This window comes from Janthinobacterium sp. UMAB-56 (assembly GCF_900095265.1).
In the GTDB taxonomy this organism is placed as follows: domain Bacteria; phylum Pseudomonadota; class Gammaproteobacteria; order Burkholderiales; family Burkholderiaceae_D; genus Janthinobacterium.
In genome coordinates this window covers 1-83,030 of sequence record NZ_LT607671.1, presented here as the reverse complement: position 1 = coordinate 83,030, position 83,030 = coordinate 1, and the positions used below count along the sequence as shown (strand labels likewise).

Below are 83,030 nucleotides of genomic sequence, written 5' to 3'. Positions count from 1 at the left end.
CGCTATCGACAAAGCGTTGTGTTTGTCAGCTGCGAAGAAGGAAGAGTATGAAGCGTTTGCAGAATTTCGTCAACCTTCTTTTTCACCCTGCTTTACTCGGCATTTGCATGCGTCGTTCAGCGAGGGGGCGAATTATAGCCAAGCAACAGCGTGTCCGCAAGTGCCATTTATGGCAAGACGAATGATTTCACCAGGGTCAGTTCGCCAGCGGCCCGCATCGGCACCTGGAAGCTCTGCAGCTTTTCGCGCGGCGTGCCTTCGTTGGTGATGATCGACAGGCGGGCGACGGTCAGCATGGCGCTGTTCTCGCCACTGCCGTAGTAATTCACATAGGCGTGATAATTGCCCTTCAGGGGCGCCGCGCTGGAAAAGATTTCCGGGCCATAGCCGGTGGTCACGTCCACATCCAGCGCGCCACCATCTTTCAATACGCGATTGCCGTACCAGGCGTGGCCACCGTCCGGCGTGACCACATGCAGATCGAGGTCGGTGCCTGCACTGTCCCAGGACAGCACGATACGCAAGCGCGCCTGGGTCTTGCCCTGGTAGCTGTCGACAAACTGGGTGCGCGCGCGGCTCCGGCCATCCGGCGAGCGCACTTCCACGCTGTTCGAGCCGCTGCCAAAGCCATAGGGGCGGCCATAGCTGCCGTCCTCGCCCACTTCCATCGGCATTGCCACCCCGTTGACCACAAGGGTGGCGGGTTTGCCCTTGAGGGCGCCCGCGATGCGTCCCCGTATCTGCGCCGTCTCGGCCTGGCCCGGCTGCAGGTTAACCGACGCGGCGGGATAATTGACTGCTTGCGTGTAGCCCTCGCGCACGCCGGCCGAATTGCGCCAGCCGGCTTTTGGCGCATCGATGGTGACCTGGGCCTGCGCCCAGAGGGGCAATAGCATTAGCGGAATAGCGCAACGGATAAAAAAACTCACAGGGCCTCCAGATTAAGGTCGACGAGCCGACGGGCCAGCCGCTCGACATATTCTTCGTCCTGGCCGCGCGGATGGCGGCGCAGGCCTAGGTGTAAATATTCATGGGCCAAGGTGATGCGGTCTTCGCGCGTGGCCAGCGGGCGCATGAAGATGCGGTTGCGCGACTGTTCCGAATACGGCGCGCCACTGGACAGGGCACAGACCAGCGGCGCCTGCAGCGGCGCCTCGTAACCGGCCTCGCGCAGCAGCACGCGCTGCCAGCGCGGTACGGACCGCGCCAGCCAATCCTCGTTCTGCGCCAGGCGACGGCAACGCGCACCGGCGTTGCCAAAGGTGCTCAGCGCCCCGCCGGGATAGGCCGCCGCCAGCAATTCATCATAGTGCTTGCCCTGTTTGGCCTGGCGCACCGCCTCGCTCCACGCCATGGTCCCCTCGGCCGCCTGATTGCCGTGATAGCGCACAGTGACGCCATCGACGATCAACTGGTCGGTCCAGCGCGCAATCGCCAGCGCCGCCGGCGTGGCGGGGCTGGGGCTGACGCGCTGGGTCGCGCTGCTGTCGGCGATCTGCTGGCAGCCCGCCACGGTCACCGCGTTCTGCTGCAGATACGTGCGCGCGGCAATCGCCAGCGCCTTGGCCGCTTCCGGCTCGCCAGCATTCGCTTCGCGGTCGAGCACCCGCGCCACATATTCATTGACGCCGAAGCGGCCACGCAATTGCGGACGGCCGCCCTTCTCTTGCAGCAGCATCAACTCGCCGGTGCTTCGCAAGGCGAGGTTCTGGCCATTCTCGAATTGCACATGGTAGCGGCCATTCAGCGGCCCGGGTACGGCCACGCCACGTTCGCCGCGCACGGCGCGAATCGGATAGCGCTTGAAGTAATCGACCACCACGCAGCCGCCATCATCGGCCGCACCGACTTTCGGCAAGCTGGCGGCCAGCCTGGGGGCCCACTGTTCAAAGACATTGCTGCTGCCACCCGCGCCGCCAAACCAGATCGGCGTGCCATCGGCCAGCCAGCCGGCCGCGCCACCTATCCGTCCGCCCGCCTGGTGCCACGAATACGTTTTCACGCGCAACTGACTACCGAACCAGCGCGCCGTACCAGCGCCACGCCCACCACGCCCATCCAGCACCACGCGCAGCAGCGCCGCTTCGGCGTCCTGGCGGCTGGCGGCCGGGATGCTGTCCAGCGCACGCAGCAGGCTGTCCAGGCGCACCATGCGCGCCGGCGCCAGTTGTGCGGGATCCGCCAGCCAGGCAAAGTCCCCTGCGGGCGCCGCGCCCAGGCGGTCGGTCCAGTACTGGCGCCATGAAGCGGGCGCGATCATCAAACGCCTGGGCGAAAAAAATGGGCCGCAGGACTGTGCCAGCGCCGCGTCGTGGCCGATGCTCTGGCCCGCATCGCAGCAATACACTTCTTCCGGATCGCGGCCGCCGCAGCGGTAGTCCGGCATCGCCACCTTGTTATCCGTCGCATAGACATACACGAACAGCTTCCACAGGCTGGCCAGCGGCACCTGCCGCGTGCCGTCAAACGGGGGCGGTGGCGCGCCACCCTGGCGCAACTGCCGCACCTCCGTCTTGCCATCGCGCCACCAGGCCACATCCAGCGATGCAGACCAGGCGGGCACTGCCCACAACAGGGTCACCATCAATGCAGGACGTATCACGCGCATCACTCGACCTTCAGCGCGCGCGTACTCTTGCCGCCGCCCTCGAAGGCTTTCTGCTCCGGCTGGTACATGCGGTAAAAGCGCGCCGGCGGCAACACATAACTCCCCTTCTGCGCAAAGCGAATCAAATGACGCACCGTCACCTCGCCGGCCAAAGGCTCGATCGGCACGGCATAGCCATCGCGGCGCTCCGTGTGGCGAGCGCGCTCCAGCGCGGCAGGCTTGTCGCCCGCCATGACCATGCCCCAGGTGGTCGAGTCGACCATGGCACCTGGCGGCAGCGCCACTTCCAGCAAGCCAAAGCGGTGTTTCGCGCCCGGCGCCGCTTGCAAGGTGATTTCATCGAGGTATAGCGCGTCCGTGTTGAGCGCTTCCCCTGGCTTGACCAGCTCCGTCGTGTAGCCCCCCTTGCCCGCCTTCATGCGCAGGATGCGACGTTCGACGGTGACCGGCAGGGTCTGCGTTTCGACGGCATGGCTCTCGTACTGCACCACGGCCAACGTGCCGGCCGGTGCCGGAGTCGATGCGGCGAGACGCAATTTATCGGGACTACTCCTGGTGTCCGTCCAGCGCCAGAGCGGCTGGCCGCTGCGGCTGTCGCGTCTTTGCCATGCACCGTCCAGCGCCACGGCGGGTCCCTTGCCGAACGATGCGCCGCCCAGCTTCTTTTGCACCCACAGCAAGGTCATCGCGCGGTCCAGGGTCGGCATCTCGGCGCGCACGCCGGCCAGCACCGCGTCGGCCTGCGATGGCGGCACTTCGCCGGCCAGCATCAGCAGGGCCTGTGCCACCGGGGCTTTCGACGCGCGCAGTACCTGCCAGGAATCGGCGACCTGCTGCTGCAACGCCGAAGGCAGGCCGATGCCATTCTGGCTGCCGACCAGCGCCACCAGGCCAAGGCTCATCGCTTGCGCTTCGCGATCAGGGGCTGCGCCCAGCAGAAGGCTGCCGCTGTCGCCCGCCAGGCGCGGCTTGCCGCCCAGGACGGCGAGCGCGCTATCATCCACCAGGCCAGCTGCCAGTGTCTGCGTGGGCAGGCCCATCTCGCGCGCCATCCACAACACCAGCGCGCGGTCGCCCATCGCGTCCTTCAAACCATGTTCGCTGTAGACGGCCAGCAGCTTGTTCCAGTGCTCGGGCGGCAGCTCGATGCGCAGCGCGCGCGCCGCGTACCAGTCGGCGTAATAGGCGTAGGCCGTCATCAAGGCATTACCGGCCGTGGCATTGCCCCACCAGCCGAAGACGGCATTCGGGCCGGCCATGGAAACCAACCGCAGGCGCTGCGCCGTGAGCAGCGTTTGCAGGCGTTCGCTTGCCGCGCCGGCGTCCGGCCCCAGGCTTTGCGTGGCCAGCGCCAGCGGAATCAAGCGGCTGGCCGTCTGCTCCACGCAGCCATACGGATAGTCGATCAGGTCATCGGCGATGCGCGCGAACTGGCTGGCTGCGCCTTGCGCGAACGAGACGCGGATATTGCGCGCGTCCGCCGGCAGCTTGAGCGCGAGTTCACTAGTGGCAGCATCGAGCGGCAGCACCAGCGTACGCGGGCTGCTCCAGGCAGCGGGCAAGGTTTGCAGGGCCGTGTCGAGCGAGTCGACCAGTTTTCCGTTCTGTTTTACTTCCAGGCGCAGAGGCCCTGCCCCTGGAGCGAGCGGGAATTCGACATAGTTCACGCCCGGCTTGGCGGACAGTTTTTCCGTCTTCGGCTGCGCGCCGCCTGAGAGAACGACGTCGAGCGCCTGCTCCTTGCCAGTCTGGTTGAACACGGCCACCGAGGCGCGTGGCGCATCGCCGGCGCGCATCCAGTCCGGCGCGGTCCACTTGGCGTAGAAGTTTTTGTCCGAGCGCAGATAGGCGGTACGCTGGCCCACGCGCCCCTGCGCATCCATCGCGCGGCCCGTGATGCGCCAGCGGGTCAGCGCGTCGGGCATGGTGAAACTCACGCGCGCGTTGCCATTCGCGTCGGTCTTCAGCGATGGCCCCCAATAAGCGGTGTCGATATTGTCGCGGCGCGGACGCTCCAGCACCTTGACGCCACGCTCGTTGTAGTTGTGGCGCGCGGGCGCACCGGCAGTGCGCCCCTGCGCCATGTCGTAACTGATGAAAGACAGGCTGGCAGTGGTGCGCACGTTGTTGCGGCGCGGGTGGTAGAAAAAGTCGCCGATGTCCGGCGCGATTTCCGGCTGCAGCACATAAATCATTTCATCGACCACGCCCAGCGCCACCAGGGTGCTTAGGGGCTTGCCGTCCAGGCTCGCCCTGACGTCCAGGGTTACTTTCTCGCCCGGCTGGTAGACCTCCTTGTCGCTCTTGAACTGCAGTGCGATGCGCGGCTCGATCACTTGCAGGCCGGCGTTCTCGAACACGAAGTCGCCATTGCGTGTGTACGCCACCGAGAAGGTCATGTTCGGGCCGTGCTCCTCCCTGACGGGAATGCGTACGCGCCACTGCCGCGGCGCCACGCGCTTCGCCTGATACCAATCAGCAGCGCCGGCCATCAAGCCATGATGTTCCACCTTGTCGCGTTCGAGCGTCAACAGCGCCTGGTCGACCTTGTCCGAGAAAGTGATCAAGGCCTCGGCGGTGTCACCCGGACGATAGCGGGCGCGGTCCAGCACGATCTCGATGCTGCCCGGCGTGGTCTGCACGCCATCGCCGGCGACCCAGTGGCTGGCTGCTGCCAGCAGGTTGCCGCGTTCATCGCGCAGCGCCAGCTGATACGAGCCCGATGCCGGGAATGTCACATCCCATCCCTTGGCAGCCGGATCGAACGCACCTTCGGTCTTGCTCTGTTTTTCCAGCTGCACCATCTGCCAGCGCACGGGCTTCGCCGCGCCCTGGCCATTGGCCACCAGGTCGAAATGCACGGCCTGGCCAGGATCGGAAAACTGGCGCGTGGCCTTCAACTGGTAGCTGCTGCTCGAGCGTTCTATCATCAGCTCGCGCGTCGCCTTGACGCGGTAAGCCGCGCCATCGGTCGCCAGCACGGTCAATATGTAGCGCGACGGATCGGCGGCGGGCGGCAAGGTGAAGTCCACATTGCCACTGCCATCGCTCGTCACTTCCTCAGTCTTCAAGGCCACCGGGAACAGGCCGCTGTAACGCAGCTCCCCCTCGACCATGGTGTTTTGCTGGCTGCGCAGCGACAGGGTCATCTTCGCGTTTTTCACCGGCTTGCCATCCGGGTAGCGCAGCGCGATGCTGCCCTTGACTGCTTCGCCCGTCTTGAATTCCGGTGTCGATGGCTGGACGTTGATTTCAAAGTGCGGCTTGATGTATTCGGCCACGCGGAAGGCCGCGCCATACACGCCATCCTTGTAGTTGAAGCGCAGTTCATAGCCACCGGCGGTGGCTTCCGTGGGCAGGCGGAAGCGCGTGTCTGCGCCCGTCTCGCCGGACAGCTGCAGCGTTTGCGTCAGTAGTGGCGTGCCGTTCGGATTGAGCACGGTGAGGCTGAGCGGTGCGCTGGTCGCCGCCTGCGATGCGCGCGCCGAAGTAAATTCGCGCCCCAAAAACTTGACGTTGACTTCGTCGCCGGGCCGGTACAGTGGCCGATCGGTCAGCGCATAAATCTTGGTGTTATAGATCTCGCTGTCATAGTAAAAATTCTCGGACACGAACACACCCCCGGCGCGATCCTGGCCCAGCACATAGGTGTGTTCCGGGCTGCCGCGTTCGAGCGAGGCGACGCCGTCGGCACCCGTGATGGCCGACTGCAGCACGCCGGTGCCGTCGGTCCACGCCACGCTGGCACCGGCAACGGCAGCGCTGGTATCGCGCCGCGCCGTCCACACCAGCATCTGGCCGGACGATACCTTGGTGACGGCCACCGTGTCCGACACGAACACCAGGGTGGTGGCGCGGTGCTCGCCGATGATGGCCTCGATCAGGTACAGGCCTGGCTTGCGCTTGCCCAGAGGGATCATCACGTTACCGGCGCCGGCGACGATGAAATCGCTGCTCGACCCATCGAGCTTGACGCCTTTCGGCGGTGTGATGGCCTTGGCCTGCCAGATCGGATAGCGAAAGCTGTCAACCAGCTCCATGCCCTTGATCGGCTTGTACTGCGGATGGTTGGCGAACACGGTCGGCCGGCGGATCGCGTCATTCGTCGCCAGCTGCGGCTGTTCCTTGGTGACCGCGCGGCGCGCCTCGCCGGAGAACAGCTTGCGCCAGGCCAGGCGCGACTGCTTCCACCAGCTATCCCACAGAAAGCTCAAGGTGTTGGCCAGGCCCTCGCCCTGGTAATTACCTTCGACCTGGATGCGGTGCAGATTGCGCTGCTTTTTCAGGAACTCCATCGGTTCTGGCACGCGGTAGACGACGATGTCGGCGCCGGAATACGCTTCCAGGTTCATGCGCCCCATATCGCGGCCGGGTACTTCGAGCCGCACGCGCGACTCGTCGCTGCTGCCGTAGCTGGCGTCCGACAGCAGAAAAAAGGGTTCGCCCTTGAAGGTGGCGTAGTTGCTGGACTCGTTGCTGGACTCGCGCTGCTGCGCGGCGGCACTGCCCAGCATGAACAGCGCCAGCAGGCTGGCAAATAGCAGCTTCATGACAAGAACGCCAGCCGGAACACACCGGCGAAATTCGGATTGTTGACCAAAGGTTGCCACCGCGTGTCCTTCCAGCTCGTAAGTTCTTTGATATCGACGGTCCGCAGACCATTGTCGTCAGGTGTGACGGTGCCGGTGTGGTAGGCGATGCGCGCCCCCATCCAGACCATCAGGTGCTGTTCATCGCCCTGGTCGAAAAACAGCAGATCGCCGGGCAGCGCCTGGCTGACTTCGCGGGCGATGAACCGGCTGTTGTGCTGCACCAGCGCCAGCGCCGTGACGAAGTGGCCGACCTTGCCGCCCGTTTGCACCCAGCGGTTGCGCAAGGCCGCCTGGCGCGCATCGAGCTCGAGTTCGGGCGGCAGGCGCCGGTCGCTGGCAATACCATTCGCATGCAGCCACTTCGCGTCATGCACGGTCAATGCCTCGTTGACGGCAAAGCGCACCAGGCCGGCGCAATCGCGGTGCGTCCAGCGCGGCGACGGCCCACGTTCGACCTGCGCATTGACGATGCGCAGCATCCAGGCCTGGAAGGCGCGGCTCTGGGCTTGCGACAGCCGCACTTGCGTTTCGGCGGCCGCGCGCAAGGCCCATGCCGGGGGCACAAGCGCGGTGGCGGCGCAGGCGCCCAGCCAGCGCAAGGCGGCACGGCGCGCATGCAGCACCGTCATCGTGCAGTCTCCTGCCATTCCAGCGTTTCCCATGCGGTGCCGCTGGCTGGCTGCCGCTTGAGCACCATGCGCAGCGGCGGATATTTTTTCAAGGCATTCAGGCGCGGCACCAGGTGTTCATTGGCAGCTGCGCGCAGTACCGGTTCATTATTCGCCGGCAAGGTATCGAAGGCTTCCAGCTGGATCAGCCGGGCCAGCGACGCCGGCGCGATCAGGCCGATGGTATGCGCAGCATCGGGCAGCAGGTCGCTGGCGGCCGGCGCCTGCTTGCGGCGCACGGCCAGCACCTGGTCCACCAGCTTGCCGTCGGCGGAAAAGACGACGGTATTGCCAGCCACGGCCAGCGCCGGCGTGGACTGGCCCAGTGCCGTGGCGACGCTGCGCTCCCAGCGCACGAACTCACCTTGACTATCCTTGCCGGTAGTCTTGCGCACGGGGTCCTGGCCGCCGATGGCCGCCTCGAACAGGCTTGCATACAAAGCCTCATCGCCAGCATCAGAATGGCGGGTGGCGACAAATACAGGCGTATGCAGCCGTGATGTGCCATACCAGCAGGCGGCAGCCGGCCCTTGCAAGTGCCCGGCCAGCGGCAACACCGGCTCGGAGGTCTTGCTTCCCATACGCTTGAGCACGGGCTGCAGCGCGGCCCAGTCCACCGGCACGCTGAAGCAGGCGCTGGGACTGTGCGGCAGCAGCGGCCACAGAGCGCTGCTGTCATACCCACCGTTTTTCAGTTTATCGGCATTGAGCAGCACCTTGGACTGCCAGGCGCCCTTTTGAAAATCGAAACGCAGCGCTTCGAGCGCGCCAAAGAAAGGCTGGTAGCCGAACGACAGGAAGTCCGCCTTGACGGCGATGCTGTGCCCCTCGGGCGCGGCGCTGTCGAGATGGAACTGCGCATGAAAGACGTTCTGTTTGGCCGGCTCCGGCGCCAGCAGGCTGGCCACGGTTTTCTCGGCCGTGCCATCGCCATCCTTGCCCTCGCTGCCGCCATACAGCATGCCGGGATGCGACAGGATGACCAGGCGCTGGCCGTGCGCGGCAAACAGCAAGGTGCGCTGGTAGGCGTAATTGAGCGCATACACGGGCACCTGGCCGCCATCGACGCGCAAACTGCCGGCCACGCGCATTTGCGTATCCTTCAAGGCGATCTTGCCCGCTTCCTCGAGCAGGCGCGTCAACTGGCTGCGCGACACGGCGATGGCGAAATGCTTGAGCGAGCCATCGGCGTCGCGCCACAGGGCCACTTCCGCCGGCTGGTCCAGCACCATGCGCAGCAACTGGTCGCCCCATCCCAGCGCATGTTCATAGGCGATGCGACGCAAGCTGCCCTTGAGCCCCAGCCGGTCTTCGCTTTGCTCGTAATAGAACAGGAAATCCTCGCGCAGCACATCGCGCGCCAGCGGCACCGTCAGCAGGTCGCGCGGCAAGGTTGACAGGCTTTTCGTCCGCACCAACGCGTCGGGGCGCGACAAATCGAGTTTCAGACTGTTGACCGGCCCCAGCATGCCCCAGCCGAAGAGCCGGTAGCCGACCAGCGCAGCCGCCACCAGCGCCACCCCGGCAAGTGAGCCGAGCAGGACCTTGTTATTGAGTACTTTCTTCACCAGCACCGTGTATCCCCTTGTTGCCCTGCCGCAGCATTGCCAAGTTAGTAATTATTGACAAATGGTAACATGGCATTTGCGGCCGCAGCGCACCAATGTCACGACAGCGTAAAATAGCGCTTTAGCCGTTTCAATCGCCTCTCATGACCATCCTGCTCTCCACCCTGAATGCCCGCTACACCCACGCTTCGCTGGGATTGCGCTATTTGCTGGCCAATATGGGGCCGTTGCAAGCGCAGACGCGGCTGCAGGAATTCGTCATCGGCACGAAAACCACGGAACTGGTCGAGCGCATCCTCGTCAACAAACCGCGCATCATCGGTTTTGGCGTCTATATATGGAACGTCGAAGAAACCACGAAACTGGTGGCCATGCTCAAGCGCGTGGCGCCTGAAGTCATCATCGTGCTGGGCGGGCCGGAAGTGTCGCACGAGGCGGGCGAACAAGAAATCGTCAAGCTGGCCGACTACCTGATCACGGGCTGGGGCGACGTCACCTTCCCCAAGCTGTGCGGCGAGATCCTCAACGGACCGAAGCCGCTGATGAAGATCCATGCCGGCGTGCAAGCCCCGCTGGCGGAACTGCAACTGCCTTACTCCTTGTATACAGACGACGATATCCGCCACCGCACGATTTACGTGGAAGCGTCGCGTGGCTGCCCGTTCAAGTGCGAATTCTGCCTGTCGGCGCTGGACAAGACGGCCTGGCCCTTCGCGCTGGACAATTTCCTGGCCGAGATGGAGTCCTTGCATGCACGCGGCGCGCGCCTGTTCAAGTTCGTCGACCGCACCTTCAACCTGAATATCAAGACCAGCTTGAAGATCATGCAGTTCTTTCTGGACAAGATCGCCGCCAATCCGGACGATCCCATCTACGCCCACTTCGAGCTGGTGCCCGACCACTTGCCCGACGCCTTGAAAGAAGGCATCAGCAAATTCCCGCCCGGCGCGCTGCAGTTCGAGATCGGCATCCAGAGTTTCAATCCGGACGTGCAAGCGCTGGTCAGCCGCAAGCAAGACAATCAAAAGGCGGCCGACAACATCCGCTGGCTGTGCGAGGAATCGAACGCCCACCTGCACGTGGACTTGATCGCCGGCTTGCCGGGCGAGGATGAAGCGAGCTTTGCGACCGGTTTCAACAAGCTGGTGGCGTTGAAACCGCATGAAATCCAGTTCGGCATCCTGAAACGCCTGCGCGGCACGCCCATCATCCGCCATACGGAAAACTACGGCATGGTGTTCGACCCGCACCCGCCCTACACCATCCTGGCCAATAAGCAGCTCGATTTCATGAGCATGCAGCGCCTCGTGCGCTTCGCCCGCTACTGGGACCTGGTGGCCAACTCGGGCCGCTTTGCCAATACGGTGCAATGGATGCTGGGCGATGCACCGTTTGAAAACTTCATGGATTTTTCGAACTGGCTGTACGCCCACACGGACGCCACCCACCGCATCGCCATGGAGCGCCTTGCCAAGCTGGTGGCGCAATGGCTGCAGACGCGCGGCATGAGCGCGGCCGAGGCCAATGCCCTGCTGGCCAGCGACTATGCGGGCGGCGCGCAGGCCAACGCACAGACCAAGCCCGGCGAAGTGAGTACTGGCAGCGCCAAGGTGCGACCGGACGTCGCCCTGCCGCAGCGGCAGGCGCGCCACCTGGCGTCCTGACAGGCCGGCGATTGAACAGCGGTGGCGGTCTGCGCCATTCTCCCTTAAACTGGCATGATGCCGACTGTACAATCGCCGAAACTGACCCTCTCCCAGACCAGCTCCCAACAGGGAGCCATCGTCACTGCCAGCGGCGCCTGGCAAGTGCACGCCTTGGCGCATGACAATGCGATCAAGGCCATCGACGCCCAACTCAAGCCCTTGCAGGGCGACACCCAAGTGCAATGGGACCTGTCAGCCATCGGCAGCATGGACCATATCGGCGCCCAGCTGTTCTGGAATGCCTGGGGCAAGCAGCGCCCCGCGCAGCTGACCCTGGCGCCGTCGCAGGAAGAGTTTTTCCGGCGCATCGAAGAAACGGGCCCTTTGACAACCCCGACCTCGCGCGCCAACCGCCTCACGCCCGTGATGAAGCTGGGCATGGCCATGTTGCTGTTTTTCGAACATTTGAAGGGTTTTATTGCCCTGGTGGGCCAGGTGACGCTGGATGTCGGCCGCTTCTTGCGCCACCCGATGCGCGGTCCGTGGCGTGAAATTTCCGCCAATATCTTCCATGCAGGCTTCCAGGCGCTGGGCATCACGGCCCTCGTGGGCTTTTTGATCGGCGTGGTGCTGTCCTACCTGTCGGCGCAGCAATTGCGCGCCTTTGGCGGCGACATTTATCTGGTCAACTTGCTGGGCATGAGCGTCATCCGCGAACTGGGGCCCTTGCTGGCGGCCATCCTCGTGGCCGGCCGCTCGGGCTCGTCGATCACGGCGCAGCTGGGCGTCATGCGCGTCACGGAAGAACTGGACGCCATGCTGGTGATGGGCATTTCGCACGGTTTCCGTCTGATCATGCCGAAAGTGCTGGCCCTGGCCATTTCCATGCCCTTGCTCGTCATCTGGACGGATACGGCTGCGCTGATCGGCGGCATGGTGGCGGCCAAGGTGGAATTGAATCTGTCGGCGCGCTACTTCATCCAGAAGCTGCCGGACGCCGTGCCGCTGGCTAACTATATGATCGGCCTGGGCAAGGGCGTCATCTTCGGCATGCTGATCGCCCTCGTCTCGTGCCACTTCGGCCTGCGCATCAAGGCCAATACGGAAAGCCTGGGGCACGGCACCACCACCGCCGTCGTCACGGCCATTACCGTGGTGATCCTGGCTGACGCCGTGTTTGCCATCGTCTTCAATGGAGTGGGCTTTTGATGGCGGACAACGATAACGCTTGCAAGGCGAGCGAGGGCAACGAGGGCCAGTTCAACCTGCATGGCAGTGCGCCCGTGGTGGAAATCACCAATCTGTGGACCAAGTTCGGCCGCACCGTCGTGCACCAGGACCTGGACCTGGAAATCGAACGGGGCGAAATCCTCTCCATCGTGGGCGGCTCCGGCACGGGCAAGACGGTACTGCTGCGCCAGATGCTGGGTCTGGAACATCCGGCGCGGGGCTGCGTCAAAGTCTTCGGCGAAGATATTAACAAAGCAAGCTCCGACCAGTTGCAGCAGCTGCGCCAACACTGGGGCATGCTGTTCCAGCAAGGCGCCCTGTATTCGGCCCTGACCGTGTTCGACAACGTGGCGCAACCGATGCGCGAATTGCGCGTGCTGCCCGAAGCGCTGGTGCACGACGCGGTATTATTGAAAATGAATATGGTGGGCCTGGGCCCGGAACATGCGCTGAAGATGCCGTCGGACTTGTCGGGCGGCATGATCAAGCGCGTGGCACTGGCGCGCGCCCTGGCGCTGGAGCCGAAACTGCTGTTCCTCGACGAACCCACGGCAGGCCTGGACCCGGACTTGTCGGAAAGTTTTGTCACCCTGATCCAGTCGCTGCACCGCGAACTGGGCTTGACGGTGGTGATGGTCACGCATGACCTCGACACCCTGTTCGCCCTGTCCACGCGCATCGCCGTACTGGCGGAAAAACACGTGATCGCCATCGGCCCCACGCGCGAGGTGATCGAATTCGACCACGCATTCATCAAGCAATTTTTCCTCGGCGACCGCGGCAAGCGCGCGCTGGCAGTCCTCGATGAAAAACAGGCGGCGGCCAAGGCCGCACAGCCAGGCGACGACGCCGGCACAGACAAGAAAGCGGAGAAGTAATGGAAAACAGATCACATGCCCTGATGACGGGATTCTTTACACTCACCCTGCTGGTGGCGGCCATTCTGTTCGGCGTCTGGTTCAACCGCGACCGCGTGGAACGCGTGCCTTACCTGCTGGCCACCACCCTGTCCGTGCCGGGCCTGAACCCGCAAGCCACCGTGCGCTACCGTGGCCTGGAAGTGGGCAAGGTCGACGCCATCGACTTCGACACGCAAAAGGCGGGGCAAATCCTCGTGCACATCAGCGTGGCGCCCGACACCCCCGTCACCAACACCACCTTTGCCACCCTCGGCTACCAGGGTGTGACGGGCATCGCCTACATCCAGCTCGACGATGAACAGGTGGGTTCCAAATTATTGGGAACAAGCAAGGACAAGCCTTCGCTGATTCCCCTGCGCGCCGGCTTGCTCGACCAGCTGGAAAAGCGCGGCAAGCGCATCCTCGACCAGGCCGAGCAGATCACCAACAAGGTCAACAATCTGCTCAGCCCCGACAACCAGGCGGCCATGCTGGGCGCTTTCAATGAAGTGGGCAAGGCAGCCAAGGCCTTTGGTGCCATTCCGCAACAGCTGGAACCGACGCTGACGCAATTGCCGCAACTGACGGAACAGACGCGGCAGACCCTGACGGCCGTCAGCACGGCCAGCAAGAATGTGTCGGACTTGACGGCCACCTGGAAAAAGCTGGGCAACGATATCCAGGCGCCCGGCGGCGTGCTCGACAAGGTCAATGGCACGGTCGACCGGGTCGGCAATTCGGTGGAAACGGTGGCCAATGGCGTGTCGCTGGAAGTGCTGCCACAGGTAATCGAGCTGAGCGGCGAGGCGCGCTCCTCGATGCGCGCCCTGAAAGCCACCATGAGCACGCTCAATGAACAGCCGCAGAGCATCTTGTTCGGCGCCCCAGACATTCCGCCCGGGCCGGGCGAGCCCGGCTTTTCGGCACCGGGAAAATAAGGAGAATACCGCATGCATATCCCACGCAATATCACTGTGCTGGCCCTGGCCGCCGTATTCCTGCTGGGCGGTTGCGCCAGCCGCGGCCCCGTTCCCACTTTTTACGATTTCGGCCCGGCCGCACCGCTGGCGGCCGCGCAGCCGGCGGCGCCAGCCGTGCCCGTGCTGGTGATCGCCGACGCCAACGGCCCCTCCTGGCTGGACAGCCAGCGCATGTATTACCGCTTGCTGTACGCGGATGCACAACAGTCGCGACCGTACGCCTACAACCGCTGGAACACGCCACCGCTGCAACTGCTCAGCCAGCGCCTGAAAACCCGCGTGGCGCAAAGCGGCGTGAAAGTGTTGTCGACCACGGACGCGGCCGCCGGCATGCCATTGCTGCGCATCGACGTCGATGATTTTTCGCAAAACTTCGATACGCAGACGCGCAGCAGCGGCCACGTGTCGCTGCGCGCCTCGGTTTTTAGCGGCCACCGCCTGATCGACCAGAAAACCTTCAGCCGCAGCGCCCCGGCCGGCAGCGCCGACGCGCAAGGCGGCGCGCAGGCTCTGGCGGGGGCATCGGATGCCATCGCCGCCGACCTGCTGGTCTGGCTGGCCACGTTGAACATGCCGAAAGAGTGACCGCAGCACGATGACCGCCCCCGCAGCCCCCGCCAGCCCGCCAACGCCACTGCCGCCCGTACGCTCTTCACCCGTGTCGCGCGCGAGCCTGCTCGCCTACGTCTTCCTGATCGTGTATGCGAGCTGGTTTCCATTCACGGGCTGGCACAGCAATGGCCTGTCGCCGCTCACTTTCCTGGAAAATACGCGCATGCCCCGTTACTGGACGGGCTTTGACGTGGGCATCAACGTCGTCGGCTATATCCCGCTGGGCGCGCTGATCGTGTATTCGCTATTTCCAAGGATCACAGGTTTCCTTGCCGTTATCGTCGCCAGCCTGTGCGGCATGTTCATTTCCGGCAGCATGGAAGCGGTGCAAACCTACCTGCCCAGCCGCGTCTCATCGAATCTGGACTTTTATACGAATACGGCCGGCTGCTTCGTCGGTTCCATCATCGGCGCCCTGACGGCGCGCAAACTGCTCGACCATAGCCATCTGTACCGGCTGCGCCAGCGCTGGTTTGCCCAGCACGCCAGCCAGGGCCTGGTGCTGGTGGCCCTGTGGCCACTGGCGCAGATCTATCCGCAAGGCTATCTGTTCGGCCTGGGCCAGCTGCTGCCCATCCTGTCGGACTGGGCCTCTTCCCTGATGGGCATGGAGATCGACCTGGCCGCCTATCTGCGTCCCGATGTGATATTGACCGTCGAGCAATATTGGCTTTCGGAAACCATCATCACGGCATGCGGCATGACGGGCGCCGTGCTCACCTTGCTGTGCCTGCTACGCCGCGCGGCGCCCCGCGCCATATCGATGCTGACCCTGATCGCCGCCGCACTGATCGTGCGCTCGATGGCCAGCGCGCTGCTGTTTTCACCGCAAAACGCCTTCGTCTGGATCACGCCGGGCGCCCAGGGCGGTTTCTTGATCGGCCTGATCATGCTCGGTGGCCTGGCCTTCGCACCGCACGTGGCGCAACGCCGCATCGCGGCCGCCACCTTGCTGCTGAGCCTGGTGATGGTGAATACGACGCCAATCAACCCGTATTTCATGTCGACCTTGCAAGGCTGGGTACAAGGCAAGTTCCTCAACTTCAATGGCGCGGCACAATTCCTCGCCCTGCTGTGGCCCTTCATGGCCCTGTGGTTCCTGTGCCTGCCCTCGCACCGCCTGAACCGGCAGGATGACGTGCAGCGCCAGCGTCGCGAAGACCACGCATAAGCGTTATCATGGCGCATTGATGAATCAGCAGGAGAATAGTATGAGCGACGCACCGTATTTTGAACGCCACGTTTTTTTCTGCATGAATAAACGTGAAGATGGCCGCAACAGCTGCGGCGACCATGGCGCGGAAGCGGCGCAAAAGCATTGCAAGCGCCGCATCAAGGAGCTCGACATGAATGGCGCGGGCAAGATCCGCATCAACCAGGCCGGCTGCATGGACCGCTGCGAAGAAGGCCCGCTGCTGGTGATCTATCCGGAAGCGACCTGGTATACCTATGTCGACACCAGCGATATCGATGAAATCATCGACACGCACCTGGTGGGCGGCAAGATTGTCGAACGCCTGAAAATCTGAGCCCCATATTTAATCTTAATTTAAGCCTACGCTAACAGTATGAGCATCATGAACAGAAACTCGGAAAAATTTACCCTCGCCGGCCATGCAGGCAGCATGGAAGGCTTGCTCGATTTCCCGGCAGAAACCCCGCGTGGCATCGCCCTCGTTGCCCATCCCCACCCGCTGTACGGCGGCACGATGGATAACAAGGTCACGCAAACCCTGGCGCGCGCCTTTGTCGCCCTCGGTTACGTGGTGGCGCGCATCAACTTCCGCGGCGTCGGTGCTTCGGAAGGCGTGCATGACCATGGCGCGGGCGAAACAGACGACATGCAATTGCTGTATGAACACATGCGCGGCCTGTACCCGGGCTTGCCCGTCGCCTTGTCCGGCTTCTCCTTCGGCACCTACGTGCAATCGAAACTGCAGGAACGCCTGGCCGCCGCCGGCACGCCCGCCGAGCGCCTGGCGCTGATCGGCAGCGCGGCCGGCAAGTGGGCCATGGCCGATATTCCCGCCGACAGCATTTTGATCCACGGCGAACTGGACGATACGATCCCCCTGTCTGCCGTCTTCGACTGGGCCCGTCCACAAGACATTCCCGTGATCGTGATCCCCGGCGCCGACCACTTTTTCCACCGCAAGCTCAATCACATCAAGAACCTCGTGATTGCGCTGTGGCATGGTGACAAACCCGCCATAACAGCAGATGAGCATTGAAGTGTGGGCTTACTAGCGCCTGCACGGCTATAATTGATCCGTTTTTCCCACGCGGCCATGTCAGTAGCAACAACATGGCCCCCAGCCTTCATCTTTTTCGCAGACCAGCCTCCATGAAAAAACTTTTAGCGGCACTGGCCTCCAGTGTATTTTTCTTTTCCGCCGCCTACGCCCAGAGCGTTCCCGCCCCAACCATCGCCGCCAAGTCCTGGCTCTTGCTTGACGCCACCAGTGGCCAGATCATTGCTTCGCAAGATCCGGACGCGCGCATCGAGCCGGCATCGTTGACCAAAATCATGACGGCCTACCTGACGTTTGCCGCCATCCGCGAAAAGAAACTGGCGCTGGACCAAAAAGTGAACGTCTCCGTGCGCGCATGGAAAGTCGATTCGAGCAGCTCGAAGATGTTCATCGACCCGGCGACCCCTGTATCGATCGACGACTTGCTGCATGGCCTGATGATTCAATCGGGTAATGACGCCGCCGTGGCGCTGGCTGAAGCCGTCGCCGGCGATGAAGGTACTTTCGTCGTGCTGATGAACCGCGAAGCGCAACGCATGGGTCTGAAAAACACGCATTTTGCCAACCCGCACGGCTTGCCCAGCCCCGAGAACTATTCCACGGCGCAAGACCTGTCCGTGCTGGCCAAACGCGTGATCGCCGACTACCCGGAATTCTACAAAATCGATTCCATCAAAAGTTTTACGTACAACAAGATCACCCAACCTAACCGCAACCGCCTGCTGTGGCTGGACCCAACCGTCGATGGCATGAAGACGGGCCACACGGAAGCGGCCGGCTATTGCATGATCGCCTCGGCCCGCCGTCCAGGCGGCACCGGCGAGCGCCGTCTGATCTCCGTGGTGCTGGGCACCACGTCGGACCAGGCGCGCACGCAGGAAAGCCAGAAGCTGCTGAACTGGGGCTTCCAGAACTTCGATACGGTCAAGCTGTACTCGAAAGGCCAGGCCGTGGCCACGCCGGAAGTGTGGAAGGGCTCGAAAGGCACCGTGAAAATCGGTTTCGCCCGCGACGTGCTCGTCACCGTACCAAAAGGCACGGCGGCCAAGATGAAACCTGTGCTGGAGCGCAAGGACCCGCTGGTCGCGCCACTGGCTGAAAACGCCCCTGTCGGCAAGCTGAAAATGATGGTTGACGACAAGGTTCTGCTGGAACTGCCGGTCGTGGCACTGGAAACCATCAACCAGGCCACGATCTTCGGCCGCGCCTGGGATTCGATGCGCCTGTGGCTGAAATAAGCAGTTAGCATTCCCACAAAAAATGCCCGCCGATGCTGCGGGCATTTTTTTCGTCCGTGCACGGTACGCGAGGCCCGTCGGCTTCAGGGACAGGCTTGACGCGCTCAAAAAGGAGGCGCTGCCGGCGCTGGTATACCAAAGGCAGCCGGGCCACCAGTTCGACCTTGCCTTGCAGCAGCGTTGCTGCCGCTTTATCCGCAGCATACTCTAGATTAGCTGGCTATAATCGTGGCGAGTCCTTCCACGCCACCACCAGAAAGCCAGCCCATGAGCCATGTAATTCCCGCCAGCCTGCAAGCGCCACGCAGCCGTTTAAGTAGCAACGGCCCCGAACTGTCGCGCATCGTCGCCGGCATGTGGCGCATCGGCGAGTGGAATATGTCGGCGCAGCAGCGCCTGGCCTTCATCGAGCAATGTCTGGCGCTGGGCGTGTCGAGTTTCGACCATGCCGATATCTATGGCGATTACAGCGCAGAAGGCCTGTTCGGCGAAGCGCTGGCCCTGCAGCCGGGCTTGCGCGACAAAATGGAACTGGTCAGCAAATGCGGCATCAAGCTGCTGTCGCCACACCGTCCCGGTCATGCCATTCAGCATTACGACACGAGCGCGGCGCACATCACCAGTTCCGTGGAACATAGCTTGCGCCAGTTGCAGACGGACCGACTGGACTTGCTGCTGATCCACCGTCCCGATCCGCTGATGGATTTCGACGAGATCGCCGGCGCGTTTACCCAGCTACAGCAAGCGGGCAAGGTGCTGCACTTTGGCGTATCCAATTTCAGCCGCCACCAGTTCGAGTGCCTGCACCGGCGCTACCCGCTGGTGACGAACCAGGTGGAATTTTCGCCGCTGCACGTGGCGCCCCTGTTCGACGAAACCTTCGACGGCTTGCAAGACGTGGGGGTGGCGCCGATGATCTGGTCGCCGCTGGCGGGCGGCCGGCTGTTCCAGGGCGGCGATGCGAATGTGGAGAACTTGCGCAACGTCATCAAGCAGATCGCCGATCAACTGCAGCGTCCGTTTGCCAGCGTGGTATTTGCCTGGATCATGCAATTGCCATGCCGTCCCCTACCGCTGACGGGCACGGGCCGCATCGAGGCCGTGGGCGTGGCCGTGGAAGGTACGCAGTTCACGCTCAGCCGCAGCGACTGGTTCGCCATCCTGCGCGCCGCGCGCGGGCACGAGGTCGCTTAAAAGTTAGTCTATCTCGTCGGGATCGTTAAATACCTGAGGTAAAGCGATGCCCCGCCAGCCCAGATACCAGGCCAGGTTCAGGGCCAGGGTGGCGGCGATGTAGACGGCGAAGAACAGTGCGAAGAAGCTGGTCTTCAGCCATACCAGCAGGGCGATGGCCGCGATCAGCACCAGCAGCGCGGCCAGGCTTTTCTTTTGCTTGGAGCTGGGAAAACGCAAGGTCGACACCATCAGGCTGCCCACGCCCACCAGCAGCAGCATCAGCAGATAGCTGTGCAGCATGGAATCGATGGGCGCCGGCCAGGCCACCACCACGGCCGCCACGCAGGCGGCCCCGGCCGTGATTGGCATGCCGACGAAATACAGGGGATCGGTACGCCCCACGTTCACATTGAAGCGCGCCAGGCGCATGGCGCCGCAGGCGACAAAGAAGAAGCTGGCCATGCCGCCAAAACGCAGCAGCAGCGGATCGTGCACGCCCATCTGCACAAAGCCATAGCAGTACAACAGAACGGCCGGCGCGCAGCCGAAATTCATCACGTCGGCGATGGAATCGAGCTGCACACCGAACTGCGAACTGGTCCCCGTCAGCCGGGCGACATAGCCGTCGAGCGCATCAAATACCCCGGCGAGCACCAGCAGCGCCGCTGCCAGGCGATAGGCATCCGCATCGCCGACGGTCGCGTTATCGACGGAAATGACGATGCTGGCAAAACCACAGGCTATCGACAGCAAAGTCACCATGCTGGGCAAGGCATATTTGGCGCGCTGCAGGCGCGACTTGGGCAATGTGTTCAAATTTGTCGGCAATCAAAGTAGCGGGAATCAGGCAAAGCAGCGGCAAACGCTGCACTTTGCTCATTCTACCCTGCGCAGCTGCAGCACCGTCCGCGCACGAGCGCGCGACATATCTTTTCATGGATGCTCTACGGCAGATCAAAATGCCTTAGAATCGTTTCACAGGGCAACACACCGCCCCTCCCCCTGTCTGCCTACCTATACAGGAGTCAACTTGATTGCCTCGTCACTGCGTTGGAAACACTGGATATCCGCCCTGCTGAGCGCAGCCCTGTTGAGCGCCTGTGGCGGCGGCGATAGCGGCGGCAAGTCATCGCTGAGCACCTCGACCCCGGCCGGACAGCTGACACAGGAACCGGGCGCTCCCGTCCTCAGCAACAATATCGCCACCGACGGTTTCAACTGGTTCAACTACCGGCGCAGCCAGATCGGCCTGTCGCCGCTGGTACGCAACGGCCAGATCGACAGCGCGGCCCTGGGCCATTCCAACTATCTGAATCTCAACAATACGGTGGCGCACGAGCAAGTGCAGGGCAAGCCCGGCTTTACGGGCGTCAAACTGGGCGACCGCCTGGCCAAGACCGGCTACGTCGTCACTTCGCTGCAGGGTGAAGTCATCGCCGGCGCGAGCAACACGTCGGGCTTTTACCTGGCCGAAGAGCTGGTCACGGCCATCTATCACCGCTTCGTCATTTTCGAACCGCTATTCAAGGAAGGTGGCGCGGGCGCGGCCGTCAGCGGCGCCGGTTATGCGTATTTCACTACCGACCTGGCCGGCAACCGCAGCTATGGCCCCGGGCTGGCGGCGGGACAGATCGTCACCTACCCTTTTAGCGGGCAGCAGAAAGTGGCCGTCAGTTTCTCCAGCGATAACGAATCGCCCGATCCCGTGCCAAACCAGGACGTGGTCGGCTACCCGATCAGCGTGCACGCCAACTACGGCACGTCCGTCAGCGTGGCGGCGTTCAGCGTGCGCCAGCGCGGTGCCGGCAGCGACCTGGCAGTACGCCTGCTCACCAGCGGCAGCGATGTGCATACGCCGGTCTCGGCCGCATCCATCATTCCACTGGCGCCCTTGAGCCCGAACACCAGCTATGACGTAAGTTTCATCGGCAAAGTCAATGGCGCGGACGTCACGTACAGCTGGTCCTTCAGCACGCGCTAGGGCGACACGCCTTGCCAAGCGGGCGCAGTGTCGAGCACGACTGGATGTAAAATAGCAGTTCCTGCTTTACGGCAATTGACAAGTTTTGGGGCGCCCTGCACACCAGGCATGATGAAACCACACGCCACTTGCGATGATGATGCCGCCGTTGCTGCATCCGACATGGTCCGTATTCTCGATGTCGAGAACGGACTGGACCGCATCATGGGCGACCGCATCCTGTACCTGAAAATCCTGCGCCGCTTCCTGCATGACCACAGCACCACGCCGTGCCAGATCCGCGCCGAATTCGACGCGGGCAACTATGCCTGCGCGCGCCTGAAGGCGCATACCCTGAAAGGAGCCGCCGGCATGATCGGTGCGCGCCACGTGCATGGCCTGTCAGCCACCCTGGAGTCGGCATTGCGCGCGCAGGCGCCCGATCTTGCCCAGCAGATGCTGCAACTGGAACTGGCCCAGGATCAATTGCTCGGAGCGGTCAGCAGCCTGCTGGGCGCGCCGGAAACGGCCCACACGGCGGCGCAGGATGTGGCGCCCGATCCGTCCGCGCCGGCCATCCAGCTGCTGCTGACGCGCCTGGCCAGCCACCTGCGCGAAGGCGACGGCGCGGCCATCGATATCCTGGAAAACTCGGCCAGCCTGCTCGCGGCCAGCCTGGGCGTGCACGTCTACCAGGAAGTAGCGGCAGCTGCGCATGAATTCGACTACGATGGTGCGCTGGCGGCACTGCTGCGGCGCCGCTAGTTGCGACCCTCAACGGTGGTATTGCGCCTCTTCCGCATACGCCACGCAACAACTCTTGCAACAGAAACGGCGCACGGCATCGAGCGGCTTGTCGCAATACCAGCACGCGCCTTTTGCCGGCAAGGTGGCGATCAAGTCCGGCAAGGCAGGCAGAGCCACCACCACCTCTGCTTCGCATTCCACGACATCCGGCTGTTTGCTGTCCATGGCGCTTCCTTTCCTAGCGGCACTTCAAGGCCGCTCAGCAAGATTACGTCAGCGCAATTTGGACTTCATGATAATTCTCAACTGGGCAGATGCTAGCTAGATTTTCGGTAGCTGCGCACCGCGTCATTGGCCTGTTCGTCTATGATTTTCTGCCACTTCGGCTGGCCCGCATACTTGGCGGACAGCCGTTTCCACTGCCGCTGCGCCTGGCCACACGATTGTTCGATGGCTTGCGTAATGTCGCGTTGGCGCGCCTTGTCGTTCTCATCCCACTCGCCGGCAAAGTGCTCGCACATCTGGGCGTTCTCGACAAACCGCGCCACGTCGCGCGGCAGTTTTTCCTGTGCCGTTGCCAGCAGGGGCAAACACCACAGCACACCGGCGATCAGGATTCGCTTCATGGCCGCTCTTACTTGCCGATGCAGAAACGGCTGAAAATCACGCCCAGCAGATCGTCCGGCGAAAACTCGCCCGTGATGCTCGACAGTTGCACCTGCGCCAGGCGCAGCTCTTCGGCGAACAGATCGAGCGACTGATCGTCCTGCGCCGCGTGTTCGGCGGCGATGTCCAGGTGCTTGCCTGCCGATTTCAAGGCGATCAGATGGCGTTCGCGCGCCAGGTACAGCGATTCGCCCGTCTGCTGCCAGCCGGCAATGCGCAAGAGCTCCGCGCGCAACAAATCGATGCCGATGTGCTCGTGCGCCGACAGGTAGACGTGGGTGGCGTCGGGCAGGCTGTCGACGCTGGGTTTGTGGCCCGACAGGTCAATCTTGTTCCACACGCGCACCACGGGCACGCCTTCGGGGAAGGCGGCGACGATGGTTTCGTCGGCCAGGGTGGGGCCATGGTCGGCATCCAGCAGGTGCAAGATCACGTCGGCCTTGCCGATTTCGCCCCAGGTGCGCTCGATACCGATGCGCTCGACGGCGTCGATGGTGTCGCCCGCGCTGCGGATACCGGCCGTGTCGATGATGTTGAGCGGAATGCCTTCGATCTGGATGGTTTCGCTGACTTTGTCGCGCGTGGTGCCGGCGATCGGCGTGACAATCGCCACGTCGGCGCCCGCCAACGCGTTCAGCAACGATGACTTGCCGACATTCGGCTGGCCAGCCAGCACGACATTGAGGCCTTCGCGCAGCAGCGCGCCCTGCGCCGCCTGGGCAAACACTTTATTCAAGGCTTCGATGACGGCTTTCAACTGGCCGCGCGCATTCGATTTCTCCAGGAAATCGATTTCTTCTTCCGGAAAGTCCAGGGTTGCCTCGACCAACATGCGCAGTCCCGTCACCTGCTCTACCAGCGCGTGGATGGTGTTGGAGAACGCGCCCGACAGCGATTGCGAGGCGGACTTGGCCGCCGCTTCCGTGGATGCGTCGATCAGGTCGGCCACGGCTTCGGCTTGCGCCAGATCCAGCTTGTCATTCAAAAAGGCGCGGCGCGTGAATTCGCCAGGTTCGGCCAGGCGCAAACCGCTGTCCTTGCCTGCTTCCAGCACGCGCGCCAGCAGCAACTGCAACACCACGGGGCCGCCGTGCCCTTGCAATTCCAGCACGTCTTCGCCCGTATACGAATGCGGGCCCTTGAAGTGGATGGCGATGCCCTGGTCGATGATGGCGCCATCGCTTTCCGTGAATGGCAGGTAAGTGGCGTGGCGCGCCTTGAGCTGCTGCGCGCCGAACAGGGCCGTCATCAGGGGAGCGAGGTTTTTGCCGGAGGCGCGTACCACGCCGATGCCGCCGCGTCCCGGTGCGGTGGCGATGGCGGCGATAGGGGAAGAGTCGAGTTTCATGGGGATATTGTAGTGTATTCGGGGAAGGCTGCAGGGGCCGCGCTATTGTCAGCGACAAAGCGGTGCACATAAAGGGGGCGCTCAGTGGAAACCGACAAAACCCACTTTTTTGACATCGGCCCCATCGGGTCCGATGTCAAAAAAAAGCCCGCACAAGGCGGGCTTTCTGTTCGCTGGCCGGAATTACTTGGCGGCAGGCGCGTATTTCTTGGTGATCACCCATTGCTGGCCGATCGACAGGACGTTGTTGACGACCCAGTAGAGTACCAAGCCCGACGGGAAGAAGAAGAACATCACCGAGAATGCCAGTGGCATGAACAGCATCATCTTCGCTTGCATCGGATCGGCCGGGGCCGGGTTCAGCTTGGTCGTGATGTACATCGAGATCGCGTACAGCACAGGCAGGATGCACCATGGGTCATGCTGGGCCAGATCGGTGATCCAGCCGATCCATGGCGCGCCGCGGATTTCCACGGACGCGTTCAGCACCCAGTACAGGGCGATAAAGACGGGCATCTGGATCAGAATCGGCAGGCAGCCGCCCAGCGGATTGATCTTTTCCGTCTTGTACAGCTCCATCGTGGCCTGGTTCATCTTTTGCGGATCGCCTTTGTAGCGCTCGCGGATCGCCTGCATCTTCGGCGTGACCAGTTTCATCTTGGCCATGCTGCGGTAGCCGGCGGCCGACAAGGGGAAGAATGCCAGCTTGATCAGGATCGTGAAGGCGATGATGGTCCAGCCCCAGTTGCCCAGCACGCTGTGAATATGTTCCATGACCCAGAAGATCGGCTTGGCGATGATGGTCAGCCAGCCGTAATCCTTGACCAGCTCCAGGCCAGGCGATACCGTTTCAAGCTGATGCGCGATTTGCGGCCCCGAGTACAGCTTGCTGTCCATGCTGGCCGTGGCGCCTGGCGCCAGGGTAGGCAATGGCAGCACGTTGCCGATGGCGTACAGGTTGGTGCCGACCTTCTTGGTGAAGATGTCGCGCTTGGCGTTTTCAGGCGGAACGAAGGCGGAAACGAAGAAGTGTTGCGAAATAGCAAACCAGCCGCCATTCGCCGTCGCCGGGTGCAAGCCCTTCATGGCGTTGTCGTTGCCCTTCTTCTCGTCTTCCACGGCCGCTTTTTCGATTTTCTCGAACGTCAGCTTCTGGTACTTGTCCTGCGGCGTGTACAGCGTCGGACCGGTGAAGCTGCTGTTGAAGAAGGAGTCGCCGACCGGCTTGTTGCCGTCATGCGTCAGTTGCAGATACAGCTGCGGCGTAACGGCTGCCGCGCCCACGTTGGCCACGTCGTGGCGCACGTCGATGACGTAGTCGCCACGCTTGAAGGTAAACGTCTTGGTCAGCTTGACGCCGCCTTCGACCGCTTCCATCACCAGTTGCACTTGCTTGCCGTCACCGAGGGTACGCACGCCAGGCTGCACGGTGAAACCGCTCGCATGGGTAGGGAAAGGACCGCCGACCAGGCCCGATTGCGCCAGGTAGGTGTGGTTCGCGCCTTCGTCGAACAGCACTTCGTTTTGCTTGCCGTCATCGGGCTGGCACACCTTGAACAGGCCGAAGCAGCCGCCAAACCAGCCCGGATTGCCAGCGCCCTTGAATTTCAGCAATTCCAGACGCTTGACCTGGCCGCCCAGGGTGTCGATGTCGACCTTGATGACGTCGGTGGTGATGGTAATCACTTCGCGCTTGAACGCGGCGGGATCGACAGCCTCGCCCGGCAGGGCAGGCACGCCTGCTGCAGCTGCGGCAGCCAGGGCATCCGTCTTGGCAGGGGTCGCAGGCGCCTTGGCGGTTTGTTCCGTGTTCGCGGAGAACATCGACGGCTTGCCGTTCGAGATCATCCATTCGTTCCAGAGAATTACCAGCGAGACGGAAAACACGATCCACAGGATGGTACGTTTATTGATATCCATTAGGGTATTTGTCAGGAGTGGTTGCAACCGCAAGCGGTCGTTGAAGATTGTTTGCAATCGGCCGGCGGCACCGGGTCGACGCCCCCTTCATTCCAGGGGTGGCAACGGCACAGGCGCTTGGCAGCCAGCAGGCTGCCCTTGGCAGTACCGTGCACGCGCAGCGCTTCCATCGCGTAATGCGAACAGCTCGGATAGAAACGGCAATTCTGTCCCAGCATGGGGCTGATCAGCAACTGATAAGCGCGCAGCAGGAACAGCAGCAGGGTTTTCATGGCGCGGATGGTGGTGGCGCAGCAACAGAACGGGCCTGGGCGGCGATTTGCGCCGCGAACAGGCGGCTCAACTCTTCACGCAACTCGGCTTTGAGCCGGGCTGTGGTGGCCGGACCATCCTTGCTGTTGACGGCGCGCGACAAACGCACCACGCAGTCGACCGGTGGCATCGCGCTGTTGCGAAACAGCTCGCGCGTGACGCGCTTGATCGTGTTGCGGGTCGCCGCGCGTGGCGCGAAACGCTTGGCCACAACGACGCCCAGCCGCGCATGCGGCAATTGATTGTGTCGGGTGTACAGCACAAAATGCGCTGTTTTTTGCGAAGGGCGCAAACGAAAAACGGATGAAAATTCATCCGTTTTAACGATACGCCGAACGCGCGCGAAGTCGTGTGAACCTTCGCGTTGATTGCCGACTGGAGTACAGCTAGCCACGCGATCAGCTGTCAACGACAAGCCTAGACGGCCAGACGTTTGCGGCCCTTTGCGCGACGTGCGTTGAGCACATCACGGCCACCACGGGTAGCCATACGAGCGCGGAAGCCGTGCGTACGCTTGCGGCGAACGACGGAAGGTTGGTAAGTACGTTTCATGTTGGTCTCGCTAAAAACAAAAAAAATGCAAAATCGGGTCTGACGTCCCGTCAGTTTTTGGTGCCAATGACAATCGCGCACTTATGCCAAGGCACAAGCTGGCCAATCTCATCGCCCGCTTAATCCACGCTTAGTCCATATTGTCGTTCCAAATGAATAAACACGGAATACGGGCGGGGAACCCTGAATTATTCAGCATATGCCCCCCTCTTGTCAAGGATTGCCGTGATCGCCTGGAAATTTCCGCGCCGGCCCCCATCTGCCGGCAAGGCCCCGCTGCAGGCCGCGCCAGCTCTGCCTGCGACGGGATAACCGGGGGATAAGTCGCCTCTTATGCACATGGCGCCCCACCCTGCCACAGAAAAATAACAGCTGTGCCTGTGGATAACTTTGTCAGTCGGGAGTAGAATAGCGCGTTACGTGTGGCGAGCCCTCGCGCGACGCCGGCCTTGCAACACGGTGAACGCAGGGCAGAATCGATACGCCCTCCCACACCTTTTCACATAGACATACATGGATAATTTCTGGCAGGCCTGTTCCGCGCAGTTGGAACTGGAGCTGACACCGCAACAATTCAGTGCGTGGATCAAACCGCTTATCCCTCTCGATTACGAAGAGGGCAAGCTGCGCATTGCTGCGCCCAATCGCTTCAAGCTCGATTGGGTCAAGACCCAGTTCGCCAGCCGCATCACTGCCCTGGCCATTCAGTACTTCGAAGCGCCGACGGAAGTGCAGTTCGTGCTCGACCCGCGCCTGGCCCTGCCGAAGAAACCCGTCACCGCCAGCACCCCGGCCAGCGATCCGAATGGCGGCGCGCCCAGCGCGCGCGCTGCGGAGCCGCAGCCCAGCGTGCCGGAACTGAGCATCGGCGCGGCGCCGCGCCGCGAGCAGAGTCGCATCAACACCGACCTGACCTTCGACAGCTTCGTGACCGGTAAGGCCAACCAGCTGGCGCGCGCCGCCGCCATCCAGGTGGCGAACAATCCCGGCGTGTCGTATAACCCGCTGTTCTTCTACGGCGGCGTCGGCCTCGGCAAGACCCACTTGATCCACGCCATCGGCAACCAGGTAATGGCTGACAATCCGGGCGCGAAAATCCGCTACATCCACGCGGAACAGTACGTTCGCGACGTAGTGACCGCTTACCAACGCAAGGGTTTCGACGATTTCAAGCACTACTATCACTCGCTCGACATGCTGCTGATCGATGATATTCAATTCTTTGGCGGCAAGAGCCGCACGCAGGAAGAGTTTTTCTATGCCTTCGAGGCATTGATTGCCGCAAAGAAACAAATCATCATCACTTCGGATACGTATCCGAAGGAAATCACGGGCATGGATGACCGCCTGATCTCGCGCTTCGACTCGGGCCTGACGGTGGCCATCGAACCGCCGGAACTGGAAATGCGCGTGGCCATTCTGCTGAAAAAAGCCAAGCAGGAAGGCGTGACCTTCTCCGACGACGTGGCCTTCTTTGTCGCCAAGCACTTGCGTTCGAACGTGCGCGAACTCGAAGGCGCGCTGCGCAAGATCCTGGCCTACTCGCGTTTCCATGGCAAAGACATCACCATCGATATCGTCAAGGAAGCGCTGAAGGACTTGCTGTCGGTGCAAAACCGCCAGATTTCCGTGGAAAACATCCAGAAAACGGTAGCCGACTTCTTCAATATCAAGGTCGCCGACATGTATTCGAAGCGCCGCCCCGCGAATATTGCCCGGCCGCGCCAGATCGCCATGTACCTGGCCAAGGAATTGACACAGAAGAGCCTGCCGGAAATCGGCGAGCTGTTCGGTGGCCGCGACCACACCACGGTGCTGCACGCCGTGCGCAAGATCGCGCTGGACCGCACCAAGAACCCGGAATGCAACCATGAATTGCATGTGCTGGAACAAACACTAAAGGGCTAGGCGCCGCTTGGGCAAGACTGGCTCAAAACGTGCTTTACCCTTATTATCTGGGAGGGCACCGCAGCCGGTCTGTCGGGGCTCCCTATGGCAACAATTGTTAAATTAATACGTTAAACGTCGTACTGTTCAACCTATACATTGAGGATAAATATGCAATTGGTCAAAACCACCCGAGATACCCTTCTCCGGCCACTGCAGATCGTGAGCGGTATTGTCGAGCGTCGGCACACTATGCCGATTCTGGCCAATATCCTCATCCGCAAAGACGGTGAAAATGTCTCCTTCCTGTCGACCGACACCGAAGTGCAGATCACCACGCACGCGCAAATCGGTTCCGGCGCAGACGTTACCGGCACCACCGTGGCCGCGCGCAAGCTGCTCGACATCCTGCGCGCCCTGCCTGAATCGGGCGACGTCACGATGACCCTGCTGAACAAGCGCCTGACCGTGCAAACGGGCAAGTCGCGCTTCGCCCTGCAAACCCTGGCGGCGGAAGAGTTTCCGACCGTGCAACAGGCGGAAAGCTACAACGCGACCGTCACCCTGCCGCAGAAAACGCTGAAGCACCTGTTCAACATGGTGCATTTCTCGATGGCGCAGCAAGACATTCGCTACTACCTGAACGGCTTGCTGCTGGTGTTGGATGGCAATCATGTCATCGCCGTGGCCACCGACGGCCACCGCCTGGCGTTTTGCCAGGTGGCCACCGAGCAAACCTTCGCGCGCCAGGAAGTCATCATCCCGCGCAAGACCATCATCGAACTGCAGCGCCTGCTGGAAGAGAACGATGAGCCGGTCCAGCTGGACATCGCCGCCAACCAGGTGAAACTGACCTTTGCCGACATCGAGCTGATCTCGAAGCTGGTGGAAGGCAAGTTCCCCGACTACACGCGCGTGATTCCAAAAGGCTATAAAAACGATTTCACCATCGGCCGCGATGAGCTGCTGCGCTCGCTGCAACGCGCCGCCATCATGACCAGCGACAAGTTCAAGGGCGTGCGCTGCATTATCACCCCGGGCAGCATGAAGATCAGCTCGACCAATGCGGACCAGGAAGAAGCCGTCGAAGAGCTGGAAATCGACTACGGCGGCGATTCCGTCGACATCGGCTTCAACGTGACGTATCTGCTGGACGTGCTGAACAATCTGAAATGCGAATACGTCAACATCGCGCTGGGCGACTCGAACTCGTCCGCCCTGATCTCCATCCCTGACAATGCCGACTTCAAGTATGTCGTCATGCCGATGCGGATTTAAGCGTAACCCAATGCAAAACTGGGGTCCGGCCTATCAGGCCCGGCCCCGCAATCAGCAATCGTTATTTGAGAAAGCAGTCCATGTCCGAGAATCCACAAGACACCCCGATCCAGGCCAAAACGGAAGAATACGGCGCCTCCTCCATCCAGATCCTGGAAGGCCTGGAAGCCGTGCGCAAACGCCCCGGCATGTACATTGGCGACACCTCGGACGGCACCGGCTTGCACCATCTGGTATTCGAAGTGCTGGACAATTCGATCGATGAATCGCTGGCCGGCCACTGCACGGAAATCCACGTCACCATCCACAGCGACAACTCGATCTCGATCACCGACAATGGCCGCGGCGTGCCGACCGGCCTGAAAATGGACGACAAGCACGATCCGAAGCGTTCGGCGGCGGAAATCGTCATGACCGAACTGCACGCGGGCGGCAAGTTCGACCAGAACTCGTACAAAGTCTCGGGTGGCTTGCACGGCGTGGGCGTGTCTTGCGTGAATGGCCTGTCGAAACTGCTGAAACTGACCATCCGCCGCGATGGCAAAGTGCATCACATGGAATTCGTCCGCGGCGTGCCGCAAGACCGCCAGATCGTCATGGTGGGCGACATCGCGACGTCGCCGATCAAGGTCATCGGCGAAACGGACAAGCGCGGCACCGACGTGCATTTCTGGGCCGACGAAGAGATTTTCACGCACGTGGAATTCCACTACGAAATCCTGGCCAAGCGCATCCGCGAACTGTCCTTCCTGAACAATGGCGTCAACATCAAGTTGTCCGACCAGCGCACTGGCAAGGAAGAAATCTTCGCCTTCGAAGGCGGCACGCGCGGCTTCGTCGAGTACATCAACAAGGCCAAGTCGGTTTTGCACCCGACCATTTTCCAGGCCACGGGCGAGCGCATGTCGGACCAGGGCACGAACATCACGGTCGACGTGTCGATGCAGTGGAACGATGCCTACAATGAACAGGTGCTGTGCTTTACAAATAACATCCCGCAACGCGACGGCGGCACCCACCTGACGGGCTTGCGCGCGGCCATGACGCGCGTGATCAACAAATACATCGATGAACACGAGTTCGCCAAGAAGGCGAAAGTGGAAATCAACGGTGACGACATGCGCGAAGGCCTGACCTGCGTCCTGTCGGTGAAAGTGCCGGAACCGAAATTCTCGTCGCAGACGAAAGACAAGCTGGTGTCGTCGGAAGTGCGCGGCCCCGTCGAAGAGATCGTCGCCAAGACCCTGGCAGATTACCTGCAAGAAAAACCGAACGATGCCAAGATCATTTGCGGCAAGATCGTCGAAGCGGCACGCGCCCGTGAAGCGGCCCGCAAGGCCCGCGATTTGACGCGCCGCAAAGGCATCATGGATGGCCTGGGCCTGTCGGCCAAGCTGGCCGACTGCCAAGAAAAAGACCCCGCCCTGTGCGAACTGTACATCGTCGAGGGTGACTCGGCAGGTGGCTCGGCAAAACAGGGACGCGACCGCAAATTCCAGGCGATTCTGCCACTGCGCGGTAAAGTGCTGAACGTGGAAAAAGCCCGCTTCGAGAAAATGCTGTCGTCCGAGCAGATCACCACCCTGATCGCCACGCTCGGCACCTCGATCGGTCCTGACGAATTCAACGTCGAGAAACTGCGCTACCACCGCATCATCATCATGACCGATGCGGACGTCGACGGCGCCCACATCCGTACCCTGCTGCTGACCCTGTTCTACCGCCAGATGCCGCAACTGGTCGAACGCGGCCACATCTACATCGCGCAACCGCCGCTGTACAAAGTGAAAGCCGGCCGCGACGAGCGTTATCTGAAGGATGACACCGAGGAAGCGAGCTACATGATGACGGTGGCGCTGAACACGGCCGTGCTGGTGCCGCGCACAGGCGCGGAAGGCATTTCCGGCGAGACCCTGACCGAACTGGTGCGCAAGTTCAACCTGTCGAACACCATCATGACGCGCCTGACGCGCGTCATCGACCGCGCCGCCCTGACGGCCATCATGACGGGCGTGCAGCTGGACCTGTCGACCCTGGACCTGGCGGAAACCTCCGCCCTGGCCCTGCAGACGGCCATCAACGACAGCGCCGTGCGCGTGCATGTGCGTTCCGACGACCTGTCGGAAAAACACAAGCTGCACATCGAACGCATGCATCACGGTAACGTGAAAGTGACGGCTATCGACGCCGACTTCGTGCAAGGCCCGGACTACGCCGTGCTGAGCAACGGTGCTGCCACCTTCGAAGGCTTGATCGGCGAAGGCGCATTCGTGCGTCGCGGCGAAGGCGAGCGCATCAAGGAAATAGCCGTGGTCGACTTCCACCAGGCAGTGCAATGGCTGCGCGACGAAGCCGAACGCACGGTCTCGAAACAGCGCTACAAGGGTCTGGGTGAAATGAACCCCGACCAGTTGTGGGAAACCACGATGGACCCGACCGTGCGCCGCCTGCTCAAAGTACAGATCGAAGACGCCATTGCGGCGGATCAAATCTTCACCACCCTGATGGGCGACGACGTGGAACCGCGCCGCGCCTTCATCGAAAACAACGCGCTGCGCGCTGGCAATATCGACGTGTAAGCCAGCTTCGCTGGTTTCCGTTGCACCCAAGGCGGCCCTCTTCAGGGCCGCTTTTTTTATGCGTGGCAGAATCCTTGCGCCATATTGACATACTTGCCAAAAGCAATCAATATTCTGCCAGAAGCAAGCAAATGGAGCTAATGATGTCAACGCAATCACTGAGCGAGCGCACGGAGATCGTGCGCCGTTTCAACCGTTTCTATACGCGCCAGATTGGCGTGCTGCATGAACACTTGCTGGACAGCGCGTTTTCGCTGACGGAAGTGCGCATCCTGTATGAGCTGGCGCATCGTGAACAACTGACCAGTGCGGACCTGTGCCGCGAGCTGGGCTTGAACGCGGGCTACTTGAGCCGTGTCATTGCCGGGTTCGAAAAGCAGGGGCTGATCGCCAAGACGCGCTCGCCCACGGATGCACGCGCGGCACAATTGCAGCTGACCGAACAGGGACAACGCACTCTGGCGCCCCTGGTCGACGCCTCGCGGCGCGAAGTGGCGGCCATGCTGGAACGCTTGCCGCCAACGGCGCAGCAGGAATTGGTCGCTGCCATGGGCCAGATCCAGGGTTTGCTGGGGCAGCCATCACCCGCTTATATCCTGCGCAATCCGCAACCGGGCGACATGGGCTGGATCATCCACCGGCAAGCCCTGCTGTATGCGCAGGAATATGGCTGGAACAACGAGTACGAAGCACTCGTTGCCGACATCGTCGCCAAGTTCGTGCGGGAATTCGACCCGGCCCGTGAGCGCTGCTGGATCGCCGAGAAGGACGGTAAGGTGATCGGTTCGGTCTTCATCGTGCGTCAGGACGACACGACGGCCAAGCTGCGCCTGCTATATGTCGATCCCTGCGCGCGTGGCCTGGGCATCGGCAGCCGCTTGGTCGATGAATGCCTGCGCTTCAGCCGCCAGGTGGGCTACACGAAAATGGTGCTGTGGACCAACAGCATCCTCACAGGCGCACGGCGCATCTACGACAGGGCTGGCTTCGAGCTGGTCGAGGAAGAGGCGCATCACAGCTTTGGCAAGGACTTGCTGGGCCAGGTCCTGGCGCGCGATCTGTAAGCAGGCGCTTGCCTGCCCCTGGCGGGGAGGCGACTGTGGCGGCACGAGGACACTTGCCGCCAATTTCCTCGCCCATATCCCCGTTGCCCCCAAGAAGCCAGTACACTAGTTCCTGAGCGCAACTACCTTTATACGCGCACCAAGCCGCCTGTCATTGCCGGGAGGCGTCCCTGCCGCAAGGCGTGTTGTCTGCCTGGACAAATGTCATGTTCACCTCGCGCAGCCTGTCTCCTGCTTTCTACTATTTGTTCTTCTCAGGAGAGCCGCCGCAGCAACAGCGCTTTTTCAAGGAATTGCATTTCATTTCGGTTGCCATCCTGACGTTTGGCCTGGCTTGCTGGCTGGCCACATACACCCTGACCTTGTCGCGCGCTACGCTCGATCATGCGCAAGCTGCGCTGGGCGTGACGGGCATGCTGGTCGGGCTGCTGCTGGCCGTGTATGCCAGGTCGCTGCAGGCCATTATCGCCAGCGGCACCGTCAGCGTATTGTTCATCGCTTTCAGCTTTCGCGTGCTGCTGCTGGGCACGGAAGACCCCGCTTTCTGGGTGCTGCCGCTGGGCGTGATGATCACCCTGACGACGGCGCCCATCTTCAGCGGCATTGCGTATTACCTGGGCGTGTCGCTGGGCGTGTGGGCGATCCTGGGACTGGGGCAGTTTCCCGTGCATGCGGGCCAGGCCGACCAGCATTGGCCCATGCTGGCCGTCACCATCAGCGTGATCATCGGCCTGGCGCTGAATATCTATTTTCTCGTCTTGCGCATCCATAACTATCGTGCCCAGCGAGAACTGGCGACGATGGCTTACAAGGATGGCTTGACCGGGCTCAACAACCGACGCATGTTTACGCAAAGCGCGCGCGTGCTGCAGCGTACGGCGCTCACGCCCGCTTACTTTTTAATGATCGACATCGACGACTTCAAGCAAATCAACGACATGTGCGGCCATGACGTGGGCGACGAGGTGCTGAAAAAGATTGCCGAGGTGATCGCCGAGGTATCGGGCGAGCACCTGTGCGGCCGCCTGGGCGGCGAAGAGTTCGCCGTCATTTACCTGGGTGAAAAGAACGCGGCCTGCGCCTTTGCCGCGCAACTGGTCGACAGCGTCGAGGCGGCTTTCGTGCCGGAACGCAAGGTGTCCGTCAGCATCGGCATCGCGGAAATGATCAAGGAAGCCGACTTGTCGCACAGCTACCGGCGTGCCGATGAGTCACTGTACCAGGCCAAGAAGAACGGCAAGAACCGCTACGTGCTCAACGCCGCCTGAACATCGCCAATGGGCCTGGCATCGAGCAGCGCCAGCAAGGCTTGCGACGACATCTTCCAGGGATCGCGCTGCTCAAGATACACCTCATAGCAGCCGTCCCGGGCGCCGATCTTGAAGACGGTCAAGGGGATGTGCTTGCTCTCCAAGCAGGCCAGCATGCGGCGGAGCAAGCGGCTCACCTTGGCGTGCTCGTCCGTATACAAAGAGCAGGTATAGAAACAGCCCGCCTCTCCCATGCGCAATATCCTGGCCATGGCAATGCGGACAGTGATTCAAAAGCCAAGTTTGGCAGAAAGCGTTTCATTCCTGAAATGCTAAGATCACAGCGCGCGCATGTCGGCAAACCGACCGGCATGGCGTCTCGACAAGGATTGCCATTGAACACCTGTATTCGCCGCATCTTGCCCCTGCTGTCGCTGTGCGCGGCCTTGGTCACGTCCCCCTTTGCGCTGGCGCAAGCGCAGGCAGCCGAAGATGCCGCCTTCGTGGCCGCCAGCGTGCCCGTACCATCGGCGCCGCTGCGCCTGAGCGCGCATCCCGAAATTCGCGCCGACGTCTTCAAGCTGCTCGGCTATGCGCGCGGCAGCTATACACAGAGAAACACCCTGATCGCGCGCCAGGTGCTCGACAGCATGCAGTCACTGGACGACATCACGCGCACCATGCTGCCCGACGGGCGCTCGGTGCTGGCCTCCATCAACCCTAGCGGACACGGCGCACAGCGCGCCGCCCTGCTGTTCGACCCGCAACGCAAGCTGTTGGCACTGGCCCTGGTCAACGGCCATTGCGACCCCGACTGTCTGCCGCCCACGCACGCCGTGCTGACCTTGTTCCTGCCACCGGACCTAGAAGACGAGATGGCTGCGCCGCTGCTGATCTGGGCGCGGCAATTGCCGCCCATGCTGGCACAGGCTGCCCCGGAACAGCGGCAAAGCATTGCTGTGGTGGAATACATCACCACCCGCCCCGGCCGGCCCGGCTGGCATCAGCGCGACGTACCGCCCGGCTTTCCCGCCAGCTTGCTTCACCTGCTGCTGCCGAATGCGGAATTGACCGGCAGGTCCAGCGGCGGCAAACCCATCGCACCGACGAACCTGGCAAGTTTGGACGCGGCCGAGGCTGGCGACCAGCCCATGCCCGCTGCCAGCATCAGCCTGCGCAGCTATGCCGATTTCCACTGGGTGCTCAACACCTACGCCAAACTGGCCAAGGGCGCGCAAGTGCAGGGCCATGACGACAAAGTTGTGTTCACGGGCAGCGATACGAGCGGCCGCTACACGGTGACCTTGCGCGAGCCGGACAAGGAAAACGGCGTCTTCATCACCGTGGCCAGCTGGCGGGAAAAATAGGCTGGAGGGAATGAGGGATAGAAGAAAGCATTGCTATTACGCACAAGAGCATGGCATTTTGGCATTTTGCGGTATGATTTCCGGCCGTGCGGCGCGGCCCGATCCCTGCCTTGCCCACCCAGTCCGTCAAGCCAGCCACGCTTGCGTAGCATCCTGCCTCTAAGGAATTCATATGTTCGGTTTTAACTTGCGCGTTGCCAAGATGGTGTGGACGGCTTTTCTCGTCGCTTTTTTGTTATTTCTCACGTACAAGGTGTCGTCTACCCTGATCGTGGTGGTGTTTGCAGTGTTCTTCAGTTACCTCGTGTATCCGCTGATCGGGTTGCTGGAGCGGTATGGGCCGAAGCGCCTGCCGCGCACGGCCGCCATCGGCATCGTCTTTCTGGTGGTGATATTGCTGGTAGCCATACTGGGCTCCATCTTCGGTGCCCGCATCGAGGAAGAAGCCAGCAAGCTCAGCGCGCAATTGCCGACCCTGCTCAAAGGCAATAATTTTGCCGAGCGCATTCCTTTGCCGGAATTCATGGAACCCTTGCGCGCGCGCCTGCTGTCGTTCATGCAGACGCAGCTCAGCAGCGGTACCGGCCAGGCCATGCCGCTGGCGAAAGAACTGGGCATGACCGTCATGCATGCGGCGAGCAACCTGATCTATCTGGTGCTGGTGCCCGTGCTGAGCTTTTTGCTGATCAAGGAAGGCCCGGACATGCGCGACGGCTTGCTCTCCTTGCTGAACCGCCCGAACAAGAAGCTTTGGGGCGCCATCATCGATGACCTCGACATCCTGCTGTCGCGCTATGTGCGCGCCCTGCTGCTGTTGTCGATCGCCACTTTTGTGTCCTACAGCATCGCCTTTTCCATGATGGGCGTCCCATACAGCCTGCTGCTGGCGGGCGCCGCCGCCCTGCTGGAATTCATCCCGTTTGCCGGTCCGCTGGCCGCCGCCGTCATCGCCGTGGTCGTTGCCGGTTTCAGTGGTTACGAGCACGTGTTCTGGCTGATCGGCTTTATTGCCGCCTACCGTTTATTCCAGGATTACGTGGTCAACCCGTATTTGATGAGCGAAGGCGTGGAAGTAAGCCCGCTGATGGTGATCGTCGGCTTGCTGGCCGGCGACCAGTTGGGTGGCGTGGTCGGCATCTTCCTGTCGGTACCTGTGATGGCCGCCATCAAGATCGTCTTCGTGCGTGCGCGGGCGGCCTTGCAGGCGCGCCATGATGCGCTGGAGAAAGCGGAGCAGGCGGCAGAGGAAGCGCGCGCCCAGGCCCTGGCCGAGGCGGCGCTGCTGCAGGAACAGGGCAGCAAGGCCACCCTGCCAGCGCAGTAGTTTAAAACTCTTCCCACTCGCCGCTGTTATCTGCGGCGGGCTTGGCCGGACGCGGTTTTGCGGCGGCGACAGGTGCTGCCGCAGCGCGGGACGGCGCCAGGCGCAGGGCCGGACGTTTCAAGGCCGTGCTGGTGGCGGCCACGACAGGCTTGCGCAAGGCGGGCTTGGCCGCTGCCGGGCCGCTATGGTTGGCGTCGAGCTTGAAAATGCTGACCATCTCGGCCAGCGCCGCTGCCTGCTCCTGCATCGCTTCCGAGGCGGCCGCCGCTTCTTCCACCAGCGCCGCATTCTGTTGCGTCACAGTGTCCATTTCCGCCACGGCTTGATTGATCTGGCCGATGCCCAGTTCCTGCTCGCGGCCGGCGGCGCTGATTTCTCCCATGATGTCCGTCACGCGGCGAATGCTGGCCACGATCTCGTCCATCGTCGTGCCCGTCTGGCTGACCAGCGCACTGCCGGCGCCCACGTTCTGCACCGATGCTTCGATGAGTGTCTTGATATCCTTGGCGGCGCTGGCCGAGCGGTGCGCCAGGTTGCGCACTTCCGTGGCGACGACGGCAAAGCCACGGCCCTGCTCGCCGGCGCGCGCCGCTTCCACGGCCGCGTTCAGGGCCAGGATGTTCGTCTGGAAGGCGATACCGTCGATCACGCCGATGATGTCGGCGATCTTTTTCGACGATTCACTGATGGTACCCATGGTATCGACCACTTGTGCCACCAGCGCGCCACCCTTGACGGCCACGTCCGAGGCAGAGACGGCCAGCTGGTTCGCCTGGCGCGCATTGTCCGAATTCTGCTTGACGGTCGAGGTCAGTTCTTCCAGCGACGAGGCGGTTTCTTCCAGGCTCGACGCTTGCTGCTCCGTGCGGCTGGACAAGTCCAGGTTGCCCGAGGCGATTTCATTGCTGGCCGTGGCGATGGCGCCGCTGCCGTCGCGCACGCCGCGCACGGTGGTCGACAGGCGTTCCTGCATTTTCTGCAAGCCCGTCAGCAAGGCACCCATCTCATCGTGGCGCGTGATGACAATGTCATTGGCCAGGTTGCCGTCCGAAATAGCGCCGAAATGGCGCAGGGCCTGGTCCAGCGGGCCAAAGATGGCGCGCAGCAGCAAGATGCTGGAAATAATGGTCAGCAAGGCGCCCACCAGCATGCCGCCGATGGCCATGGTCACTTGCGTGTGGTAGCTGGCCTGGCTATCGGCGTACATCTTGGCGGCACCGCTCACCTGGAACTGCGTCAATGTTTCGGCTGCCTGGTCCAGCGTGCGGTACAGAGGGGTCAGGCCCTTCATCATGAAGCCGTCCGCCTGCGCGATGTTACCCTCGAACAACGCCTTGCTCATAATTAACAAGCCATTGTTGATGTAGTCGCTGCGCTTCTTGTCCATGTCGTCGGACAGGCGTTTTTCTTCCGCGCCCTGCGGCAAGGCCAGATACACCTTCCAGGCCTTGTTCGAAGACTCGATAAACTGGCCGGCGCGCGCCAGCGTCTCTTTGGCTTCGGCGGCATCGGGGTGCACCATCACGCGGTCCATCGTGAACCGGGCACGGCCCAGGGAAATTTGCGCTTCGCCGATGGCTTGGGTCGATGCCAGCTGATTGCTGTAGACCTCGTTGAGGGTGTTGTTGGCCGATTTCAGGCTGATGATACTCATGATGCCCAGCACGGCGATCAGCAAGCCCAGCACACTCATGGTGGCAATCAGGCGCATTTTTATTGTTATATTCGACAGCATGCAGTTTCCTTGGTAAGGGCGCAACCATGCCTGCGCCAACCAAATGGGATAGCTGCAAGCGCCGATGGGCGGGTCACGTGAATTGTTCAGGACAGATCGATACGGCGTGTGCGGCGGCAGGGGGGAAGGCGGCCCGCGCATATCGTCAGGAGTGCAATACAGATCAACAGGGTTGAGGTTTTCCGTACTTTTAATTTCCTGATTGCAAGATACAGGGAAAGATTACCTGTAGCAACATTCAGCTGGGATTTTCACGCTTTGTAACAAGTGGATGATGTTTTTTGCGCAGAACTGGCATTCCGCTATCGTGCGCGGTCGCGCCGGAATGCCAGATATGTTAATACACGGTTTCTTCGATTAACTGGCCGTCGCTGCGAAAGTACTGGTGGCGCCCCACCTCCTTGCCCATGTTGTAGGCGCCGATATGGCGCGGTATGCCGTTCTTGAAATTCTCGATGCTGACGCCGTGCAGCACGCCCTTGTTCCAGTTGCGGTGAAATTGCGGCAGTTCACCATCGGGATAAAACAGGGTTTCCGCACCATCGCGCTTGCCGTCGGCAAACGAGCCCTGGTAACGTCGCTTGCCATCCGGATAAAAACTTTCCATCGTGCCCTCAAGCACACCCAGTCGGTAATGTTCGACCAGCAGCAGTTGGCCATCGGCCGCATACTGTTCCAGTTTGCCTTCCGGTTCACCATTGAGCATGGTCAACACCTGCCAGCCGCCGTCCGCCGTCGCCTTCTTCCACGGCCCCTGTTTCACATCATCGACGTAGTTGCCGCCACCGCCAGGTTCGACCCACTGGCCCTGCTTCTTGCCATGCACATAGTTGCCCTGCCATTGCACCACGCCATCGATACGGCGCTCGCTGGGACCGTCCAGGCGGTCTTTCACAAAATGGTCGTACCCAGTGAAGCTGTGCATGTCCGCTGCGCGCCATTCGGCCACGCCCGGGCTGACTTCCCAACGGCCCGTGCGCTGACCCCGCTGCATCATGCCCGTGGTGGTTTCGTCGCCGCTTTCATACGTCCATGGCCCCTCGGCCCTGTCATCGACATAGGCGCCAGACCAGCGGATGGTGTACGGCTCTTCGAAGTGCCATACGCCGGTGCGCTTGCCCAGCGCATACTGGCCACGGGCAAACACACTGCCCACGCAGCAATTCACCTCGTATTCGATGAATACGCCATCCTGGGTGGCGGCAAAGCGTTGCGGCTGCGTTTCCCAGGTGATCCACTTGACGTGGTAACTGGGCGCGTGGCCCCGTTCCCAGCCCTTGCCCAGCAGATACGTGACGGTCAGATAATGGCCATCCTTTTCCTGGAAGGTTTTTTTATAGGCAAACGCCGGCGCTTCCGCCGGTTTACCCGGCAGTAATTCACCGTCGATATTGAAATAGCCGACCAGGCTGCCATGGCCATGCTCGATGGCATCGAACTCGGCCACGCCCGTGGGCGCGTAAGCGATGCTGTAGTCGATCAGCTGCAAACGGGCCAGCGCCGCGCGCACCTGGGCCTCGTCCATGACCTTGGCGCCGTGTACGATGGCGTCCAGCGTGGGCTGCAAGGCGGCCACCTTGACCATTCTGCCGCCGTCGCGCTGGTAGCGGTAGGCATGCAAGCCAAAGGGGTTGTCACTGCGCCCGCCACTGCGGCTGAGCACCAGGGTGGTCTCGCCTTCGCTGTCGAGGTCAAGCTGGAACACGGCCTCGATGCTGGCCTTGCCATACTTGTCCAGGTTCATGCGTTTCTCGCTGCCTTGATTGCACTGGCAATAGTAGCCGTTGACCTCGCCATTTTCCCGCAGGAAGGCCAGCACCACGCCACCGTCGCGACGCTCGACGGCGCTGGCATAGGCCATGGGGGCGCCTTCGTAGAAACGGGAAGCTGCCTGTGCCGGCGCCAGGGCGCCCAGCGCCAGCAGCGCCGCCATCGCGCTCGTCCAAAATATTTGCCGCATGTCAACTCCACTGCCGAAAAACGCCATTATGCATGGTCGTTCAGGCAAGTCCCGACACTCCAGGACGCTGGCGCCACAGGGGCCGCTGCACCGTCTGCGCCAGCAACACGCCCAGCAGCGAAATACCGCCGCCGACCAGGTGATAAATATGCATGCTTTCGTGCAGCCAGACGATGGCCAGCAAGGCCGTCAGCAAAGGCAACAGGTTGACGTAGATGCTGCAGCGGTTCGGCCCCAGCAATTTCACGCCTTCGATCCACAGGTAGGACAGCACGATGGACGAGCCGATGCCCGCATAGCCGATCAGGGGCAAGGTGGTGGCGTCCAGCCTGGCGCTGCCGGGCGGCAGCAGCAGGAACAGCGGCAACATGCACGCCAGGGCCGCCAGCGCCTGGCAATAAATGGCTTGCCAAGCGGGAATCGATACACGCCAGCGACGCAGCAGCACGCCATACAGAGCAAAGCTCAGGCAGGCCAGCAGCATCAGCGCATCGCCCGCATGCACGCCCTGCTGCAGCAAGGCCAGCACGTCGCCGCGTCCGACCAGGTACAGCAAGCCGCCAAACGACAGCACGCCGCCTGCCGCCATGCCGAGCGTCAGACGCTCGCCCAGCAGCAAGACGCTGAGCAGGGCCGTCATCAGCGGCGCCAGCGCCGTGACGATGGCCATGTTGGTGGCCGTCGTCGATTCGGCGGCGCGGTAGGACAGGCTCTGGAACAGGGCCATCGACATCACGCCGCACAGGGCCAGCTGCCACCACTGGCGTCGGATGGCGGCGCGGTTGCGCCACAGGGGGCGGGCGATAAACGGCGTCATCACCAGCAAGACCAGCACCAGGCGGTAAAAGGTGATGGCCGTGGGGGCGATGCTGGACGCAGCCAGCTTGGACACGATGACGTTGCCAGCCCACAACAGCATGGCCAGAAACGGGTACAGATAGGCACGCACAGGCATGTGTAGCTCCAGGAATAGTGACGGGAAACCATCATGCCGCAGGCGCGCCGCGCCTTCTCGCGCTAAGATGTCCGTACCTATCGCAAAACTGACCTTCCTCATGGATTGCACCTCCCCCGCCTTTCAGGAACTGCTGCCCGTCACGGCGCGCGCCATGGCGCTGGCCGTCGACTATGCGCATGGCCACGTGATTTCCGTGCACCGCCACACGCATGCGCAGTTGCTGTACGCCATCGAAGGCGTGATGACCATCGAGGCGCAGGGCGGGCGCTGGGTGGTGCCGCCCACGCGCGGCGTGTGGCTGCAGCCCGGCATCGCGCACCAGGTACGCATGAGCGGCGCCGTCAAGATGCGCACCGTCTTCATCGACTGTGCCAGCTCGCCACTGCTGCCGCGCCACAGTTGCGTGCTCGACATCAGCCCCCTGCTGCGGCAATTGATCGTGGCGGCTGTCGACATCGCGCCCGATTTCACGGAAGGCAGCCGCGACTGGCATCTGCTGCAATTGCTGTTGCATGAGCTCGATAGCCTGCCCGTGCTGCCCCTGTATTTGCCCTTGCCCGTCGATGCGCGCCTGCGCGGCATCTGCGCGCGGCTGATGGCGCAACCGGGCGAACAGCAGACGGTGGCGCACTGGGCGCAGGCGCTGGCGATCACCGAGCGCAGCCTGCATCGCTTGTTTCAGAAACAGACGGGCATGCGCTTTGGCCAGTGGCGCCAGCAGGCGCGTTTGCTGCGGGCGCTGGAACAATTGGCGCACGGCAGCAAGGTCATCGACGTGGCCATGGAGAATGGCTACACCAGCCAGAGTGCCTTCACTGCCATGTTCAAGAAACATTTCGGCACCACGCCCACCGCGTTTTACCAGGCAAAAGTCATCGCCGCATAAAAAAAATGCTGCTATGCATCAATAATCATGGGCGATCGCCGCCGCTCTTGTTATCATCGCAAGCCTTATCGCACCGCGCCCATCCTGGCAGCGTTGTTGACCTCTTTTTCACACCACCATGACACAGAATTTCTTCCAGACTTTTATCCTGCTCTTGCTCGTCACCGACCCGTTCGGCAACGTTTCCCTGTTCGTCAATGCCCTGAAACGGGTACCGGTCGAGCGGCGCTGGAAAGTCGTCGTGCGCGAATGCATGATCGCCTTCGGCATCTTGCTGCTGTTTATGTTCTTCGGTCGCCATTTCCTGAACGCCTTGCAATTGTCGGAAGTGGCCCTGCGCATCGGCGGCGGCGTGATTTTGTTCCTGATCGCCATGCGCATGGTGTTTCCACAGCCCAACGCGGGCAATAGCGACCATGAAATGGGGGGCGAGCCGTTCATCGTGCCGCTGGCCATCCCAGCGCTGGCCGGCCCGTCGGCCCTGGCGACCGTGCTGCTGTTTTCCTCGCATGAAATGAACGACGTCATCGCCCACGTGGCGGGGCTGACGGCCGTGGCCGTCGTCTGGCTGGCCGTCTTCCTGTGCGCCGAACGCTTGCAGCGCGCGCTGGGTCCGAGAGTCATGACGGCGTTCGAGCGCCTGATGGGCTTGATTTTGACGGCCATGGCCATTGAAATGCTGCTGGCCGGCATACGCGCATTTTTGAAATCCGTCTGACAGACAACATTCACACCCTGGAGGAATCACCATGAGTCGTTGTGCCCACCTTTGCCTGATGGCTGATTACAACCAGTGGATGAATGCCAAGGTCTACGCGGCCGCGGCCGGCCTGCCGCCCGGCGAACTGCAGCGCGAGCGGGGCGCCTTTTTCGGCTCCCTGCTGGCCACCTTGAACCACGTGATGGTGGGCGACACCTTGTGGCTGCAGCGCTACGCCAGGCACCCGGCCGGCTTTCCCCTGCTCGACCCCATCCGCGCCATCACGCCACCCACCTCGCTCACGCAGCCGCTGTTCGCCGCCGACGATTTTGCCGCCATGCACGCGCACCGGCTGTGGCTGGACCAGACCATTGTGGACTGGGCCGCCTCCATCCGCGAAGAAGACCTGGACCACCTGCTCGACTACCGCAACAGCAAGGGACCGAACCGGCGCGAGTTTTTCAGCCTGCTCATGCATTTCTTTAACCACCAGACGCACCACCGGGGCCAGGCCGGCACTCTGCTTTCGCAAGCGGGCGTGGACATCGGCGACACGGATTTACTGTTTCGCATTCCCAACCATATTGCCGACTGAGGGCAGGCGGTGCAGCCACGCTTTCAGCGCGATCAATGCCAGCGCCACCGTCCCCAGCAGCACGGCCAGCTGACGTCCCTGCGCCATCGGCGCCTCGCGCGGCGTATCGGGCAAAAATCTCGTTAAACCTAGCGCTTTCATCGATTTCCTGGCCATCCAGGTATTTCCGGAGAACTGCGCGCCCATCCAGCGTCGCGCACGTTGTTTCCACACGACAACTTATTTAATTTACTACCATTTTTAAAACTTTTCTCGGACTTGATACAAGTTTTTGTATTGCAGTGCGGATTTTTGAGGAACAATTACAGACTCGCCGCCCATACGTATAAACCCGTAGACCCGGCCTGTCGACGTTTTCCCTCACTTCCGCAACACGAAAGCAATCATGTCACTCACACAATTCAAAATCGGCACCCGGCTCGGGATCGGGTTTGCTGTCGTTCTCGGCCTGCTGGTGGCCGTCTTGCTCGTCGGCCTGTACTCCATGGGGCAACTGAGCGCACGCACGCATGACATCGTCACCGACAAGAACGTCAAGATGGCGGCGGCCAACACCATGAGCGACAACGTGCGCAACATCACCCTGGCGATCACCAGCGTGGTGGTGGCGCCGACGGAAGCGCTGGTGCAGGCGGAACTGGCGAAAATCGGCGAATCGCGCAAGAAATACGGCGCCGCCAAGGAAACCTTGCAAAAGAAAATCTCGACGGACAAGGAAACGGCCCTGATGGCCGAACTGGACGCCGCCCTGAAATCGGGCGCGCCGCTGAACAACAAGGTCATCGAGTTGCGCAATGCGGGCCAGACCGAAGAAGCGATCGCCTTTTTGACGCAGCAGGCGGCACCGAGCCTGAAGCGCGTGCTGGGCGCGCTCGACAGCCTGCTCGCCTATGAAGCGCAGCAGGCGGCGCAGGCGGCAACAGAGGCCGAATCGCTGAGCGCCAGCGCGCGCGCCTCCATGATAGCGCTGGGCAGCGTGGCCGTGCTGCTGGGTGCCTTCGTTGCCTGGATCATCACGCGCTCGATCACCCTCCCCATCAATGCGGCAGTCAGCGTGGCGGAAACCGTGGCCTCTGGCGACCTGTCGTCGCACATCGTCGTCAATTCCAGCGATGAAACGGGGCGCCTGCTGGGCGCACTGAAAGCCATGAACACCAGCCTGCTGGGCGTGGTGGCGCAAGTGCGCCACGGCACGGATGCGATCTCCACGGCATCGAGCGAAATTGCCGCCGGCAACCTCGACCTGTCAGCACGCACGGAAGAGCAGGCCAGTTCGCTGGAAGAGACGGCGTCGGCCATGGAAGAGCTGACCTCGACCGTGAAGCAGAACGCGGACAATGCGCGCCAGGCGAACCAGCTGGCAAAAAGCGCGTCCGAAGTGGCCGTGCGCGGCGGCAGCATCGTCTCGCAAGTGGTCGACACCATGGGCACCATCAACGCGTCGTCGAAGAAGATCGTCGACATCATCGGCGTCATCGACGGCATCGCTTTCCAGACCAACATCCTGGCATTGAACGCGGCCGTGGAAGCGGCGCGCGCGGGCGAACAGGGCCGCGGCTTCGCTGTCGTGGCCACCGAGGTGCGCAACCTGGCGCACCGCTCGGCTTCGGCAGCCAAGGAAATCAAGGAACTGATCGCCGCTTCCGTCGCCAACGTAGACACGGGTTCGCGCCTCGTCAATGAAGCGGGCCAGACCATGGGCGACATCGTCGACAGCATCGTGCGCGTGACCGACATCATGGGCGAAATCACCTCCGCCACGCACGAGCAAACCATCGGCATCGAGCAGATCAACATGGCCATTGCACAGATGGATGAAGTGACGCAACAAAACGCAGCCCTGGTGGAAGAAGCGGCGGCGGCTTCGCAAAGCATGCAGGAACAGGCGGGCGAACTGGCGCACGTGGTGGGTTTCTTCAAGACGGGCAACCAAGTCACCAGCACACCCAAGCTGACGCCTGTGCGCGCGACGCCGGCAGCGCCAGCCATCGCACGCCCCGTGGCCCGCAAGGCACCCGTGCGCCAGGCCGTGGCCGCCGCACCGGCGCGCCGCAGCAATGCCGCTGCAGAGAGCGAATGGGAAGAGTTTTAAGGGGTTTTAAGGGATCTTGAGGGCTGCGTCCGCCCCCGGCACGGCGAACAGCGCTGGCAAAGCCCGGTTCGCTTTCAGCGTTTGGCGCAAGTAGGAGTCCAATTTCGCTCCCGGTGCAGCTGGCGCCGGCCCGCCCAGATGCTGCTGCAGCAATTGTTCCAGCAGATACGCCGCAGCCTGGCGGTACAGGGGATGGCGCGGATTATGCCCTTCCTCGGGATCGACCAGCAGGCTGACTGGCTTGCCGGACAACTGTAACCGGGCCACATAATCCGTCACCGATGCGATCTGCACCGTGCTGTCTCTGGCGCCAGCCATGATCAGCAGCGGCTTGCCAACCTGGTCCGTGTGGCGCACGGGGGCGCCAGCCTCCAGCGTCCGCATGGCGACGCCATCCTGCAAGTCCACACCCATATCCTGTAGACGCAGCGGGAATGCCTGGTCGCCGCCCGGCCCGCTGGCCATGGTGCGCAGGGTACGCGCGAAGTCGGGCGACGGTGCGATGGCCATGCCGAACTGAAACAGACTGGGCGTGTGTGTCAGCGCCAGCAGGGTCGCATAGCCGCCAAAGGAATGGCCGGCAATGGCCAGGCGTTGCCGGTCGCCCACCCCCTGCCGCAGCAGCCAGCGCACGCCATCAACGATGTCGGCCTGCACGCGGCCGTTGCCCAGGTCGCCACCGGCCGCCGTCATGTAATGCAGGCCATAACCGACGGAAGCGCGGAAATTCGGCTGGAACACGGCGACACCGCGGTTCGCCAGCAATTGCACTAGTGGCGCGTAAGCGGCATTGACCCGTTCCCACGGCCCGCCATGGACCAGCGTCAGCAGCGGCATCGACGCCGCTACCTTTCCGGGCGGCAAGGTCAGATATCCATGGACCAGCACGCCATCCGAGGCACGGTAATGGATGGGGCTAGTCTGCGCCAGCTGGCCCGGCGGCAAAGGCTGGCCAGCCGCGCGCTGCGCCTGCAGGATTTCGCGCGTGCTGCGACGGGCACTGTCGTACAGCCAGTAACGGTCGTGGTTCAGGCGTGATCCGCTCTCGATCAGCAACAGTGTCGCCCCGCCTCGTGCCGCTTCGATGAAGACGCCTCCGTGCCCAAATTGCCGGTCAATATCAGCCACGGCACGGCGCGCCAACTGTGTCAGCCCGGCATGGTGCAGCATGGGCGATTCGAACAGGGCAAACAGCGGCGTACGCTGGTCCGCATCGCTGATCACCCGGCGGATATCTGCCAGGCCGGCGCGGTCGGCATGCACAACGCGACGCCTGCCTTGCGCCAGATCAATCTCCACCAGCGCGCTGCGGTCGCCATACTGCGCCATGAGCATGCTCAGCCGGGAAGCATCAGGCGCGGCAGCCACCAGCGTGCAGTCATCGACGCGCTGGCAACGCAGCACCTCTTGCCAGCCCGCAGCCTGGCGACGCTGGATGCTACGCATGCCATCACTGGCGACGGTCATGGCAAAACCCAGCCGACCCGTTGCGTCCAGCAGGAAACCGGAAAGCTGTTCACCCTGGTACAACAGCTCGCGTTGGCCTTGCGTGTCCATGCGCTCCAGGCGATAGATACCGCTGGCCGCAGCGTAGCTTGCCATCAGCACATGGCGCGCGTGAGCGGCATCTGCGGGAAACAAGCGATGCTCGGCCCTGCCGTCAAAGGCGGCCAGCTTGTAGCTGCTGCTGTCGGCAACGGATACCACCGACACGCCGTCCGGCATGGCCAGGAACAGCGTGCTGCTGTCGCCGGACCAGAACAAGGCCACCTGCCCAGGCAAGGCCAGCAGGCGCCTGGCCACTTGCGTGCGGGTGTCGAGCACATGCAGGCTGGCCTTTGCCCCCTCGCCATCCAGATACGCTACCGACGCCCCGTCCGGCGACAGGTGTACCGCATGCAGACGCGGGCGACGCTCGAAGGCAGCACTGGGAATGCGCGGCGCTGGCGGCAGAGCGGCATTGCGAGCCAGCAATGGCGCCAACGTCAAGGTCGCCGTCACGGCAGCGGGCGCCGCCAGAGTCAAGCCAGCCGCCAGGACCAGGACCAGGACAGCGTGCCAGAGACAGTGCCGGTAGCCCAAGCCCAGGCCCATCATCTGGCCAACGCAGCAGCAAGCGGGCGCGCCTGCGGTACTGGCGAGCGTGGATGCAGGATCAGCAGCGTCAGCAGGCAGGCAGGCCCCAGCAGCGCGCAGGCCAGCAGCCAGATGCGCGGCACATCGCCGGCCTGCCGCCGCCAGTACCACGCGCCCATGACGCTGAGCAAAGCGGCCAACAGTGCGGCGCTCCAGACGGCAGCCGGACGGACGACAGGCCGGGCATTGTCGTCAGTCAGATCCGGCACGGCGCCATCAGCATACATCCGCTGCGGCAGATTGACGAGCGCATGCAGCGCGGGTGAGAGCCACCAGTCGGCGTGTTCGAACAGCAGCGGAAAATCGTGGTCGATGGCGTGCGTGGCGACCGGCTGCGCGCGGCCGCTGGCGTCGACGAACAGCAACGCTTGCGTACTGCCTGGTACGCCTGACTGCATGGCGCGCCCCCCCGTGATGGAAACCAGCGTACCGTCGAGCAATGGCGCGATATCAACCCGCTCCAGATTGCTCAGCGGTACAGGCAATGGCAGGCGGAACACTTCCGTATCGGCAGCACCGGGCTGCGCCGCTGCGGCAGGCGCATAGACGAGCAGGTGGCCGTTGCTGAGCACATACACGCGTTCGCTGATTTTCTTCGGTGCTGCAACCGCTTGCTCCCCGGCTGGCAAGAGTGCCTGCAACCGTAGCGCATGACCAGCCGGTTCGAATGCCAGCACCATGTTTCCGGTGAGCACATTACCGGCAAGTACGGGTACGCCGGGAAACGCCTGCAAGTCCCCCAGTCCATGCAGCCCCATCTGATTGATGAGCGCACCCGTGCGCATGTCGTGCACGTCGAAACGCATGCTGCCGTGATTGAAGGTCAGGCGCTGCTGCAGATCGCTCAGCTCAGCCTGCGGCGGCGCGTTCTGGTTCGACAATTGCTGTCGCACGGCATAGCGCGTGATCGTCGCTTGCAAGGTCCCCACTTCGAGCAAAGGCAACTGGCGCCGCCACAGTGGCGCACGCTCATCCTGGGCGCCGGCCAGTCCGGCAAGCATCAGGCTGCGGCCATCGGCGCGGCTCACATCCGCGTAGCCGCCAGCCGACGGCATGGCCATCGTCTGCGGATGCCGGTCCAAGCCGATCAGGGCGATGTGAAAGACAGCCAACGTACCCCACAGCAACAGACAATATATGCCCACCACCAGTGGCACCGCCTGTGCCAGCGTGGCGGTGCGGCCGCCGGCGAGCCGCATGCGGCTGGGCGTGAAACTGGCGTGCACGTTCCACATCAACAACGCTGCGCAGGGCAGCGTCGCCAGCAGCAGGCTGAGCGCGCCGGCCGCGTGCATCAGCATCACATAGGGCAGGAGAATAAGCAGGAAGGCACAGCGCAGGCGGCTGACCATGATGGCGGCGCCGCACAGCCAGGCGATCAGCGTCATCATCACCAGGTAAGGCACGGCCAGGTAGTGGCGCATGTCGACCGTGCGCGGCGACAGAAAATCAGTGCCCAGCACGGTCAGCAGCAGCGGCAGGCCAATGGCCAGGGCAATCAGCGTGGCCGACGCCAGCATCAAGCCTCCCAGGATGGCGCCGGGAGCCAGCGGCCGGTGCAGCAGCCACAGCCAGCGGCTGGGCTGGCGATAGCTGCCGATCTGATGCAGCGCAAGACCCAGACCTGCCAGCATGCACACTGCCAGGATGAGCAGTTGCATGGGCCAGCCTTGCTGGAAGATGCTGCCTAAGCGGGCCAGGAAGAGTTGCACCAATATATGGACGGCAGCAAAGATCAGGGTGGCCCGCAGGTAGCGGCGGCACTCACTCAGGTACAGGTCGCCCATGAAGAAGTCTTTCTCAGGCCGCGTACAGCGCGGGGTTAGCAGCGGAAATATGCCCGCGCGCCAACAAGGCATTGATGGCGCGGTCGAGGCTGACGGGCATGTTGTGCACGCTGCGCGCACCCAGCAGGCGCAGGCGTGCGGCAAATTCCGGTCCCTGGTCCAGCACCATGAAGTGGCTCAGTCCGTCAATATGTTCGGTATGCAAGATACCGGGCAGCGCTCTCGTATCGGGCGGCAGGAAGGGAAATTCGGCCACCCACAGCAGTACCCGCTCGCACAGGACGTCCGGCGCGCAAGCCTGCAACAAACGCCCGCGCTCAAGAATGATCAGCTGGTCGGCCACGCGCTCGATTTCTTCCATTTGGTGCGAGCAATAGATAATGGTCATGCCATCGCTATAGCTGCTTTCCATCATGGCCCCCAGGAACAGACGCTTGGCAACCACATCGAGGCCCAGCGTGGGTTCGTCGAGGATCAACAGTTCCGGACTCTGCCCGAGCGCCAGCGCCAGATTCACGCCGGCACGTTCCCCACGCGACAGCTGCGCGATGCGCTGCCCTGGCAATACATTGAAGTTGCGCAACACACTGCAATAGCGTTCCTCATTCCATCCCGTGTACAGGCGGCGTTGCATGGCTGTCAGTTCACCGATCGTCAGCCACAGGGGCAAGGTGTGCTCCTCGTTGACATAGCCGATGCGTCCACGCAAGTCCGGCGTCAGCCGGGCGCAGTCACAACCGAGAATACGGGCGCTGCCTTCGGTCGCCGCCTCGAAGCCCAGCAGCACGCGGAACAGCGAAGACTTGCCAGCGCCATTCGCGCCGACGATGGCATGGATGCCGCCGCGCGCCACGCGCAGGCTAAGCTGGTCTAGCGCATGCTTGTCCTTGAAGCGCAGCGACAACTTGTCGGTCTGCAAGATGGGTTCATTCGTCATCGGATACTTTCAGCCGGTCTTCTTGGGAAGGCACAAGGCCAGTTCGCCCGCTACGCGTTCCAGCACCACGCCAGCAGGATAGTCGAGCGCGATGACGTCGCCGACGAAGCGGGTCAACGCTTCGTCCAGACGCCGTGCGCGTTCCTCGTCGGACAGGCGCTGGCGCGGCGCAGCCACGAACAGGCCCAGGCCGGCGCGCGCATCCAGCCAGCCCTCCGCCGTCAGTTCGCTATAAGCCTTGGCGACCGTGTTCGGATTAATGCCCAACTGCAAGGCCAGGCCACGGACACTGGGCAAGTTCGCGCCCAGCGTCAACTCGCCGCTGGCGATCAGGCGCCGTACACCGTCAACGATCTGGCGATGGATGGGGCGCGGATCGCCTGTAGCGATCTGCAGCATCAAGGGACTTCGACGGTTCATGGCATGACTTCACTGTACTATTACAGGCAGTACAGTAGCAGCAACAATAACAAGCTGTCAACGACAAAGATGCGTTCGAAGTTGCCGTCCGGCTTCTTTCCACTGACAGGCCAACTTTTTTTACGGCAAAGCCCGCGCAATAGGCAAAAGTGCAAAACGTGCGCCGCGCATACGCTTTACAATCCTCGCTCGCTTTACAAAATATTGGTCATCATGAATCAGGCAGAACAGCAGCGCCTCCTGGCTATCCTGGAGTATTGGCACAAGATCGAATTCTTTATCCCGTTTGACCTGAATCAAATCACGGACGTTGAAGACCAGTCCACCGTGCGTCTCCTGCACCGCGAACAGCTGGCGCAATTGCCGCTGCAGTTCGCCACGCAATGGCAAGTACCGTCCGACCGCGAGATCGACGGCTTTTCGCTGTTCCTCGGCGTGTTCGACAAGGCCGAAATCAACAAGGCTTGTCCGCCGGCCAGCGGCCCGGAAAACATGGCCGAAACAGAAAAAACGGAACTGGCCGGACGCTCGTGCTTTGCCCGCCTGAACTTGAATGCGCTGGGCGAGCCGCAGTTCGACCCCGTCTCTGTTTCAACGTTGCCGTGGGCGCTGGGTCGCGCGCGCACGCCTGACTGGTCGGGCCTGAGCCTGGACGCCTTCAGCGACAGCCAGCTGGCCTTGCAAGACAGCTTGCGCAATTTCGCCGCTGCCCGCGTACCGCAGCAAGTGACGGACGAGGCGGGCAATGTCTCGTCGCCCCTGTCCGGCATGGAAATCGCGGCGCTGGCCGACCTGCTGCGCGACTGGGCCGGCTTCCACCCGTCGGCGGGCCAGCCGCTGGCCGTGCTGGAATTGCGCACGCGCAAAAAACGCGCCGCCAGCGACGCGGCCGATACGCTAGAGACCAGCCAGAACCGCACGCTGGACTTTGGCGATGCGGTGGAACCATCGATCGATATTCTCAACAGTTTTTATCTCGACGACCTGGAACAGATCATCCGCGCCTTGCGTGGCGGCAAGCTGCCGCCCACCGTGGCCGCCTATCTGACGCCGCTGGCGCACGATGAGCGCATCGACCTGTACAGTCCAGCCGGACGCCAGGCGCTGGCCGCCATGCTCAATCCAGCCAATATGCACCGGGGACACTGGCTGGAAGACGCCAGCTATGCCATGAGCCTGATGCAACAGTTCGCCATCCACGGCGCGCGTACCAGTCTGCATGAACGGGGCATCTTTTCCGTCAACGGCCCGCCCGGCACGGGCAAGACGACCTTGTTGCGCGAATTGTTCGCCGACAATATCGTGCGCCGCGCCAGCGTACTGGCTTGCCTGGACCGTGCCGGCGACGCCTTCATCGGCAAGGTGGCCGTGGCCTTCGAAGGCGTGCGCGACCCCATCACCATCGCCCGCTTGCGCCCGGAACTGACGGGCTTTGAAATGGTCGTCGCCTCGTCGAATAACGCGGCGGTGGAAAACATTTCCGGTGACTTGCCGAAGCCAAAGCAGCTGGGCAAGGAATGGGCGCGCACGCGTTACTTTGAAAGCGTGGCGCGCCGCGTCGTGGCCGATGGCAATGGCGCGAACCGCGCCCTGAGCGAGACGGAAGCGCCATGGGGCTTGATGTCCTGCGCGCTGGGCAATAGCGCGAACCGCCGCCGCTTCGTCAGCAATTTTTATGACGACGACTGGGACAAGAGCACGGCGCGCAAGACGCCGAACGCGCAGAATATCCGCCAATGGCTGGCCAGCTACCAGGGCGTAAGCTTCGCCCAGGCGGCGCGCGAGTTTCGCGAGACGGAACACGTGGTGGAAAAAGCCCTGGCCGAACACGCCCAATACGCGGCCCTGTGGCAAGCCGTAGGCACTTGCACGGAAGGCGACTTCATCCAGGCCAGCCAGCAAGCGTTGATTGCGGCCGAGCAAGAGATGGATGCGGCGAATGGCGCCCTGTCCAGCGCGCTGGCACAGCAGGACACCCTGCTTGCCAGCAAGAAGGAATTGCTGGAAGAAGAACGCCTGGTGGCGCTGACGCAACCAGGTTTCTTTGCCCGCCTGTTCCGCACGGCGCCGGCGCGCGCCTACAAGGACGCCGTCATCGCCAACGCCGAAGCGCAACGCCAGGCCGCGCGCGACGTATCCGCCATCAAGCTGCTGCTGAAGGGCGAGCTGGAGCCGCGCTGCGAGCGCGCCCGCCACAGCCTGCACATCGCCCTGCGCACGGCGCAGTCGCGCCAGCGCGAATGGGATGACAGCACGGAACTGCTGCGCCGCGCGCGCATGCGCTTCCCCACCATCATCGCGCCCGCGACCCTGGACGAGCTGGACGGCGACGCGCTGCAAATTGGCGGCCTGTGGCATGAGCCGGCGCTGGCGCGCCTGCGTTCGCGCCTGTTCGCCAAAGCCCTGGCCCTGCACGAAGCGTGGCTGGCGGAAGTAGCAAAGAAAGGCGGCCCCGGCTTTGGCGGCAACTTGCTGGCCGTGTCGAAATTGTTGAAAAACAAGCGCGCCTACGACCAGTCGCACATCGCCATGGTCTGGCATAGCCTGTTCATGGTGGTGCCTGTCGTGTCGACCACATTCGCTTCGTTCGCGCGCCAGTTCCAGGGCATGGGCCCCGAATCGCTGGGCTGGCTGTTCATCGATGAAGCAGGTCAGGCCGTGCCGCAAGCGGCGCTGGGCAGCCTGTGGCGCGCCAGGCGCGCCGTCGTCGTGGGCGACCCGCTGCAAATCGAACCCGTATTCACGGTGCCAGGGCGCCTCGTGCAAACCTTGTCTGCCCTGTCGCCGCACACGCAAGATGGCAGTTACGCGCCGACTTCCGTTTCCGTGCAAACACTGGCCGACAAGGCCAACCGCTATGGCGCGCAAGTCGGCGCCGGCAGCGCACAGCCGCTGTGGATAGGCAGCCCCTTGCGCGTGCACCGCCGCTGCGTGGAACCGATGTTTTCGCTGGCCAATAGCATCGCCTACGAAGACAAGATGGTCTACGGCTTGAGCGAACGCACGCCGCCGGCCAGCGCGCGCGGCCTCACGCGGGGCCCGAGCCGCTGGATCGACGCCGTCGGCGCCGTCAGCTACAAGCAAGTGGTGCCCGTGCAACTCGATTTCGTGCTGGAAGTGCTGCTGAAACTGTATCGCCGCGACGGCAAGCTGCCCGACATGTATGTGATCACGCCGTTCAAGGCCGTGCGCAACGAATTACGCTCGCGCATCGTCGACCTGGACTGGGACCGCCGCCTCGGCTATGGCAAGGCACCGACGGCGCGCGAATTGCGCCTATGGAGCAGCCAGATGGTGGGCACCGTGCACACCTTCCAGGGCAAGGAGCAAAGCGTGGTGATGCTGGTCCTGGGTGCCGACGACAGCACGGCCGGCGCCGCGCAATGGGCGGCCAGTACGCCAAACCTGCTCAACGTGGCCCTGACGCGCGCGCAACATTACGTGTACATCGTCGGCAATCCGCTGCTGTGGGGGCAGTTGCCGCATTTTGCACCGGCCTGCGCGCAACTGCCGCATACGGGCATGCATGAGTTCTTGGTAGAAATGGGCTAAACGGGGAAAACGAGGGTGAACGTCGTGGCGGCCGCGTCGGATGCCACGCTCGCGCTGCCGCCATGCAGCTGCATGATGGCCGTGACGATGGCCAGTCCCAGGCCGGTGGAAGCGGCCGAGTCGCTGCGGGCCGGGTCGGCGCGGTAGAAGCGTTCGAACAGGTGGGGCAAGTGGCGCGCGGGAATGGCCGGGCCGAGGTTGCTCACGCTCAGCTCCACGCCCCCGTTCGGCGCGTGCGAACGCAATAAAATCGTGCTGCCCGGCGCCGCGTGGCGTATCGCATTCGACAACAGGTTGCCCAGCGCGCGGCGCAGCAGTTGCGGCTCGGCCGTCACCGTGCCGCTGCCGTGGCAGGCCAGCGCCAGCCCCCGCTCTTCGGCCAGGCCTTCAAAGAAATCGGCCAGGCGCAAGAACTCGTCCTGCACGGGCAAGGTTTGCTTGACGAGTATCATTTCCTCCTGCTGCGCACGCGCCAAAAACAGCATGCTGTCGATCATGCGCGACAGCCGTTCCAGCTCTTCCACATTCGACGATACCAGCTGTTCATACTCTTGCGCACTGCGCGGACGGGCCAGCATGACCTGGCTTTGACCCAGCAGATTGGTGACGGGCGTGCGAAATTCATGCGCCAGGTCGGCGGAAAACTGCGACAGCCGCGCATAGCCTTCCTGCAAGCGCGCCAGCATGGCGTTGAGCGCGTGGATCAAGGGCAGCAGTTCGCTGGGTGCGCCGCGCGCCTCCAGTTGCTGTTCCAGCTTGCCAGGCCGCACGAGGGCAGCATGGGCGGCGATATTGCGCAACGGCCGCAATCCCCGCAGCAGCATCACGCTAGCGAGCAAGGCTGCCACCAGTGCGCTGACGGCTACCGAGACGACGATCTGCCAACGGTAGGCGGCAAACATGGCCGTGCGGTCGCCGTAGACCCGGGCGACGGCAATATCGGCCATCTGCGCCGGTTCGCCGATGCGCGCGCTGGCTGCCACGACCCTGGCGGGATAGCCGTCGCGGCTGGTCCAGCTGACGATGGCGCTGGCCGTCACGGGCGCATCGACGGCCACGGGAACAGCATGCGCCACCGTCTCGCCGTTCGGATTGACATCGATCAAACGCGTGCCATCGGCGCGCACGATACGGACCAAGGAATTCTCTTGCCCGCTCATGGTGTCGCGGAAATACTGGGGCCGCTCGCGGATGATGTCCAGGGTGCCGGCATTGCCCAGCAGCTGCTGGATTTGCCGCAGTTTTCCCAGCAACAAAATGTCGTCGCGGCGCTCGATTTCCGCCACGAACGAGCGGTACAGATGCATGCCCAGCCCGGCCGACACGAGCGCCACGATCAGCACGAAGACGAGCGTGACGCGCAGGGTCAGCGAGCGGCGCAGTTCTGCCAATTTCATTGCGTGGCGCCGCTGTCGGGATTGGATGGCGCGCGCAATTCGCAGACATAGCCCATGCCCCGCAAGGTGTGGATCAGCTTGGGTTCGAACGGGTCATCGAGCTTGCTGCGCAGGCGGCGGATGGCCGCGTCGATGACATTGGTGTCGCTCTCGAAATTGATGTCCCACACTTGCGAGGCGATGATGGAGCGCGACAAGACCTCGCCCTGGCGCCGCGCCAACAAATGCAGCAAGCCAAATTCCTTGGCCGTCAGGGTGATGCGCTGGCCTTGACGGCTGACCTTGCGCTTCATCACGTCGATTTCCATGTCGCCGATGCGGATCACCTCGTCTTCGCGTGGCGGTCCGCGCCGCAGCAGGGTGCGGATGCGCGCCACCAGTTCGGCAAAGGCGAATGGTTTCACCAGGTAATCGTCGGCGCCCAGTTCCAGCCCCTTCACGCGGTCCTGCACTTCGTCACGCGCCGTGAGGAAAATCACGGGTACGTCCGCGCCGCCCTCCTGCAGCCGCAGCGCGCGCAAGACTTGCCAGCCATCCATGATGGGCAGCATGACGTCGAGCACGATCAAATCCGGTGCCTCGCTACTGGCCATGTGCAGGCCGTCGCGGCCATTGCGCGCCAGGCTCACCGTAAAGCCTGACTCGGCCAGGCCGCGCAGCAAATAGTCGCCTGTCTTCGGTTCGTCTTCTATGACCAGGATGCGCATGGATGGGGGGCTTTCTTGTGGAAACTAGAAGCATTCTACGCCGCACGCAAGCCACTGCGGATGATAAAAATGTCATGCGGCGATCATCTTCTCGTAGGGCAACACTGGCCATACTGGCGTCACTTTATTTCGTGGATGCCAGATGAAAACCCTGTTACTCGGCAGTACCCTGCTGTGCCTGCTGGCCAGCCCCGCCCACGCCCAATTGCGCAAGGTCGATGAGCTCTCGCTGGCGGCGGCCAAGCGTCTGGCCGATGCGGCCATGGCCGCTTGCCAGGCGCAAGGGCGGCATATCGTCGTCAGCGTGCTGGACCGTGGCGGCAATGTCGTGACCGTGCAGCGCGCCGATGGCGTCGGCCCCCACAACACGGAGGCCAGCCGGCGCAAGGCGTATACGGCCCTGTCCACCAAGAGCGATACCTATGCCCTGGCCAGCGCCGCGAACGCCAACGCCGATATGCGCAACCTGACTAGCCTGCCGGAACTGTTGTTGCTGGGTGGCGGCTTGCCATTGATGGCGCAGGGGCAAGTGGTCGGCGCCATCGGCGTGGCTGGTGGCGGTGGCGCCCTGCAAGACCGTGCCTGCGCCCAGGCTGCCCTGGCGGCCATCCCTGAACTCGATCTCACCACACCTTGAAAGACACAACGATGAACTACCTGAAAAAAACCGCTGCCGCCCTGGCCTTTGCCAGCCTGTCCAGCATGGCCTCGGCCGCCACCAATCCCTTGAGCGTGCACATCCTCGACTTGCAGAGCGGCCAGCCGACGGCGGGCGTGACGGTGACCCTGGAGCAAAAGAAAGGCGAAGGCTGGCAACAGTTGGCCAGCGCCGTGACGAATGCGCAGGGACGCATCGCGGCCATGTATCCGGCTGATGCGCCCATGCAGGCGGGCGACTACCGCATCGTGTTTAAAACAGGCGAACACTATGCGCGGCTGAAACAGGAAACGTTCTTTCCGGAAATCCCTGTGCAGTTTCACGTGGAAAAGACTGACCAGCACTATCACATTCCCTTGCTGCTCAGCCCTTTCGGTTTTTCCACTTACCGCGGCAATTGAGCGTTGCTCAGCCTAGCGTTTTCGCCGTCTGCCCGAACAGCACGCTTTTCGCGTCGCCGCTGACCGTGGGTTGCACATTGATCTCGGCCGCGCGCGCATACGCACGCACGGTGGCGGGACGGGCGGCAATGCTTGCGAACCAGCGCGCCAGATGCGGGAAATCTTCCAGCTTCTGGCGCTGGCGTGCGTGCGGCACGATCCACGGATAGATTGCCATGTCGGCGATGGAGTAGGTGTCGCCGGCCACGTAGGCACGGTCCGCCAGGCGCTTGTTCAGCACGCCGTACAAACGGTTGGTTTCGTTGACGTAGCGCGTGATGGCGTAGTCGATCGGTTCAGGCGCATATTGCACGAAATGGTGGTTCTGTCCCGCCATGGGACCCAGGCCACCCATTTGCCAGAACAGCCACTGCATGACTTCGGCACGGCCGCGCACGTCGTCGGGCAGGAATTGCCCGCTTTTCTCGGCCAGGTATTGCAAAATCGCGCCCGACTCGAACAAGGACAGGGGTGCGCCGCCATCTTCCGGCGCTTGGTCGACGATGGCGGGGATGCGGTTGTTGGGCGCGATGGCAAGAAACTCGGGCTTGAATTGCTCGCCCTTGCCGATATGCACGGGAATGATGTTGTAGGCGATGCCTGCTTCTTCCAGGAACATCGTCACCTTGTGCCCGTTGGGCGTGGTCCAGTAATACAGGTCGATCATCGTCGTCTTTCAGCTCGTTGGCATAGGGAGGGCGTAACTATTGTCACGCCGCAACTGGTGTGCATGGATATAATGCCACGTAAGCGAAAAACAAGACGGCGGGCGACGCACCAACCATACAAGCAAGCGCCCACTCTCGCCACCAGTATTGAACTCCGCCACCACAGAGAACCACCAAAGAAAGCCGACCATGCGCAAACTCCTGATCGTCACGCTGTCCGTCCTGCTGTCAGGCTGTGTCCAGGACTTCGCCATCTATATGTTCGATGGGCAAGACCATTCCCTGACCGTGCGCCGCCAGCAACGTTATTTTTGGCAAGATAGCGTGGAGGTGCAGCTGATGGCCACCAATTTGCCGCGATGCCAACGCCTGCATACGCTGTCGACCGATGCGCCGGCCGACATCACCGTCGAGCTGTTTGCGGCCGGCGATGGCGTGTGGAATATCCGCATGGGCAAGCAGCTGTGGCAGGCGGAAACGACGACCTGCAATGCGCTGACGGAAATGGAAAACGACCCGAAAGCCGACCTGGGCCAACCGGTCGGGCAATTCGTGGTCGTCGATGACAAGCTGGAATTCGAACCGGCGCCGCAAGCGGCGGCGCCAGCCCAATAAGGCCTTAACGCCCCGCCAGGCTGCGCAGCGGCTTTTTCGCCACGGCGCGTGGCGCGCCGGCCGCACTTGCCGCCAGACGCGGCGACGTGCCCGGCTCCTGCGCCGACAGTTTGAAGCGGGCCACCAGTTGCGCCAGCACGGCCGCCTGGTCCTGCATGCTCGACGCCGCAGCGGCTGCCTCTTCCACCAGTGCCGCATTTTGCTGCGTCACGCTATCCATCTCGGTGATCGCCTGGTTGACGTGGCCGATGCCCGTGCTTTGCTCGTGCGAAGCGGCCGTGATGTCGGCCATGATGTCGGTCACGCGCGAGACGCTGGCCACCACCTGATCCATGGTCGTGCCCGCCTGTGCGACGAGAGTGCTGCCGGCCGCGATGCTGTCGACGGAAGCGCCGATGAGTTCCTTGATTTCCTTGGCCGCGCCCGCCGAACGTTGCGCCAGGTTGCGCACTTCCGACGCCACCACGGCAAAGCCACGGCCCTGTTCGCCGGCGCGGGCCGCTTCCACGGCCGCGTTCAAGGCCAGGATATTCGTCTGGAAAGCGATGCCGTCGATGACGCCGATGATGTCGACGATCTTGCGCGACGAGGCGTTGATGGTATCCATGGTGCCGATCACTTGCGCCACCACGGCGCCGCCCTGGCGCGCCACTGCGGAAGCGGACTGCGCCAGTTCATTCGCCTGCACGGCGTTGCCCGCGTTCTGTGTCACGGTCGAGGTCAATTCCTCCATCGATGCGGCCGTTTCTTCCAGAGAACTGGCTTGCATTTCCGTGCGTGCCGACAGGTCCATATTGCCGCTGGCAATCTCGCTCGATGCCGTGGCGATCGTCTCGGCGCTGTGGCGGATTTCACTGATTGCGTCGACCAGATTGGCCTGCATTGTTTTCATTGCGTACAGTACGCTGTGGCGGTCCTTGGCATGCGTGCGCACGTTGCCGCTCAAGTCGTTGTTGGCGATCTGTGCCGCCACATCGGCCGCATATTCGGGGTCGCCGCCCAGCGCATGGCGCAGGCTGCGGTTGATCGCCACGACGACGGCAGCCAGCAGCGCGCACACCAGCAGCAGCACGCCCAGCGAGGTGATCAGCGACTGGCGGAAGGCCGCATCGATATCGTCCATGTACACGCCCACCACCAGGGTCCAGGCCCACGGTTTGTAGGCCACCACGCGGCTCATCTTCGGTTCCGGATTTTTCTGGCCTGGACGCGGGAAATAATAGTGGACGAAGCCCTTGCCTGCATCACTCTTGCCCACGGCAACGATGTCGCGATACAGATAGGTGCCGTTGGCATCCTTGAAGTCTGCCATGTTCTTGCCGTTGGTTTGCGGCGCGGCGGGATTCATCACGACGACGGCATCGAGGTTAATGATGGACAAATAACCGGTCTCGCCGAAACGCATGCTCTTGATGACGGCGGTCGCCTGCTTTTGCGCTTCTTCCTGCGTCAAGGCGCCGCTGGCAGCCAGGTCGCCGAACATCTTGACGGCGCCCAGGCCCAAGTCGGCGGCATTGCTCAGGTCGGCGCTGCGCTCTTCAATGCGGATCTTGCGAATTTCCAGGGCGTTGTAGACAAAAATAACGGTGATGCACAACAGGCTGCAAATCAGGGGGATCCATAATTTCTGCTGGAACGTCAATTTTTTCATGCTGTGTCTCCAACTATCTATTGTGCGGCGAAGGGGCGTGGCCCGCTTCCAGCTCTGCAGGCCGGGAATGCGGCGGCGACGGTGCTCTGGCGGCACCGTTCAGACGTCTCCAGCATACGCTCGAACGACCGATATTTACAATGCCGGGTAGCAATGAATTTTGCCCGGTGTTGTTAATGCGTGCGACATTTGGCGAGAATTTATGCTGCGTTGCCTAAAATTGCTGGCAGCGGCCGCCATTCTTTTACGCTACAGTCACTGCAGATCCCCACCGCGCAAGGAGTCCCATGTCGACCACGTTTACCTGGCAAGGCTTTGCCATCCTGTCGGCCGTGTTCGCGGCCCTGACGGCCATCCTGGGCAAGCTGGGCGTGGCCCATCTGAACAGCAATATGGCCACCTTGATACGCACGGGTGTCATCTTGCTGGTGACGGCAGCCATCATCTCGCTGCGCGCGGAATGGCAGCGCCCCAGCGGCGGCAACTGGGTGGGCTGGACTTGCCTGATCGCTTCGGGCGTGGCCACGGGGCTGTCGTGGCTATGCTATTTCCGCGCTTTACAGCTGGGCCCCGTCTCACTGGTGGCACCCGTCGACAAGCTCAGCGTGGCACTGGTGATGCTGGCCGGCTGGCTGGTGCTGGGCGAGCCGTTCACCGTGAAAGCTGCCCTCGGCGGTGGCTTGATCGTACTCGGCTCGCTGATTTTGCTGCTGTGAAGCGATACGCGGCACGCGGCGGCGCGCCTGTGTCAAAATGCACGCCAGATAGATCGAATCACGAAAGCACAGCATGACCAAGAATGAAGCCATGAAACGCATCAACGACCGCCTGGGCAAACCCACCCTGACGGACAAGAACACGCATTTTGCCAGCGTCGCCGTCTATGGCACGGACGAAGGCTGGTGGCTGAAGATCCCCTTCCTGACCTTCAAGCAGGAATTGCATTTCATCCTCAATAACGAGAAGACGAAAAGCTTCCAGCACCTGAAAGTCGGCGCCAACCAGATTCTCAGCCCTGGCATGAAGTTCCGCAGCACGGGTGGGGCGGCCGACGCCTTCATGTCGGCCTCGGCGCCGAAACGCCTGGTCGATTTGCTCGACGGCGGCAGCAAGTACAACTTTACAAAACACTTCGTCAACGATTACCGCTACTGATGCGCGGCCGTGCTGCCATTGCCTGGCGGCAGCCACGCCCTGATCAAATGCTGCGCGAGGTCGAGCGCGTCATCGCGGCTGGTGCCGAAATGCAAGGGGTAGCCCCAGAACTGGCCGAACATGACGGCGATGGCCTTGCCGGCCAGGCGCTTGGCCGCACTCGGTTCGACCAGCACCATGCCCTGAATATAGGTGCGCAGGGCGGCCTTGTGTCGCTTCATCCACAGCACGGCGCGCTTGCGCTCTTTCTGCGGATGCACATGTCCATCGTCATCCAGACCTGCTTCGCTAAGAATGACAAACGCCTGCTGGCGCGCCAGCAAGGCTTCGAACTGGGCGAACAAGGCTTCGTCGCGGCGCTCTGCGACAGGATCGCGGCGGATCCAGACGAGGGGGAAATCGCTGATATCGAGTTGCATGTAAGGCTCCTTCAAGGGGGTTGCCGTTCCTCCTCACCTTCATCAGAACACGGGCGGCGGCGGTTGCCGTTGAAGCGGGGCTGCGGATAGTCATACGATACCGATGACGACACTCGCCGTCATTGCATACAATAGCCACAATATTATTCAATCCAGCCAAGGCGCATTCCATGCCCCATCCATTGCTGCCCAGCATGCTCACTACCCAACTGGCTCTGGACGCCGACGCCTCCATCTTCGATTTCGATGTCGACGGCGTGCTGCGGCCCTTGCTGGCCCTGGGCCTGGCCAGCGTGCGCGAGGAGTGGGAGCAGGCGCCGCACCAGCACCGCAAGGGGAAGTTGCTGTATGCCACGCGGGGCGTGATTCATTGTGAAGTAGAAAGTGGGGTGTGGATCGTGCCGCCCCAGTGCGCCGTGTGGATACCGGGCGGCCTGATGCATGCCGCGCAGGGCGTGGGCGAGGCCGAGTGCTATTGCCTGTTTGTCGAGGCGGCCATGGCGCCGGCCTTGCCAGCCGTCTGCTGTACCGTGGCCGTCTCGCCCCTGTTGCGCGAACTCATCACCAAAGCGGCCGGTTTTCCCACCCTCACTGCGCTGCATGGCGCGCAGGAACGCCTGGTGGCGACCCTGCTCGATGAATTGGCGCTCGCGCCCGTGGAAGACTTGCATCTGCCGATGCCGCGCGATGCGCGCCTGCGCCGCCTGGCCGCCCTGCTGCTGGAACAGCCAGCCGATAAAAGCACCCTGACCGAATGGGCCAGGCGCATCGGCATGAGCGAGCGCAGCATGACCCGGCAGTCATGCGAGGAGATGGGCATGAGCGTGGGCCGCTGGCGCCGGCAATTGCACATCATCCTTGCCTTGCAGCGGCTGGCGCAAGGCCACAGCGTGAAAGCGGTGGCCATGGAACTGGGCTATGAAAACACCAGCGGCTTTGTCACCATGTTCCGCAAGGCGGTCGGTAAGCCGCCGGCCCGCTACCTGGCGGAACGGGAATCCCCACGCACATGAAAAAAGGCGGCATCTGCCGCCTTCATCATGCATCGTCACCGAAAGTCAGACTTCGCGTGCCAGGGCCAGGAATTCCGTGCGCAGCGCCAGGTTCGGCTGCATCTCGCCCAGCATGGCCGAGGTGATGGTTTCTTCGCCCGGCGTGCGGATACCGCGGCTTTCCATGCACAGGTGGCGACAGCGTACGACCACGCCCACCGATTTCGGTTCCAGCACTTCCATCAGGGCATTGGCGATCTGCATCGTCATGCGTTCCTGCACCTGCAGGCGTTTGGAGAAGCAATCGACGAGACGCGTCAGCTTCGACAGGCCGACGATCTTGCCATTTGGCACGTAGCCGATGGTGGCCTTGCCAAAGAACGGCGCCAGATGGTGTTCGCAATGGCTGTAGACGGGGATGCCGCGCACGACGATCAGCTCGTTGTACTGCTCCGCGCCATCTTCAAAGGCTTTCAGCAAGTCCACCGGATCCTGGCCATAGCCGGACGTCCAGTGCTTCCACGCCTTGGCCACGCGCGCCGGCGTTTCCAGCAAGCCAGGACGCTGCGGATCTTCGCCAAAGCTGCTGATCAGCCGGCGCCAGTCGTTTTCGGAGAATTCTTCTTGAGACATGCTAAACCACCCTAAAATTTGCAATTGCCGCCAGTATATAGAAAATGCGGCAAGCTGCCCGAGCGGCCCCGGCTTTCCTATACCGTTGGCGGACGGTGGGCCCGCACCAGCAGGGCCGAGATCGACACGCTGGAGCTCGCTTCCGGCCACGCATCGCCGGGGCCGAACCAGCGTGCCTCGGCGATCTCGTTCTCGTCCAGGCGGATCTCGCCGTCGAGGTAATCGGCCGTAAACGCGATCATCAGCGAATGGGGAAACGGCCAGGACTGACTCATGAAGTACTGCAAGTTATGCACGCGCAAGCCCACCTCTTCCATCACTTCGCGGTGCACGGCTTCCTCGATCGATTCGCCCGCTTCCAGGAAACCGGCCAGCGGACTGAAACGCTGCGATGGCGAATGCTTGTGCATGGCCAGCAGCACGGAATCGCCCTTGCGGATGAGCACCATCATGGCCGGCGAAATGCGCGGGTACGCCAGCATGCCGCAGGCGGCGCACGTGAAGCAGCGTTCGCCGCGCTGGCGCTGCATGGGCGTGGCGCACACGCCGCAATGGCGGTGCGTGCGCGCCCACTCGGCCAGTTGCACGGCGCGGCTGGCCAGGCCCAGGAAGCCATCATCGACGGCATGGAACAGCGAGCGCATACCGTGCCACGCCAGGGGGCTGTCGGCGGGCAGCACTTCCTCATCGGTCCAGACGGTCTGGCAGTAACGGCCCTGCCACAGGCCGACGGGCTGGGCGCGGCTCAGGTCGATATCGAGCAAGGCCACCTCGGCGGCCGTGGGCAGGGATAGCTCGGGCGTACGCAACAATAAACGTCCGCGGTGAAAGACAAATGTCAGCGTTTCGGTGGCGGCCGGGGCCGGTATGGGTAGGTCGATCAGGGGGACAAAGGCATCGGGAGTCTGCAGCATGCTGGGCGAAGATTTGTAAAGGTTGCTCATCATACTCCTGCTCCGGAACGCCTGCGCGCATAGCAGCGGTCGGGCAGCAAAGCAAGCATGCATGCATGCATGAGCCATGACAGTGTTTTTTTTGCGGCACGCCCTATCCGTTGCGTAAATGATACTGATAACGATTCTCATTTACGAAATAGCGCCCAGTTATTACAATACGGCCTTCCGTCTCCATCGCCAGCCACTTGCCCGCCTGCCTACACACCGCGTCGCAGAGCCAGCCAGGAACCACTACCCTGACCTTATCGAGAGAGCAAGATGGCAATCAAGAGCCGCAAACACGCACCAACCCGTTTCAACCAGCACATCGGCGCCGCCCTGGCCGTGATGCTGCTGCCCGTCGCCGCCCAGGCGGCGGACCCGGCCGGTCAAAGCGCCCCGGCAGCGCAGCAAACCCTGAACGAAATCAAGGTCGTGGGCTCCAAGGAAAATGATTTCAAGGCCGAAAAAGCCTCGTCGCCGAAATACACGGAAGAGCTGATCAATACGCCGCAAACCATCGTCGTGATCAAGAAGGAATTGATCGAACAGCAAGGCGCGCTGACTCTGACGGATGCGCTGCGCAACACGCCGGGCGTGGGAACCTTCTTCCTCGGCGAAAACGGCAACACCAACACGGGCGACGCCGTCTACATGCGCGGTTTCGATTCGTCCGGCAGCATCTATGTCGATGGCGTGCGCGACGTGGGTTCCATCTCGCGCGACGTCTTCAACATCGAACAGATCGATGTACTGAAGGGCCCGGCGGGCACGGATAGCGGCCGCGGTTCGCCCACCGGCTCGATCAACCTGGTCAGCAAGACGGCGAGCATGGAAAACAAATTCAATTCGCTGCTGACGGCGGGCAGCGGCAAGCAGAAACGCGCCACGGCCGACTGGAACCGCGTCCTCGACAGCGATACCGGCACGGCCTTGCGCCTGAACCTGATGACGCAGGACAGCGGCGACCCGGCCCGCGATGAAGTCACCAACAAGCGCTGGGCCTTCGCGCCTACCGTCACCTTCGGCATCGGCAAGCCAACGCGCATCACGGCCAGCTACCTGCACGTGGACCAGAACAACGTGCCCGACGGCGGCGTGCCGACCATCGGCTTGCCAGGCTACTCGGCGCCCGACACCGCCACAACGGCCAACCCGGTCGTGCGCACCTTCCTGACCAGCGCGGCCAGGGTCGACCCGAAGAATTTTTACGGCTCCACTGCGGACTACAACAAGGTCAAGGCCGATATGGGCACCTTGCGCATCGACCATGATTTCTTGCCCAACGTGCAAATCCAGAACACCACGCGTTACGGCAAGACCAAGCAGGATTACCTGCTGACGGCCTTCATGGGCAACACCGCCAACCTGAAGACGCCGGACGCCGCCGATCCGTCGAGCTGGACCCTGGCGCGCTCGCTGCGCACCGTCAAGGACCAGGAAAACACGATTCTGACCAATCAGACCGTGGTCAGCGCGCAATTCGACACCGGCGTGCTGAAGCACTCCGTGGTGGCCGGCGCCGAGTTCACCAGCGAAAAACAGACCAACTACAGCTATGTGGCCGCCAGCCTGGGCACCTTGCCGGCAGCGAACCTGTACCGGCCGAACCCGCATGACCCCGTCACCGGCCACAATCCCGTGCGCAGCGGCGCCTACGCGCAAGGCGAAGTCAATACGCAAAGCGCTTATGTCTTCGACACCGTCAAGTTCGGCGACAAGTGGCTCTTTAATGGCGGCGTGCGCTTCGACCATTTCAACTCCACCTATGACGCCGTCACCCTGCAAACGGCTGTGGCGACGGGCCAGGTGCAAAAACTGCCAGTCGGCACGCCGATTCCGGTGCATATCACCTTGAACGATGCCTTTGCCAATGGCAAGATCTCGGCCATGTACAAGCCGACGCCGGACAGCAGCGTGTATGCCTTGCTGGCCACGTCGAAAGCGCCACCGGGTACCAGTTTTGTGCTGAGCACCGGCGCCAGCAGCGCGCAAAACCCGAACTATGACGCGCAGGAAACCATCACCAAGGAAATCGGCACCAAGTGGGACTTCCTGAAGCAAAAACTGTCGCTGTCCGCCGCCGTCTACCAGACCACCGTGAAAAATGAAGTGGAACAGGATCCTGTCGATCTGATCTACTATCAGACCGGCAAGAAGCGCGTGGAAGGCATCGAAATCGGGGTGGTGGGTGAAGTCATGCCGAACTGGCTGGTCAGCGCCGGCTATACGCGCATGAATACCAAGGTCGAGTCGGGCAAGGTCGTCACGGCCAGCGGCATCAATAACCTCAGCTACACACCGAAACAGTCGTTCACCAGCTGGACTTCGTACACCCTGCCGTTTGGCCTGAAGATAGGCGGCGGCGCGCGTTACGTGGGTGAAATGCTGCGCGGCACCGATGGCGCCGTCGGCACCCCGGTCCGCGTGGATGCCTACTGGGTCTTCGACGCCATGGCGACCTACACCGTCAACAAAAACCTCGACTTGCAGTTGAACGCCTACAACCTGGCCGACAAGACCTATGTGGCGGCCATCAACAAGTCCGGCTTCCGCTACACCCCTGGCCAGCCACGTTCGTTCAGCCTGACGGCGAATATCAAGTTCTAACGTCAATAGTACAGAATCGCGCAACATCGGGCCCCTCTTCGGAGGGGCTTTTTTATTGTCCTGATAATCTTGTCTTTTTGCTGCACGCACGACCTGCCGCGACTAGCGTATGAAAAGTCATACAGCGATCATCCACCGCGTCCAATATTTCGCGCAAGCACGCCAATTTGCGACATCTTAGCAACAAAAAAGCTTCCTTAAATCAACAACTTAAGAACTTAGCTCCCAAATTCTCATTTCAGGCATATCCTTTGCTATGTACAGGTTTTGCTGCAAATAATCGCTGGCACGCAAGGGCTTGTTTCTGAGAAATATTGACTCCAAGCTTGAGTTGCTCGCTATCAATAATCCGCTCACAGCGGCGTTTCACCGGAGGAGTCAAAATGAAAAAGAAACGGCCATTAACCCTGTACATCCTGATTGCCATGGTCCTCGGCATTGCCGTCGGTTATGGATGCAACACCGCCTTCCCTGATGCCAAGCTCAGCGCCCAGATCGCTGGCAATATTTCCATCGTCACCGACGTCTTCCTGCGCCTGATCAAGATGATCATTGCGTTGCTGGTGTTCTCTACCCTGACAGTCGGCATCGCCCACATGGGCGACGGCAAGACGGCGGGCCGTATCGGCTTGAAAGCCATGTGCTGGTTCGTGGTTGCCTCGCTGGTCTCGCTGGCGCTGGGCATGGTGCTGTCGAACCTGATGCAGCTGGGTACCAACCTCGGTTTGCCATTGCCGGACGTGCACGCTTCAACCAATCTGAAAACGGCCGCCTTCACCTTGAAAGATTTCTTCACGCACCTGGTGCCGAAGTCGCCGATCGAGGCCATGGCCAATAATGAAATCCTGCAAGTACTGGTGTTCTCGATCTTCTTCGGCGGCGCACTGGCCGGCCTGGGCGAATCGGGCAAGACCCTGACGGCCGTCGTCGACCAGCTGGCGCAAGTCATGCTGCGCATCACCGGCACCATCATGAACCTGGCTCCGCTGGCCGTGTTCGCCGCGATGGCTTCCGTCATCACCACGCACGGCCTGGGCGTGCTGGTCACGTTTGCCAAGTTCATGGGCGGCTTCTACGTGGGCCTGCTGTGCCTGTGGACACTGCTGATCGGCGCCGGCTTCGTCGTCATCGGCCCGCGCATCTTCAAGCTCGTCGGCCTGATCCGCGAACCGTTCCTGTTGGCCTTCTCGACGGCCAGCTCGGAAGCGGCCTATCCAAAACTGCTGACGGCGCTCGACCAATTTGGCGTGGACCGCAAGATTTCCAGTTTTGTGTTGCCAATGGGCTACTCCTTCAACCTCGACGGTTCGATGATGTATTGCACCTTTGCCGTGCTGTTCATCGCGCAAGCCTATGGTATCGACCTGTCGATCGGCACACAGATCACCATGCTGCTGCTGCTGATGCTGACCTCGAAAGGCATGGCCGGCGTGCCGCGCGCCTCGCTGGTCGTGATTGCCGCTACCCTGAACCAATTCAATATTCCGGAAGCGGGCTTGCTGCTGCTGATGGGTGTCGACCAATTCCTCGACATGGGCCGTTCGGCCACCAACGCGGTCGGCAATGCCGTCGCCACGGCCGTCGTCGCCAAGTGGGAAGGTGGCCTGGCCACCGAGGAAGAAGCCGCCGCGGCCAACGCCGCCAACCAGAACACGGAAAGCCATTGGGGCGAAGCTGACCACGCTAGCAAAGCCTGATAGCGCCATGGCCCGCCACAAGCGGGCCATTTATTTGTTGTCCATGTTGAGTAACAAGCAGTCAGGTAGTGCGATCAGTAGTCATTCCAACTTATTAGAGAGATTTTCATGAAAAAAGTCCTGTTTACCCTGCTGGCCCTTGGCGCAGCTTCCGGCGGCGCATTGGCTCAATCCAGCGTGACCATGTATGGCGTGGCTGACGCCGGCCTGGTGTTCGACAAAGATGCGGCCGGCGACCGCCTGAACCGCGTCGCTTCCGGCGTGGCCTCGGGCTCGCGCATCGGCTTCAAGGGCAAGGAAGACCTGGGTGCTGGCCTGGCCGCCACCTTCGTACTGGAAAGCGGTTTCAATATCGATACCGGTACCTCGGGTCAGGGCGGCCGGCTGTTCGGCCGCCAGGCGTATGTCGGCCTGACCGGCAGCGCCGGCGCCGTCACCCTGGGCCGCCAATATACGCCGTACTACCTGGCCCTGCGCGACGTGGCCGATCCGTTTGTCATCGGCCTGGCCGGCACGGCATCGAACATCATGGCGACGACGAATTACCGCGTCGATAACATGGTGCAATACAGCACGCCGACCTGGAGCAAGCTGTCGGCCGACCTGGCGTATGGCTTTGGCGAAGTGGCAGGCGACAATGCGAAAAATCGCAGCATGGGCGGTGCCGTGCATTACATCGACGGCCCGCTGAACGTGACCCTGACGCATCACCGCAAGGAAAATTTGGTGTCGCAACAAACGCGCAACACCCTGCTGGCCGCGCGCTACGACTTTGGCGTGCTGCAAGGCAACTTCGGCTACGCCGACAACCGCGCCATCGACGACAGCAAGAGCAACGACATCATCGTTGGCTTCAGCGCCCCGTTCGGCGCCACCAAGCTGGTCGCGTCCTACATCCGCCACAACGACAAGAGCAACCTGAACCGTGACGCCCAGCAGTGGGCCATCGGCGCCTTCTATGCGCTGTCCAAGCGCAGCGACCTGTACACCGGTTACGGCCATATCAGCAACAAGAACGGTGCCACCTTCACCGTCGGCAATGCCACCGACGATGGCACCGGCAACAGCGGTTTCAATTTAGGCATGCGTCATACCTTCTGATCGCGGCTGAATACAGCGCAAGCCGCCGGGTGCATGTCCGGCGGCTTTTTCTTTTTACGCAATATTTAAATGCGATACTGTGGGTTCCTGCAAGTTGGCAGCTAATTTTATGCATAGCAGTAACAAACCCTCCCTTTCCTGGCGCCAGCGCCTGTCGCAACGGTCGGGCCGCGAAACGCTGGCCTGGGGTGTGGTGCTGGCCGCCTGCCTGGCCACCGTCTGGCTCGTGTATTTCTGGACCGAACGCATCGCCATTGGCAAACTGCAGGCCAGCGGCGCACAGCGCCTGGAGGTGTATGTCAGCAGCCTGGAAAATGCGCTGGAAAAATACGACTTCCTGCCCAAGACCCTGGAGCTGAACCGTGACGTGATCCGCCTGCTGCAGCACCCGGAAGACCCGGTGCTGGTCGATACGGTCAATCATTACCTTGAGCAGATGAATGCCCAGGCGAAATCCTCGACGATCTTCATCAGCAACCTCGACGGCAACACGCGGGCCGCCAGCAACTGGCAGCAGCCCGACAGCTTTATTGGCGACAATATCTCGTTCCGCCCCTACGCCCAGGATGCGCTGCGCGGCACGCCAGGGCGTTTTTATGGCGTCGGCACGACGCGGCTGGAGCCCGGCTACTTCTTTGCCCATGGCATTTACCAGAATGGTCACATGCTGGGCCTGGCAACGGTGAAGGTGAACCTGGAAACCCTGGAAAAGCGCTGGGTGCAGGGCGCCGACAAGGTCATGCTGGCCGACGAGCATGGCGTGATCTTCCTCAGCTCCATGGCGGACTGGAAATACAAGACCCTGGCGCCGCTGTCGCCCGAAATCACGGCACTGCTCAACCGCACGCGCCAGTATTATTCGAAGCAGCTGGCCGCCATCCCCTTCGTCTCCGACCGCCAGTTGGGCAATGGGGCGCGCGTGATCAGCGTGCGCGAGCAGGAACACGCCGACACCCCTCCCAAGATCAGCTCCAGCGTGATGACGCAAATCAAGCTCAAATCGCCGCAAGGCTGGACTTTTATTTACCTGTCCGACCTGGCTCAGGCCAAGGCCAGTGCGCGCGCAGCGGCCGCCTTCTCTTGCGTACTGCTGGGTTTTTTCATGCTGCTATTCTTTTACCTGCGCCAGCGCCGCGCGGCCGTGGCGCAAAAATTGCGCGCCCGCGAAGATCTGCAGCATGCCTACGACAATCTGGAAGCCATGGTCGAGGAACGCACCTCGGAACTCAATGCCATGACGCAAAGCCTGAGCCAGGAAATCGAGGTGCGCAGCAAAGCCGAGCAGAAACTCCACATCACGCAGAATGAACTATTCCAGGCCGGCAAGATGGCCGTGCTGGGACAGATGTCGGCCAGCATCACGCATGAACTCAACCAGCCGCTGACGGCGCTGCGCACCATGTCCGACAATGCCGTCATCCTGCTCGAGCGCGGCCGGCTCGACGATGCGCGGCGCAACCTGGCGAAGATCTCACAAATTGCAGCCAGGATGGGGACCATTACCGGACAGTTAAAGATTTTTGCGCGCAAGTCGACCACCAGCCTGACCTCCGTCTCGATTCCCACGGCGATCAGCAATGCCCTGTTCCTCGTCGAACGCCGCCTGCAGGTGGAAAATGTGCGTTTCACCCTGCAACTGCCGCCCGAAGACATCTTCGCCATGTGCGAAAGCAACCGCCTTGAGCAAGTGCTGGTGAACCTGTACGCGAATGCGCTCGACGCCATGAATGGCAGCGACGTGCGCAGCCTGCGCGTGTCCGTCGAGTGCACGCCGGAGCATGTGCTGATCCACGTGGCTGACACGGGGCCGGGCCTGTCGACGGAAGTGTGCGAACACCTGTTCGAACCGTTCTTCACGACCAAGCCGCAAGGCCTGGGACTGGGCCTGGGACTGGCCATTTCCGAACAGATCACGCGCCAGTTCGGCGGCGTGCTGCGCGCCGAAAACGCCCCCGGCGGCGGCGCCATCTTCACCATCGAACTACAGATTGCAACGCAGGAGGAAAAACATGTTTGACGGCTTGAAGGTCTTGCTGGTCGAGGACGACCCCACCGTACGCGAAGGCAGCGAGCAGGCACTGCAGCTGGCCGGCCTGGACGTGCTGGCGTTTCATTCGGCCGAGCTGGCCTATAAACTGCTGACGCCGGATTTTCCCGGCATCGTCGTGAGCGACGTGCGCCTGCCCGGCATGAGCGGCCTGGAATTGCTGCAAGCGGTCAAGACGCTCGATGCCAACTTGCCCGTGATTCTCGTCACAGGCCACGGCGACATCACGATGGCCGTGCACGCCATGCGCACGGGCGCCTACGATTTCATCGAAAAACCCTATTCATCCGAGCAACTGGTTGACGTCATCCTGCGCGCGCTGGAAACGCGGCGCCTGACGCTGGAAGTGCACAGCCTGCGCCGCCAGCTCGAGGACGGCGGCGGCATCGAAGCACGCCTGCTGGGGAATTCCGTGGCGATGCGCGACATACGGCGCTTGATACTCGACGTTGCCGATGAACCGGCAGATGTACTGATCTATGGCGACACCGGCACGGGCAAGGAAATGGTGGCCCGCTGCCTGCACGACTTCAGCCACCGCCGCAAGCACAACTTCGTCGCCGTCAACTGCGGCGCGATTCCCGAAAGCATATTTGAAAGCGAAGTCTTCGGTCACGAACCGGGCGCGTTCACGGGCGCGGCCAAGCGCCAGGTGGGCAAGATCGAGCATGCGGATCAAGGCACTTTTTTCCTCGATGAAATCGAAAGCTTGCCCCTGTCCCTGCAAGTCAAATTGCTGCGCGTGCTGCAGGAACGCTATATCGAACGCCTGGGCTCAAACGTGCCGACGCCTGTCGACGTGCGCGTCATCGCGGCGGCCAAGCTGGACCTGGAAGACTTGTCGCAGCAACAGAAATTCCGCAGCGACCTGTACTACCGCTTGAATCTGATCGTGCTGCATCTGCCGCCGCTGCGCGAACGGCGCGAAGACATTCCCATCCTGTTCGAGCACTTCGTGCTGGCCGCTGCGGCCCGCTACAACCGTGCCGCGCCCGTGGTGTCCAGCGCACAGATGCGCAACCTGATGGCCCATTCCTGGCCCGGCAATGTGCGCGAACTGCGCAATATCGCCGACCGCTTCGTGCTCGGCATCGCCGGTGGGGCCTCGAGCTTGCTGGCGGGCGGGCAAGCCAGTCCCCTGTCGCTGGCGGAACAAGTAAACGGCTTCGAACGTGCCCTTATCGAACAGGAACTACGCGCATATTCCGGCAACGTGAGCGAAGTGAGCGCCGTTCTCGGCTTGCCGAAACAAACCCTGTATCACAAGATGCAGAAATACAACCTGGTGGCCGAAGAGTTCCGCTGATCACCCTACCCGGCCCGTGCGCAAGGGCGTGGCCCAGTCGGGCCGGCCGTTGGCCAGCGCCAGCCGGGCCGCCTTTTCCCAGTCATATTCCACGGCGTGCAACTGCGCCGTCCAGGCGCCATCGGCGCCCTGTTCGGCGATGGCATAGCGCGCATGCGGCGTGCCGTTTTCCATCACGTGCGGGTACACATGGTCGTCATCGTAGGCCTGCAAACCCACGCTGCCCGGGTTGACGATCAGCCGGCCATCGGGCAGTCGCACCTGGCGCGGCATATGCGTGTGGCCGCACAAAATCAAGGCCGCCTCGGCCGTCCCGGCGCGGCCTGCCACCTCCTCCAGCGTAGCGGCGCGGCTGCCTTGCGGCGTGACGCTGTCGAGAAAATACACGAGGTCACTGCTGGGCGTGCCATGCACGAGCAGCACGTCATGCCGCAGACGCAAGGTGGCGGGCAGCGCCGCGATCCACTCTAATTGCTCCGGCAACAGTTGCGCGCGCGCATAGGCGTCCGAGACACCCATGCGGGCCGGGTCTCCCAGCAACTGGCGCTCGTGGTTGCCGCGAATGGTGGGCAAGGCTAGCCCCATCAGGCGCGCCGCCGTGGCGCGTGGCTGCAGATGACCCGAAACGATATCGCCCAGGTTGACGGTGACGTCGACCTGACGCCGGGCGATGTCGGCCAGCACGGCGTCAAGCGCGTCCACGTTGCCGTGGATATCGGAAATGGCGGCGATTTTCATACGGTGTCTCCTCCTCGTTCCCACCATTCTGCCCACCTTCCCCGCTGCAGGCAATGCCGGCCTATCTACCAGCTATTACACACGGTAGGATAAATCCGACGGCAATTTGCGCCGTGCGGCTACGCGATCTAAATGTAACAGTTGATACCATTTCCTCATTGCATTACATCTGTCGGCCGCCACAGCGTCGCGGCCCACCTGTCATCTTTCCGAGGAGTAAGCCCATGTTTGTTAAGTCCGTCCCCGCCCGCCTGTCCCCACCCCGTTTGCAACATCTCGCCTTGCGCGGCGCCATGATGCTGGGGGTGCTGGGCATTGCCACGGCAACCGCCACGGCGCGGGCCGAGCCATCGCCAGCACTGGACCGTGTCAGCATCTCGGTAGGGGCGTTTTCCGCCGATCCGCGCATCAATATCGGCGCCGACACGCAGTTTGGCCGCATCGACGCGCCCGAATCGAAGCAAAGCCACACCACCATCCCGCGCATCCAGGCGGACTTGCTGATCGGCGACCGCCATGGGCTGGCATTCGACTACTACCGCTACGACAAATCCTATACGCCAAGCCTGACAGGCGAAACCATCATCAATGGCCAGCCCGTTACGGGCACGGCCACGGCGAATGCCGATTTGAAGCTGGACCTGGCCAAGCTGGCCTATAAATGGTGGCTGGGCAGCGGCAACGACACCTTCGGCATCGGCCTGGGTGCCGCCTACTACCACGCTAGCCTGAACGGCACGGCCACCGGCCTCGTCAATGGCCAAACGGCCACGGCGCGCGATTCCATCGGCGAGCACGCGTTTGCGCCGCTGCTGGAAGTGGGCTGGCGCCACGCCTTCACGCCGGACTTGCGCCTGTATGCGGAAGCGTCGGGCATCAAGAAAAATGGCGGGCGCATCAACGGCCACATCTACGGCGGCAATATCGGCGTGGAATGGTTTCCGTTCAAGAACATCGGCTTCGTGGCCGATTACGGCATCTCGAAAATCAAGCTGCACCGCGACAGCGAACGCGATGCCGACCTGAACGTGCGCCTGACGGGCCCCTCCGCCTACGTCAAAGTCCGCTTTTAAGGCAGTTCAAGTCACCGGTTTCAGCAAGGTCAGCTGGAACTGCGGCAAGGCAGGATCGTCGCAGGCCTCGACCCTGGCAAACGGCAGGCGCGCAAACGCCTGCCGCCAGAACGCGCAGGCAGCGGCATCGTCGCGAAACGTCGCCACCAGCCACGTCTGCGCGCTGTCCAGCAGCACCCTGCGCACCACTTCCAGCGCCACGCCCCGGCGCCGGTATTTCTGCAGGATGAAAAAGTCGCTGAACTCCTGCACGGCCAGGCCGCCCGCCATGCCAGGCTCCGTGAGGAAAAAGCCGGCAAGTTCGCCCTCGACCTCGATCCAGCTGGCCGTGTGGCCAGCAGCATGCACATACGACGCCAGCCCCGCATCGCACACGTCGTAGCGGCCATCGGTCAGAAGCGCCTCACCGCTCCAGGCAGCATTGTCATAACAGTACAGTTGAAACAGGCGCGCCAATGCCGCCTCTTCGCCCGGTGCAATGGCGCGCAAGGCGATGATCTCGTGTATTGCATGCATGAAAATCTTCCCTCCGCAGTGGCGTCTAGCCAGTGCGCGATCTTATCACCGTCACTCATCCCCGCCTGCGGCATTTCATGCCCATCTTTTCGCCTCCGGTCGCAAAAATATTACCTTTTTTCTAATTGCTTATATATTATTGCCTTTAGGTAACATCCGCCATCGCGGTTGACAGGACACAAGGGCGATCCCCTTGCACAGACCGGCAGACAGGTATCTGCCGGCTTTTTAGACCCAAGCTCTGGAGAATGCTGCACATGCTATCGATCAAACAGCTGAACAAAACGTACGCCAATGGCGTCAAGGCCATCAACAATGTCAGCCTGGAAATTCCCAATGGAATGTTCGGCTTGCTGGGACCGAATGGCGCGGGCAAGTCCTCGCTGATGCGCACCATTGCCACCTTACAAGATCCCGATAGCGGCAGCATCCATTTCGATGGCCTCGATGTGTTGCAAGACAAGGCCGGCCTGCGCCGCCAACTCGGCTATCTGCCGCAGGATTTCGGCGTCTACCCGAAGGTCAGCGCGGAAACCTTGCTCAACCACTTTGCCGTCTTGAAAGGTTTGACGGAAAAGGGCCCGCGCAAGGAAGCCGTGGAAGCATTGCTGCAACAAACCAATCTGTGGGAAGCGCGCAAGCGCAACCTGGGCACGTATTCGGGCGGCATGCGCCAGCGCTTCGGCATCGCCCAGGCACTGCTCGGTGCACCGCGCCTGGTGATCGTCGATGAGCCCACTGCCGGCCTGGACCCGGATGAGCGCAATCGCTTCCTGAACTTGCTGGCGAAGATCGGCGAGCAAGTAGTGGTTATACTGTCGACGCACATCGTCGACGACGTGACGGACCTGTGCCCGCGCATGGCCATGATCGTCAAGGGCCAGGTGCTGGTGCAGGGCGAGCCGCAGGCGGCGATAGCCACCTTGCACGACAAGGTCTGGCGCCGCAGCGTTACGACGGAAGAACTGGCGCAGTACCAGCAAACCTTGAATGTGCTGTCAACGCGCCTGGTGGGCGGCAAGCCGCAAATCAATGTGTATGCCGACAGCCAGCCCGACAGCGGCTTCGTGCAGATCGCCCCTGACCTGGAAGACGTGTACTTCCTGCATGTGCGCAACGCTGCCCGCCATGGCGCCACCGCTCCCGCCGCCGCGCCGGTCGCGGTCGCAGCGTAAGGGGCCGCCATGTGGAAGGAATTTTTCAAGTTTGACCTCGGCTATCAGCTGAAACAGCCATTGCTGTGGATATTTGCCGTCATCCTGGCCTTGCTGGCGTTTGGCGCCAGCAGCAGCGATTCGATCCAGGTCGGCGGCGCCATCGGCAACATCAACCGCAATGCGCCCACCGTGGTGGCGCAGTTGCTGACGATGTTCAGCCTGCTGTCGATGTTGCTCATCACCGTCTTCATCGCTGGCGCCGTGCTGCGCGACAGCGAAGTGGGCATGGCCGACATGCTGTTCGCCACGCCCATGCGCAAGTGGGATTACCTGTTCGGCCGCTTCGCCGCCGGCTTCGTCGCCTGCCTGGTGATCTTTGCCGCCATTGCCCTGGCCATCATGCTCGGTCCCCTCATGCCCTGGGTCGACCCGCAGCGCGTGGGCGCGTTCTCGCTGCAGGCGTATGCGTGGAGCTTCGGCGTCATGGTGATCCCCAATCTGCTCTTCATTGGCGCCCTGCTGATGCTACTGGCGGCCACCACGCGCTCGATGCTGCTCGTCTATGTGGGCGTACTGGGCTTTTTAGTGCTGTGGGGCACGGCCGGCGCCTTTACGCGCGACATCAACAACGAATGGATCGCCGTCCTGCTCGACCCGTTCGGCATGCGCGCCCTGGGCCGCATGACGCGCTACTTCACCTCCGCCGAAGCGAACGCGGGCCTGCCACCGTTTTCCGGCTTCCTGCTGGCCAACCGCTTGCTGTGGCTGGGTATAACGGTGGTGCTGTTCGCCGCCACCGTGGTCCTGTTCAAGCCGCAGCGCACGGGCACGGGCAAGCGCCTGTTCGGCAAGCACAAGGCCGTGGCCGCCGCTCCCGCCGTCACGGCGCCGCTGCAGCTGCCGCGCAGCATCCCCACCTTGACTGCCGCGACAGCCTGGCGCCAATGGTGGCAAATCCTGCGCTTCGACGCCGTCGGCGTGTTCAAGAGCCTGCCCTTCCTCGTCATGCTGCTGTTCGGCGTCATCAACCTGATCGCCGGCTCCAGCGTGGCCAAGAACATGTACGGCACGGCCGTGTATCCGATGACGCATTTGATGTTGCAGCAGATCAGCAACAGCTTCAGCTTCCTTTTGATCATCATCGTCACGTTTTACGCGGGCGAATTGATCTTCAAGGAACGGCAAGCCAGGATCGCCGACGTCAGCGACGCCATGCCCGTGCCAGACTGGGTGCCGCTGCTGGCCAAATGCACGGCACTGATCGGCGTCATCGCCGGCTATTTGCTGGTGGGCGTCATCGCCGCCATCGGCTTCCAGCTCGTCAAGGGCGGCGCGCCCGTGGAACTGGGGCTGTACCTGAAAGGCACCCTGCTGGGCGCCCTCTTCTTCGTGCTGATGGGCTTGTGCGCCCTCACCCTGCAAGTGCTGTCGAATAACAAGTTCATCGGCTACCTGCTGGTGATCCTGCTGATGGTGGCACAAGCCGTGCTGGGCATGCTGCACTTCGAACATAATCTGTACGCCTTTGGCGGTATGCCCGCCATCAAGTATTCGGACATGAATGGCTATGGCCACTTCCTGACGGGCTGGGCCTGGTTCGCGCTGTACTGGAGCCTGTTTACCGTAGCACTGGTGATGCTGGCGCAGGCGTTCTGGGTGCGCGGCCTGTCGGTCGACTGGCGTGCGCGCGTGCGCCTGGCGCAACAGCGCCTGAGCGGTGTCGCCGGTGCCGCGCTGGCCACGGTCCTGCTGTGCTGGGCGGGCACCGGTGGCTGGATCTTCTACAACACGAATGTGCTGAACCAGTACGTAACGTCGAACATCGGCATGGACAAGCAGGCGCGCTACGAAAAACTGTACAAGCAATACAAGGATTTGCCGCAGCCGAAGATCACGGACATCCAGGCCGATGTGGATATCTATCCTGAGCAACGCAAGGTGTTGATCAAGGGCCACTACGTGCTGCAGAACAAGACAGCACAGCCGCTCGATACCCTGCGTGTCCAGCTCAACCCGGACCTGGAAACGCACTGGTTGAACTTGCCTGAACACAAGGTGGCGCTGGACGACAAGAAACTCGGCTTCAGCATCCTCAAACTGGCCCTGCCCCTGGCACCCGGTGCCACCTTGCCGCTGGACTTCACGGTGGCCGTCACGCATCAGGGCTTTACCAATAGCGGCACGCCCGACCAGGTCAACCTTAACGGCAGCTTCTTCAATAACCATGCCTTTTTTCCCCACTTCGGCTATGCCAAGGAAATGGAATTGCTGGACCGCAATGAGCGCCGCAAGCGGGGCCTGGGTGAACCGCAGCGCATGGCCAAGCTGGAAGACTCGCGCGCGTATGGCAATACGGTGCTGGGAGGCGATGCCGACTGGATTCATTTCGACACTACCGTCTCCACCAGCGGCGAGCAGATCGCCCTGGCGCCCGGCTATCTGCAGGCCAGCTGGGAAAAGGATGGCCGCCGCTATTACCGCTACAAGATGGACCAGCCTATGCTGCCCTTCTTTGCCTACCTGTCGGCGCGCTGGGAAGTCACAAAAGGCGAGTGGCACGGCTTGCCTATCGAAATTTATGTCGACAAGAAGCACGGCTACAACACGCAGCGCATGATCACCTCCGTGCAAAAGTCGCTCGACTATTACACCACCGAGTTCACGCCCTACCAGCACAAACAAGTGCGTATCCTGGAATTTCCTGGCTACCAGAGCTTCGCCCAGTCGTTTGCCAATACGATTCCCTATTCGGAAGGCATCGGCTTCATCGCCGACCTGCGCGACAAGGAGGACATCGACTATGTGTTTTACGTTACGGCGCATGAAATGGCGCACCAGTGGTGGGGCCACCAGGTAATCGGCGCCAACGTGCAGGGCGCCAGCATGCTGATGGAGTCCCTGGCGCAGTACTCGGCGCTGATGGTGATGGAAAAGGAATACGGGCGCGACAAGATGCGCCGCTTCCTGCGCTATGAACTGGACCGCTACCTGAGCGGGCGCGGCGGCGAAGCCATCGAGGAACAGCCGCTGGCGCGCGTGGAAGGACAGCAATACATCCACTACAACAAAGGCAGCCTGGTGTTCTACCGTTTGCGCGACGAAATCGGCGAGAAAGCGCTGAACCGTGCCCTGCAACGCTATCTGCAGGACAAGGGCTACCAGCAGGCGCCGTTCACCACATCGTCGGAATTGCTGGCCTACATACGCGCCGAAACGCCGCAGGACAAGCAGGCGCTGATCACCGATCTGTTCGAGAAAATCGTGTTTTACGATAACCGCGTCACGCAGGCGAGCGCCGTCAAGCGCCCGGATGGCCAGTGGGATGTCAGCATGCAGCTGCACCTGGCCAAGCTGGAGTCCGACGGCAAGGGCAAGGAAAGCCCGCGCGCCTATGACGAGCCGGTGGAAATCGCCATCTTCGCGCGTGCGCCTGGCGCCAAGGAAAAGGACGAGAAGGTCCTGCTCATGGATAAGCGCGTCTTGTCGGGCAGCGATCCGGTGATCACCATCACGGTGAAGGAAAAACCGTTCGAAGTGGGTGTCGATCCCTACAACAAGATGATCGACCGCGTCCCGCGCGACAACCGCAAGGAAGTCAGTTTTCCCTAAACCTTGATGCAACGCAAACAGGCCACGCTGTCACGGACAAGGTGGCCTGTTTTTTTATGCTTGCAGCGTTTAGCGGTACACCAGACCACCATCGATCAGCGGCGCCTGACCCGTCATGTAGTCCGCATCCGGCCCAGCCAGGAAGGAGACGAGTCCCGCCACGTCTTCCGGCGTCTCGGCACGTCCCAGTGCAATACCATCCACGTATTTTTTGTAGGTAGCACCGAGCTCGGCGCCCGTTACTTCGGCCATGCGCTTGTCGATCTCGACCCACATGTCCGTGCCGACGACGCCGGGGCAATACGCGTTGACGGTGATGCCGTCAGCCGCCAGTTCCTTGGCCGCCGCCTGCGTCAGCGCACGCACGGCAAACTTGGTAGCCGAGTACACACCCAGCAAGGCAAAGCCGTCATGCCCGGCGATGGAGCAGGCATTGATGATCTTGCCCTTCTGCTCGCGCTTCTTGAACGTCTTCGCGGCAGCCTGGATACCCCAGAGTGTCCCTTGCACATTGATGCGCATGATGCGATCGACCTCTTCCGGCGTCACATCGAGCAGCGGCTGCACTTGCGCGATGCCGGCGTTGTTGACGATGATGTCGAAGCCACCCAACTCCTGCTCGGCAAAAGCCACCGCTGCAGTCACCTGATCGAGCTGCGACACGTCGGCAATGAAGGTGACGGCGCGGCGCCCCAGCGCACGCACTTCGGCAGCGGCCGCGTCCAGCTTGTCCTGGTTCAAATCCACCAGCGCGATATCGGCGCCATCCTTGGCCAGGCGCAAGGCGATGGCCTTGCCTATGCCTTGCGCGGCACCTGTGACCAGCGCAACTTTTCCAGAGATACCCATTTTCGTTCCTTTCAATACAGGGAAGAAGAGCAGCAAAAACCGGTCCGGCGCAGCAGCGCCCGCAGCCTGTTCCGCAACGTAGAAACGCTTCAGCCTACCTGAAATCGGCATTCGACCGCATCTTGAAACGTGCGCAGCCAAAAAAAGTACCTAGGTCAAGAAAGGGGGAAAAAACCTTCCTTGAACTGGCCCTGCGCGCTGCCGTACAGGCGCCTGGCAGCCGCTGGCGTGAGATCGGCGGCATCGCCATGGCCCGCTTATTCATCCACTTGCAAAGGAAATTCCCTATAAAGAAAAAGCCTGTTTTCCTCTCAGAAAACAGGCTTCTAGCAAAAAGCGGCTTTGTCCGCATTAAAACGGAATATCGTCATCCATATCCGAGAAGTTCGGTGCTGGCTTCGGTGCCGGGCGTGGTGCCGGGGCCGGGGCTGGGCGCGGGGCGGGCGCCTGGCGCGGGGCCGGGGCGTCGTAGCCGCCACCACCACCACCACCACCACCACCGTAGCTGTCATCGCCACCGCCGGCGTCGCCGCCCATGCCGGAGCGACCGCCCAGCATTTGCATCTGTTCCGCGAT

70 protein-coding genes and 1 pseudogene are annotated in these 83,030 nt (G+C 62.1%); 38 read left to right on the top strand and 33 right to left on the bottom strand.

Annotation, left to right across the window (positions count from 1 at the left end):
- Positions 1–167: 167 nt before the first annotated feature.
- Genes K0F85_RS26130 through K0F85_RS26110 form a run of 5 tightly spaced genes read right to left on the bottom strand, consistent with a single transcriptional unit; the run spans position 168 to position 9,436 of the window.
- Positions 168–896: a YfaP family protein gene (locus tag K0F85_RS26130; RefSeq protein ID WP_219118762.1), complete on the bottom strand. Its 729-nt coding sequence runs from the start codon at positions 894–896 to the stop codon at positions 168–170.
- 29 nt (positions 897–925) lie between these two features.
- Positions 926–2,608 (bottom strand): DUF2300 domain-containing protein, encoded by a 1,683-nt coding sequence (locus tag K0F85_RS26125; protein WP_219118761.1) that lies wholly within the window; start codon positions 2,606–2,608, stop codon positions 926–928.
- Positions 2,608–7,158, bottom strand: coding sequence for an alpha-2-macroglobulin (locus tag K0F85_RS26120; protein WP_219118760.1), 4,551 nt, complete (start codon positions 7,156–7,158; stop codon positions 2,608–2,610). Before K0F85_RS26120 ends, K0F85_RS26125 begins: the two co-directional genes overlap by 1 nt.
- A complete protein-coding gene (locus tag K0F85_RS26115; RefSeq protein ID WP_257638176.1) occupies positions 7,155–7,829 on the bottom strand; it encodes a DUF1175 family protein in 675 nt (224 codons plus the stop codon). The genes K0F85_RS26120 and K0F85_RS26115 overlap by 4 nt, the downstream gene beginning before the upstream one ends.
- Complete coding sequence (locus K0F85_RS26110) at positions 7,826–9,436, bottom strand: DUF2138 family protein (RefSeq protein WP_219118758.1); 1,611 nt, start codon at positions 9,434–9,436, stop codon at positions 7,826–7,828. Before K0F85_RS26110 ends, K0F85_RS26115 begins: the two co-directional genes overlap by 4 nt.
- Before the next feature lie 143 nt (positions 9,437–9,579).
- Here K0F85_RS26110 and K0F85_RS26105 point away from each other — a divergent pair, with 143 nt between their 5' ends.
- The 10 genes from K0F85_RS26105 (at position 9,580) to K0F85_RS26060 (ending at position 19,487) form a co-directional block, all read left to right on the top strand.
- On the top strand, positions 9,580–11,100 hold the full coding sequence (locus K0F85_RS26105; RefSeq protein WP_219118757.1) for a B12-binding domain-containing radical SAM protein: 1,521 nt from the start codon (positions 9,580–9,582) through the stop codon (positions 11,098–11,100).
- A 57-nt stretch (positions 11,101–11,157) separates the two neighbouring features.
- Positions 11,158–12,291 carry an ABC transporter permease gene (locus K0F85_RS26100; protein ID WP_219118769.1) on the top strand — a complete coding sequence of 378 codons (1,134 nt, stop codon included), beginning with the start codon at positions 11,158–11,160 and terminating at the stop codon, positions 12,289–12,291.
- Positions 12,291–13,190, top strand: coding sequence for an ABC transporter ATP-binding protein (locus K0F85_RS26095; protein WP_219118756.1), 900 nt, complete (start codon positions 12,291–12,293; stop codon positions 13,188–13,190). The genes K0F85_RS26100 and K0F85_RS26095 overlap by 1 nt, the downstream gene beginning before the upstream one ends.
- Entirely contained in the window at positions 13,190–14,149 is a 960-nt protein-coding gene (locus K0F85_RS26090) for an MlaD family protein (protein WP_219118755.1), read from the top strand. Before K0F85_RS26095 ends, K0F85_RS26090 begins: the two co-directional genes overlap by 1 nt.
- Before the next feature lie 12 nt (positions 14,150–14,161).
- Entirely contained in the window at positions 14,162–14,776 is a 615-nt protein-coding gene (locus K0F85_RS26085; RefSeq protein ID WP_219118754.1) for an ABC-type transport auxiliary lipoprotein family protein, read from the top strand.
- 10 nt (positions 14,777–14,786) lie between these two features.
- Positions 14,787–15,974, top strand: a complete 1,188-nt coding sequence (locus tag K0F85_RS26080; protein ID WP_219118753.1) for a VanZ family protein — start codon at positions 14,787–14,789, stop codon at positions 15,972–15,974.
- Positions 15,975–16,014: 40 nt separating this feature from the next.
- Positions 16,015–16,332, top strand: coding sequence for a ferredoxin (locus K0F85_RS26075; protein WP_034781335.1), 318 nt, complete (start codon positions 16,015–16,017; stop codon positions 16,330–16,332).
- Between the two features lie 48 nt (positions 16,333–16,380).
- The gene (locus tag K0F85_RS26070; RefSeq protein ID WP_219118752.1) at positions 16,381–17,034 is read left to right on the top strand and encodes an alpha/beta hydrolase; all 654 of its coding nucleotides are present in this window, start codon (positions 16,381–16,383) and stop codon (positions 17,032–17,034) included.
- Positions 17,035–17,147: 113 nt separating this feature from the next.
- On the top strand, positions 17,148–18,293 hold the full coding sequence (locus K0F85_RS26065; RefSeq protein WP_219118751.1) for a D-alanyl-D-alanine carboxypeptidase family protein: 1,146 nt from the start codon (positions 17,148–17,150) through the stop codon (positions 18,291–18,293).
- Between the two features lie 267 nt (positions 18,294–18,560).
- Complete coding sequence (locus tag K0F85_RS26060) at positions 18,561–19,487, top strand: aldo/keto reductase family oxidoreductase (protein WP_219118750.1); 927 nt, start codon at positions 18,561–18,563, stop codon at positions 19,485–19,487.
- Between the two features lie 3 nt (positions 19,488–19,490).
- Here K0F85_RS26060 and pssA read toward each other — a convergent pair whose 3' ends face one another.
- Entirely contained in the window at positions 19,491–20,231 is a 741-nt protein-coding gene (pssA, locus tag K0F85_RS26055; RefSeq protein WP_257638177.1) for a CDP-diacylglycerol--serine O-phosphatidyltransferase, read from the bottom strand.
- Positions 20,232–20,499: 268 nt separating this feature from the next.
- Between pssA and K0F85_RS26050 the strand changes: the two genes are divergently transcribed.
- The gene (locus tag K0F85_RS26050; RefSeq protein ID WP_306986050.1) at positions 20,500–21,450 is read left to right on the top strand and encodes a CAP domain-containing protein; all 951 of its coding nucleotides are present in this window, start codon (positions 20,500–20,502) and stop codon (positions 21,448–21,450) included.
- Between the two features lie 108 nt (positions 21,451–21,558).
- Positions 21,559–22,194, top strand: a complete 636-nt coding sequence (locus K0F85_RS26045) for an Hpt domain-containing protein (protein WP_219118749.1) — start codon at positions 21,559–21,561, stop codon at positions 22,192–22,194.
- 9 nt (positions 22,195–22,203) lie between these two features.
- Here the strand turns inward: K0F85_RS26045 and K0F85_RS26040 are convergent, their stop codons facing one another.
- The 7 genes from K0F85_RS26040 to rpmH form a co-directional block, all read right to left on the bottom strand.
- A complete protein-coding gene (locus K0F85_RS26040) occupies positions 22,204–22,401 on the bottom strand; it encodes a hypothetical protein (RefSeq protein ID WP_219118748.1) in 198 nt (65 codons plus the stop codon).
- 92 nt (positions 22,402–22,493) lie between these two features.
- Positions 22,494–22,802, bottom strand: coding sequence for a hypothetical protein (locus K0F85_RS26035; RefSeq protein ID WP_219118747.1), 309 nt, complete (start codon positions 22,800–22,802; stop codon positions 22,494–22,496).
- 8 nt (positions 22,803–22,810) lie between these two features.
- The gene (mnmE, locus tag K0F85_RS26030; protein WP_219118746.1) at positions 22,811–24,190 is read right to left on the bottom strand and encodes a tRNA uridine-5-carboxymethylaminomethyl(34) synthesis GTPase MnmE; all 1,380 of its coding nucleotides are present in this window, start codon (positions 24,188–24,190) and stop codon (positions 22,811–22,813) included.
- 183 nt (positions 24,191–24,373) lie between these two features.
- The gene (yidC, locus tag K0F85_RS26025) at positions 24,374–26,110 is read right to left on the bottom strand and encodes a membrane protein insertase YidC (RefSeq protein ID WP_219118745.1); all 1,737 of its coding nucleotides are present in this window, start codon (positions 26,108–26,110) and stop codon (positions 24,374–24,376) included.
- An 11-nt stretch (positions 26,111–26,121) separates the two neighbouring features.
- Positions 26,122–26,382, bottom strand: a complete 261-nt coding sequence (yidD, locus tag K0F85_RS26020) for a membrane protein insertion efficiency factor YidD (RefSeq protein WP_010401993.1) — start codon at positions 26,380–26,382, stop codon at positions 26,122–26,124.
- Positions 26,379–26,816, bottom strand: a complete 438-nt coding sequence (rnpA, locus tag K0F85_RS26015; protein WP_219118744.1) for a ribonuclease P protein component — start codon at positions 26,814–26,816, stop codon at positions 26,379–26,381. Before rnpA ends, yidD begins: the two co-directional genes overlap by 4 nt.
- A gap of 23 nt (positions 26,817–26,839) precedes the next feature.
- Entirely contained in the window at positions 26,840–26,974 is a 135-nt protein-coding gene (rpmH, locus tag K0F85_RS26010; RefSeq protein WP_010401996.1) for a 50S ribosomal protein L34, read from the bottom strand.
- A 513-nt stretch (positions 26,975–27,487) separates the two neighbouring features.
- Between rpmH and dnaA the strand changes: the two genes are divergently transcribed.
- The 5 genes from dnaA (at position 27,488) to K0F85_RS25985 (ending at position 35,050) form a co-directional block, all read left to right on the top strand.
- Positions 27,488–28,882, top strand: coding sequence for a chromosomal replication initiator protein DnaA (gene dnaA / locus K0F85_RS26005; protein ID WP_034781304.1), 1,395 nt, complete (start codon positions 27,488–27,490; stop codon positions 28,880–28,882).
- 150 nt (positions 28,883–29,032) lie between these two features.
- Positions 29,033–30,139 (top strand): DNA polymerase III subunit beta, encoded by a 1,107-nt coding sequence (gene dnaN, locus K0F85_RS26000; RefSeq protein WP_219118743.1) that lies wholly within the window; start codon positions 29,033–29,035, stop codon positions 30,137–30,139.
- 80 nt (positions 30,140–30,219) lie between these two features.
- A complete protein-coding gene (gene gyrB / locus K0F85_RS25995) occupies positions 30,220–32,718 on the top strand; it encodes a DNA topoisomerase (ATP-hydrolyzing) subunit B (RefSeq protein ID WP_219118742.1) in 2,499 nt (832 codons plus the stop codon).
- A 140-nt stretch (positions 32,719–32,858) separates the two neighbouring features.
- Positions 32,859–33,782 carry a helix-turn-helix domain-containing GNAT family N-acetyltransferase gene (locus K0F85_RS25990; RefSeq protein ID WP_306986041.1) on the top strand — a complete coding sequence of 308 codons (924 nt, stop codon included), beginning with the start codon at positions 32,859–32,861 and terminating at the stop codon, positions 33,780–33,782.
- A 206-nt stretch (positions 33,783–33,988) separates the two neighbouring features.
- Entirely contained in the window at positions 33,989–35,050 is a 1,062-nt protein-coding gene (locus K0F85_RS25985) for a GGDEF domain-containing protein (RefSeq protein WP_219118741.1), read from the top strand.
- On the opposite strand, the gene K0F85_RS25980 is transcribed toward K0F85_RS25985, so the two are convergent.
- A complete protein-coding gene (locus K0F85_RS25980; protein ID WP_219118740.1) occupies positions 35,029–35,286 on the bottom strand; it encodes a hypothetical protein in 258 nt (85 codons plus the stop codon). The two genes, K0F85_RS25985 and K0F85_RS25980, sit on opposite strands and share 22 nt — an antisense overlap.
- A 141-nt stretch (positions 35,287–35,427) precedes the next feature.
- Between K0F85_RS25980 and K0F85_RS25975 the strand changes: the two genes are divergently transcribed.
- Both K0F85_RS25975 and K0F85_RS25970 read left to right on the top strand, forming a co-directional pair.
- Positions 35,428–36,399 (top strand): hypothetical protein, encoded by a 972-nt coding sequence (locus tag K0F85_RS25975; protein WP_219118739.1) that lies wholly within the window; start codon positions 35,428–35,430, stop codon positions 36,397–36,399.
- Between the two features lie 172 nt (positions 36,400–36,571).
- Positions 36,572–37,723: an AI-2E family transporter gene (locus K0F85_RS25970; RefSeq protein WP_219118738.1), complete on the top strand. Its 1,152-nt coding sequence runs from the start codon at positions 36,572–36,574 to the stop codon at positions 37,721–37,723.
- Between the two features lies 1 nt (position 37,724).
- Here K0F85_RS25970 and K0F85_RS25965 read toward each other — a convergent pair whose 3' ends face one another.
- From K0F85_RS25965 to K0F85_RS25955, 3 genes are all read right to left on the bottom strand, one after another.
- A complete protein-coding gene (locus K0F85_RS25965; protein WP_219118737.1) occupies positions 37,725–39,458 on the bottom strand; it encodes a methyl-accepting chemotaxis protein in 1,734 nt (577 codons plus the stop codon).
- A gap of 337 nt (positions 39,459–39,795) precedes the next feature.
- Positions 39,796–41,418, bottom strand: coding sequence for a toxin-antitoxin system YwqK family antitoxin (locus tag K0F85_RS25960; protein WP_219118736.1), 1,623 nt, complete (start codon positions 41,416–41,418; stop codon positions 39,796–39,798).
- A gap of 40 nt (positions 41,419–41,458) precedes the next feature.
- Entirely contained in the window at positions 41,459–42,373 is a 915-nt protein-coding gene (locus K0F85_RS25955) for a DMT family transporter (protein ID WP_219118735.1), read from the bottom strand.
- Between the two features lie 67 nt (positions 42,374–42,440).
- Here K0F85_RS25955 and K0F85_RS25950 point away from each other — a divergent pair, with 67 nt between their 5' ends.
- The 3 genes from K0F85_RS25950 to K0F85_RS25940 all read left to right on the top strand — a co-directional run bounded on the left by K0F85_RS25950 (position 42,441) and on the right by K0F85_RS25940 (position 44,557).
- Positions 42,441–43,262, top strand: coding sequence for a helix-turn-helix transcriptional regulator (locus K0F85_RS25950; protein WP_257638175.1), 822 nt, complete (start codon positions 42,441–42,443; stop codon positions 43,260–43,262).
- Between the two features lie 118 nt (positions 43,263–43,380).
- Positions 43,381–43,980: a MarC family protein gene (locus tag K0F85_RS25945; RefSeq protein ID WP_101483148.1), complete on the top strand. Its 600-nt coding sequence runs from the start codon at positions 43,381–43,383 to the stop codon at positions 43,978–43,980.
- Between the two features lie 31 nt (positions 43,981–44,011).
- Positions 44,012–44,557: a DinB family protein gene (locus K0F85_RS25940; RefSeq protein WP_219118734.1), complete on the top strand. Its 546-nt coding sequence runs from the start codon at positions 44,012–44,014 to the stop codon at positions 44,555–44,557.
- Here K0F85_RS25940 and K0F85_RS25935 read toward each other — a convergent pair.
- A complete protein-coding gene (locus K0F85_RS25935; protein WP_219118733.1) occupies positions 44,522–44,698 on the bottom strand; it encodes a hypothetical protein in 177 nt (58 codons plus the stop codon). The genes K0F85_RS25940 and K0F85_RS25935 overlap by 36 nt on opposite strands.
- A 244-nt stretch (positions 44,699–44,942) precedes the next feature.
- Between K0F85_RS25935 and K0F85_RS25930 the strand changes: the two genes are divergently transcribed.
- On the top strand, positions 44,943–46,649 hold the full coding sequence (locus K0F85_RS25930) for a methyl-accepting chemotaxis protein (RefSeq protein ID WP_219118732.1): 1,707 nt from the start codon (positions 44,943–44,945) through the stop codon (positions 46,647–46,649).
- Positions 46,650–46,655: 6 nt separating this feature from the next.
- Here the strand turns inward: K0F85_RS25930 and K0F85_RS25925 are convergent, their stop codons facing one another.
- From K0F85_RS25925 to K0F85_RS25910, 4 genes are all read right to left on the bottom strand, one after another.
- A complete protein-coding gene (locus tag K0F85_RS25925) occupies positions 46,656–48,674 on the bottom strand; it encodes a S9 family peptidase (RefSeq protein ID WP_219118731.1) in 2,019 nt (672 codons plus the stop codon).
- Between the two features lie 68 nt (positions 48,675–48,742).
- A complete protein-coding gene (locus K0F85_RS25920; protein WP_219118730.1) occupies positions 48,743–50,572 on the bottom strand; it encodes a hypothetical protein in 1,830 nt (609 codons plus the stop codon).
- Between the two features lie 13 nt (positions 50,573–50,585).
- A complete protein-coding gene (locus tag K0F85_RS25915; protein WP_219118729.1) occupies positions 50,586–51,509 on the bottom strand; it encodes an ABC transporter ATP-binding protein in 924 nt (307 codons plus the stop codon).
- Positions 51,510–51,518: 9 nt separating this feature from the next.
- Complete coding sequence (locus tag K0F85_RS25910) at positions 51,519–51,929, bottom strand: GntR family transcriptional regulator (protein ID WP_101483157.1); 411 nt, start codon at positions 51,927–51,929, stop codon at positions 51,519–51,521.
- Positions 51,930–52,142: 213 nt separating this feature from the next.
- Here K0F85_RS25910 and K0F85_RS25905 point away from each other — a divergent pair, with 213 nt between their 5' ends.
- A complete protein-coding gene (locus tag K0F85_RS25905; protein ID WP_257638174.1) occupies positions 52,143–55,481 on the top strand; it encodes a DEAD/DEAH box helicase in 3,339 nt (1,112 codons plus the stop codon).
- Here K0F85_RS25905 and K0F85_RS25900 read toward each other — a convergent pair.
- Together K0F85_RS25900 and K0F85_RS25895 are read right to left on the bottom strand one after the other, a co-directional pair.
- Positions 55,478–56,878: a heavy metal sensor histidine kinase gene (locus K0F85_RS25900; RefSeq protein WP_219118727.1), complete on the bottom strand. Its 1,401-nt coding sequence runs from the start codon at positions 56,876–56,878 to the stop codon at positions 55,478–55,480. The two genes, K0F85_RS25905 and K0F85_RS25900, sit on opposite strands and share 4 nt — an antisense overlap.
- Entirely contained in the window at positions 56,875–57,585 is a 711-nt protein-coding gene (locus K0F85_RS25895) for a heavy metal response regulator transcription factor (RefSeq protein ID WP_219118726.1), read from the bottom strand. The genes K0F85_RS25900 and K0F85_RS25895 overlap by 4 nt, the downstream gene beginning before the upstream one ends.
- A 142-nt stretch (positions 57,586–57,727) precedes the next feature.
- Here K0F85_RS25895 and K0F85_RS25890 point away from each other — a divergent pair, with 142 nt between their 5' ends.
- Entirely contained in the window at positions 57,728–58,222 is a 495-nt protein-coding gene (locus K0F85_RS25890) for a heme-binding protein (protein WP_219118725.1), read from the top strand.
- A gap of 11 nt (positions 58,223–58,233) precedes the next feature.
- Entirely contained in the window at positions 58,234–58,644 is a 411-nt protein-coding gene (gene uraH / locus K0F85_RS25885; RefSeq protein ID WP_219118724.1) for a hydroxyisourate hydrolase, read from the top strand.
- A 7-nt stretch (positions 58,645–58,651) separates the two neighbouring features.
- Here uraH and K0F85_RS25880 read toward each other — a convergent pair whose 3' ends face one another.
- The gene (locus tag K0F85_RS25880; RefSeq protein ID WP_219118723.1) at positions 58,652–59,350 is read right to left on the bottom strand and encodes a glutathione binding-like protein; all 699 of its coding nucleotides are present in this window, start codon (positions 59,348–59,350) and stop codon (positions 58,652–58,654) included.
- Between the two features lie 190 nt (positions 59,351–59,540).
- Here K0F85_RS25880 and K0F85_RS25875 point away from each other — a divergent pair, with 190 nt between their 5' ends.
- Positions 59,541–59,966, top strand: coding sequence for a hypothetical protein (locus K0F85_RS25875; protein WP_219118722.1), 426 nt, complete (start codon positions 59,541–59,543; stop codon positions 59,964–59,966).
- A gap of 4 nt (positions 59,967–59,970) precedes the next feature.
- Here the strand turns inward: K0F85_RS25875 and K0F85_RS25870 are convergent, their stop codons facing one another.
- Positions 59,971–61,617 (bottom strand): methyl-accepting chemotaxis protein, encoded by a 1,647-nt coding sequence (locus tag K0F85_RS25870; protein ID WP_219118721.1) that lies wholly within the window; start codon positions 61,615–61,617, stop codon positions 59,971–59,973.
- 287 nt (positions 61,618–61,904) lie between these two features.
- Here K0F85_RS25870 and K0F85_RS25865 point away from each other — a divergent pair, with 287 nt between their 5' ends.
- Together K0F85_RS25865 and K0F85_RS25860 are read left to right on the top strand one after the other, a co-directional pair.
- Positions 61,905–62,333, top strand: coding sequence for an EamA family transporter (locus K0F85_RS25865; RefSeq protein WP_219118720.1), 429 nt, complete (start codon positions 61,905–61,907; stop codon positions 62,331–62,333).
- Positions 62,334–62,406: 73 nt separating this feature from the next.
- Entirely contained in the window at positions 62,407–62,772 is a 366-nt protein-coding gene (locus K0F85_RS25860) for a hypothetical protein (RefSeq protein ID WP_219118719.1), read from the top strand.
- Here the strand turns inward: K0F85_RS25860 and K0F85_RS25855 are convergent.
- Positions 62,766–63,191: a hypothetical protein gene (locus K0F85_RS25855; RefSeq protein WP_219118718.1), complete on the bottom strand. Its 426-nt coding sequence runs from the start codon at positions 63,189–63,191 to the stop codon at positions 62,766–62,768. The two genes, K0F85_RS25860 and K0F85_RS25855, sit on opposite strands and share 7 nt — an antisense overlap.
- Before the next feature lie 194 nt (positions 63,192–63,385).
- Between K0F85_RS25855 and K0F85_RS25850 the strand changes: the two genes are divergently transcribed.
- On the top strand, positions 63,386–64,204 hold the full coding sequence (locus K0F85_RS25850; RefSeq protein WP_219118764.1) for a helix-turn-helix transcriptional regulator: 819 nt from the start codon (positions 63,386–63,388) through the stop codon (positions 64,202–64,204).
- 45 nt (positions 64,205–64,249) lie between these two features.
- Here the strand turns inward: K0F85_RS25850 and folE are convergent, their stop codons facing one another.
- Positions 64,250–64,816 carry a GTP cyclohydrolase I FolE gene (gene folE / locus K0F85_RS25845; protein ID WP_035822985.1) on the bottom strand — a complete coding sequence of 189 codons (567 nt, stop codon included), beginning with the start codon at positions 64,814–64,816 and terminating at the stop codon, positions 64,250–64,252.
- 77 nt (positions 64,817–64,893) lie between these two features.
- The gene (gene nudC, locus K0F85_RS25840) at positions 64,894–65,730 is read right to left on the bottom strand and encodes an NAD(+) diphosphatase (protein ID WP_219118763.1); all 837 of its coding nucleotides are present in this window, start codon (positions 65,728–65,730) and stop codon (positions 64,894–64,896) included.
- Between the two features lie 300 nt (positions 65,731–66,030).
- Between nudC and K0F85_RS25835 the strand changes: the two genes are divergently transcribed.
- From K0F85_RS25835 to K0F85_RS25815, 5 genes are all read left to right on the top strand, one after another.
- Positions 66,031–68,361, top strand: a complete 2,331-nt coding sequence (locus K0F85_RS25835) for a catecholate siderophore receptor Fiu (protein ID WP_219118717.1) — start codon at positions 66,031–66,033, stop codon at positions 68,359–68,361.
- 383 nt (positions 68,362–68,744) lie between these two features.
- Entirely contained in the window at positions 68,745–70,058 is a 1,314-nt protein-coding gene (locus tag K0F85_RS25830) for a dicarboxylate/amino acid:cation symporter (RefSeq protein WP_219118716.1), read from the top strand.
- 108 nt (positions 70,059–70,166) lie between these two features.
- Entirely contained in the window at positions 70,167–71,159 is a 993-nt protein-coding gene (locus K0F85_RS25825) for a porin (RefSeq protein WP_219118715.1), read from the top strand.
- Positions 71,160–71,268: 109 nt separating this feature from the next.
- Positions 71,269–73,176: an ATP-binding protein gene (locus K0F85_RS25820; RefSeq protein ID WP_219118714.1), complete on the top strand. Its 1,908-nt coding sequence runs from the start codon at positions 71,269–71,271 to the stop codon at positions 73,174–73,176.
- The gene (locus K0F85_RS25815; protein ID WP_152255938.1) at positions 73,169–74,512 is read left to right on the top strand and encodes a sigma-54 dependent transcriptional regulator; all 1,344 of its coding nucleotides are present in this window, start codon (positions 73,169–73,171) and stop codon (positions 74,510–74,512) included. The genes K0F85_RS25820 and K0F85_RS25815 overlap by 8 nt, the downstream gene beginning before the upstream one ends.
- Here the strand turns inward: K0F85_RS25815 and K0F85_RS25810 are convergent, their stop codons facing one another.
- Positions 74,513–75,250 carry a metallophosphoesterase gene (locus K0F85_RS25810; protein ID WP_219118713.1) on the bottom strand — a complete coding sequence of 246 codons (738 nt, stop codon included), beginning with the start codon at positions 75,248–75,250 and terminating at the stop codon, positions 74,513–74,515.
- A 224-nt stretch (positions 75,251–75,474) separates the two neighbouring features.
- Between K0F85_RS25810 and K0F85_RS25805 the strand changes: the two genes are divergently transcribed.
- Positions 75,475–76,323, top strand: coding sequence for an OprO/OprP family phosphate-selective porin (locus K0F85_RS25805; protein ID WP_219118712.1), 849 nt, complete (start codon positions 75,475–75,477; stop codon positions 76,321–76,323).
- A gap of 6 nt (positions 76,324–76,329) precedes the next feature.
- Here K0F85_RS25805 and K0F85_RS25800 read toward each other — a convergent pair whose 3' ends face one another.
- Positions 76,330–76,839 (bottom strand): GNAT family N-acetyltransferase, encoded by a 510-nt coding sequence (locus K0F85_RS25800; RefSeq protein WP_219118711.1) that lies wholly within the window; start codon positions 76,837–76,839, stop codon positions 76,330–76,332.
- 257 nt (positions 76,840–77,096) lie between these two features.
- Between K0F85_RS25800 and K0F85_RS25795 the strand changes: the two genes are divergently transcribed.
- Together K0F85_RS25795 and K0F85_RS25790 are read left to right on the top strand one after the other, a co-directional pair.
- Entirely contained in the window at positions 77,097–78,014 is a 918-nt protein-coding gene (locus K0F85_RS25795; RefSeq protein ID WP_219118710.1) for an ABC transporter ATP-binding protein, read from the top strand.
- Between the two features lie 9 nt (positions 78,015–78,023).
- Positions 78,024–81,605 carry a M1 family aminopeptidase gene (locus tag K0F85_RS25790; RefSeq protein WP_219118709.1) on the top strand — a complete coding sequence of 1,194 codons (3,582 nt, stop codon included), beginning with the start codon at positions 78,024–78,026 and terminating at the stop codon, positions 81,603–81,605.
- A gap of 69 nt (positions 81,606–81,674) precedes the next feature.
- Here the strand turns inward: K0F85_RS25790 and K0F85_RS25785 are convergent, their stop codons facing one another.
- Both K0F85_RS25785 and K0F85_RS25780 read right to left on the bottom strand, forming a co-directional pair.
- The gene (locus K0F85_RS25785; protein ID WP_219118708.1) at positions 81,675–82,454 is read right to left on the bottom strand and encodes an acetoin reductase; all 780 of its coding nucleotides are present in this window, start codon (positions 82,452–82,454) and stop codon (positions 81,675–81,677) included.
- A 351-nt stretch (positions 82,455–82,805) separates the two neighbouring features.
- Positions 82,806–83,030: pseudogene (locus tag K0F85_RS25780) on the bottom strand (single-stranded DNA-binding protein); the annotation flags it as partial.

Excerpts from the sequence above, each read along its gene's own strand:
- K0F85_RS25810 (WP_219118713.1), bottom strand. The coding sequence starts at position 75,250 with ATGAAAATCGCCGCCATTTCCGATATCCACGGCAACGTGGACGCGCTT.
- K0F85_RS25940 (WP_219118734.1), top strand. The coding sequence starts at position 44,012 with ATGAGTCGTTGTGCCCACCTTTGCCTGATGGCTGATTACAACCAGTGG.
- K0F85_RS25915 (WP_219118729.1), bottom strand. The coding sequence starts at position 51,509 with ATGACGAATGAACCCATCTTGCAGACCGACAAGTTGTCGCTGCGCTTC.
- mnmE (WP_219118746.1), bottom strand. The coding sequence starts at position 24,190 with ATGAAACTCGACTCTTCCCCTATCGCCGCCATCGCCACCGCACCGGGA.
- K0F85_RS26100 (WP_219118769.1), top strand. The coding sequence starts at position 11,158 with ATGCCGACTGTACAATCGCCGAAACTGACCCTCTCCCAGACCAGCTCC.
- K0F85_RS25825 (WP_219118715.1), top strand. The coding sequence starts at position 70,167 with ATGAAAAAAGTCCTGTTTACCCTGCTGGCCCTTGGCGCAGCTTCCGGC.
- K0F85_RS25820 (WP_219118714.1), top strand. The coding sequence starts at position 71,269 with ATGCATAGCAGTAACAAACCCTCCCTTTCCTGGCGCCAGCGCCTGTCG.
- K0F85_RS26040 (WP_219118748.1), bottom strand. The coding sequence starts at position 22,401 with ATGGACAGCAAACAGCCGGATGTCGTGGAATGCGAAGCAGAGGTGGTG.
- K0F85_RS25990 (WP_306986041.1), top strand. The coding sequence starts at position 32,859 with ATGATGTCAACGCAATCACTGAGCGAGCGCACGGAGATCGTGCGCCGT.
- K0F85_RS25875 (WP_219118722.1), top strand. The coding sequence starts at position 59,541 with ATGCGCAAACTCCTGATCGTCACGCTGTCCGTCCTGCTGTCAGGCTGT.
- folE (WP_035822985.1), bottom strand. The coding sequence starts at position 64,816 with ATGTCTCAAGAAGAATTCTCCGAAAACGACTGGCGCCGGCTGATCAGC.
- pssA (WP_257638177.1), bottom strand. The coding sequence starts at position 20,231 with ATGGTGACTTTGCTGTCGATAGCCTGTGGTTTTGCCAGCATCGTCATT.
- K0F85_RS26060 (WP_219118750.1), top strand. The coding sequence starts at position 18,561 with ATGAGCCATGTAATTCCCGCCAGCCTGCAAGCGCCACGCAGCCGTTTA.
- K0F85_RS26130 (WP_219118762.1), bottom strand. The coding sequence starts at position 896 with ATGCTATTGCCCCTCTGGGCGCAGGCCCAGGTCACCATCGATGCGCCA.
- K0F85_RS26125 (WP_219118761.1), bottom strand. The coding sequence starts at position 2,608 with ATGCGCGTGATACGTCCTGCATTGATGGTGACCCTGTTGTGGGCAGTG.
- K0F85_RS26085 (WP_219118754.1), top strand. The coding sequence starts at position 14,162 with ATGCATATCCCACGCAATATCACTGTGCTGGCCCTGGCCGCCGTATTC.
- K0F85_RS25865 (WP_219118720.1), top strand. The coding sequence starts at position 61,905 with ATGTCGACCACGTTTACCTGGCAAGGCTTTGCCATCCTGTCGGCCGTG.
- K0F85_RS26080 (WP_219118753.1), top strand. The coding sequence starts at position 14,787 with ATGACCGCCCCCGCAGCCCCCGCCAGCCCGCCAACGCCACTGCCGCCC.
- K0F85_RS25955 (WP_219118735.1), bottom strand. The coding sequence starts at position 42,373 with ATGCCTGTGCGTGCCTATCTGTACCCGTTTCTGGCCATGCTGTTGTGG.
- K0F85_RS25920 (WP_219118730.1), bottom strand. The coding sequence starts at position 50,572 with ATGGGCGACCTGTACCTGAGTGAGTGCCGCCGCTACCTGCGGGCCACC.
- K0F85_RS25970 (WP_219118738.1), top strand. The coding sequence starts at position 36,572 with ATGTTCGGTTTTAACTTGCGCGTTGCCAAGATGGTGTGGACGGCTTTT.
- K0F85_RS25910 (WP_101483157.1), bottom strand. The coding sequence starts at position 51,929 with ATGAACCGTCGAAGTCCCTTGATGCTGCAGATCGCTACAGGCGATCCG.
- K0F85_RS25860 (WP_219118719.1), top strand. The coding sequence starts at position 62,407 with ATGACCAAGAATGAAGCCATGAAACGCATCAACGACCGCCTGGGCAAA.
- K0F85_RS25790 (WP_219118709.1), top strand. The coding sequence starts at position 78,024 with ATGTGGAAGGAATTTTTCAAGTTTGACCTCGGCTATCAGCTGAAACAG.
- K0F85_RS26115 (WP_257638176.1), bottom strand. The coding sequence starts at position 7,829 with ATGACGGTGCTGCATGCGCGCCGTGCCGCCTTGCGCTGGCTGGGCGCC.
- K0F85_RS26095 (WP_219118756.1), top strand. The coding sequence starts at position 12,291 with ATGGCGGACAACGATAACGCTTGCAAGGCGAGCGAGGGCAACGAGGGC.
- K0F85_RS25880 (WP_219118723.1), bottom strand. The coding sequence starts at position 59,350 with ATGATCGACCTGTATTACTGGACCACGCCCAACGGGCACAAGGTGACG.
- uraH (WP_219118724.1), top strand. The coding sequence starts at position 58,234 with ATGAACTACCTGAAAAAAACCGCTGCCGCCCTGGCCTTTGCCAGCCTG.
- gyrB (WP_219118742.1), top strand. The coding sequence starts at position 30,220 with ATGTCCGAGAATCCACAAGACACCCCGATCCAGGCCAAAACGGAAGAA.
- K0F85_RS26070 (WP_219118752.1), top strand. The coding sequence starts at position 16,381 with ATGAACAGAAACTCGGAAAAATTTACCCTCGCCGGCCATGCAGGCAGC.
- K0F85_RS26105 (WP_219118757.1), top strand. The coding sequence starts at position 9,580 with ATGACCATCCTGCTCTCCACCCTGAATGCCCGCTACACCCACGCTTCG.
- K0F85_RS26120 (WP_219118760.1), bottom strand. The coding sequence starts at position 7,158 with ATGAAGCTGCTATTTGCCAGCCTGCTGGCGCTGTTCATGCTGGGCAGT.
- K0F85_RS25965 (WP_219118737.1), bottom strand. The coding sequence starts at position 39,458 with ATGCTGTCGAATATAACAATAAAAATGCGCCTGATTGCCACCATGAGT.
- K0F85_RS25835 (WP_219118717.1), top strand. The coding sequence starts at position 66,031 with ATGGCAATCAAGAGCCGCAAACACGCACCAACCCGTTTCAACCAGCAC.
- K0F85_RS26065 (WP_219118751.1), top strand. The coding sequence starts at position 17,148 with ATGAAAAAACTTTTAGCGGCACTGGCCTCCAGTGTATTTTTCTTTTCC.
- K0F85_RS25905 (WP_257638174.1), top strand. The coding sequence starts at position 52,143 with ATGAATCAGGCAGAACAGCAGCGCCTCCTGGCTATCCTGGAGTATTGG.
- yidD (WP_010401993.1), bottom strand. The coding sequence starts at position 26,382 with ATGAAAACCCTGCTGCTGTTCCTGCTGCGCGCTTATCAGTTGCTGATC.
- dnaN (WP_219118743.1), top strand. The coding sequence starts at position 29,033 with ATGCAATTGGTCAAAACCACCCGAGATACCCTTCTCCGGCCACTGCAG.
- K0F85_RS25980 (WP_219118740.1), bottom strand. The coding sequence starts at position 35,286 with ATGGGAGAGGCGGGCTGTTTCTATACCTGCTCTTTGTATACGGACGAG.
- rpmH (WP_010401996.1), bottom strand. The coding sequence starts at position 26,974 with ATGAAACGTACTTACCAACCTTCCGTCGTTCGCCGCAAGCGTACGCAC.
- nudC (WP_219118763.1), bottom strand. The coding sequence starts at position 65,730 with ATGCTGCAGACTCCCGATGCCTTTGTCCCCCTGATCGACCTACCCATA.
- K0F85_RS25935 (WP_219118733.1), bottom strand. The coding sequence starts at position 44,698 with ATGAAAGCGCTAGGTTTAACGAGATTTTTGCCCGATACGCCGCGCGAG.
- K0F85_RS25895 (WP_219118726.1), bottom strand. The coding sequence starts at position 57,585 with ATGCGCATCCTGGTCATAGAAGACGAACCGAAGACAGGCGACTATTTG.
- K0F85_RS25960 (WP_219118736.1), bottom strand. The coding sequence starts at position 41,418 with ATGCGGCAAATATTTTGGACGAGCGCGATGGCGGCGCTGCTGGCGCTG.
- K0F85_RS25945 (WP_101483148.1), top strand. The coding sequence starts at position 43,381 with ATGACACAGAATTTCTTCCAGACTTTTATCCTGCTCTTGCTCGTCACC.
- K0F85_RS25930 (WP_219118732.1), top strand. The coding sequence starts at position 44,943 with ATGTCACTCACACAATTCAAAATCGGCACCCGGCTCGGGATCGGGTTT.
- K0F85_RS25805 (WP_219118712.1), top strand. The coding sequence starts at position 75,475 with ATGTTTGTTAAGTCCGTCCCCGCCCGCCTGTCCCCACCCCGTTTGCAA.
- K0F85_RS25950 (WP_257638175.1), top strand. The coding sequence starts at position 42,441 with ATGTCCGTACCTATCGCAAAACTGACCTTCCTCATGGATTGCACCTCC.
- K0F85_RS25785 (WP_219118708.1), bottom strand. The coding sequence starts at position 82,454 with ATGGGTATCTCTGGAAAAGTTGCGCTGGTCACAGGTGCCGCGCAAGGC.
- K0F85_RS26075 (WP_034781335.1), top strand. The coding sequence starts at position 16,015 with ATGAGCGACGCACCGTATTTTGAACGCCACGTTTTTTTCTGCATGAAT.
- K0F85_RS25830 (WP_219118716.1), top strand. The coding sequence starts at position 68,745 with ATGAAAAAGAAACGGCCATTAACCCTGTACATCCTGATTGCCATGGTC.
- K0F85_RS25985 (WP_219118741.1), top strand. The coding sequence starts at position 33,989 with ATGTTCACCTCGCGCAGCCTGTCTCCTGCTTTCTACTATTTGTTCTTC.
- K0F85_RS25900 (WP_219118727.1), bottom strand. The coding sequence starts at position 56,878 with ATGAAATTGGCAGAACTGCGCCGCTCGCTGACCCTGCGCGTCACGCTC.
- K0F85_RS25890 (WP_219118725.1), top strand. The coding sequence starts at position 57,728 with ATGAAAACCCTGTTACTCGGCAGTACCCTGCTGTGCCTGCTGGCCAGC.
- K0F85_RS25800 (WP_219118711.1), bottom strand. The coding sequence starts at position 76,839 with ATGCATGCAATACACGAGATCATCGCCTTGCGCGCCATTGCACCGGGC.
- K0F85_RS26045 (WP_219118749.1), top strand. The coding sequence starts at position 21,559 with ATGATGAAACCACACGCCACTTGCGATGATGATGCCGCCGTTGCTGCA.
- K0F85_RS25815 (WP_152255938.1), top strand. The coding sequence starts at position 73,169 with ATGTTTGACGGCTTGAAGGTCTTGCTGGTCGAGGACGACCCCACCGTA.
- K0F85_RS25850 (WP_219118764.1), top strand. The coding sequence starts at position 63,386 with ATGCTCACTACCCAACTGGCTCTGGACGCCGACGCCTCCATCTTCGAT.
- K0F85_RS25855 (WP_219118718.1), bottom strand. The coding sequence starts at position 63,191 with ATGCAACTCGATATCAGCGATTTCCCCCTCGTCTGGATCCGCCGCGAT.
- K0F85_RS25870 (WP_219118721.1), bottom strand. The coding sequence starts at position 61,617 with ATGAAAAAATTGACGTTCCAGCAGAAATTATGGATCCCCCTGATTTGC.
- K0F85_RS26090 (WP_219118755.1), top strand. The coding sequence starts at position 13,190 with ATGGAAAACAGATCACATGCCCTGATGACGGGATTCTTTACACTCACC.
- K0F85_RS25795 (WP_219118710.1), top strand. The coding sequence starts at position 77,097 with ATGCTATCGATCAAACAGCTGAACAAAACGTACGCCAATGGCGTCAAG.
- yidC (WP_219118745.1), bottom strand. The coding sequence starts at position 26,110 with ATGGATATCAATAAACGTACCATCCTGTGGATCGTGTTTTCCGTCTCG.
- dnaA (WP_034781304.1), top strand. The coding sequence starts at position 27,488 with ATGGATAATTTCTGGCAGGCCTGTTCCGCGCAGTTGGAACTGGAGCTG.
- K0F85_RS26035 (WP_219118747.1), bottom strand. The coding sequence starts at position 22,802 with ATGAAGCGAATCCTGATCGCCGGTGTGCTGTGGTGTTTGCCCCTGCTG.